At 73.8% G+C, this 115343-nt stretch carries 105 protein-coding genes and 1 pseudogene (2 of these 106 cut by a window edge); 73 read left to right on the top strand and 33 right to left on the bottom strand.

Going from position 1 to position 115343, the window contains the following annotated elements; genetic code table 11:
* Positions 1 to 383, bottom strand: the 5' portion of a protein-coding gene (gene yaaA / locus PSED_RS23575; RefSeq protein ID WP_013676746.1) for a peroxide stress protein YaaA. Its footprint begins 364 nt before the window's first position; the window shows 383 of its 747 coding nt (coding positions 1-383); the start codon lies at positions 381 to 383; the stop codon falls past the left edge of the window.
* A gap of 307 nt (positions 384 to 690) precedes the next feature.
* Between yaaA and PSED_RS23570 the strand changes: the two genes are divergently transcribed.
* Genes PSED_RS23570 through PSED_RS23560 form a run of 3 tightly spaced genes read left to right on the top strand, consistent with a single transcriptional unit; the run spans position 691 to position 3789 of the window.
* The gene (locus PSED_RS23570) at positions 691 to 2004 is read left to right on the top strand and encodes a bifunctional o-acetylhomoserine/o-acetylserine sulfhydrylase (RefSeq protein ID WP_013676745.1); all 1314 of its coding nucleotides are present in this window, start codon (positions 691 to 693) and stop codon (positions 2002 to 2004) included.
* Positions 2001 to 3155 carry a homoserine O-acetyltransferase MetX gene (metX, locus tag PSED_RS23565; protein WP_013676744.1) on the top strand — a complete coding sequence of 385 codons (1155 nt, stop codon included), beginning with the start codon at positions 2001 to 2003 and terminating at the stop codon, positions 3153 to 3155. The genes PSED_RS23570 and metX overlap by 4 nt, the downstream gene beginning before the upstream one ends.
* A 16-nt stretch (positions 3156 to 3171) precedes the next feature.
* Complete coding sequence (locus tag PSED_RS23560; RefSeq protein WP_013676743.1) at positions 3172 to 3789, top strand: MSMEG_1061 family FMN-dependent PPOX-type flavoprotein; 618 nt, start codon at positions 3172 to 3174, stop codon at positions 3787 to 3789.
* 111 nt (positions 3790 to 3900) lie between these two features.
* Here PSED_RS23560 and PSED_RS35730 read toward each other — a convergent pair whose 3' ends face one another.
* On the bottom strand, positions 3901 to 4848 hold the full coding sequence (locus PSED_RS35730) for a cold-shock protein (RefSeq protein WP_013676742.1): 948 nt from the start codon (positions 4846 to 4848) through the stop codon (positions 3901 to 3903).
* Between the two features lie 238 nt (positions 4849 to 5086).
* On the opposite strand from PSED_RS35730, the gene PSED_RS23535 reads away from it, so the two are divergent.
* Both PSED_RS23535 and PSED_RS23530 read left to right on the top strand, forming a co-directional pair.
* Complete coding sequence (locus tag PSED_RS23535) at positions 5087 to 6832, top strand: proline--tRNA ligase (protein ID WP_041759978.1); 1746 nt, start codon at positions 5087 to 5089, stop codon at positions 6830 to 6832.
* Between the two features lie 100 nt (positions 6833 to 6932).
* Complete coding sequence (locus tag PSED_RS23530; protein WP_013676740.1) at positions 6933 to 7745, top strand: intradiol ring-cleavage dioxygenase; 813 nt, start codon at positions 6933 to 6935, stop codon at positions 7743 to 7745.
* A 2-nt stretch (positions 7746 to 7747) separates the two neighbouring features.
* Here PSED_RS23530 and PSED_RS23525 read toward each other — a convergent pair whose 3' ends face one another.
* Complete coding sequence (locus PSED_RS23525) at positions 7748 to 8158, bottom strand: secondary thiamine-phosphate synthase enzyme YjbQ (RefSeq protein ID WP_013676739.1); 411 nt, start codon at positions 8156 to 8158, stop codon at positions 7748 to 7750.
* A gap of 39 nt (positions 8159 to 8197) precedes the next feature.
* On the opposite strand from PSED_RS23525, the gene PSED_RS23520 reads away from it, so the two are divergent.
* Positions 8198 to 9229, top strand: a complete 1032-nt coding sequence (locus tag PSED_RS23520) for an aminotransferase class V-fold PLP-dependent enzyme (protein ID WP_013676738.1) — start codon at positions 8198 to 8200, stop codon at positions 9227 to 9229.
* Positions 9230 to 9254: 25 nt separating this feature from the next.
* On the opposite strand, the gene PSED_RS23515 is transcribed toward PSED_RS23520, so the two are convergent.
* Complete coding sequence (locus PSED_RS23515; protein ID WP_013676737.1) at positions 9255 to 9725, bottom strand: ferritin-like domain-containing protein; 471 nt, start codon at positions 9723 to 9725, stop codon at positions 9255 to 9257.
* Positions 9722 to 10231, bottom strand: a complete 510-nt coding sequence (locus PSED_RS23510; RefSeq protein ID WP_013676736.1) for a hypothetical protein — start codon at positions 10229 to 10231, stop codon at positions 9722 to 9724. The genes PSED_RS23515 and PSED_RS23510 overlap by 4 nt, the downstream gene beginning before the upstream one ends.
* Positions 10232 to 10375: 144 nt before the next feature.
* On the opposite strand from PSED_RS23510, the gene rimP reads away from it, so the two are divergent.
* The 17 genes from rimP to dapB all read left to right on the top strand — a co-directional run bounded on the left by rimP (position 10376) and on the right by dapB (position 28004).
* Positions 10376 to 10906, top strand: a complete 531-nt coding sequence (gene rimP / locus PSED_RS23505) for a ribosome maturation factor RimP (RefSeq protein ID WP_013676735.1) — start codon at positions 10376 to 10378, stop codon at positions 10904 to 10906.
* Complete coding sequence (gene nusA, locus PSED_RS23500; RefSeq protein WP_013676734.1) at positions 10903 to 11949, top strand: transcription termination factor NusA; 1047 nt, start codon at positions 10903 to 10905, stop codon at positions 11947 to 11949. The genes rimP and nusA overlap by 4 nt, the downstream gene beginning before the upstream one ends.
* Positions 11850 to 12338 (top strand): YlxR family protein, encoded by a 489-nt coding sequence (locus tag PSED_RS35560; protein WP_325051364.1) that lies wholly within the window; start codon positions 11850 to 11852, stop codon positions 12336 to 12338. The genes nusA and PSED_RS35560 overlap by 100 nt, the downstream gene beginning before the upstream one ends.
* Positions 12339 to 12432: 94 nt before the next feature.
* Positions 12433 to 15498 carry a translation initiation factor IF-2 gene (infB, locus tag PSED_RS23490; protein ID WP_041759977.1) on the top strand — a complete coding sequence of 1022 codons (3066 nt, stop codon included), beginning with the start codon at positions 12433 to 12435 and terminating at the stop codon, positions 15496 to 15498.
* Positions 15499 to 15552: 54 nt separating this feature from the next.
* Positions 15553 to 15849, top strand: a complete 297-nt coding sequence (locus PSED_RS23485; protein WP_013676732.1) for a DUF503 domain-containing protein — start codon at positions 15553 to 15555, stop codon at positions 15847 to 15849.
* Between the two features lie 58 nt (positions 15850 to 15907).
* A complete protein-coding gene (rbfA, locus tag PSED_RS23480; protein WP_013676731.1) occupies positions 15908 to 16357 on the top strand; it encodes a 30S ribosome-binding factor RbfA in 450 nt (149 codons plus the stop codon).
* Positions 16357 to 17349, top strand: coding sequence for a DHH family phosphoesterase (locus PSED_RS23475; protein ID WP_013676730.1), 993 nt, complete (start codon positions 16357 to 16359; stop codon positions 17347 to 17349). Before rbfA ends, PSED_RS23475 begins: the two co-directional genes overlap by 1 nt.
* Before the next feature lie 35 nt (positions 17350 to 17384).
* Entirely contained in the window at positions 17385 to 18044 is a 660-nt protein-coding gene (locus PSED_RS23470; RefSeq protein WP_013676729.1) for a class I SAM-dependent methyltransferase, read from the top strand.
* Positions 18041 to 19405 (top strand): MATE family efflux transporter, encoded by a 1365-nt coding sequence (locus PSED_RS23465; RefSeq protein ID WP_013676728.1) that lies wholly within the window; start codon positions 18041 to 18043, stop codon positions 19403 to 19405. The genes PSED_RS23470 and PSED_RS23465 overlap by 4 nt, the downstream gene beginning before the upstream one ends.
* A gap of 348 nt (positions 19406 to 19753) precedes the next feature.
* Positions 19754 to 20650, top strand: coding sequence for a tRNA pseudouridine(55) synthase TruB (truB, locus tag PSED_RS23460; RefSeq protein WP_013676727.1), 897 nt, complete (start codon positions 19754 to 19756; stop codon positions 20648 to 20650).
* Positions 20651 to 20660: 10 nt separating this feature from the next.
* On the top strand, positions 20661 to 21587 hold the full coding sequence (locus tag PSED_RS23455; RefSeq protein ID WP_013676726.1) for a bifunctional riboflavin kinase/FAD synthetase: 927 nt from the start codon (positions 20661 to 20663) through the stop codon (positions 21585 to 21587).
* A 96-nt stretch (positions 21588 to 21683) separates the two neighbouring features.
* Positions 21684 to 22385, top strand: a complete 702-nt coding sequence (locus tag PSED_RS23450; RefSeq protein WP_013676725.1) for a helix-turn-helix domain-containing protein — start codon at positions 21684 to 21686, stop codon at positions 22383 to 22385.
* A gap of 199 nt (positions 22386 to 22584) precedes the next feature.
* A complete protein-coding gene (gene rpsO, locus PSED_RS23445) occupies positions 22585 to 22854 on the top strand; it encodes a 30S ribosomal protein S15 (protein WP_013676724.1) in 270 nt (89 codons plus the stop codon).
* Between the two features lie 282 nt (positions 22855 to 23136).
* On the top strand, positions 23137 to 25389 hold the full coding sequence (locus PSED_RS23440; protein WP_013676723.1) for a polyribonucleotide nucleotidyltransferase: 2253 nt from the start codon (positions 23137 to 23139) through the stop codon (positions 25387 to 25389).
* Complete coding sequence (locus tag PSED_RS23435; RefSeq protein ID WP_013676722.1) at positions 25386 to 26726, top strand: M16 family metallopeptidase; 1341 nt, start codon at positions 25386 to 25388, stop codon at positions 26724 to 26726. The genes PSED_RS23440 and PSED_RS23435 overlap by 4 nt, the downstream gene beginning before the upstream one ends.
* Before the next feature lie 34 nt (positions 26727 to 26760).
* Positions 26761 to 27234 (top strand): DUF456 domain-containing protein, encoded by a 474-nt coding sequence (locus PSED_RS23430; protein WP_013676721.1) that lies wholly within the window; start codon positions 26761 to 26763, stop codon positions 27232 to 27234.
* A complete protein-coding gene (gene dapB, locus PSED_RS23425) occupies positions 27231 to 28004 on the top strand; it encodes a 4-hydroxy-tetrahydrodipicolinate reductase (protein ID WP_013676720.1) in 774 nt (257 codons plus the stop codon). Before PSED_RS23430 ends, dapB begins: the two co-directional genes overlap by 4 nt.
* A 5-nt stretch (positions 28005 to 28009) precedes the next feature.
* Here dapB and PSED_RS23420 read toward each other — a convergent pair whose 3' ends face one another.
* Positions 28010 to 28561, bottom strand: coding sequence for a GNAT family N-acetyltransferase (locus PSED_RS23420; protein WP_013676719.1), 552 nt, complete (start codon positions 28559 to 28561; stop codon positions 28010 to 28012).
* A gap of 84 nt (positions 28562 to 28645) precedes the next feature.
* Between PSED_RS23420 and PSED_RS23415 the strand changes: the two genes are divergently transcribed.
* On the top strand, positions 28646 to 29659 hold the full coding sequence (locus PSED_RS23415) for an EamA family transporter (RefSeq protein ID WP_013676718.1): 1014 nt from the start codon (positions 28646 to 28648) through the stop codon (positions 29657 to 29659).
* Positions 29656 to 30882: a winged helix-turn-helix domain-containing protein gene (locus PSED_RS23410; RefSeq protein ID WP_013676717.1), complete on the top strand. Its 1227-nt coding sequence runs from the start codon at positions 29656 to 29658 to the stop codon at positions 30880 to 30882. The genes PSED_RS23415 and PSED_RS23410 overlap by 4 nt, the downstream gene beginning before the upstream one ends.
* Positions 30883 to 31121: 239 nt before the next feature.
* Here the strand turns inward: PSED_RS23410 and PSED_RS23405 are convergent, their stop codons facing one another.
* Both PSED_RS23405 and PSED_RS23400 read right to left on the bottom strand, forming a co-directional pair.
* Positions 31122 to 32174, bottom strand: a complete 1053-nt coding sequence (locus PSED_RS23405) for a DUF4097 family beta strand repeat-containing protein (protein WP_013676716.1) — start codon at positions 32172 to 32174, stop codon at positions 31122 to 31124.
* 5 nt (positions 32175 to 32179) lie between these two features.
* Positions 32180 to 32731, bottom strand: coding sequence for a toxin-antitoxin system HicB family antitoxin (locus tag PSED_RS23400; RefSeq protein ID WP_013676715.1), 552 nt, complete (start codon positions 32729 to 32731; stop codon positions 32180 to 32182).
* A 159-nt stretch (positions 32732 to 32890) separates the two neighbouring features.
* Between PSED_RS23400 and thyX the strand changes: the two genes are divergently transcribed.
* From thyX to PSED_RS23325, 15 genes are all read left to right on the top strand, one after another.
* Positions 32891 to 33643: an FAD-dependent thymidylate synthase gene (gene thyX / locus PSED_RS23395; protein ID WP_013676714.1), complete on the top strand. Its 753-nt coding sequence runs from the start codon at positions 32891 to 32893 to the stop codon at positions 33641 to 33643.
* A gap of 244 nt (positions 33644 to 33887) precedes the next feature.
* Complete coding sequence (locus tag PSED_RS23390) at positions 33888 to 34514, top strand: TIGR03085 family metal-binding protein (RefSeq protein WP_013676713.1); 627 nt, start codon at positions 33888 to 33890, stop codon at positions 34512 to 34514.
* Between the two features lie 167 nt (positions 34515 to 34681).
* A complete protein-coding gene (gene dapA, locus PSED_RS23385) occupies positions 34682 to 35686 on the top strand; it encodes a 4-hydroxy-tetrahydrodipicolinate synthase (protein ID WP_083845264.1) in 1005 nt (334 codons plus the stop codon).
* Between the two features lie 113 nt (positions 35687 to 35799).
* The gene (locus tag PSED_RS23380) at positions 35800 to 37467 is read left to right on the top strand and encodes a ribonuclease J (RefSeq protein ID WP_041759976.1); all 1668 of its coding nucleotides are present in this window, start codon (positions 35800 to 35802) and stop codon (positions 37465 to 37467) included.
* Positions 37468 to 37646: 179 nt separating this feature from the next.
* On the top strand, positions 37647 to 38453 hold the full coding sequence (locus PSED_RS23375) for a GntR family transcriptional regulator (protein ID WP_143770588.1): 807 nt from the start codon (positions 37647 to 37649) through the stop codon (positions 38451 to 38453).
* Positions 38453 to 39397: an ABC transporter permease gene (locus PSED_RS23370; protein ID WP_013676709.1), complete on the top strand. Its 945-nt coding sequence runs from the start codon at positions 38453 to 38455 to the stop codon at positions 39395 to 39397. The genes PSED_RS23375 and PSED_RS23370 overlap by 1 nt, the downstream gene beginning before the upstream one ends.
* A gap of 51 nt (positions 39398 to 39448) precedes the next feature.
* Positions 39449 to 40342 (top strand): ABC transporter permease, encoded by an 894-nt coding sequence (locus PSED_RS23365; protein WP_013676708.1) that lies wholly within the window; start codon positions 39449 to 39451, stop codon positions 40340 to 40342.
* Positions 40339 to 41370 (top strand): ABC transporter ATP-binding protein, encoded by a 1032-nt coding sequence (locus PSED_RS23360; protein WP_013676707.1) that lies wholly within the window; start codon positions 40339 to 40341, stop codon positions 41368 to 41370. Before PSED_RS23365 ends, PSED_RS23360 begins: the two co-directional genes overlap by 4 nt.
* Positions 41367 to 42317, top strand: a complete 951-nt coding sequence (locus PSED_RS23355; RefSeq protein ID WP_013676706.1) for an ABC transporter ATP-binding protein — start codon at positions 41367 to 41369, stop codon at positions 42315 to 42317. Before PSED_RS23360 ends, PSED_RS23355 begins: the two co-directional genes overlap by 4 nt.
* A 93-nt stretch (positions 42318 to 42410) precedes the next feature.
* On the top strand, positions 42411 to 44036 hold the full coding sequence (locus tag PSED_RS23350) for an ABC transporter substrate-binding protein (RefSeq protein WP_013676705.1): 1626 nt from the start codon (positions 42411 to 42413) through the stop codon (positions 44034 to 44036).
* Positions 44037 to 44161: 125 nt separating this feature from the next.
* Positions 44162 to 45739, top strand: a complete 1578-nt coding sequence (locus tag PSED_RS23345) for an amidase family protein (protein ID WP_202946308.1) — start codon at positions 44162 to 44164, stop codon at positions 45737 to 45739.
* Positions 45740 to 45750: 11 nt separating this feature from the next.
* The gene (locus tag PSED_RS23340) at positions 45751 to 47226 is read left to right on the top strand and encodes an MFS transporter (RefSeq protein WP_041759975.1); all 1476 of its coding nucleotides are present in this window, start codon (positions 45751 to 45753) and stop codon (positions 47224 to 47226) included.
* Positions 47223 to 48656, top strand: coding sequence for an amidase (locus PSED_RS23335; protein WP_013676703.1), 1434 nt, complete (start codon positions 47223 to 47225; stop codon positions 48654 to 48656). The genes PSED_RS23340 and PSED_RS23335 overlap by 4 nt, the downstream gene beginning before the upstream one ends.
* A gap of 14 nt (positions 48657 to 48670) precedes the next feature.
* Complete coding sequence (locus tag PSED_RS23330) at positions 48671 to 50068, top strand: amidase (protein ID WP_013676702.1); 1398 nt, start codon at positions 48671 to 48673, stop codon at positions 50066 to 50068.
* A gap of 25 nt (positions 50069 to 50093) precedes the next feature.
* On the top strand, positions 50094 to 50279 hold the full coding sequence (locus tag PSED_RS23325) for a hypothetical protein (protein WP_013676701.1): 186 nt from the start codon (positions 50094 to 50096) through the stop codon (positions 50277 to 50279).
* Between the two features lie 68 nt (positions 50280 to 50347).
* On the opposite strand, the gene PSED_RS23320 is transcribed toward PSED_RS23325, so the two are convergent.
* Genes PSED_RS23320 through PSED_RS23305 form a run of 4 tightly spaced genes read right to left on the bottom strand, consistent with a single transcriptional unit; the run spans position 50348 to position 55613 of the window.
* Positions 50348 to 50968, bottom strand: coding sequence for an isochorismatase family protein (locus tag PSED_RS23320; protein ID WP_013676700.1), 621 nt, complete (start codon positions 50966 to 50968; stop codon positions 50348 to 50350).
* Positions 50965 to 52863, bottom strand: coding sequence for a hydantoinase B/oxoprolinase family protein (locus PSED_RS23315; protein ID WP_013676699.1), 1899 nt, complete (start codon positions 52861 to 52863; stop codon positions 50965 to 50967). The genes PSED_RS23320 and PSED_RS23315 overlap by 4 nt, the downstream gene beginning before the upstream one ends.
* A 6-nt stretch (positions 52864 to 52869) precedes the next feature.
* Positions 52870 to 54915: a hydantoinase/oxoprolinase family protein gene (locus PSED_RS23310; RefSeq protein ID WP_013676698.1), complete on the bottom strand. Its 2046-nt coding sequence runs from the start codon at positions 54913 to 54915 to the stop codon at positions 52870 to 52872.
* Positions 54912 to 55613, bottom strand: a complete 702-nt coding sequence (locus PSED_RS23305; protein ID WP_013676697.1) for a GntR family transcriptional regulator — start codon at positions 55611 to 55613, stop codon at positions 54912 to 54914. Before PSED_RS23305 ends, PSED_RS23310 begins: the two co-directional genes overlap by 4 nt.
* A 124-nt stretch (positions 55614 to 55737) precedes the next feature.
* Between PSED_RS23305 and PSED_RS23300 the strand changes: the two genes are divergently transcribed.
* Complete coding sequence (locus tag PSED_RS23300) at positions 55738 to 56640, top strand: isocitrate lyase/PEP mutase family protein (protein WP_013676696.1); 903 nt, start codon at positions 55738 to 55740, stop codon at positions 56638 to 56640.
* 24 nt (positions 56641 to 56664) lie between these two features.
* Here PSED_RS23300 and PSED_RS23295 read toward each other — a convergent pair whose 3' ends face one another.
* From PSED_RS23295 to fdxA, 5 genes are all read right to left on the bottom strand, one after another.
* Positions 56665 to 57549: an IS5 family transposase gene (locus PSED_RS23295; protein WP_013673184.1), complete on the bottom strand. Its 885-nt coding sequence runs from the start codon at positions 57547 to 57549 to the stop codon at positions 56665 to 56667.
* Between the two features lie 171 nt (positions 57550 to 57720).
* A complete protein-coding gene (locus PSED_RS23290) occupies positions 57721 to 58119 on the bottom strand; it encodes a cupin domain-containing protein (protein ID WP_013676695.1) in 399 nt (132 codons plus the stop codon).
* Complete coding sequence (locus PSED_RS23285) at positions 58119 to 58544, bottom strand: hypothetical protein (protein WP_013676694.1); 426 nt, start codon at positions 58542 to 58544, stop codon at positions 58119 to 58121. Before PSED_RS23285 ends, PSED_RS23290 begins: the two co-directional genes overlap by 1 nt.
* Entirely contained in the window at positions 58544 to 59224 is a 681-nt protein-coding gene (locus PSED_RS23280) for a helix-turn-helix transcriptional regulator (protein ID WP_013676693.1), read from the bottom strand. The genes PSED_RS23285 and PSED_RS23280 overlap by 1 nt, the downstream gene beginning before the upstream one ends.
* Positions 59221 to 59565, bottom strand: a complete 345-nt coding sequence (gene fdxA, locus PSED_RS23275; protein ID WP_013676692.1) for a ferredoxin — start codon at positions 59563 to 59565, stop codon at positions 59221 to 59223. The genes PSED_RS23280 and fdxA overlap by 4 nt, the downstream gene beginning before the upstream one ends.
* 40 nt (positions 59566 to 59605) lie before the next feature.
* Between fdxA and PSED_RS23270 the strand changes: the two genes are divergently transcribed.
* The 3 genes from PSED_RS23270 (at position 59606) to PSED_RS23260 (ending at position 63922) form a co-directional block, all read left to right on the top strand.
* Entirely contained in the window at positions 59606 to 60202 is a 597-nt protein-coding gene (locus PSED_RS23270) for a DUF2249 domain-containing protein (RefSeq protein WP_013676691.1), read from the top strand.
* Positions 60203 to 60317: 115 nt separating this feature from the next.
* Positions 60318 to 62852 (top strand): DNA translocase FtsK, encoded by a 2535-nt coding sequence (locus tag PSED_RS23265; RefSeq protein WP_049803487.1) that lies wholly within the window; start codon positions 60318 to 60320, stop codon positions 62850 to 62852.
* Between the two features lie 257 nt (positions 62853 to 63109).
* Positions 63110 to 63922 carry a YceI family protein gene (locus PSED_RS23260; RefSeq protein WP_013676689.1) on the top strand — a complete coding sequence of 271 codons (813 nt, stop codon included), beginning with the start codon at positions 63110 to 63112 and terminating at the stop codon, positions 63920 to 63922.
* On the opposite strand, the gene PSED_RS23255 is transcribed toward PSED_RS23260, so the two are convergent.
* From PSED_RS23255 to PSED_RS23245, 3 genes are all read right to left on the bottom strand, one after another.
* Positions 63910 to 64413, bottom strand: coding sequence for a tRNA (cytidine(34)-2'-O)-methyltransferase (locus PSED_RS23255; RefSeq protein ID WP_013676688.1), 504 nt, complete (start codon positions 64411 to 64413; stop codon positions 63910 to 63912). The two genes, PSED_RS23260 and PSED_RS23255, sit on opposite strands and share 13 nt — an antisense overlap.
* A 55-nt stretch (positions 64414 to 64468) precedes the next feature.
* Positions 64469 to 65290, bottom strand: coding sequence for a helix-turn-helix domain-containing protein (locus PSED_RS23250; protein WP_013676687.1), 822 nt, complete (start codon positions 65288 to 65290; stop codon positions 64469 to 64471).
* A gap of 73 nt (positions 65291 to 65363) precedes the next feature.
* Complete coding sequence (locus tag PSED_RS23245) at positions 65364 to 65861, bottom strand: amino-acid N-acetyltransferase (RefSeq protein ID WP_013676686.1); 498 nt, start codon at positions 65859 to 65861, stop codon at positions 65364 to 65366.
* Between the two features lie 44 nt (positions 65862 to 65905).
* On the opposite strand from PSED_RS23245, the gene rimO reads away from it, so the two are divergent.
* The 4 genes from rimO to PSED_RS23225 all read left to right on the top strand — a co-directional run bounded on the left by rimO (position 65906) and on the right by PSED_RS23225 (position 69718).
* Positions 65906 to 67393: a 30S ribosomal protein S12 methylthiotransferase RimO gene (gene rimO / locus PSED_RS23240; RefSeq protein WP_013676685.1), complete on the top strand. Its 1488-nt coding sequence runs from the start codon at positions 65906 to 65908 to the stop codon at positions 67391 to 67393.
* 13 nt (positions 67394 to 67406) lie between these two features.
* Complete coding sequence (gene pgsA, locus PSED_RS23235) at positions 67407 to 68024, top strand: CDP-diacylglycerol--glycerol-3-phosphate 3-phosphatidyltransferase (RefSeq protein ID WP_013676684.1); 618 nt, start codon at positions 67407 to 67409, stop codon at positions 68022 to 68024.
* Between the two features lie 195 nt (positions 68025 to 68219).
* Positions 68220 to 68591 (top strand): helix-turn-helix domain-containing protein, encoded by a 372-nt coding sequence (locus tag PSED_RS23230; RefSeq protein WP_013676683.1) that lies wholly within the window; start codon positions 68220 to 68222, stop codon positions 68589 to 68591.
* A 308-nt stretch (positions 68592 to 68899) separates the two neighbouring features.
* Positions 68900 to 69718 carry a PspA/IM30 family protein gene (locus PSED_RS23225; RefSeq protein ID WP_013676682.1) on the top strand — a complete coding sequence of 273 codons (819 nt, stop codon included), beginning with the start codon at positions 68900 to 68902 and terminating at the stop codon, positions 69716 to 69718.
* A gap of 63 nt (positions 69719 to 69781) precedes the next feature.
* Here PSED_RS23225 and PSED_RS23220 read toward each other — a convergent pair whose 3' ends face one another.
* Positions 69782 to 70630, bottom strand: coding sequence for a DNA-formamidopyrimidine glycosylase family protein (locus PSED_RS23220; protein WP_013676681.1), 849 nt, complete (start codon positions 70628 to 70630; stop codon positions 69782 to 69784).
* Positions 70631 to 70862: 232 nt separating this feature from the next.
* On the opposite strand from PSED_RS23220, the gene PSED_RS23215 reads away from it, so the two are divergent.
* The 6 genes from PSED_RS23215 to yidC all read left to right on the top strand — a co-directional run bounded on the left by PSED_RS23215 (position 70863) and on the right by yidC (position 76111).
* Positions 70863 to 71768 carry an ABC transporter ATP-binding protein gene (locus PSED_RS23215; protein ID WP_013676680.1) on the top strand — a complete coding sequence of 302 codons (906 nt, stop codon included), beginning with the start codon at positions 70863 to 70865 and terminating at the stop codon, positions 71766 to 71768.
* Positions 71765 to 72556, top strand: a complete 792-nt coding sequence (locus tag PSED_RS23210; RefSeq protein WP_013676679.1) for an ABC transporter permease — start codon at positions 71765 to 71767, stop codon at positions 72554 to 72556. The genes PSED_RS23215 and PSED_RS23210 overlap by 4 nt, the downstream gene beginning before the upstream one ends.
* An 8-nt stretch (positions 72557 to 72564) precedes the next feature.
* Complete coding sequence (locus tag PSED_RS23205) at positions 72565 to 73848, top strand: sensor histidine kinase (protein WP_013676678.1); 1284 nt, start codon at positions 72565 to 72567, stop codon at positions 73846 to 73848.
* Positions 73845 to 74483 carry a response regulator gene (locus tag PSED_RS23200; RefSeq protein ID WP_013676677.1) on the top strand — a complete coding sequence of 213 codons (639 nt, stop codon included), beginning with the start codon at positions 73845 to 73847 and terminating at the stop codon, positions 74481 to 74483. The genes PSED_RS23205 and PSED_RS23200 overlap by 4 nt, the downstream gene beginning before the upstream one ends.
* A gap of 44 nt (positions 74484 to 74527) precedes the next feature.
* Complete coding sequence (locus PSED_RS23195; protein WP_013676676.1) at positions 74528 to 74818, top strand: DUF6412 domain-containing protein; 291 nt, start codon at positions 74528 to 74530, stop codon at positions 74816 to 74818.
* 117 nt (positions 74819 to 74935) lie between these two features.
* Positions 74936 to 76111 (top strand): membrane protein insertase YidC, encoded by a 1176-nt coding sequence (gene yidC / locus PSED_RS23190; RefSeq protein ID WP_013676675.1) that lies wholly within the window; start codon positions 74936 to 74938, stop codon positions 76109 to 76111.
* Between the two features lie 71 nt (positions 76112 to 76182).
* On the opposite strand, the pseudogene PSED_RS23185 reads toward yidC, so the two are convergent.
* Both PSED_RS23185 and PSED_RS23180 read right to left on the bottom strand, forming a co-directional pair.
* Positions 76183 to 76479 (bottom strand): annotated as a pseudogene (locus PSED_RS23185) (MmyB family transcriptional regulator); the annotation flags it as partial.
* A gap of 294 nt (positions 76480 to 76773) precedes the next feature.
* Complete coding sequence (locus PSED_RS23180; RefSeq protein ID WP_013676674.1) at positions 76774 to 77358, bottom strand: TetR/AcrR family transcriptional regulator; 585 nt, start codon at positions 77356 to 77358, stop codon at positions 76774 to 76776.
* Between the two features lie 64 nt (positions 77359 to 77422).
* On the opposite strand from PSED_RS23180, the gene PSED_RS23175 reads away from it, so the two are divergent.
* Entirely contained in the window at positions 77423 to 77668 is a 246-nt protein-coding gene (locus PSED_RS23175) for a hypothetical protein (protein ID WP_013676673.1), read from the top strand.
* A gap of 222 nt (positions 77669 to 77890) precedes the next feature.
* Here the strand turns inward: PSED_RS23175 and PSED_RS23170 are convergent, their stop codons facing one another.
* Positions 77891 to 78103: a hypothetical protein gene (locus tag PSED_RS23170; protein WP_083845262.1), complete on the bottom strand. Its 213-nt coding sequence runs from the start codon at positions 78101 to 78103 to the stop codon at positions 77891 to 77893.
* 1 nt (position 78104) lies between these two features.
* On the opposite strand from PSED_RS23170, the gene PSED_RS23165 reads away from it, so the two are divergent.
* Both PSED_RS23165 and PSED_RS23160 read left to right on the top strand, forming a co-directional pair.
* A complete protein-coding gene (locus PSED_RS23165; protein WP_202946307.1) occupies positions 78105 to 78668 on the top strand; it encodes an SDR family NAD(P)-dependent oxidoreductase in 564 nt (187 codons plus the stop codon).
* A gap of 549 nt (positions 78669 to 79217) precedes the next feature.
* Positions 79218 to 79712 (top strand): hypothetical protein, encoded by a 495-nt coding sequence (locus PSED_RS23160; RefSeq protein WP_143770584.1) that lies wholly within the window; start codon positions 79218 to 79220, stop codon positions 79710 to 79712.
* A 112-nt stretch (positions 79713 to 79824) separates the two neighbouring features.
* Here PSED_RS23160 and PSED_RS23155 read toward each other — a convergent pair whose 3' ends face one another.
* From PSED_RS23155 to PSED_RS23140, 4 genes are all read right to left on the bottom strand, one after another.
* On the bottom strand, positions 79825 to 81807 hold the full coding sequence (locus PSED_RS23155) for an acetoacetate--CoA ligase (protein WP_013676670.1): 1983 nt from the start codon (positions 81805 to 81807) through the stop codon (positions 79825 to 79827).
* Between the two features lie 416 nt (positions 81808 to 82223).
* Positions 82224 to 83195, bottom strand: coding sequence for a YncE family protein (locus PSED_RS23150; RefSeq protein ID WP_013676669.1), 972 nt, complete (start codon positions 83193 to 83195; stop codon positions 82224 to 82226).
* A gap of 429 nt (positions 83196 to 83624) precedes the next feature.
* Positions 83625 to 88394, bottom strand: a complete 4770-nt coding sequence (locus tag PSED_RS23145; protein WP_083845261.1) for an ATP-dependent helicase — start codon at positions 88392 to 88394, stop codon at positions 83625 to 83627.
* The gene (locus tag PSED_RS23140; RefSeq protein ID WP_013676667.1) at positions 88348 to 89286 is read right to left on the bottom strand and encodes a DMT family transporter; all 939 of its coding nucleotides are present in this window, start codon (positions 89284 to 89286) and stop codon (positions 88348 to 88350) included. The genes PSED_RS23145 and PSED_RS23140 overlap by 47 nt, the downstream gene beginning before the upstream one ends.
* 58 nt (positions 89287 to 89344) lie before the next feature.
* Between PSED_RS23140 and PSED_RS23135 the strand changes: the two genes are divergently transcribed.
* Positions 89345 to 89950, top strand: coding sequence for a TetR/AcrR family transcriptional regulator (locus PSED_RS23135; RefSeq protein ID WP_013676666.1), 606 nt, complete (start codon positions 89345 to 89347; stop codon positions 89948 to 89950).
* Positions 89951 to 89962: 12 nt separating this feature from the next.
* On the opposite strand, the gene PSED_RS23130 is transcribed toward PSED_RS23135, so the two are convergent.
* Positions 89963 to 90112, bottom strand: a complete 150-nt coding sequence (locus PSED_RS23130) for a hypothetical protein (RefSeq protein WP_013676665.1) — start codon at positions 90110 to 90112, stop codon at positions 89963 to 89965.
* A 10-nt stretch (positions 90113 to 90122) separates the two neighbouring features.
* On the bottom strand, positions 90123 to 91493 hold the full coding sequence (locus PSED_RS23125; protein ID WP_013676664.1) for a CoA transferase: 1371 nt from the start codon (positions 91491 to 91493) through the stop codon (positions 90123 to 90125).
* A gap of 56 nt (positions 91494 to 91549) precedes the next feature.
* Between PSED_RS23125 and PSED_RS23120 the strand changes: the two genes are divergently transcribed.
* The 3 genes from PSED_RS23120 (at position 91550) to recX (ending at position 94469) form a co-directional block, all read left to right on the top strand.
* Positions 91550 to 91744, top strand: a complete 195-nt coding sequence (locus tag PSED_RS23120) for a DUF3046 domain-containing protein (RefSeq protein WP_013676663.1) — start codon at positions 91550 to 91552, stop codon at positions 91742 to 91744.
* A 354-nt stretch (positions 91745 to 92098) separates the two neighbouring features.
* Positions 92099 to 93142, top strand: a complete 1044-nt coding sequence (gene recA, locus PSED_RS23115) for a recombinase RecA (RefSeq protein ID WP_013676662.1) — start codon at positions 92099 to 92101, stop codon at positions 93140 to 93142.
* Positions 93143 to 93737: 595 nt separating this feature from the next.
* A complete protein-coding gene (recX, locus tag PSED_RS23110; protein ID WP_083845474.1) occupies positions 93738 to 94469 on the top strand; it encodes a recombination regulator RecX in 732 nt (243 codons plus the stop codon).
* Between the two features lie 709 nt (positions 94470 to 95178).
* Here recX and PSED_RS23105 read toward each other — a convergent pair.
* Complete coding sequence (locus tag PSED_RS23105; RefSeq protein WP_013676660.1) at positions 95179 to 96123, bottom strand: LysR family transcriptional regulator; 945 nt, start codon at positions 96121 to 96123, stop codon at positions 95179 to 95181.
* 157 nt (positions 96124 to 96280) lie between these two features.
* Between PSED_RS23105 and PSED_RS23100 the strand changes: the two genes are divergently transcribed.
* The 6 genes from PSED_RS23100 (at position 96281) to PSED_RS23075 (ending at position 103412) form a co-directional block, all read left to right on the top strand.
* A complete protein-coding gene (locus tag PSED_RS23100; RefSeq protein ID WP_013676659.1) occupies positions 96281 to 96937 on the top strand; it encodes a succinate dehydrogenase cytochrome b subunit in 657 nt (218 codons plus the stop codon).
* Between the two features lie 11 nt (positions 96938 to 96948).
* Positions 96949 to 98892, top strand: a complete 1944-nt coding sequence (locus tag PSED_RS23095) for a fumarate reductase/succinate dehydrogenase flavoprotein subunit (protein ID WP_013676658.1) — start codon at positions 96949 to 96951, stop codon at positions 98890 to 98892.
* A complete protein-coding gene (locus PSED_RS23090; protein WP_013676657.1) occupies positions 98889 to 99644 on the top strand; it encodes a succinate dehydrogenase/fumarate reductase iron-sulfur subunit in 756 nt (251 codons plus the stop codon). Before PSED_RS23095 ends, PSED_RS23090 begins: the two co-directional genes overlap by 4 nt.
* Positions 99645 to 99886: 242 nt before the next feature.
* Entirely contained in the window at positions 99887 to 100693 is an 807-nt protein-coding gene (locus PSED_RS23085) for a hypothetical protein (RefSeq protein ID WP_013676656.1), read from the top strand.
* 5 nt (positions 100694 to 100698) lie between these two features.
* Complete coding sequence (locus PSED_RS23080; protein WP_013676655.1) at positions 100699 to 102645, top strand: fumarate reductase/succinate dehydrogenase flavoprotein subunit; 1947 nt, start codon at positions 100699 to 100701, stop codon at positions 102643 to 102645.
* Positions 102642 to 103412 carry a succinate dehydrogenase/fumarate reductase iron-sulfur subunit gene (locus tag PSED_RS23075; RefSeq protein WP_013676654.1) on the top strand — a complete coding sequence of 257 codons (771 nt, stop codon included), beginning with the start codon at positions 102642 to 102644 and terminating at the stop codon, positions 103410 to 103412. Before PSED_RS23080 ends, PSED_RS23075 begins: the two co-directional genes overlap by 4 nt.
* A gap of 118 nt (positions 103413 to 103530) precedes the next feature.
* Here PSED_RS23075 and PSED_RS23070 read toward each other — a convergent pair whose 3' ends face one another.
* On the bottom strand, positions 103531 to 103884 hold the full coding sequence (locus tag PSED_RS23070; RefSeq protein WP_013676653.1) for a hypothetical protein: 354 nt from the start codon (positions 103882 to 103884) through the stop codon (positions 103531 to 103533).
* Between the two features lie 96 nt (positions 103885 to 103980).
* On the opposite strand from PSED_RS23070, the gene PSED_RS23065 reads away from it, so the two are divergent.
* From PSED_RS23065 to PSED_RS23040, 6 genes are all read left to right on the top strand, one after another.
* Positions 103981 to 104745 (top strand): hypothetical protein, encoded by a 765-nt coding sequence (locus PSED_RS23065; protein ID WP_013676652.1) that lies wholly within the window; start codon positions 103981 to 103983, stop codon positions 104743 to 104745.
* Positions 104742 to 105074 carry a hypothetical protein gene (locus PSED_RS23060; RefSeq protein WP_013676651.1) on the top strand — a complete coding sequence of 111 codons (333 nt, stop codon included), beginning with the start codon at positions 104742 to 104744 and terminating at the stop codon, positions 105072 to 105074. Before PSED_RS23065 ends, PSED_RS23060 begins: the two co-directional genes overlap by 4 nt.
* Before the next feature lie 285 nt (positions 105075 to 105359).
* Entirely contained in the window at positions 105360 to 107309 is a 1950-nt protein-coding gene (locus PSED_RS23055; RefSeq protein WP_013676650.1) for a S9 family peptidase, read from the top strand.
* 634 nt (positions 107310 to 107943) lie between these two features.
* On the top strand, positions 107944 to 108651 hold the full coding sequence (locus PSED_RS23050; protein WP_013676649.1) for a M50 family metallopeptidase: 708 nt from the start codon (positions 107944 to 107946) through the stop codon (positions 108649 to 108651).
* 20 nt (positions 108652 to 108671) lie between these two features.
* Positions 108672 to 109100, top strand: coding sequence for a nitroreductase/quinone reductase family protein (locus PSED_RS23045; RefSeq protein WP_013676648.1), 429 nt, complete (start codon positions 108672 to 108674; stop codon positions 109098 to 109100).
* Positions 109101 to 109183: 83 nt separating this feature from the next.
* Positions 109184 to 113011 (top strand): efflux RND transporter permease subunit, encoded by a 3828-nt coding sequence (locus PSED_RS23040; protein ID WP_013676647.1) that lies wholly within the window; start codon positions 109184 to 109186, stop codon positions 113009 to 113011.
* 159 nt (positions 113012 to 113170) lie between these two features.
* Here PSED_RS23040 and ppdK read toward each other — a convergent pair whose 3' ends face one another.
* Positions 113171 to 115343, bottom strand: the 3' portion of a protein-coding gene (gene ppdK, locus PSED_RS23035; RefSeq protein ID WP_013676646.1) for a pyruvate, phosphate dikinase. It continues 560 nt past the right edge of the window; only the last 2173 of its 2733 coding nucleotides appear in the window; the start codon falls outside the window, past its right edge; its stop codon occupies positions 113171 to 113173.

The following is a 115343-nucleotide window of genomic DNA, read 5'->3' as shown; positions in this document are numbered from 1 at the left end:
CGGTACGCGGGGATGGGGTCGTCGGCCCGGACCAGTCCGAACAACGCCGACCCGACGGCGAGCCGGGCCCGCGCGCGGGCGGCCGCGGCGCCCCGCAGGGTCGTCACGTCGAGGGCGTCGTAGAGGACGCCGGTGTAGCGGTGCAGTGCCGGCATCGTCGGTGCGGACCACAGGGCGGCGTTGCGGGCGATCTCGTCGTCCTGCCGGGGCGAGAGCCCGAGCGCGGTCCGGGCCGCGGCGGGGTCGGCCGCCAGCTCGACGAGCTCGTCGGCCAGCTCCTTGCGCGTGCCGCCCAGCTCGGGGAACGACAGCGCGTCCAACCGCAGCGGGGGACCGTCCCCGCCGTCGCGCTTGGTCTCCGAGGGGGGCAGCAGCACGAGCACGACGCGAGACGCTACCAACGTGGGTGAGCCCGGTTGTGCGCCCGCGGCGGCACCCGATACGTTCGATCGGTGATCTGCCTCGTGGCGCGCCTGCATGTCGACACCATGCGGGTGACGAGCGCGGCCTGTTGCGGCCGTTGACCCGGCCCGCCGACGACCCGTGCGTCCTCGGGCCGGGGCGCGGTGCCGGGGTCGGCTCCGCCGGGCTCCGAGGAGGTCACCGGACGGATCGCCGACCCGCACCCGTGCCGCCGGGCGCGCAGCCGCCGGACCCCATCCGTTTCCGCCCTCACGCAGGAGAGTCATCGTGACCGAGCCCACCGACCCGACCGCCGCCTGGTCCTTCGAGACCAAGCAGGTGCACGCGGGTGCCACCGCGGACCCCACCACCGGCGCCCGGGCGACCCCGATCTACCAGACGACCTCGTACACCTTCCGCGACAGCGACCACGCCGCCGCGCTGTTCGGCCTCACCGAGCTGGGCAACATCTACACCCGGATCATGAACCCGACGCAGGACGTGCTCGAGCAGCGCGTCGCCGCGCTCGAGGGCGGCATCGGCGCGGTCGCGCTGGCGTCGGGCCAGGCCGCGCAGACCCTCGCGATCCTCAACGTCGCCGAGGCCGGCGACCACTTCGTCTCCAGCGCCTCGCTCTACGGCGGCACCTACAACCTGTTCCACTACACGCTGCCCAAGCTCGGCATCGAGGTCACGTTCGTCGACGACCCCGACGACGCCGACGAGTGGCGCCGCGCGGTCCGGCCGAACACCAAGGCGTTCTACGCCGAGACGATCGGCAACCCACGCAGCAACGTGCTCGACATCCGGCTGGTGGCCGACCTCGCCCACGAGGCGGGCGTCCCGCTGATCGTCGACAACACGGTCCCGACGCCGTACCTGTCGCGCCCGATCGAGCACGGCGCCGACATCGTCGTCCACTCGCTGACGAAGTTCCTCGGCGGCCACGGCACGTCGATCGGCGGCATCGTCGTCGACTCCGGTAACTTCGACTGGGGTGCGCACGCCGACAAGTACCCGGGTCTGACGACGGCCGACCCGAGCTACCACGGCCTCAACTACTGGGAGGCGCTCGGCCCGCTGTCGTTCCTGATCAAGCTGCGGGTCCAGCTGCTGCGCGACGTCGGCCCGGCCATCGCCCCGCTCAACAGCTTCCTGATCATCCAGGGCATCGAGACGCTGTCGCTGCGCCTGGAGCGGCACGTGCAGAACGCGCAGGCCGTCGCGGAGTGGCTCGAGGCGCGCGACGAGGTCGAGACCGTCTACTACGCCGGTCTGCCGTCGAGCCCCTGGCACGCGGCGCAGCAGAAGTACCTGCCCAAGGGTGCGGGCGCGGTCGTCGCGTTCGACATCCGGGGCGGCGTCGAGGCGGGCAAGCGGTTCGTCGACGCGCTGGAGCTGCACAGCCACCTCGCCAACATCGGCGACGTGCGCAGCCTGGTCATCCACCCGGCCAGCACCACCCACAGCCAGCTCTCCGGCGAGGAGCAGCTGTCGACGGGTGTCGGCCCCGGCCTGATCCGGCTGTCCGTCGGCCTCGAGGGCATCGAGGACATCAAGGCCGACCTCGACGCGGGCTTCCGCGCGGCCAAGGGCGCCTGAGCGAGGTCACGATCACCGCGAATCCCGACGTCCTCCCTCCCGCCAGCGGTGCCTGGCGGGAGGGGGACGCCCCCGGCCGTCGTCAGTGGGTGGAGCTGCCCGGTGCGCTCCGCCTGGAGGCGGGTGGCGAGCTGCCCGGCGTCCGCCTCGCCTACGAGACCTGGGGGACGCTGAACCCGACGCGGTCCAACGCGGTGCTCGTGCTGCACGCCCTCACCGGCGACAGCCACGTCGCCGGCCCGGCCGAGCCCGGGCACCCCACCGCAGGCTGGTGGGAGGCGCTCGTCGGGCCGGGCCGCGCGCTCGACCCGGCCGAGTGGTTCGTGGTGGCGCCCAACGTGATCGGCGGCTGCCAGGGGACGACCGGGCCGTCGTCGACCGCGTCCGACGGGGTGCCGTGGGGCAGCCGGTTCCCGCTGGTGACCGCGCGCGACACCGTCGCCGCGGAGGTCGTGCTGGCCGACGCGCTCGGGATCGACGCCTGGGCCTGCGTCATCGGCGGTTCGATGGGCGGCATGCGGGCGCTGGAGTGGGCGGCGTGCGAGCCCGACCGGGTGCGCAGGCTGTTCGTCCTGGCCGCACCCGCCGCCACCTCGGCCGACCAGATCGGGTGGGCCGCGCCGCAGCTGGCCGCGATCCGGGCCGACCCGGGCTGGAACGGCGGCGACTATCACGACCTCCCGCCGGGCAAGGGCCCGCACGCGGGGCTCGGCGTCGCGCGCCGGATCGCGCACCTGAGCTACCGCAGCGGCTTCGAGCTCGCCAGCCGGTTCGGCCGCGAGGCGCAGCCCGGCGAGGACCCCTGGCGCGGCGGCCGCTACTCCGTCGAGTCCTACCTGGACCACCACGCCGACAAGCTGGTGGCGCGCTTCGACGCGGCGTCCTACGTCCGGCTCACCGAGCTGATGAACGCCCACGACGTCGGGCGCGACCGTGGGGGCGTCGCGGCGGCGCTGCGCCGGGTGCGGGCGACGACGTACGTCGCCGGGGTGAACTCCGACCGGCTCTACCCGCTGGAACAGCAGATCGAGCTGGCCGAGGGCATCCCGGGGGCGCGGCTGCAGGTGATCGACACCCCCTACGGTCACGACGGCTTCCTCATCGAGGACGAGATCGTCGGCTCGCTGCTGCGGGAGCTGCTCGCCGAGTAAGGCTATCCTCACCCGCATGAGGGTGATCGGGACCGAGGCCGAACTGCGCGAGGTGGTCTCCGAGCCGCCCGCCGCCATCGCCGACAAGGCGATCGACCACGTCGACGAGGAGTCGGGCCGGTTCATCGCCGCCAGCCCGCTCTTCCTCCTGGCGACCTCGGCGGCCGACGGCACCGTCGACGTCTCTCCCCGCGGGGACCCGCCCGGCAGCGTCGTCGTGCTCGACGAGCGGACCCTCGTCTTCGGCGACCGCAAGGGCAACCACCGGCTCGACAGCATGCGCAACATCCTGACCAACCCGCAGGTCGGGATGCTGTTCCTGATCCCGGGCATCGGTGACGTCATCCGGGTCAACGGCCGGGCCCGCATCGTCGCCGAGGCCGACTGGCTGCCGCGGCTGACGGTGCAGGGCTCGACGCCGGCGCTCGCGGTGGAGGTCACGGTCGAGGAGCTGTTCCTGCACTGCAGCAAGGCCGTGGCCCGCTCGGCGGTGTGGGACACCGCGACGTGGCCGGCGCGCACGGCAGTGCCGTCGGCGGGCACGATCGTGCGCAGCCAGCACCCGACGGTGAATGTCCCGGCGAAGGTCATCGACGCCGCCCTCGCGTCCGACGCCGAGCTCAACCGGTACTGAGACCTGGTCCCAAGACTCAGAACGCACCACGCCGGCCCTACTCACGCCGGCCTGCACCGGGAGACGAGCACTCTCGTCGGGACGTGATCGGCCATCGGCGGGGCCGCCTCGTCAGAGGCGTTCGACGCGGTCGGCCTGCGGGCCCCGGTCGCTCTGACGCACCGCGTACCGGACCCGGTCACCCTTCTGCAGCGGCTCCGACCCCATGATCACGGACACGTGGGCGAAGAGATCGTCGCCGCCTGCGTCCGGGGTGATGAAGCCGAAGCCGCGGTCTTCGTCGTAGCGCGCGACGACGCCCTCGCCGCCTCGTACGGGCGCGTCCCGCGCCGCCGGCCCTGCGGCCGCGGCAGGTGCCGACCGCTGCGGCGCCGTCCGGGGCTCGGCGCCCCGGACCAGGTGCACGTCGCGGGCCTGCGGGCCCTTCTCCCCACTGGCCACCTCGTAGGCGACGCGGTCGCCCTCCGCGAGCCACGTCAGCCCCTCGGCCAGGGCCCGGGCGTGAACGAAGACGTCCCCGGCACCGGAGTCGGGGTCGATGAAGCCGAAGCCCCTGTCCTCGTCGTACCAGGCCACCGTGCCGTCGGCACCGTCCGCGCTGCCGGCCGCAGCGGGTGAGCCGGCCCCCGCTCCCAGCGGGATCACGTGCCCGGCCTGCGGGCCGCGCTCGCCGTCGACGATCAGGAAGGCCACCCGCTGCCCCTCGGTGACCACGCCGCCGGTCACGATGGCGGAGCTGTGCACGAAGATGTCGGCGCCGCCGCCGTCCGGCGACGCGAAGCCGTACCCCTTGCCCGGCTCGTACCAGTTGACGGTGCCGAGCACGCCCACGGCGCTACCGGTGGCCGCATCGGCGGTGACGCGAACGCCCAGGGCCTGGGGCCCGCGGTCGTTCTCGCCGATCTCGAACACGACGGCCTGACCCTCGCGGAGCGCTTTCGCGCCGCCGCCCCCGACGATCTCGGAGGCGTGCACGAACACGTCCGGCGAGCCGTCCTCGGGCGCGAGGAAGCCGAAACCCCGGTCGGCGTCGAACCAACGGACGGTCCCCTGCGGCATCAACGGCTCCAGATCGAGAGGGCGGGCACTGGCCCCCAGTCTCTCCGACGGACCTCGCGGTCCGTCGAGACGGGCCCACAGGCGGGCGGGACGGAGCAAGGGGCGGGCCGTTGGTCCACCCAGCGACACACCGAGTTTCGAGACCGGGTCCGAGCCGATTGGCCGCGGCGGCGCCCGGTCGGTCGGCGACCCGGAACCGGGGCGACGTCGTCGCGGGGGCGTCGCTACCCTTGCGCGCGTGTTGACCCGGATGTCGTCGCTGTTCCTCCGCACCCTCCGCGAGGACCCGGCCGACGCGGAGGTGCCGAGCCACAAGCTGCTCGTCCGCGCCGGCTACGTCCGCCGCGTCGCGCCGGGCGTCTACTCCTGGCTGCCGCTCGGCCTGCGCGTGCTGCGCAGGATCGAGGAGATCGTGCGCGAGGAGATGGACGCCATCGGCGCCCAGGAGATCCAGTTCCCCGCGCTGCTCCCGCGCGACCCCTACGAGTCGACGAACAGGTGGACCGAGTACGGCCCGAACCTGTTCCGGCTCAAGGACCGCAAGGGCAACGACTACCTGCTGGGCCCCACGCACGAGGAGCTCTTCACGCTCGCGGTGAAGGGCGAGTACTCGTCGTACAAGGACTATCCGGTCATCCTGTACCAGATCCAGAACAAGTACCGCGACGAGGAGCGGCCGCGGGCGGGCATCCTGCGCGGCCGGGAGTTCCTCATGAAGGACTCCTACTCGTTCGACCTGTCCGACGAGGGGCTCTCCGAGTCCTACGCCCTGCACCGCAAGGCCTACGTCAAGGTGTTCGACCGGTTGTCGCTGCGCTACGTCATCGTCTCGGCGACGTCGGGTGCGATGGGGGGCTCGGCGTCGGAGGAGTTCCTCGCCGAGGCCGAGACCGGCGAGGACACCTACGTGCGGTCGGAGTCGGGATACGCGGCCAACGTCGAGGCCGTCGTGACCCCCGCACCGCCGGCACAGCCTGTCGACGACAAGCCCGCCGCGCAGGTGCACCACACCCCGGACACCCCGACGATCGAGTCGCTCGTCGCGTTCCTCAACGGCGCGGGGCTCGGCCGTGAGTTCACCGCGGCCGACACCCTCAAGAACGTGATGGTCAAGCTGCGGCAGCCGGGGTCCGACGAGTGGGAGCTGCTCGGCGTCGGCGTTCCGGGCGACCGCGAGGTCGACATGAAGCGCCTGGAGGCCTCGCTCGCGCCCGCCGAGGTGGCGCTGCTGGAGGACAAGGACTTCGCCGCCAGCTCGTTCCTCGTCAAGGGCTACATCGGGCCGGGCGCGCTGGCGGCCAACGGGGTGCGCTACCTCGTCGACCCCCGCATCGTCACGGGCACGGCGTGGGTCACGGGCGCCGACAAGCACGACCACCACGTCGTCGACCTGGTCGTGGGCCGCGACTTCACCCCCGACGGCACGATCGAGGCCGCCGAGGTCCGCGACGGCGACCCCTCGCCCGACGGCAGGGGCACGCTCGAGTCCGCGCGCGGCATCGAGATCGGCCACATCTTCCAGCTCGGCCGCAAGTACACGAACGCGTTCGGGCTCGACGCGCTCGGCCCCGACTCCAAGCCCGTCCGCATCACGATGGGCTCGTACGGGATCGGCGTCTCCCGGCTGGTGGCCGTCATCGCCGAGCAGAGCCACGACGAGTCCGGGCTCGTGTGGCCGCGGGCCGTCTCGCCCTACGACGTGCACGTCGTCGTCGCCGGCAAGAACGAGGAGATCACCGCGGGCGGCGAGAAGCTCGCGGCGGAGCTCGAGGCAGCCGGTCTCTCGGTGCTCCTCGACGACCGCAAGGCCTCGCCCGGGGTGAAGTTCGCCGACGCCGAGCTCGTCGGGGTGCCGACGATCGTCGTCGTCGGCCGGGGTCTGGCCGACGGCAAGATCGAGGTCAAGGACCGGCGCAGCGGCGAGCGCGAGGAGATCGCCCTCGACGGCGCGGTCGCGCACCTGGTGGGAGTCGTCCGCAGCTGACCGTGAGCACAGCCGGCTCACAGGTCGTTCCCAGCCGGCACCGGGGTGCATTCGGGACAGTGGTGACGCACCGCCCACCACGTCCGCGAGGAGCACTTCCATGTCCGACCACGACGACTTCGGCGGTATCTCCCGCGACCTGCCCCGGCTCCTCGGCCGTCGCCGGCTGCTGGGGCTGCTCGCGGGCGGTGCCGCCGCGACCCTGGCAGCGGCGTGCACGTCCGGCCCGGCCGGGTCGTCGAGCACCGGGTCGTCGAGCACCGGGTTGTCGAGCGGTGCGTCGGCGGCGGCCGGGGCCGGCGCGATCCCGGCCGAGACCGGCGGTCCCTACCCGGCCGACGGATCCAACGGCCCGAACGTCCTCGACGACGCCGGCATCGTCCGCAGCGACATCCGGTCGAGCTTCGGCTCCTCGACCACGACGGCACAGGGCGTGCCGCTGCGGATCGAGCTGACGCTGACCGACACCGCGGGCGCTGCGCTGCCCGGTGCGGCCGTCTACGTGTGGCACTGCGACCGGGAGGGCCGCTACTCCCTCTACTCCCGCGGGGCGACCGGTGAGAACTACCTGCGCGGCGTCCAGGCCGCCGACCCTGCCGGCAAGGTCTCGTTCACCAGCATCTTCCCGGCCTGCTACCAGGGCCGTTGGCCGCACGTCCACTTCGAGGTCTACCGCTCGCTCGCCGACGCGACGTCGTCGGGCAACGCCGTGCGCACCACCCAGCTCGCCTTGCCGAAGGAGACGTGCGAGGCCGTCTACGCGACCGACGGGTACGCGGCGAGCGTCCGCACGCTCGCGCAGGTCTCCCTGGCCTCGGACATGGTCTTCCGCGACGGCTGGGACCGCCAGCTCGCCACGGTGACCGGCGACGTCACGTCCGGCTTCACCGCGAGCCTCCCGGTCGTCGTCTGAGATCAGCCGGGCAGGAAGGACAGCCGCACCGTCCGGACCGGGTTGTCGACGTTGGTGTCGACGAGGCACACCGACTGCCAGGTCCCGAGCGCCGGGCGGCCCGCGAGGACCGGCACGGACATCGACGGGGCGACGATGGCCGGCAGCACGTGGTCGCGCCCGTGCCCGTGGGAGCCGTGCCGGTGCCGCCAGCGGTCGTCGGCCGGCAGCAGCTCGCGCAGCGCGGTGAGCAGGTCGTCGTCGCTCCCCGCGCCGGTCTCGATGACGGCCACCCCCGCGGTCGCGTGCGGCACCCACACGTTGAGCAGTCCCGCGTCGGCGCCGCTCGCGCGCAGGAACGCGTCGATCTCGGAGGTCAGGTCACGCACGGTCTCCGACGTTCCGGTGCGGATCTCGATCAGTTCGCTGTGCACGCGGCCGACCCTACGGCCCGCGCCGGTAGCGTCGGCCCCGTGCGCACGGCCTTCGGCGAGACCTTCGACGTCCCGGACGGGTACCTCAACACCGCGAGCGTCGGCGTCCCGCCGGTGCGGGTCACCGAGGCGGTGCTGGAGTCGGTGCGGCGCTGGGGGAGCGGTGGCTACTCGCCACCGGAGTTCGACGCCCCCGTGGCGACGGCCCGGGCCGCGTTCGCCGCGCTCGTCGGGGTGGCGCCCGCGCAGGTCGCGATCGGGCCGGCGGTCTCGGTCCTGCTCGGCCCGATCGCGGCCGCCGTGCCCGACGGGGCGTCGGTCGTCGTGGCGCGCGGGGAGTTCACCAGCGTCTCGTTCCCGTTCGCGGTCCAGCAGGGCCGCGGGGTGCGTGTGACCGAGGTGGAACCGGACCGGCTCGTGGAGCGGGCGGCCGACGCGGACGTCGTGGCCGTCAGCGTCGTGCAGTCCGGCGACGGCCGGATCGCCGACCTCGACGGACTGCGGGCGGTCCGGCAGCGGCACGGCACCCGGGTCGTCCTCGACGTCACGCAGGCCGCGGGCTGGCTGCCGCTGTCCCTGGGCTGGGCGGACGTCGTGGTCGGCGGCGGGTACAAGTGGCTGCTGAGCCCGCGCGGCACCGCATGGATGGCCGTTCGGCCCGGCAGCGACGCGGCGGAGGCGGTGCCGCACCTCGCGGGCTGGTACGCGAGCGAGCAGCCGTGGGGCGGCATCTACGGGCTGCCGCCCCTGCTCGCGGCCGACGCCCGCCGGTTCGACACCTCCCCGGCGTGGACGTGCCAGGTCGGCGCGGCCGAGGTGTTGCCGTGGCTCGCGGGCCTCGACGTCGCCGCCGTGCACGCCCACTGCGCCGGGCTGGCCGACGCGCTGCGCGCGGCGCTGGGGATGCCGCCCGCCGGCTCGGCGATCGTCAGTGTCGCGGCGCCGGACGCGATCGACCGGCTCACCGCGGCCGGGGTGCGCGCGGCCGCTCGCGCGGGGGGTGCGCGGCTGGCGTTCCACCTCTACAACACCGGGGACGACCTCGATCGGGCGATCGACGCCCTCACCTGAGCGGCGCGGCGGCCGGACGCGGACGCTACGGGGTGCGGCCCGGGAACGTCGGGACGACCGGCGTCATGCCGGCGGACGAGCGCCACTGCGCGCAGCGCCCGGTGCACTCCAGCAGCGCGGCGAGCGCCGCCCCGCGCAACGGCAGGTCGACGGTGCGCTCCAGCAGCGAGCGCCACCGCGCCGACGCGTCGGTCTCGGCCACGACGGCAAGCGCGGACGCCGACCGCGAGTCGGTCACCGGGGTCGGCGGGGAGTAGGACGGCAGCGCCGACACCGGCCGGGCGCCGACGTCGCTGAGGGTCTGCTCGATCAGCCCGCGCAGCTTGCGGTGCGCCTCGGAGTCGGCGCGGGCCCGGGCGGCGAGGTCCGTCGGCAGGAAGGCGACGACCAGCGAGTACACCCACAGCGCCGCGTGCTCGGTGGCGAGCACGTCCTGCAGGGCGTCGATCGAGGACTGGTCGATGGTCTTGCGGGTGCCGGAGTCGTCGCCGCTCACGAGAGGACCTCCGCGTACGTGGCGCAGCACGCGACGACACCGGCGACCAGCCCGACGCGCGCGGCCTCCATCGTCGGGACGAGCTTCGCCGCGGCTTCGGCCGACGCCCGCAGCGCGTCGGTGACGGCCTTGGTCGTCGCCGGCGTGGCGGGGTTCGCGGGTGCCGACGTCGCCGGTGCCGCCGACGCCGGGGTGCCGCCCGCGACGCGGGCGACCTCGGCCTCCAGCGCCGCGGCGTGGTCGGCGCGGGCGGTCCTCGCCGGGGTCAGCCGGTCGCCCAGCGCGGGCGCCGCCGTGACGGTCGCGGTGATCAGGTCGACGTCGTCGCGGGCCTGCCGGGCCAGCGCGATCAGCGGGTCCGGGCCGTCGGAGCCGCTGCCCGGGGTGCAGGCCGCGAGCCCGGCACCCGCGGCGGGCGCGAGCGCGGCCAGGGCGAGCACGCGCCGCCGCGACAGCCGCAGCGGTCCGGCCGGGAGGGGCTGGGATACCAGGCCGCGGGGTCTCACGGCGGGCCATCCTGCCAGGCCGCCCCCGGCACCCCTCGCGATACCCTTGGCGGCCACCCGGCGGCACGGCGACCGGGCGCCGGCCCGCGACGGCCGTGTGCGACCCGCCGGCCTCTGTCCCGCGTACGTCAGGAGTTGTCCCCAATGCCCACCCCCGACCAGCTCGGCCGGCAGTTGCAGGACGTGCTGGAACCGATCGTCGCCGGCGCCGGGTTCGAGCTCGACGAGCTCGACGTGCGGGCGACCGGCCGTCGGCACACGGTGAAGGTCGTCGTCGACTCGGCCGACGAGGCGGCGGGGGTCAACCTCGACGACATCGCCCGGCTCAGCCGGGCCGCGTCCGCCGAGCTCGACCAGCACGAGCACCTCATCGGCGGGTCCTACACGCTCGAGGTGACGTCTCCGGGCATCGACCGGCCGCTCACCCAGCCGCGGCACTGGCGGCGGGCGTACCTGCGGCTGGTCGAGGTCACCCTGGTCGAGGGTGGCAAGCTGGCCGGTCGCATCGGACGTGCGGGCGAGGACGCGGTCGACGTCCTCGTCGACGGGTCGGTCCGGTCGGTGGCCTATGCCGACGTGGCGAAGGCGCTGGTGCAGGTGGAGTTCAAACAGGCCCCGGAGGCCGAGATCGAGAAGCTCGGCGGGCGTGTGGAGCGGACGGAGGACGAGGTATGAACGTCGACATCGCCGCCCTGCGCGCGATCGAGCGCGACAAGGACATCCCCTTCGACATGGTCCTCGAGGCCATCGAGACGGCGCTGCTCACGGCCTACAAGCACACCGACGGCCACGAGCCGCACGCGCGCATCGACATCGACCGCAAGACCGGGCTGGTCCGCGTGCTGGCCCAGGAGCTGGGCGACGACGGCCAGGTCGCGCGCGAGTGGGACGACACCCCCGAGGGCTTCGGCCGGGTCGCGGCCACGACGGCCCGCCAGGTCATCGTCCAGCGGCTGCGCGACGCCGAGCACGAGCGCACCTTCGGCGAGTTCTCCGCCAAGGAGGGCGAGATCATCACCGGCGAGGTGCAGGCCGACTCGCGGGCGAACGCCCGTGGCGTGGTCGTGGTCTCGCTGTCGGGGTCGCAGGCCGAGGGCGTGCTGCCGCAGACCGAGCAGGTGCCCGGTGAGCGCTACCAGCACGGCGACCGGCTGCGCTGCTACGTCCTGGGGGTCAGCCGCGGGCCGCGCGGCACCCAGATCACGTTGAGCCGCACGCACCCCAACCTCGTGCGCAAGCTGTTCGCGCTGGAGGTGCCCGAGCTAGTCGACGGGTCGGTGGAGATCGTCGCCGTCGCCCGCGAGGCGGGGCACCGGACGAAGATCGCCGTCCGGTCCACGGTCCCGGGCGTCAACCCCAAGGGCGCGTGCATCGGCCCGATGGGCGCGCGCGTGCGCGGCGTCATGAGCGAGCTGGCCGGCGAGAAGATCGACATCATCGACTGGTCCGACGATCCGGCCACGTTCGTGGGCAACGCGTTGTCGCCGTCGAAGGTGGTGTCCGTCACGGTGATCGACGCCAAGACCCGCACGGCGCGGGTCGTCGTACCGGACTTCCAGCTGTCGCTGGCCATCGGCAAGGAAGGCCAGAACGCGCGGCTCGCGGCCCGTCTGACCGGGTGGCGCATCGACATCCGCAGCGACTCCGACCCGCGCAACGCGGCCGCCGAGCCCGCCGCGGAGATCGCCGGGGCGACGGGTACGGAGTCGGTCGGCTGATCGGCGACGCGCTACACTCGGATCCGGCTCGCTGCCACGGGCCGTCTCCCGATCGTCCGTCCGCCGGAACCGGTGCTCGCACCGCGTCCGGGCCGGTGCGGACCTGCGTCGGGTGCCGGACCAGGGTGGCGGCCTGCGGTCTGTTGCGTGTCGCCGTGGTCGACGGGGTTCTCACCCCTGACCCCCGGCGGCGGCTTCCGGGCCGAGGGGCCTGGCTGCACCTCGACCCGGAGTGCCTCGACCGTGCCGAGCGTCGCTCGGCGTTCCCGCGCGCACTGCGTGTGCCGGGGCCGCTGGACGTCAGCGCGGTGCGGTCCCACCTTCAGTCCCGAGGGGCGCGGGAGACACCTGCGCCCGACACACCAGGAAGCAAGGTCGACCCGTCATGAGCCAGTCGTGAAGATCGCACCATGAACGTGCTTCGACACTAGGTTCGAGGTCGAGCGGGTCCTGCCGCCCGGCCTCCGGAATTAGAGGAGTGCAGTGGCAGGCAAGGCCCGCGTGCACGAGCTCGCCAAGGAGCTCGGACTCAGCAGCAAACAGGTCCTCAGCAAGTTGCAGGACCTGGGCGAGTACGTGAAGTCCCCGTCGTCGACGGTCGAAGCCCCGGTGGCGCGCAAGCTGCGCGAGTCCGTCGCGGGCGGCGCCAACGGCAACGGCGGCCGCCGCGGCGGCCCCGGCGGTGGCGGACGTCCCCGTCCCGGCTCGTCCCCGGCCCAGTCCGGCGGCGCGCCCACCCCCGGTCCGCGTCCCGGTGGCCCCGGTCCGCGCCCCGGTCCGCCCGGCCCGCGCCCGGCCACCGAGCCGGCCGTCCCCGCGGCGTCGGCCCCGGCCACCCCGGCCGAGGCCCCCTCGCGTCCTTCCGCGCCCGGCCCGCGTCCGGGTCCGCGTCCGGGTCCGCCGCAGCGCCAGCAGCCGGCGGCCGAGTCCGCGCCGGCCGAGGCCCCCTCGCGTCCGGCGCAGCCCGCTCCGGCGCAGCCCGCTCCGGCGCAGCCCGCTCCGGCGCAGCCCGGTGCCGGACAGTCGGGCGGGCCGCGTCCCGGCCCGCGCCGTCAGGAGGCACCCGCCCCGCAGCAGCCCGCTGCCGCGGCGGCCGAGGGTGCGACGGTCCCGCCGCGCCCCCAGGCGCCCAAGCCCGGTCCGCGTACCCCGCGCGTCGGCAACAACCCGTTCGGCGTCGGCTCCGGCGCCCCGCCGCGCCCTGCCGCGCCGCGTCCCGGCCCGCCCCCGCAGCAGGGTGGCGGTTCGGCTCCCGGCCAGGGCGGCGGCGGCCGTCCGGGCGGTCCTGGCCAGGGTGGTCCCCGGCCCGGCCCGCGGCCCGGTGGTGAGGCCGGTCGTGGTGGGCCCCGCCCGCCGTCGCCCGGCAACATGCCGCCGCGTCCGAACCCCGGCATGATGCCCGCCCGTCCCGCCGCGCCGCGTCCCGGTGCGGGTGGTCGTGGCGGCCCCGGCGGTCGTCCGGGTGGCCCGGGTGGTCGTCCCGGCGGTGGCGGCGGCGGTCGTCCCGGTGGCGGCGGCTTCCGTCCCGGTGGCGGCGGTCCCGGCGGCGGTGGCGGTGGCGCCCCGGCCGGTGGTGGCTTCCGCGGTCGCCCCGGTGGTGGTGGCGGCGGTGCGCGTGGCCGCGGCGGTGCCGCGGGTGCGTTCGGTCGTCCCGGCGGCCCGGCCCGCAAGGGCCGCAAGTCGAAGCGGCAGAAGCGCCAGGAGTTCGACTCGATGCAGGCCCCGACGGTGGGCGGCGTCCGCCTGCCCAAGGGCTCGGGCGAGACGATCCGGCTGCCGCGCGGCGCGTCGCTGACCGACTTCGCCGACAAGATCAACGCCAACCCGGCGTCGCTGGTCCAGGTGCTGTTCCACCTGGGCGAGATGGTCACCGCGACCCAGTCGGTGTCCGACGAGGTGCTCGAGCTGCTCGGCACCGAGATGAACTACGTGGTGCAGGTCGTCAGCCCGGAGGAGGAGGACCGCGAGCTGCTCGACAGCTTCTCGATCTCCTACGGCGAGGACGAGGGCGGCGAGGACGACCTGGAGGTCCGCCCGCCGGTCGTGACCGTCATGGGCCACGTCGACCACGGTAAGACCCGACTGCTCGACACGATCCGCAAGACCAACGTCATCGAGACCGAGGCCGGCGGCATCACCCAGCACATCGGTGCCTACCAGGTGGCCACGGAGCTCGACGGCAACGAGCGGCTCATCACCTTCATCGACACCCCGGGTCACGAGGCGTTCACCGCCATGCGTGCCCGTGGTGCGAAGTCGACGGACATCGCGGTCATCGTGGTCGCGGCCGACGACGGCGTGATGCCGCAGACGGTGGAGGCGATCAACCACGCCCAGGCGGCCGACGTGCCGATCGTGGTCGCGGTGAACAAGATCGACAAGGAGGGGGCCAACCCCGCCAAGATCCGCCAGCAGCTCACCGAGTACGGCCTGGTCGCCGAGGAGTACGGCGGCGACACGATGTTCGTCGACATCTCGGCGCGGCAGAACATCAACATCGATCAGCTGCTCGAGGCGATCCTGCTCACGGCGGACGCCGCACTGGACCTGCGCGCCAACCCGAACATGGACGCGCAGGGCGTCACGATCGAGGGTCACCTCGACCGTGGCCGTGGTCCCGTCGCGACGGTGCTGGTCCAGCGCGGCACGCTGCGGGTCGGCGACTCGATCGTCGCGGGCGACGCCTCCGGGCGCGTCCGGCGGATGGTCGACGAGTACGGCGAGGACGTCGAGGAGGCCTACCCCTCGCGTCCGGTGCAGGTCATCGGCCTGACGTCGGTGCCGGGTGCGGGCGACACGTTCCTCGTCGTCGACGAGGACCGGGTGGCACGCCAGATCGCCGACCGGCGTCGCGCCCGCGAGCGCAACGCCGAGCTCGCCAGCCGCCGCAAGCGCGTCAGCCTCGAGGACCTCGACGCCGCGCTGAAGGAGACCAGCCAGCTCAATCTGATCATCAAGGGCGACAACTCGGGTACCGTCGAGGCCCTCGAGGACGCGCTCATGAAGATCGAGGTGGGCGACGAGGTCGAGCTCCGCGTCATCCACCGCGGCGTCGGTGGCATCACCGAGGGCGACATCAACCTCGCCATCGCCGACAACGTCATCGTCCTGGGCTTCAACGTCCGGGCCGAGGGCAAGGCGACCGAGCTGGCCAACCGCGAGGGCGTGGAGATCCGGTACTACACCGTGATCTACCAGGCCATCGAGGAGATCGAGGCCGCGCTCAAGGGCATGCTCAAGCCGGAGTTCGAGGAGGTCGAGCTGGGCCGCGCCGAGGTCCGCGAGGTCTTCAAGTCCTCCCGGTTCGGCACCATCGCCGGTTCGCTCGTCCTGTCCGGCGAGATCCGGCGCAACGCCCGCGGCCGCCTGCTGCGCGACAACGTCGTCATCGCCGAGAACCTGCCGATCAGCTCGCTGCGGCGGTTCAAGGACGACGTGGTCGAGGTCCGCGAGGGCTTCGAGTGCGGCTTCACGCTCGGCAACTACAGCGACATCAAGGTCGGCGACATCGTCGAGACCTTCGAGATGCGCGAGAAGCCGAGGGACTGACCCGGTGCACCGGCGGCGGCTCCGAGTGGGTCGCCGCCGGTGCGGGTCGCACCGATGTACGTCGGAGCACTGGAGCTCGACGTCCTGCTCGGGGACGTCCACTCCCTCAAGCAGAAGAGGTCGGTCGTGCGGCCGATCATCGCCGAGCTGCGCCGCAGGTTCGAGGTCGCCGTCGCCGAGGCCGGGGACCAGGACCTGCACCGGCGGGCGCTGGTCGGTGTCGCGTGCGTCGGCGCCGACCACAGCCACGTCGTCGAGGTGCTCGACCGTTGCGAGCGGCACGTCGCCTCCCGACCGGAGATCGAACTGCTCTCGGCCCGGACACGCATCATCGGGCCCGAGGACGACTGAGCATCAATGCAGTAGGTCGCGCGCTTGCCGCGCGCGGCACGACATGAGGAGACCGGAGATGGTCGACCAGGCCCGCGCGCGGCGGCTCGCCAAGCGCATCTCCCAGATCGTCGCCGACGCACTGGAGCACGAGGTCAAGGACCCGCGCCTGGCCATGGTGACGATCACCGACGCCCGCGTGACGGGCGACCTGCGCGAGGCCACGGTCTACTACACCGTCCTGGGGCGCACCGTCGACGAGGAACCCGACACCGCGGGTGCCGCCGCCGCGCTGGCCAGCGCCACGGGCGTGCTGCGCACGATGGTCGGCCAGCAGACCGGCATCCGGCACACGCCGAGCCTGGCCTTCGTCCCCGACGAGGTGCCCGACGAGGCCCGTCGGATGGAGGAGCTGCTCGCCCGGACCCGGGCGTCCGACGCCGAGGTGGCGCGGCTCGCGGCCGGCGCGAAACCCGCCGGCGACGCGGACCCGTACCGGGCTCCGCGCGCCGACGACGACGAGGCCTGATGTCGGCGGCGACCGATAGTCCGGAAACCGATGTCGCCACCGCGGTGGCAGCCGCGGCCGAACTGCTCGGCAGCGCACGCGACGTCACGCTGCTCGCCCACGTCCAGCCCGACGCCGACGCACTGGGCAGCGCGCTCGCGCTCGGCACGGTGCTGGCGCGCCGCGGGGCGCAGGTGCGGGTGTCGTTCGGGTCGCCCGCCGGCGCCCCCGAGTCGCTGCGCCCGCTCGACGCCCTCGGCCTGCTCGTCCCACCCGACGAGGTGCCCGCCGCCCCCGACCTGCTCGTCATGTGCGACACGGCGGCCGTCGAACGGCTGGGGTCGCTCGCCGACAGGCTGGCCGCGGCGCGGGCGTCGCTGCTGATCGACCACCACGCGTCGAACCCCGGGTTCGGCGACGTGCAGGTGCTCGACCCGTCGGCGGAGGCGACCGCCGTGCTCGTGCACCGCGTGCTCACCGCGATGGGCGCGACGATCGACGCGACCGTCGGCGCCTGCCTGTACGCCGGGCTGGTCACCGACACCAGCGGGTTCCGCCGGGCCGGACCGGCGGCGCACCGGATGGCTGCCCAGCTGCTGGAGGCCGGGGTCGACGTGGAGGCCGTGCTGCGGCCGATCAGCGACGACCACCCGTTCTCCTGGCTGGGTGCGCTCGCCGACGTGCTCCACGACGCCCGTCTCGACCCGGACGCGGCGGGCGGGCACGGGCTCGTCTCGGCCGTCGTGCCGGTCGCGCTGATGGAGCGGTTCCGCGTCGAGGAGGTCGACGGCGTCGTCGATCTGCTGCGCACCGCCTCGGAGGCCGACGTCGCCGTCGTCGCCAAGCAGGTCGGACCCCGGCGCTGGTCGCTGTCGATGCGCTCGCGCACCGTCGACGTCGCCGCCGCGGCCGTCGCGCTCGGCGGGGGCGGGCACCCGCGCGCCGCCGGGGTCACGCTCGACGGCGAGCCCGCCGAGGTGCTCGACCGGCTGAAAGCCGTGCTCGGCCGCTGACCGGCGAGCGGGAGCGGCGACGACGAGGAGGCTGGGTGGAACCCGATCCCGGAGACGCTCCCGTGGCGCGCCCGGCGCGGCAGTTCGACGTCGCGCGCGCGACCGACACGGCGCGCTGGCAGTTCCTGTCCGCGGCGCTGCGCAACCCGGGGCAGATCGGGGCCGTCACGCCGAGCTCCGCGCAGCTCGCGGCGCTCCTCGCCGCGGTCGTGCCGAGGGCGGGTGCGCCCGTCGTCGTCGAACTGGGGCCGGGCACCGGGTCGGTGTCCGCCGCGATCGACGCCCGGCTCCCGGCGGGGGCGCGGCACCTCGCCGTGGAGCTCGACCCGGTGATGGCGCGCTACCTGCGCCGCACCCGTCCCGGGCTCGAGGTGGTCGAGGCCGACGTCGCCGACCTGGCCGCGCTGCTCGTCGAGCGTGGCGTGGCGCACGTCGACGCGATCGTCAGCGGTCTGCCGTGGGCGCTGTTCGACGTGCAGACGCAGCAGTCCGTGCTGACCCAGGTCGGGGCGGCCCTCGGCCCCCACGGCGTGTTCGCCTCGTTCGGCTACGTGCACGCCCTCCCGATGCCGGCCGCCCGGCGGTTCCGTGACACGCTGCGGGAGATGTTCGACGAGGTGATGGCGACTCGGACGGTCTGGCGCAACCTGCCGCCCGCGTTCGCGTACGTGTGTCGCAGGCCCGCGGCGGTATGACGAGCTCCAGGACGAACGCCGCCGAGGGGCCGGTCCCGGCACGCGAGGTGGCCCGGCTCGCGCTGCCGGCGTTGCCGGTGCTGGCCGCCGAGCCGCTGTACGTGCTCGTCGACACGGCCGTCGTGGGCAGGCTGGGCGCGCTCCCGCTGGCCGGGCTGGCCGTCGCCGGTGTGATGTTCGCGCAGGTCACGAGCCAGCTCACGTTCCTGTCCTACGGCACGACGGCGCGGGCCGCCCGGTTGCACGGTGCCGGCAGGCGCTCGGCGGCGGTCGGCGAGGGCGTGCAGGCGACGTGGCTTGCGCTGGCCGTCGGGCTCGTGGTGCTCGCCGTCGGGCAGGTCGTGGCGCCGTGGGTCGCCGGCGCGCTCGGCGGGTCCGGCGAGATCGCCGACGCCGCGGTGTCGTGGCTGCGGATCGCGCTGTTCGGGGCGCCGCTGGTGCTGGTGACGCTCGCCGGCAACGGCTGGATGCGCGGCGTGCACGACACCGTTCGACCGATGCGCTACGTGCTGGCCGGGAACGGTCTCTCGGCCCTGGCCTGCCCGGTGCTGGTGCACGGCATCGGCGGCTGGGACGGCTGGGGGCTCGAGGGCTCGGCCGTCGCCAACGTCGGGGCGCAGGTCGTCGTCGCGGTCCTGTTCCTGGTCGCACTGCTGCGCGAACGGTCCGCCGCGCCCGGCGACGACCCGGTGTCGCTGCGGCCCCACCTGCGGCTCATCCGCGCCCAGCTCGGCCTCGGGCGCGACCTCGTGCTGCGCAGCCTGTCGTTCCAGGCGTGCTTCCTGTCGGCGACGGCCGTCGCGGCCCGGTTCGGTGCGCCGTCGGTCGCCGCGCACCAGATCGTGCTGCAGCTGTGGACGTTCCAGTCGCTCACGCTCGACGCCGTGGCGATCGCCGCGCAGGCGCTCGTCGGGTCCGCGCTCGGGGCCGGGGGAGTGGGCCGGGCACGCGCCGTCGCCGGACAGATCGCGCGCTACGGCACGGTGATCGGCCTGCTGTGCGGGATCGCCTTCGCGGCCCTGTACTTCGTGCTGCCCGGCGTGTTCACCCAGGACGCCGCGGTGCTCGCCGTCGTGCCGGTGGCCTGGTGGTTCTTCGCGGCGCTGCAACCCGTCGGCGGCCTGGTCTTCGCGCTCGACGGGGTGCTGCTCGGCGCGGGCGACGCGGCCTACCTGCGGACGACGACACTGCTGTCGGCCGCCGTCGGCTTCCTGCCGATGATCTGGCTGTCGCTGGCGTTCGGGTGGGGGCTCGCGGGAATCTGGACGGGACTGAGCCTGTTCATGCTCGGCCGCCTCGCCGCCGTCACGCTCCGGACGCGCTCGGGACGCTGGGCCGTCGCGGGGGCGGTCCGCCCCTGAGCGCAGCGCTCCCGGCGGCAGCCATCCGAGCAGCCGCCGCGCTGCCCCGGGATCCGCCGGGCGCAACCTCACTGCTCGAATCCGCGCCCGGGAGGACCGTGGGGTTGCGCTCGACATCTGGTGCGCGACGTCCCTGCTGCTGGCGGGCCGGCTCGCGGCGCCGGCTCGGCGGGAGGGTGCCGTCGTCGGCCGGGCCGCGCCGCTCGACGAGGCCCGGAACGGCCCGGACCCTGGAGGCGCACGTGGCGTCGTCGCGCGCCGAGCTGGGCCGTCCGCGGGCCGTCCGCACGGTCCGCGGGGTGGGGTACCGGTCGAGCCGTCGAGCCCGACAGGGGAGGATCGCGTCCCGTGCCCGGACTCGTGATCGTCGACAAGCCCGCGGGGTTCACCTCCCACGACGTGGTGGCCCGGCTGCGCCGCATCCTGCGCACCCGCAAGGTCGGCCACGCCGGCACGCTCGACCCGATGGCCACCGGCGTCCTGGTGTGCGGCGTCGACCGGGGCACCAAGCTGCTCGGTCACCTGGCGCTCGACACCAAGGCCTACACGGCCACCATCCGCCTGGGGGTCGCGACCACCACCGACGACGCCGAGGGCGAGCCCACGGGGGGTGCCGACGCCGCGGCCGTCGACGAGGCCGCCGTGCGGGCCGGGATGGCCGCGCTGACCGGCGCGATCGAGCAGCGCCCCAGCTCGGTGAGCGCCATCAAGGTCGACGGCAGGCGCGCCTACGCCCGGGTCCGTGCGGGCGAGGACGTCGTGCTGCCCGCCCGCCCGGTCACCGTCTCGGAGTTCACCCTCGACGCCTTGCGCCGCGGCCCCGGCGTCACGGACCTGGACGTCACGGTGTCGTGCTCGTCAGGGACCTACGTCCGGGCGCTGGCCCGCGACCTCGGCGCCGGGCTCGGGGTCGGCGGGCACCTGACGGCGTTGCGCCGCACCAGGGTCGGGCCGTTCACGCTCGAACACGCCAGGACCCTCGAGGACCTCGAGGCCGATCCGGGGCTGTCACTGGGGCTCGACGACGCCGTCGCCGTCGCGTTCCCGCGTCGCGACGTCGACGAGGCCGCCGCGGCCGACCTCTCGCACGGCCGCCCGCTGCCGCCGGCCGGGCTGACCGGCACGTACGGGGTCTTCGCGCCCGACGGTCACGCGGTCGGCCTGGTCGCCGACCGGGACGGTTCGGCACGGCCCGTCGTGGTGCTCGCCCCGGCCGGGAGCGGGGCCGCGACGGCGGGTCCGTAGGCTTCGGCCCGTGCAGCGCTGGCGGGGACTGGAGGCGGTGCCGACGGGCTGGGGCCGCAGTGTCGTGACGATCGGCATCTTCGACGGCGTCCACCGGGGCCACCAGAAGTTGATCGGCCGTGCCGTCGACCTGGGCCGCGGCCTCGGGCTGCCGACGGTGCTGGTCACCTTCGACCCGCACCCGGCCGAGCTCGTGCGGCCCGGCAGCCATCCCGCGCGGCTCACCAGCCTCGCGCGCCGCTCCGAGCTGGTCGCCGACCTCGGTGTCGACGCGTTCTGCGTGCTGCCCTTCACCGCGGAGCTGTCGCGGCGCACGCCGGCGGAGTTCGTCCACGACATCCTGGTCGACCGCCTGCACGCCGCGGTCGTCGTCGTCGGGGACAACTTCACCTTCGGTTACAGGGCCGAGGGCGACGTCACGATGCTGGCCGAGCTCGGCCGCCGCTTCGGCTTCTCCGTCGAGGGCTACGGCCTGGTCAGCGAGGCCGACGTCACCCTGTCGTCGACGTTCGTGCGCGCATGCATCGACGCGGGCGACGTCGAGACCGCGGCCGCCGTGCTCGGCAGGCCGCACCGGATCGACGGCGTCGTCGTGCACGGCGACCAGCGGGGACGCGACCTGGGCTACCCGACCGCGAACGTCGCGGCGCCGCCCTACACCGCGCTGCCGGCCGACGGCGTGTACGCGGGCCGGTTCCTGCACGCGGGACGCGCGCTGCCCGCCGCGATCTCCGTCGGCACCAACCCGACGTTCTCCGGCCGGGAGCGGACCGTCGAGGCGTACGTCCTCGACGTCGAGGAGGACTTCTACGGCCACGAGGTCTCCGTCGAGTTCGTGCACCGGCTGCGCGGCATGGAGAAGTTCGACAGCATCGAGGCACTGGTCGAGCAGATGGGCCGCGACGTCGAGCAGACCCGGGAGCTGCTCTCGCGCTGACGTGGCCCGGGGGTGGACGGCACGGGAGTGAACGGCTCGGCGGTGAATTGCTCCGAACGGCCCACGCGCCGCGGCCCGCACTGTCAGCATTCGGCCATGACCGACGATCGAGCCGACGCCGAACGCATCGGCGCCGCCCGCGACCGCCAGCGTGAGCTCTACGGCGCGCCGGTGGGCGAGCGGGTCCGCCGGATCACCGCAGGCCTGGACATCACGCAGGGCAGGCTGGCCCGCACGCTCGGGCTGAGCCCGGCGATGCTCAGCCAGCTCGTCAGCGGTCGCCGGGTCAAGATCGGCGACCCCGCCGTCCTCGCCCGGCTGATGGCGCTCGACGCCGCCGTCCCCGCCGGTCCCGGCACGCCGCCGCCGGCCGAGGAGGTCGAGGCCCTGCTCGGACGGGTCCGCGCCGCTCGCCCGGGCTGGACGCCGGGCCCGGACCTGCTGCCGGTCCGGTCGCCGGACGACGCCGCGGCGGCGGTGCCGCACCAGGTCCCGGCGTCGGCGGGGCGGGGTGCGACGGTGCACCGGCTGCGCCCCGGTCGCCGGCCGGTGGCCGCGTTCGACCCGCGGCCCGGGCCCGCCGGTCCGGCCGACGTGTCCGGCGCGACCGCCCCGGGTGCACCCGTCGCGCCGGTCCCCGGTGCCGCGGCCGAGCCCGCGGGGGCCCGGCACGCGGCCGCCGCCGCGCTGCGGGCGGTCAGTGGCCCGGCGCGCCTCGTCGCGGCCGCCGCGGTGCTCGACGGTGCCTTCCCCGAGGTGGCCGACGTGCTGCGCTGCGCCGCCGTGCACGGCCGCTGACCAGGCCCGTCGCCGGAGACCGCGGCGCGGGCGCGGCCAGGCGGGCGGCACCGGGCCGAACGCGGCCGCACGGTACGCACTGGTAGCCTGACACGTCGGGTACGGCTGCGGTCCGTGGCGGCCGACCCGGAGCTTCCGCCGCCGGCCGCACCGGCCGAGCGAGCACCCGCACGGCACAGAACACCGAGGAGTACCACCCGTGGCTCTCGACGCCGCACAGAAGAAGACCATCCTGGACGCCTACGGCGTCCACGAGGGCGACACCGGCTCGCCCGAGGCGCAGGTCGCGCTGCTGACCAAGCGGATCAGCGACCTGACCGAGCACCTCAAGCAGCACAAGCACGACCACCACTCGCGGCGGGGGCTGCTGCTCATGGTCGGCCGCCGCCGCCGGCTGCTGAAGTACCTGGCGTCGGTCGACGTGTCGCGGTACCGGTCGCTCATCGAGCGCCTGGGCCTGCGCCGCTGACCCACCGCCGCCCGGGGCCCGAACGGTCCCGGGCGGCGCGGCACCACCGAGCGACTCGGTGAGCCACTCCGACAACTCAACACCCTGCGCACCCGCGCAGCAGCCACGCACCGCGTCATCGCGCCCAGGACGAATCCGCCGGTCCTCGGTAGTGGCTCCCGGGCCCGCCGCCGTCCCCGTCGGGGAGCGGCACGCCCGAGGGCTTCGATCGAAGACCGGCTCCGCCGAGGATCGCCCGCGTCGTGGTGGCCAGATGCCCTCCACGAGGAGACACCTCACTTCATGACCGATCCCATCACCGATGACGTCCACGAGACCACGGCCGTCATCGACAACGGGTCCTTCGGGACCCGCACCATCCGGTTCGAGACCGGCCGGCTCGCCCGGCAGGCCGCCGGCTCCGTCGTCGCCTACCTGGACGACGAGACCATGCTGCTGTCGGCCACCACGGCCTCGAAGCAGCCCAAGGAGCAGTTCGACTTCTTCCCGCTGACGGTCGACGTCGAAGAGCGCATGTACGCGATCGGCAAGATCCCGGGCTCGTTCTTCCGCCGCGAGGGCCGCCCGGGCACCGACGCGATCCTCACCTGCCGGCTCATCGACCGGCCGCTGCGCCCGTCGTTCGTCGACGGCCTGCGTAACGAGATCCAGATCGTCGTGACGGTCCTCTCGCTCGACCCGCGCGACCCCTACGACGCGCTGGCCATCAACGCCGCCTCGGCGTCGACCCAGCTCGCCGGGCTGCCCTTCTCGGGCCCGATCGGCGGCGTCCGCGTCGCGCTGATCGACGGCCAGTGGGTCGCCTTCCCGCAGTACGAGGACCTGCAGCGGGCCGTGTTCGACATGGTCGTCGCCGGGCGCATCGTGGGTGACGACGTCGCGATCATGATGGTCGAGGCCGAGGCCACGACCGAGACGGTCGAGCTCGTCGCCGGCGGCGCGCAGGCGCCCACCGAGCAGGTCGTCGCGCAGGGCCTGGAGGCGGCCAAGCCGTTCATCCGCAGCCTGTGCGTCGCGCAGCAGCAGCTGGCCGACGTCGCCGCCAAGCCGACGGGCTCGTTCCCGACCTACCCGGCCTACCAGCCCGACGCGTTCGAGGCGGTCGAGGCCGCCGCGAGCGACGACCTGGCCGCCGCGCTGACCATCGCGGGCAAGCAGGAGCGCGAGGCGCGGATCGACGAGGTCAAGGCGGGCGTGCTGGCCTCCCTCGGTGAGAAGTTCGAGGGCCGCGAGAAGGAGCTCGGCGCCGCGTTCCGGTCGCTGAACAAGAAGCTCGTGCGCCGTCGCATCCTCACCGACCAGGTGCGCATCGACGGCCGCGGCCTCACCGACATCCGGCCGCTCTCGGCCGAGGTCGAGGTCGTCCCGCGGGCGCACGGCTCGGCGCTGTTCGAGCGCGGCGAGACCCAGATCATGGGTGTCACCACGCTGAACATGCTGCGCATGGAGCAGCAGATCGACTCGCTGGGGCCGGAGACGCACAAGCGCTACCTGCACCACTACAACTTCCCGCCGTACTCGACCGGTGAGACCGGCCGCGTCGGCTCGCCCAAGCGTCGCGAGATCGGCCACGGCGCGCTCGCCGAGCGTGCCCTGCTGCCGGTGCTGCCGACGCGCGAGGAGTTCCCCTACGCCATCCGGCAGGTGTCGGAGGCGCTGGGCTCCAACGGGTCCACGTCGATGGGCTCGGTCTGCGCGTCGACGATGTCGCTGCTCAACGCCGGTGTGCCGCTGAAGGCGCCGGTCGCGGGCATCGCGATGGGCCTGGTGTCCGACGAGGTCGACGGCAAGGCCACCTACGTGGCGCTGACCGACATCCTCGGCGCCGAGGACGCGTTCGGCGACATGGACTTCAAGGTCGCGGGCACGTCGGACTTCGTCACCGCGCTGCAGCTCGACACCAAGCTCGACGGCATCCCGTCCGAGGTGCTCGCGGCCGCGCTGAACCAGGCGAAGGACGCGCGGCTGACGATCCTCGAGGTCCTCGGCGAGGCCATCGACGGCCCCGACGAGATGAGCACCTACGCGCCTCGCGTCACCGCGATCAAGGTCCCGGTCGACAAGATCGGCGAGGTCATCGGCCCGAAGGGCAAGATGATCAACTCGATCACCGAGCAGACCGGCGCGGACATCTCGATCGAGGACGACGGCACCATCTACGTCGGTGCGGCCGACGGCCCGTCCGCGGAGGCGGCGATCGGCATGATCAACGCCATCGCCAACCCGCAGCTGCCGAAGATCGGCGAGCGGTTCCTGGGCACGGTCGTCAAGACCGCGGCCTTCGGCGCCTTCGTCTCGCTGGTCCCCGGCAAGGACGGCCTCGTCCACATCTCGAAGCTGGGCAACGGCAAGCGCATCGGCAAGGTCGAGGACGTCGTCAAGGTCGGCGACAAGCTGCGCGTCGAGGTCACCGACATCGACAACCGCGGCAAGATCAGCCTCGTCCCGGTGCAGGAGGAGTCGGCCGCCGCGGGTGGCGACGACACCGCACCCGCCGAGGGCGAGCCCGTTGCCGCGGCCGCCGAGGCCGAGTGACCGCAACGGTCTCCACGCCGGGGGCGGGTGCTTCGGCACCCGCCCCCGGCGTCTTGCGGTCGGAGCTTCCCGGCGGCATCCGGCTGGTCACCGAGACGGTGCCCGGGGTGCGGTCGGTGTCGCTGGGCATCTGGATCGGCATCGGCTCGCGCGACGAGACACCGGAGCAGGCCGGCGCCGCGCACTTCCTCGAGCACCTGCTGTTCAAGGGCACGCAGCGGCGCAGCGCCTCGGGGATCGCGGAGGAGATCGACGCCGTCGGCGGCGAGCTCAACGCGTTCACCGCCAAGGAGCACACCTGCTACTACGCGCAGGTCCTCGACACCGACGTCGCCCTCGCGGTCGATCTCCTCGCCGACGTCGTCACCGACGCCCGGCTCGCGCACGCCGACACCGAGCTCGAGCGCGGCGTCGTGCTCGAGGAGATCGCGATGCGCGACGACGACCCCGAGGACCTGCTCGGCGAGCTGTTCGACGCGGCCCTGTTCGGCGACCACCCGTTGGGGCTGCCGATCGTCGGCTCCGAGGAGTCGATCCGGGCGATGAGCCGCGAGACGCTGCACGCGTTCTGGCGCAGCGAGTACACGACCCCCCGGATGGTCGTCGCCGCGGCGGGCAACCTCGACCACGCGCACCTGGCCGAGCTGGCCGGTGCCGCCCTCGCCGCGGCGGCCGAGCGCACCGGGCCCGGCGTCGTGCCGGTGCCGCCACGGCGCGGCGGCGCGCACCCGGCCGGCGGCGGGGACCGGCTGGTCCTGCACAGTGACGACACCGAGCAGGCGCACCTGCTCCTCGGCGTGCCCGGCGTCGACCGGCACGACCCGCGCAGGCAGGCCCTCGCGGTGCTCAACACCGCACTGGGCGGCGGGCTGTCGTCGCGGCTGTTCCAGCAGGTGCGCGAGCAGCGCGGGCTGGCCTACTCGGTCTACTCGGCAGCGGCCTCCTACGCCGACGCCGGCAGCCTCTCTGTCTATGCGGGGTGCGCGCCCGAGCGCCTCGGCGAGGTCGTGGGCGTCGTGCGCGACGTGCTCTCCGACGTGGCCGCGAACGGCCTGACGACGGCCGAGCTGGTCCGCGCGCAGGGCTCGCTGCGCGGGGGACTGGTGCTGGCCAGCGAGGACACCGCGTCGCGGATGAACCGCATCGGGCGCTCCGAGCTCGACCACGGCCGCCAGCGCAGCCTCTCCGAGAGCCTCGACCGGATCGCGGGCGTCACCGCCGACGAGGTCTCCGCCGTCGCGCGCGAGCTGCTCGCCCGGCCGCTGACCGCGGCGGTCGTCGGCCCGTTCGACGAGGTCGGCGACCTCCCCGCCGCGCTGCGGGAACTCGCCGACTGAGCCCCCGCGAGTGACCGTCGCCCCAGGGGGTTCCATGACCGCGGTTCTGGCCGGTGTGATCATCGCCGTCGGGTTGCTCGGCATCGTGTCCCTGGTCCTGCCGGGGCTCGTCGTCGTGGTCGCCGGCGTGGCGGTGTGGGCGGTCCCGCGCGGCGACGCCCTCGGCTGGTGGGTGCTCGGGATCGCCGGCCTGCTGGTCGTCGCCGGGACCGTCGCGAAGTACCTGCTGCCCGGCCGCGCGCTCAAGGAGGCAGGCGTTCCCGGCCGGACGCTGATGCTGGGCGCGGGGCTCGGCGTCGTCGGCTTCTTCGTGATCCCGGTGATCGGCCTCTTCCTCGGGTTCGTGCTCGGGGTATGGCTCGCCGAGCTCGTGCGGCTGCCCGACCGCCGGCAGGCGTGGACGTCGGCCAGGCACGCGCTGCACGCGGTGGGCTACAGCATGCTCATCGAGCTCGCCGCCGGGCTGCTGGCGACGACGGCGTGGATCGTCGGGCTCGTGGTGGGGTGACCTACCCTGCTCCGGTGACGAACGAGCGGATCAGGGTCGGGGTACTGGGCGCGAAGGGCCGCATGGGGTCCGAGGTGTGCCACGCGGTCGAGGGCGCACACGACACGGAACTGGTCGCCGCGCTCGACGACGGCGACGCGCTGTCGGCGCTGGTCGACGCCGGTGCCCAGGTCGCGGTCGACTTCACCCACCCCGGCGCCGTGCTCGGCAACGTCGAGTTCTGCGTGCGCAACGGGATCGCCGCGGTCGTCGGCACCTCCGGCTTCGACGAGTCCCGCTTCGAGACCGTCCGCGGCTGGCTCGCCGAGGCGCCCGGTGCGGCGGTGCTGGTGGCGCCGAACTTCGGCGTCGGCGCGGTGCTGTCGATGCAGTTCGCCCGGCAGGCCGCGCGCTTCTTCGACTCCGTCGAGATCATCGAGCTGCACCACGCCGGCAAGGTCGACGCGCCGTCGGGCACGGCCGCGCGCACCGCGTCGCTGGTGGCGCAGGCCCGCGCGGAGGCCGGTGCGGGGCCGGTCCCGGACGCGACGACCACCGCGCTCGACGGTGCCCGCGGCGCCGACGTCGACGGCATCCACGTGCACTCGGTGCGGATGCCGGGGCTCGTCGCGCACCAGGAGGTCGTGCTCGGCACCGACGGCGAGGTCCTGACGATCCGGCACGACTCCATGAACCGCACGTCGTTCATGCCGGGGGTGCTGCTCGCGGTGCGGGAGGTCCGGTCGCGGCCGGGGCTGACGATCGGGCTCGAGCCCCTGCTGGGGCTCTGACCGCCCTACTCCCTGAGCGCGAGGTCGAGCGGCCCGGACACGCGGAGCTCGCGCAGCGCGCCGTCGCCGGTGTCGAGGGTGCGGGCGGCGCCGTCGGGTTCCCAGCCGGCGGTGCCGTAGAAGCGCAGCGACGCGGCGTCCGGCTCCGGAACCCACGCCCGCCCGCGCTCGGCGCCGCCGGCCCGCAGCGCCGCGGCCGCGTGGGCCAGCAGTCGGCCGCCGTGCCCGCGGCGCCCCCACCGCGGTTCGACGAGCAACGTGCTCACCTCGGCGATCGTCCCGCCCTCGCCGCGGTACCCGGCCGCCGCGCAGAACCCGACCGTCCACTCGCCCTCCGTCGCGACGAGCACGTGGAAGGCGTTGCCGCCCGGCGTGCCGTCCGACCCGGCCGCGGCGACGGCGTCGGTCCACGCCTGCCGGGCCTGCGGGCCGTCGAGCTGCGCGATCGCCTCGTCGGGCACCAGGCCCGTGTACGCCGCCCGCCACGTCACCGACTGGATCCTGACGATGTCGTCGACGTCGGCGAGCTGGGCGGAACGGACCGCGGCGATGGCCATGGCGCATGGATACCCGGGCGCGGCGCCCGGGGTGAGGGCGGGGTCACCTCGCGTGCGGTTCTTCGCTATGGCAACGTCCGACGGGTGAGTGCCCTCGACGTCGACCCGGCCGCGGCCGCCCGGACCGGGCGACCCGGGGCGGCATGGGCCGCCCTCGCGGTCGTGTACGTCCTCTGGGGCTCGACGTACCTGGGCAACAAGCTCGTCATCGTCGCGGTCCCGCCGCTGCTCACGGGCGGCTTCCGGTTCGTGGTCGGCGGGGTCGCGATGAGCCTGCTGCTCCTCGCGGTCCGCGGGCCGTCGGTCTTCCGGATGTCGCGCAGGCAGTTCGCGACGTGCGCCCTCACCGGCCTGCTGCTTCCGGCCTGGGGCAACGGGTTGGTGACGCTCGGGCAGGAGAACGTGTCGTCCGGCGTCGCGGCGCTGCTCATCGCCTCGGTGCCGCTGTGGATCGTCCTGCTGCGGGCGCTGACCGGCGACCGGCCGCGGCCCGCGACCTTCATCGGGGTCGCGATCGGCATCGCCGGGCTCGCGGTCCTGCTGCTCGGCGGCACGTCCGGCGGGTCCGGCGGGGTGTCGGGCAACGCCTGGTGGGGCCCGTGGATCGTGCTGCTCGCGGGGCTGGGCTGGGCCGTCGGGACGTTCTCGTCGACGAAGCTGCCGACGCCCGCCAACCCGCTCACGCTCGTCGCCGTCCAGATGACGGTCGGCGGGGTGATCCTGCTGGCCGTCGGCTTCGGCAAGGGCGACCGCGTCGACTTCGGCTCGGTGCCGGCCGTCTCCTGGTGGGCGTGGGTCTACATGGCGCTCGTCGCGTCGTGCTGCGGGTTCAGCGCCTTCGCCTACACCCTCGACCGGCTGCCGGTCTCGACCGTCGCCACCTACGCCTACGTCAACCCCGTGATCGCCGTGCTGCTCGGCGTGCTGGTCGCGGGGGAGCGGTTCTCGCCGGTGCAGATCGTCGGCGGGCTGATCGTCGTCGTGGCGGTGGTGCTCGTCGTGGCCGCGGAACGACGTCCACCGGCCCCGGAGCCGGCGCCCGATCCTGGTGACGCCGACCCGGAACTGTCGGGGCCTGATGGCACCATGCGCGCGTGACCGAGATCGGTGCGGACGTCGCCCGGCGGGCGGTGCTGGCGGCGCAGGGCTTCGCCGATGCGCGCCCGTCCGGCACCGTCACCCGCGCGCACCTGCAGCGCGTCCTCGGGCGGCTGCACCTGCTGCAGCTCGACTCGGTCAACGTCGCGGTCCGGGCGCACTACATGCCGCTGTTCTCGCGCCTCGGCGCCTACCCGCGTGACCTCGTCGACGGCGCGGCCTGGAGCCACTCCGCTCGGCGCCCGCGGCTGCTCGCCGAGTACTGGGCGCACGAGGCGTGCCTGCTGCCCGTCGCCGACTGGCCGCTGCTGTTGTCGGGGGCCAAGCGTCGTGGCTGGTGGAAGCACTACGGGCCGCTCGTCGAGCGCGAGCCGGGCCTGGTCTCCGACGTGCTGGCCGCGGTCAAGGAGCTGGGGCCCGTCGGGGCGGGGGCGCTGGAGGACGCGCTGGGCGGCCGGTCCACCCCTCGGCCGTCGGGTGCGACGTGGTGGGAACGGTCGGAGGTCAAGCGCATCTGCGAGTACCTCTTCGGCGTCGGTGAGCTCACCACCGGCACCCGTGTCCACTTCCAGCGCCGCTACGACCTCCCCGAGCGGGTCCTGCCCGCCGCGGTGCTGGCCGCGCCGCCGGTCCCGGACGACGAGGCGGCCCGCCGGCTGGTGCGCAAGGCCGTCGCCGCGCTGGGTGTGGCCACCGAACCCGAGGTGCGCGATTACTACCGGCTCGGGCCCGAGCGCAACAGCCGGGCACTGGCCGAGCTCGTCGAGGCCGGAGAGGTCGAGCGCATCACCGTCCGCGGGTGGCGGCGCCCCGCGTTCCGGGTGCCGGGGGCGCCGGTGCCGCGCCGCGTCACCGGTCGCGCGCTGCTGTGCCCCTTCGATCCGCTGATCTGGGAGCGGGCGCGTGCCGAACGGCTCTTCGGGTTCAGGTACCGCATCGAGATCTACGTGCCCGAGCGCAAGCGCGAGTTCGGGTACTACGTCTTCCCGTTCCTGCTCGACGGCCGGCTGGTCGCCCGCGTCGACCTCAAGTCCGAGCGGACGACGGGCACCCTGCGGGTGAAGGGCGCGTTCGTCGAGGAGGGCGTCGACGAGGTGCGGGTCGCCGCCGAGCTGGCCGCCGAGCTGCGGGTCATGGCCGAGTGGCTGGGCCTCGACGCGGTCGAGGTCGGGGACCGGGGTGGGCTGGCGACGAGGCTGGCGCGCGAGGTGCGCGCGGCCTGAACCGGGGGTCGCGGCCGGCCCGCCGCCATCCGGTGGCCCCGGTCCAGATGCGCCTCCCGGCGCGTCCGGGTTTCACCCGGGTGGGTATGTGCGAACTCGCCGGTCCGGGGAACCCGACGTGCGAGGGCCCGGTCGCGGCTCCCCCTCGCGACCGGGCCCCCGCCGGTGCGCCGGACCCCCACCCGGCGCGTGTCTCCTCGGTGCCGTCCGCCGCAGCGGTGCGGCGGCGGACGGTGCCGTCAGACGGTTGCGGCGGCCGCCCGGGACACCACGACGTCGCCCGTCCCCGCCCGGCCGCGGATGCGCAACGCCGGAGCCGACTGCGGGGCCACCCCGGTGACCTCCAGCTCGCTGCGCGCCCGACCGGTGCCCGACGAGAGGTCCAGCTCCGCGGCCACGCCGGAGTGCACGCCGATCCGGATGCCCCCGGAACCCGTCGTGAGCTCGAACGTGCCGGACACCGCGTCCGCGATCCGGACCTCGCCGGACCCCGTGCGTACCCCGAGGTCGCCGGTGACCTCGCCGAGCTCGACGTCGCCGCTGCCGGACTTCACCTCGCTCGGCCCGCTCAGCGCCGCGACGGCGATGCGGCCCGAGCCGGTCCGGATTTTCCCGCGGCCACCGACGACGCCGAGGTCGACGTCGCCGGAGCCCGTCGTGACGTCGACATCGCCCGTCGTCTCCTCCAGCCGGACCTCGCCCGATCCGGTGCGCACCGCGCCCCAGCCGGCGCGCCCGGTCACGGTGACCTCACCCGCTCCGGTGCGCACCGCGTGCCGTGACGACACCGGCGCGCGCACCGTCACCGCGAGCGGCACCATGCGCAGCGGCATCTCCTGCGACGAGCGCACGACGAGCCGCCGGGACGCTTCCGACCAGCGGATCTCGGCCGCCTCGACGGCGCGTGCGGCGAGCTCCTCGGTGATCTGACCCGGGTCGAACCCGCCGAACCCTGCGCTCGGGAAGCCCTGCACGTCACCGAGGCCCTGCACGTTCCCGAACCCGCCGCGGCCCGCCGCGGACCCGAGCCAGTTGAACAGGCCCGCGATGCCGTTGGTCCAGACGTTGCCGCCCTGCGCCTCGTGACGGACCTCGACCCACACCTCGCGGGTGTCGGAGAGCTCGACGCGGACCGAGCCGACGTCGATGTTCAGCTCCAGCTCGGCCGGCCCCGAGGCGTCCCAGCGCTCCTGCCGGGTGAGCTCGTGGCCGGTCTCGTCCGCCGCTCCCGTCCGGCTCTCGCCGGGCCGGTCGTCCGGGTGCCGGTCGTCGTCACGCGTGTCGTCGGTCATCGTCCTCACCCCTGAACCCAGCCGCGGACGCGGCGTCCGTCGTCGCCGCGGCTGCGGCCCCGTCCTCCGCGGCCACCCCGGTCGCCGCGGTCCCAGCTGCCGCGGTCCCAGTTGGGCCCGCCGCGGCCGGACAGGGCGCCCTGCACGGCCTGCGCGACCCACGAGTTCAGCGACACACCCTGCGCCGCCGCGGCCTGTTCGGCCTGGTTCTTGATCTGCTCGACGAGCCGCAGCGTGATGCGGCTGATGTCGCCCGCGTCGGCGCCCGGCGGCGGCATCGTGGGCGCGGGCTCCGGCTCGGGCTCGTGGGCGGGCTCGTCGCCGGTGACGACGACCCGCACGTCGCGACCGTCGAGGCGCACCTCGACGACCCGGTCGCCTAGGGCGGCCGTGACCTCGGCGGCCAGGTCCGACAGGGCGTTCATGACGGCCAGCCTCGCGGCCGGCTCGATCGCCGCGCCGAGCAACGCGGCCGTGCGCCGGGTCTGCTCGTCGCCTGCGGCCGCGGCGGAAGACAGGTCCTCCCGCAGCTGGGCTACGTACTGGCTGACATCCATGACACCACTATGGCGTCATGTTGACGTCATCGCAAGAAAATCATGACGGCACTCGTGGGGCGTGCGGGTCCTTCCGGAGGAACGTGCGGTGGCCGCGGATCGCTCCCGGGCCCCGGTACCGGTCCGGGCGTTGTCGGAGTGCCCGGTTACGCTGCCGGTATGCCGGAGATCGTGCCGCTGGGCGTCCAGCTCGTCGCGAAGACCGAGTTCTTCCCGCCGTCCGACGTTCCGTGGAGCACGGATGCCGACGGCGGCCAGGCGCTCGCGGAGTTCGCCGGCCGGGCGTGCTACCAGTCGTGGGCCAAGCCGAACCCGGCGACGGCCACCAACGCGGGCTACCTGCGGCACATCCTCGAGGTCGGGCACCTCTCGGTGCTGGAGCACGGGACGGTCAGCTTCTACCTCACCGGCGTCTCCCGCTCGCTCACCCACGAGCTGATCCGGCACCGCCACTTCTCGTACTCGCAGCTCTCGCAGCGCTACGTCCCCGAGCGCGACGCCGCGATGGTCGAGCCCGCCGCGATCGCCGAGGACCCCGAGCTGCACGCCCTGTTCGAGGAGGCGGCGGAGGCGTCGGTCAAGGCCTACACCGACCTGCTCGCAGGCCTGGAGAAGCGCTTCGCCGACGTGCCCAACGCCACCCTGCGCCGCAAGCAGGCCCGGCAGGCCGCACGCGCGATCCTGCCCAACGCCACCGAGACGCGGATCGTCGTCACGGGCAACTACCGGGCCTGGCGGCACTTCATCGCCATGCGTGCCTCCGAGCACGCCGACGTCGAGATCCGCGAGTTGGCCGTCGAGTGCCTGCGCCAGCTGCAGCGCGAGGTGCCGAACGTGTTCAACGACTTCGACATCCAGAAGCTCGAGGACGGCACGGAGATCGCGTCGAGCCCGTACGTCACCGAGGGGTAGCGGAGCGCCCGAGCATCGGTACCGAGGGGTAGCGGAGCGCCCGAGCATCGGTACCGAGGGGTAGCGGAGCGCCCGAGCATCGGTACCGAGGGGTAGCGGAGCGCCCGAGCGTCAGCACGAGGGCGGCACGACGGGACGCCGCGAACGGTGGCATATCGCCCGACCAGCGCAGACCGGACAGGCGCGGCTCCCTCGGGGGCGACCCGGGCGGTGCGGGACGGCGCGGACGGCTAGGTTCGCGATCGTGAGCCTCGCGACGACCGAACGAGCGGCCCTGTGCGACGAGCTGGAGCGGTCCGGGCCGGACCGCCCGACGTTGTGCGCGGGCTGGACGAGCCGCGACCTGCTGGCCCATCTGCTGGTGCGCGAGCGCCAGCCGTGGGCGGCGTCGGGGATCGTCGTGCCGGCCCTGGCCCCGATCACCGAGCGGGCGATGTCGGGGTACGCCGACACGCCGTGGTCCGAGATGATCGCCGAGCTGCGTGACGGTCCTCCGGCGTGGTCGCCCTACCGCGTCGGCAAGGTCGACGAGTTCGCGAACGGCGCCGAGTTCTTCGTCCACCACGAGGACGTGCGCCGCGGCGAGCCGGGCTGGGAGCCCCGCCCACCGGACACCGAGCGCGACGGTGCGCTCTGGGCGTTGCTCGGCCGGATGGGCCGGGTGCTGTGGCGGCGCAGCCCCGTGGGCGTGGTGGTGCGCCGCCCCGAGGGAGCCGTGCAGGTGGTGCGGACCGGCCCGGGGCTGGTGACGATCGTCGGCGAGCCTGCCGAGATCGTGCTGCACGCGTTCGGGCGCGACGCGGCGCGGGTGTCGCTGGAGGGCGCCGCCGCCGACCTCGAGACCTACGGCCGGGCGTCCCGCGGCCTGTGACTGCCCGGCCGGGCGTCCCGCGGCCTCGAATCCGGCCGGGCGCCGCCGAGCTCGTCCCGCCGGACGGGCCGGCGGGCGGGGGACCGCGCGCGAGCCGCTGTGAGGCACGGCGCACGCGCGCCGGTCGGAACGCCGGATCGGGAGATGCGGCGGTACGGTCATCACCCATGAGCCCGACCCCTGCTCCATCCCGGCCGCCTGGCCGCCCGTTCGGCCAGGTGCTGACCGCAATGGTCACCCCCTTCGACTCCGACGGCGGCCTCGACCTGGGGAAAGCCGAGGAGCTGGCGGCCCACCTCGTCGAGCTGGGCAACGACGGGCTGGTCGTCAACGGGACGACGGGTGAGGGCCCGACGACGTCGGACGCCGAGAAGGCGGAGCTGGTCCGGGCGGTCGTGAGCGCGGTGGGCGACCGGGCCGTCGTCGTCGCGGGTGCGGGCACCTACGACACGGCCCACAGCATCCGGCTGGCCCGCGAGGCGGAGAAGGCGGGTGCGCACGGGCTGCTGGTGGTCACGCCGTACTACTCACGGCCGCCGCAGTCGGGGCTGGTCGCGCACTTCACGGCGGTCGCGGACGCCACCGAGCTGCCGATGATGCTCTACGACATCCCGCCGCGCAGCGTCATCCCGATCGAGCTGGAGACGCTGCAGAAGCTGGCCGAGCACCCGCGCATCGTCGCGGTGAAGGACGCGCGCAACGACCTGCGCGTCGGCACCGAGGTCCTGGCGACGACGACGCTGACCTACTACTCCGGCGACGACCCCGTGAACCTGCCGTGGCTCGCGGTGGGCGCAGTGGGCTTCGTGAGCGTCATCGGGCACGTCGTGGCCGACCGGCTGCGCGCGCTGATCGACGCGTACGAGGCGGGCGAGCACGACCGGGCCCGCGCGCTGCACTACGCGACGCTGCCGGTCATCCGGGCCATGGGCCGCGTCGGCGGGGTGGTGTTCGCGAAGACGGCGCTGCGGCTGCGGGGCATCGACGTGGGCGACCCGCGGCTCCCGCTGCCCCCGGCGACCGACGAGCAGGTCGCGGCGATCGTCGGCGACCTCGCGGCGGCGGGGATCGCGCTCGACCCCGAGGCGGTGGGCGTCCGGCGCGACCGCGGCTACGGAGCGCTCGGTGCCCGGGCGACCCTCGACATCGGGGCGGAGGTCGCGTACCGGTGACCCGCCCTCCCGCACGGTCGGACCGCAGGCCCGACCGCCGTTCCCGTGGGCCCCGTCGCGACCGCCCGGCGCCCCCGCCGCCGCCGGACGCGGAGAACGCCGCCGAGCTGCCCATGCACCCGCCACCGGCGCTCGCCCCGGGCGGCCTGCGCGTCTTCGCGCTGGGCGGCATCGGCGAGGTCGGCCGCAACATGACCGTCTTCGAGTACGACGGGCGGCTGCTCGTCGTCGACTGCGGGGTGCTGTTCCCGTCCGAGGACTCGCCGGGCGTGGACCTGATCCTGCCCGACTTCCGGGCGATCGAGGACCGCCTCGACGACGTCGACGCGCTCGTGCTCACCCATGGCCACGAGGACCACATCGGCGCGGTCCCGTTCCTGCTGCGGCAGAAGCCGGACCTGCTGGTCGTGGGCTCCCGGTTCACGCTCGCGCTGGTCGCGGCCAAGTGCAGGGAGCACCGGCTCACCCCGCACCTGCTCGAGGTCGCCGAGGGTGCCCGGCTCACGCACGGGCCGTGGGACTGCGAGTACTTCGCGGTCAACCACTCGATCCCCGACGCGCTGGCCCTCGCGGTCCGCACGCCCGCGGGGCTGGTGCTGCACACCGGCGACATCAAGCTCGACCAGCTCCCGCTCGACAACCGGCTCACCGACCTGGCGGGCTTCTCCCGGTTGGGCGACGAGGGGGTCGACCTCTTCCTCGTCGACTCCACGAACGCCGACATCCCCGGCTTCGTGACGCCCGAGCGCGAGATCGGCCCCGTCATCGAGGGGGTGTTCCACCGGGCGTCGTCCCGGATCATCGTGGCGTGCTTCGCCAGCCACGTGCACCGCGTCCAGCAGGTCCTCGACGCCGCGGCCAAGCACGGCCGCCGGGTCTGCCTGGTGGGCCGGTCGATGGTGCGCAACATGGGTATCGCGGGCGAGCTGGGCCTGCTGCAGATCCCCGACGGACTGCTCGTCGACCTCGACGAGGCGATGACGCTGCCCGACGACCAGCTCGTCCTCGTCTCGACGGGGTCGCAGGGCGAGCCGCTGTCGGCGCTGTCGCGGATGGCCCGCGGCGACCACCGCTCGGTGCGCATCCGGCCCGAGGACACGATCATCCTGGCCAGCTCGCTGATCCCGGGCAACGAGACGGCGGTCTTCGGCGTCATCAACGGCCTGACCCGGCTGGGCGCGTCGGTGATCCACCAGGGCAACGCCAAGGTGCACGTCTCCGGGCATGCGCCCGCGGGTGAGCTGCTGTTCCTCTACAACGCGGTCCGGCCGTCGAACGTCGTCCCGGTACACGGGGAGTGGCGGCACCTGCGTGCCAACGGCCGGCTCGCCGTGCAGACCGGGGTGCAGGAGGACCGCGTGGTGCTGGCGGAGAACGGGGTCGTCGTCGACCTCGTCGACGGCATCGCGGCGATCTCGGGTCGCGTCGAGGTCGGCCGCGTCTACGTCGACGGGCTGGCGGTCGGCGACATCGGCGAGACGACGCTGTCCGACCGGCTCACGCTCGGCGAGGGCGGGTTCATCCAGATCACCGTCGCGGTCGACGCCCGCACGGGCCGGGCGGTGGCGCCGCCGACCCTGGCCGGGCGCGGGTTCTCCGACGACCCCAAGGCGCTCGACGTCGTGCTGCCGTTGATCGAGGACGAGCTGTCGCGGACCGAGAACGAGGGCATCACCGACCCGTACCGGATCGCGCAGGCGGTGCGCCGGGTCGTCGGCAAATGGGTGGGGGAGACCTACCGCCGCCGCCCGATGATCGTGCCGACGGTCATCGCAGTGTGACGGGCGCCGCCGGACCCCGCCCGGGGGAACCGGCGGTTCGCGGAGGCAACCCGCGTAACCGGCATTGTGTACACCGTTCTCGCAGGTCGGACGGCATGCGCGAAGCGGGCAACCGGCTTAACCGCCGCGTTACCGGATACCACTGTCGGGTGACACGCACACTGCTCACCGTTGTATGCATGACCGAGGCCAGGATGCACCCCCGAACGGTTCGCCGCTCGAGTGCCGCGCGTCGCGTCCGGGACCTGCTCCGCGTGGCGATCGTCCACGAGGAGTTCCCGGCGGGCGCGTTGCCGGGCGAGACCGAGCTCATGCTGTCGTTCTCCGCGAGCCGGCAGGTCGTCCGCGACGCGCTGGCGATGCTGCGTGACGAGGGGCTCGTCAAGCGGGTCCAGGGCACCGGGACGTTCTCGGTGGCCTCGAAGGTCCGGCACAGCTTCACCCACCTGCACGGCCCGGAGCCCGAGCACGAACGGGTCTCGCACCGCATCCTGTCGGCGAGCCGCGAGCTCGCGGCGCCGCGGGTCGCGGAGCGGCTCGGGATCGAGCGGGGCGGGCAGGTCGGTGTCGTGGAGTACCTGACGGTGCTGGGCGACGAGCCCTACTACTGCGCGACGGCCTACGTGCCGACGGAGCTGCTCGCGGTGGTGGAGCGCGCCCGGGCCGTCGACGAGTGGTACGCGCTCTACGAGATGGCGGGGTTCGAGTTCGGGGTCGCCGACCAGGCCGTCGAGGCGATCCTGGCCGACGAGCTGGTCGCCGACCTGCTCGACGTCGCGCCCGGCGCCCCCCTGATGCTGTTCGAGCGGCTGCTGCGCGACAGCTACGGGCGGCCGTTGGAGTACGCGATCTCGCGGGTCCGTGGCGACCGGTTGACGCTGATGGCGCAGCTGCCCCGGCACGGGATGCTGCGGGCGTTCGGCCGGGTCGGTCCCGCGCACCGGACCGCTCCGGTGTCCGTCGATCCCGTGGTCGGGGAGGTCTGATGCTGGGGTACGTCGGCCGCCGGCTGCTGATGGCGATCCCGATCCTGTTCGGGGTCTCGATCGTCATCTTCATCACCATCAAGATCATTCCGGGTGATCCGGTCGCCTCCCTGCTCGGTCCGACGGGGTCGCCGGAGGCCCGCGCCGCGCTCACCGAACGGCTCGGCCTGAACGAGCCGTGGCCGGTCCAGTACGTGACCTGGCTGGGGCACACCCTGACCGGGGACCTCGGGACGAGCATCGCCCGGCGCAGCGACGTCGCGCCGATGGTGCTGGACGCGCTGATGAACACCCTGATCCTCAGCGCCGCCGCGGCGGTCATCGCGATCGTGCTCGGCGTCGCGGTCGGCGCGCTGACGGCGCTGCGCCGCACCGGCATCCTGGCCCGGCTGGGCAATGCGCTCGCGCTGTTCTCGATCTCGGTGCCGCAGTACTCGATCGGTCTGCTGCTCATCATCTACCTGGCGGCGGGAGCCGGGTTGTTCCCGGTGAGCGGCATGTACAACCCGAACGGCGACGGCGGGTTCGTCGACCTGTTCAACCACCTGATCCTGCCCGCGGTCACGGCCGCGCTCGTCCCCGCCGGGATTATCGCCCGGATGTTCCGCTCGTCGGTGCTCGACGTGATGAGCATGGACTTCGTCGAGGCCCTGACCTCGCGCGGGCTCTCGCACCGCCGGGTGATGGTGCACGCGTTCCACAACACCGTGCCGTCGTTGCTGACGGTCGCGGGCCTGCAGATCGGCTACCTGCTCGGTGGCGTCATCTTCGTCGAGGCGGTGTTCGCCTGGCCGGGGATCGGGCTGCTGGTCTACCAGTCGATCACCCAGCGGGACCTGCCGGTCATCCAGGCGGGCGTGCTCGTCTCCGCGCTCGCGTTCGTCGTGCTGAACCTCGTCGTCGACGCCCTGCACGGGCTCGTCGACCCCCGAATCCGCGCCTGACCCCGACCCCGAGTTCGCGCCCGACCCGCCGAATCCCGTTCGAGGAGCCTCGTGACCGCCACCATCGAAGCGTCGCCGAACGCCGTTCCCGGCAGCGGCGCCGCCCCCACCACCGCCCCGCGCCGCAGGCGCCGGATGACCGTGTCCGCCCGGATCGCGGCGGGCGTCGTCGCGCTGATCGTGCTCGTCGCGATCGTCGGGCCGCTGCTCGTCGGCGACCCGAACGCGGGCGACGCGGCGCGCCGGCTGCTGCCCGCCGGCAGCGCCGGGCACATCCTCGGCACCGACGGCCAGGGCCGCGACGTCTTCGCCCGGCTGATCGACGGTACCCGGCTCTCGCTGCTCGCGGGACTGGTCCCGGTGCTGTTCGCCGCCGTCGTCGGCACCACGTTGGGGGTGACGGCCGGGCTCTCGGGCAAGTGGGGGCACCGGGCGATCATGCGCACCCTCGACGTCTTCTACGCCTTCCCCGCGGTGCTGCTGGCCATCGCCATCGCGGCCGCGCTCGGCTCGGGCATCTCCAACTCGATCATCGCGCTCGCCGTGATCCTGGTGCCGCCCGTCGCCCGGGTCGCGGAGACGGAGACGCGCCGGCTGGCCGACCTCGACTACATGGACGCCGCCCGGGCGAGCGGGGCGTCGCGGCTCGCCATCGCGACGCGGCAGGTACTGCCCAACGTGGCCCCGCCCGTCGTCGTCTACTGCACGGCACTGATCGGGCTCTCGATCGTCTACGCCGCGGGTCTGAGCTTCCTGGGACTCGGGGTGTCACCGCCCACGGCCGAGTGGGGGCTCATGGTCAGCGACCACACGCAGTACATCTACACGGCGCCGTTCCTCGCGGCGATCCCCGCGCTCGCGATCCTCGTCGCGTCGGTGGCGTTCAACGTCCTCGGCGACGGGCTGCGCGACCTGCTCGACGTCCGATCGGAGGCCCGCGCGTGACCACCTCGCTGGAGAAGGACCCGGCGGCGACCGACACCACCGTCGCCCCGCTGCAGGTCACCGACCTCACGACGACGTTCGTGTCCCGGCACCGCAGCGTCGACGTCGTGCGCGGCGTCTCGTTCACCCTGCGCCGCGGCGAGACGATGATGCTGCTGGGCGAGAGCGGCAGCGGCAAGTCGGTCACCGCCCGGTCGATCATGCAGCTCTACGGGTCGGCGGCGAAGATCGGCGGCAGCGTGACGATGAACGGCCGCGAGCTGCTGGGCCTGCCCGCGCCGGAGCTGCGCAGCTTGCGCGGCGGTCAGGTCGCGCTCATCCCGCAGGACCCGACGGGTGCGCTGGACCCGTTGCGGCGCATCGGGTCGCAGCTCGTCGAGGTCCTGGGTGTGCACGGCGTCGCCACGACGAAGCAGGCCGCGCGCAGGCGGGCGGAGGAGCTGCTGGCGATGGTCGGCATCCCCGACCCGAAGCGCGTCGCCGACAGCTACCCGCACCAGCTCTCGGGCGGCATGCGGCAGCGGGCGGTCATCGCGATCGCCGTCAGCTGCGACCCGCAGGTGCTCATCGCCGACGAGCCGACGACCGCGCTGGACGTCACGGTGCAGGCCCAGATCCTGGAGCTGATCGTCGAGCTGCAGCAGCGGTCGGGCACGGCCGTCCTGATGGTCACGCACGACGTCGGCGTCGCCCGCGACTTCGGTGGCCGCATCGGGGTCATGTACGCGGGCAGGCTCGTCGAGGAGGGTCCGGCCGCGCAGGTGCTCGGCGAGCCGCGGCACCCGTACACGTCGGGTCTGCTGGCCGCCCTGCCGACACCGGGCGTCGCCAGGGGAGCGCTGCGCTCGATCGTCGGGTCGCCACCGCCCGTCGGCGCCTTCCCGGCGGGCTGCGCGTTCGCCCCGCGCTGCCCGCAGGCCCGCCCGTCGTGCCACGAGCAGGACCCGCCGCTGGTGACGGTCGCCCCCGACCGGGCGGCCGCCTGCCCGGTCGCCAACCCCGGCCCGGCCCAGGAGCGTGCGGCGTGAGCGACGTGCTGCTGGAGGCGACCGGGCTGAACAAGACCTTCGGCAACGGGGTGCGCGCCGTCGCCGACGTCTCGCTGACCGTGCACCGCGGCGAGACGCTCGGCGTCGTCGGCGAGTCGGGCTGTGGCAAGTCGACGACGGGGAAGATCCTGCTCGGGCTGCTCGCGCCGGACTCCGGCGACGTCACCTTCGACGGCGAGTCGATCCCGGCGATGAACCGCGCCCGGCTGCGCGCGCTGCGGGCGCGGCTGCAGGTGGTGCCGCAGAACCCGCAGACGTCGCTCAACCCGCGGCTGACGGTGCGCTCGTCGATCGAGTTCAACCTGCGCGCGCACGGCGTCGCCCGGGCCGAGCGCGGGCCTCGGGTCCTCGCGCTGCTCGACCGGGTCGGCCTGACGGCGGCACAGAGCGAGCGCTTCCCCCACGAGCTCTCCGGCGGGCAGCTGCAGCGGGTCGCGATCGCCAGGGCGCTGTCGACGTCGCCGGACCTCGTGGTGTGCGACGAGGCCGTGTCCGCGCTGGACAAGAGCGTGCAGGCGCAGGTGCTCAACCTGCTGGCCGACCTGCAGCGCGAGACCGGCGTCGCGTTCCTGTTCATCTCCCACGACCTCGCCGTCGTCGAGCACATCTCCGACCGCGTCGCGGTGATGTACCTGGGCCGGGTCGTGGAGGTCGCGTCGGCGGAGCGGTTGTGGGAGGCCCCGCAGCACCCGTACACGACGGCACTGCTGTCGGCGACCCCCGGCCAGGGCCGCGAGCGCATCGTGCTGCACGGCGAGCTGCCCAGCCCGGCGAACCCGCCGTCGGGCTGCGGGTTCCGCACCCGCTGCCCGGTCGCCGAGGACGTCTGCGCCGACGACTGGCCCGCGCTCGTCCCGGTGACCCCGACGCACGCCGCCGCCTGCGTCCACGTCACGCCCCAGGCCGTCCCGGCCACCGCCGGCTGAGTCCGCCCGACCCCCCTCCGACGGCAGCGGCGCCGCCGGCCGACCACCCCTGCACCGCGTCCGCCCGCTGTCCCTGCCCCGAGAGGAACGCCCGTGTCGAGTCCCGATCCACGCCGCCGCAGACGGCGGCTGCTGTCCACCGCGGTCACCGCGCTCCTGTCGGCGCTGCTCCTGGTGCTGTCCGCATGCGGCGGCAGCGCCACGTCCGGGGGCGGCGCCGGGGGCAACACGCTGATCATCGGCATGACGGCCAGCGACATCCCCATCCTCGACACCGGCCTCGCGCAGGGGCAGGGCTACGAGGGGCTGCGGTTCGTCGCCAACCAGCTCTACGACGGCCTGACGAAGTTCGACCTCACCAAGGGCGACCAGATCCCGAAGATCGAGCCCGACCTCGCGGAGTCGTGGCAGCCCAACGCCGACCTGACGAGCTGGACGTTCAAGCTCCGGCCCGGGGTGACCTTCCACGACGGCACCCCGTGGAACGCCGACGCCGCGATCTTCAACCTCGAGCGCTACGCCGACAAGAGCAGCCCGAACTTCTACCAGGAGCTCAACGCGCAGGGCGGGCTCTCGATCGCGGGGATCAAGAGCTTCTCCAAGGTCGACGACATGACCATCACGATCGACACCAACGGCCCCTGGTCCTACCTGCCGGTCGACCTCGCGACGGTCTACTTCGGCAGCCCGACCGCGATCAAGGCCGAGGGCAACCAGGGCTTCGCGGAGAAGCCGGTCGGCACCGGGCCGTTCAAGTTCGAGTCGCTCGAGCGCGGCCAGCGCCTCGTCATGACGAAGAACGCGAGCTACTGGAACGGCGCGCCCAAGCTCGACAAGGTCATCCTCAGGCCGATCCCGGACCCGACGGCCCGCGTCGCCGCATTGCGCTCCGGTGAGGTCAACTGGATCGAGGTCCCGCCGCCGGACGACGTCCCGAGCCTGCAGAACCAGGGCTTCCAGGTGCTCACGAACTCCTACAACCACATCTGGCCCTGGGTCTACAACATGCGCAAGGCGCCGTTCGACAACCAGAAGGTCCGCGAGGCGCTGAACTGGGCGATCAACCGGCAGTCGCTGGTGGACAACATCCTCAAGGGCACCGCGGAACCCGCGCTGGGCTTCACCCCGAAGGCCGACGCGTCGTTCCGGCCGGAGAGCGAGGTCTACGGCTACGACCCGGCGAAGGCCAAGCAGCTGCTCGCCGAGGCCGGCTACCCGAATGGCTTCACGATGACGCTGTCCTACCCGACCAGCGGCTCCGGGAACATGGTGCCGACCCCGATGAACACCGCGCTGCAGGCCGACCTGGCCGCGGTCGGGGTCAAGGTCGAGCTCAAGCCGATCGAGTGGGCGGCGATGCTCAACGACTTCTTCGCCGGCAACATCCCCGACGACGCCAACGCCATGAACATCTCCCTGAGCTACCAGCAGGAGGGGTTCTGGACGAGCTGGTTCGGCTCGCAGTCGACCTCCAACGCCGGCAAGTACTCCAACCCGCAGGTCGACGCGCTGCTCGCCAAGGCGCGCACGATCCTCGACGACAAGCAGCGGTCCGACGTCTACGCGCAGGTCGCGCAGATCCTCGGACAGGACTCGCCGTGGCTGGTCGTGGTGAACGACAAGAACCCGCGCGTCCTGTCGGCGAACGTCAAGGGCTTCGTGCAGCCGCAGTCCTGGTTCGCCGACCTCACGACGATCTCGATCGGCGACTCGGGCTGATCCCGGCCGCCGTCGTGAGTGGCGATGGTCGCCATGGCGACCATCGCCACTCACGGGCCCGTTCCGCACTCCACCGCATTGAACTGCACTGCACCGCACTCCGACGCTGGAGGTTCCTCATGGCCATGCCGCGCAACAGGATCCGCGGCTTCGTCCGCCGCCCCACACCCGAGCAGGTCGCCGAGCTCGGTGCCGCCGAGTTCATGCACCTCACCCCGCGGGAGGCCGAGCAGTACGCCGACGTCCTCGACGGGATCCTCGCCGGGATGGACCGGCTCGACGAGCTGCACGCACCGATGCCGCCGCTGGTCCACACCGACCGCGACCCGGGTGCACCGCCCAGCCACGACGACGACCCGTTCCACGCCTTCGTCCGGCGGTGCCGGGTCACCGGTGCGGCCGGGGGTCCGCTGGCGGGCCTGACCGTCGGGGTGAAGGACAACCTGGCCGTCGCGGGGATCCCGATCAGCAACGCGTCCCGCACCCTGAGCTACACCCCGACGACCGACGCGGTCGTCGTGTCGCGGCTGCTCGACGCGGGCGCGAGCATCACGGGCAAGACCAACCTCGACGACTTCTCGACGTCGGGCACCGGCGAGTCGAGCTGGCTCGGGCCGGCGCGCAACGCCGTCGACCCGTCGCGGTCGGCCGGCGGGTCGTCGGGCGGGTCCGGGTCGGCCGTGCGGTCGGGTGCGGTGGACCTCGCGATCGGTGTCGACGAGGGCGGCTCGGCGCGGATTCCCGCGTCGTTCAACGGGGTCGTCTCGATCAAGGGCACGCAGGGCCTGGTGCCCTCGCACGGCCTGACCTACATGGACCACACCATCGACTCGGTGTGTCCGATCGCCTCCACGGTCGGGCTGACCGCCCGGATGCTCGACGTGATGAGCGGGCACTCCGACCGCGACCCGCAATGGGTCCGCGGCCGTCCCGCGCCGACGACCGCCGCCGCGGTGCTCGGCGACGGCGTCGCGGGGATGACGATCGGCGTCGTCGCGCAGGGCTGCGGCGAGGACCTCTGCGAGCCCGGAGTGCTGGCCGGGTTCCGCGACTCCTGCGCCGCGCTGGAGGCCGCGGGGGCGACCGTCGTGCCCGTGTCGGTCCCGCTGTGGTCCGACGGCTGGGCGATCGCGACGGCCCTGCTCGTCCACCTCGGCTGGATGGGCGTGCAGTCCGACGGGGCCGGCTACTCCCACCTGGGCGAGGTCGACGTCGAGCGGACGCACGCGTTCGCGATGGTGCGCAGGCTCGAGGCGGACGCGTTCCCGCCGTTCTTCAAGGTGTGGCTGCTGGCGGGCCGCTACCTGCACGACACCTACTTCTCGACGTACTTCGCCAAGGCCGCCAACCTGCGCCGGGCGCTGACGGCGGAGATCGACGTCGCCCTGCAGTCCTGCGACCTGCTCGTCACACCGACGACGCCGCAGGTCGCGCCGGTGCTGCTCGACCGGCCGGCCGAGGACCCGGAGCTGCTCGCCCGCGGGACGACGATGGTCGCCAACACGTGCGTCACCAACCTCTCGGGACATCCGTCGCTGGCCGTGCCCAGCGGGGTCGACCCGGCGACGGGGATGCCGACGTCGATCCAGATCGTCGCGCCGCACTGGGAGGACGCACGCACGTTCCGTGCCGGCGCCGTCGTCGAGGCGGCCGTCGGCGTGATGCCCGGAACCGGCGCCCCGGCGGCGGTCGCCCAGGCATGACAGGTCCTGCGGTGCGCCTGTCGACCCTCGTCCCGGGACCGGCGACCCCGGCTCCCGGGGCGGGGGGTGGGCGGCGCTCCTTCCACGGGCTCGTCGCCGTCGCCGGGGTCGGCTTCGGGCTCACCGCGCCGTTCACGGCGCTGCTGGTCGTCGGGCTGGGCGCGCGGCCGGAGTGGGCGGCCTACGTCGTCGCGTCGATGGGACTGTCGCTGCTGCTCGTCGACGCGTTCGGGACGCGGTTCGTGCCGCGGCTCGACTCACGGATCGCGCTCGCCGTGTCGATGCTGGTGTTCGGGATCGGCTCGCTGCTCTCGGCGGCGACGACCGACTGGGTCGTCGTCGGGCTCGCGCGGGTGCTGCAGGGCTTCGGCGGCGCCCTGTTCATGGGCGGCGGTGTGCAGGCCGCGGTCCGGCTGGCCCGCGCGCACGAGCGCGGCGGTGCCATCGGCTCGTTCAACGCCGCCTGGTTCGCGGGGATCGCGACGGGCCCGCTGGGGGGCGGGCTCGTCGTGGCGCTGCGGCCGGGCGTCGACGGCCTGCGCCTGCTGTTCGGGGTGTGCGCCGCGGTCAACCTGCTCGGCGCCGCCGCGGCCTGGGCGTTCGCGCCGCGGCTGCGGTCGGCGTCGCGCCCGCGGCTGGGCCTGCCCCGCGGGCTGGGGGTCCGCGGGGCGAGGGCGTGGTCGGCGCTCGTGCTCTCCGGGACCGGCCAGGCGCTGCGCTCCGGGCTGGCGATGACGATCATCCCGCTGCTCGGCGAGCAGCTCGGGATGGCGTGGGTGCCGCTCGGCGTGGCCCTGTTCGCGCTCGCGCTCACCGACGTCGCCGTCATGCACTTCGGTGCCCGGTTCACCGATCGCCGCGGCCGGTTCGCGCCGCTCGCCCTCGCGCTGGGCTGGGGGGTGCTCGCGACGGTCGCGCTGACCCTCGTCGCCGGGCCCACCGGGTTCACCCTGGGCGCGCTCGCGGCGGGCGTGACCGTCGGCGCGACGTGGGTGATCCCCGCGGCGATGACCGTCGATCTCGCGCCCGACCCGGAGGCGGGGCTCGCCGCGTACCGGATCGCGAGCGACGTCGGCATGCTCGCCGGCGGCCTGCTCGCGGGCATCGGCATCGCCGTCGGCGGCCTGCACGGTGCCCTGTGGGGCACCGCCGGGCTCCTCGCACTCGCCCTCGTCCTGCTGCTCCCGGTCGGCGAGACCCGCCGGCCGGTCCAGTCCCCGTCCGCCACCGCACCGACCGGAACCGTCCCGCCCGACACACCGTCACCGGAGGATCGCATGCCCCTGCCCGACATCGACGGGTTCGCCGTGATCGCGGCCGCCCAGGACATCACCCTCGTGCCGGACCGGCTCGCGCAGGCCCACGCGACCCACACCGCCTACCACCCGGACCTGCAGCGGCTGCGGGCGCTCCCACTGCCCTACACCGAACCGGTCACCGAGCCGGCGACGGCCACGGCGTGGATCGCGAACGGCGGCCGGTCGTGACCGGGACGCTGCCGGCGCCGGCCACCACCGATCTCGCCGACCTGACCGCGACGGAGCTGCTCGCCGCGTTCGCCGCCGGCACGGCGACACCCAGCCAGGCCGTCGAGGCCTGCCTCGCCCGCGTCGCGGCCACCGACGAGGTCCACAACGCGGTGCTGCTGCTGCTCGCCGACCGGGCGCGCGCCGCCGCCGCCGAGTCCGACGCCCGCTGGGCCGCCGGGACCGCGCGGCCGCTGGAGGGCGTGCCGTACGGGCTCAAGGACATCGTCGCGACCGCCGGGATCACCACGACGGGCGGCTCGTCGCTGTTCTCGGACTTCGTGCCGACCGAGGACGCGGCGCTCGCCGCGCGGCTGGCCGACGCGGGCGGTGTGCTGCTGGCCAAGCTCTCGACGTTCGAGTTCGCCTGCGGCGGCGCGGTCAACCGCACCTTCGGGCCGACGCGCAACCCGTGGGACCCGCAGCGCACGACGGGCGGTTCGTCGTCGGGGTCGGGCGCGGCGCTCGCGCTCGGTCAGGTGCCGCTCGCGATCGGGACCGACACCGGCGGCTCCATCCGGATCCCGGCCGCGTTCTGCGGGCTCACCGGGATCAAGGCCACCCACGGCCGCGTCCCGCGCCACGGCGTCATGGGCCTGTCCTGGACGATGGACCACGCCGGGCCGATGGCGCGCAGCGTCGCCGACTGCGCGCTGATGCTCGACGTCATCGCCGGCCCCGACCCGCGCGACCCGACGACGCTGCCGCTCGAGGCGGAGCCGTTCACCGCCGCGCTCGGCCGCGACGTGACCGGGATGCGCGTCGCCCGGCCCCGCGGGTTCCTCGAGGGCGGCATGCACCCCGCCGTCGCCGCCGCCCACGAGGCCGCACTCGCCGAGCTCGCCGCGACCGGCGTCGAGATCGTCGACGTCGAGCTCCCGACGTTCGACCTCGCCGCCGTCGCGAGCTGGTGGATCATCTACGCGGAGATGCTCTCGCTGCACGAGGCGCACGCGGACCGCATCGAGGACCGCGACGAGATGGGCGCATCCCTGCTCGGCGCCGCCCCGTTCGTCAGCGCCGCCGACTACTTGCGTGCGCTGCGCCTGCGGCCGAGGTTCCAGCGCGAGCTCGCGGACGCGATGGCCGGCTGCGACGCGCTCGTCACCCCGGCGATGACGTCGCTGCCGCCGCTGATCGCCCCGCAGATGGTGTCCGACCTCGGCGACCACGAGGTGCCGTGGCTCGAGGCCGCGTGCCGCACCTCCGTCCCGTTCAACCTCACCGGCAGCCCCGCCATGGTGCTGCCCTCCGGCCTGGTGGAGGGCATGCCGGTGAGCCTGCAGCTCGTCGGCAGGCCGCGCGACGAGGCGTCGCTGTTCGCGCTGGGCGCCGCCTACCAGGCCGCCACCGACCACCACATGCGCCGGCCGCCGGTGCTCGCCCGATGACCAGGAGGGGACCCATGTACCTGTCGATCACCGACGCCGCCGCCGCGCTGCGGTCCGGCGAGACGACCTCGGTCGCGCTGACCGAGGCCGGCTACGCCGTCGCCGACGCCCACGACGAGGCGCTCGGCGTCTACCTCCGCCGGTTCGACGAGACGGCCCTGGCCGCCGCGGCGAAGGCCGACGAGGAGCTGGCGGCGGGCGTGGACAAGGGCCCGCTGCACGGGATCCCGTTGGGCATCAAGGACATCATCGCCACCGACGAGGGCGAGACGACCGCGCAGAGCCTCGTCCTCGACCGTGAGTGGGGCACGATGGGCGACGCGCCGGTCGTCGCCCGGCTGCGGGCCGCGGGGGCGGTGATCACCGGGAAGCTGACGACGATGGAGTACGCCATCGGCATCCCCGACGTCGAGAAGCCGTTCCCGGTGCCGCGCAACCCCTGGAACACCGACCACTACCCGGGCGGCTCCAGCTCGGGCACCGGCAACGGTGTCGCCGCGGGGATGTTCCTCGGCGGGCTGGGCACCGACACCGGCGGCAGCATCCGCTATCCCGCCACCAGCTGCGGCATCACCGGCCTCAAGCAGACCTTCGGGCGGGTGCCGAAGTTCGGCTGCGTCCCGCTGGGCTACAGCTACGACCACATCGGCCCGATGGCGCGCACCGCGGCCGACTGCGCCGCGATGCTCGCCGTGATCGCTGGCCACGACGCACGCGACGCCTGCTCGGTCGACCGGCCCGTCGACGACTACGTGTCCGGCCTCACCGGCTCGCTGGAGGGGATGCGCATCGGCGTCGACCCGCTGCTGGCCGCCTCGGAGCTGACCGTGCCCGAGCTGGAGGAGGTTCTCGCGGCGGCCACCGCCGAGCTGACCGCCGCGGGCGCGACCGTCGTGCCCGTCGAGCTGCCGCTCTACAAGGAGCTGACGACGGCGACGATGGTCGGGATGGCCGCGGAGTCCTACGCCTACCACCGCGGCGACCTGCAGAGCCGCTGGGCCGACTACGGCTCCGGCACCCGGATGGCCGTCTCGATCGGCGCGCTGGTGTCGGGTGGGGACCACGTGCAGGCCCAGCGGGTCCGCCGGGCCGGGCAGAAGATGGTCGCCGAGCTGTTCGCCGACGTCGACCTGATCGTCACGCCCACGTCGGCGTGCGGGGCGCCGGAGATCGAGAAGCTGACGTTCGACGCGATCATCGGCGCCCTGCACACCCCGTACTGGAACGCGCTGGGCAACCCCGCGATGTCGGTCCCGATGGGCTACACCCGCGACGGGCTGCCGCTGGGTCTGCAGATCGTCGGCCGCCCGTTCGACGAGGCCGCCGTCCTCGCCGCCGGGCACGCGTACCAGCTGCGCACCGACTGGCACACCCACGTCCCTGCCATGGTCAGCGACCTGCTCGCCGCCTGACCCGATCGTCGACAGGAGAGAACAGATGAGCGCCGATCCCACGGTCGTCGTCCCCGCGCTGCTCACGGCCGCCGGCCTCGCGCCCTCCGCCGAGGAGGTCGCGGTGATGATCGCCGAGTACCCCGCCCGCGCACAGGCGATCGAGGCACTCTGGGCGGTCGAGGCGGCCCGCTACGAGGAGCCCTGCGTGGTCTTCCGCGCCGAGCCGTGACGGCCTGAGTCCTGTCGTGGCGCCCCGGAGGTCACGCGACCACCCGGGCGCCGCGACCGGCCGCGGGGTCAGCGGCCCCGCAGCCGCTCGACCGCCTCGGCGACCTCGACGACGTCGGCGTACTTGGCGTCGAGGTCGGCGAGGTTCGCCGAGTGCAGGGCGGGGGTGCGGTCGGCACAGGCCGCCCCGACGACCTGCGGCGCGAACCCGTGGGTGAGCGCGTCGGTGGCCGTGGCCCGCACGCACCCCGACGTCGACACCCCGCAGACCACGACGGTGTCGACGCGGCGGGCGTGCAGCGTCGCCGCCGCCGAAGTGCCGGCGAACGCCGAGGCGTACTGCTTCGTCACGACCACGTCGCCGGCCGCGGGCGCCAGCGGCGCGGCGATCGCGCCCCAGTCGCCGTCGGCGCCGTCGGCGAACGCGGCGAGCGCGGGCACCTTGCGCACGAACAGGCCGCCGTCGGACAGGTTGGCCGCGTAGCGGACCTGCGTCCACAGCACCGGGCGGGCGCCGGCACGCGCCGCCTCGACCAGCTCCACGCACGCCGCCAGCGCCGGGCCCGGGTCCGGCAGCGCGAAGGGGCCGTCGGGCTCGGTGTAGGCGCGGACCATGTCGACGACGACCAGCGCGGGCGAGGCGCCCCAGCCGACCCGGCCGGAGAACGCCGCGCCGTGCGGTCCGGTCACGCCCGCACGTCCGCCGCGGCCCACCGCGGACGCGTCGGCGCCGGGAGCCCGGTCTCGGCCTCGCAGCGCTCCAGCAGTTCCTCGATCGGCGGGCCCATGTCGAAGACCGGCAGCTCCGCCGGCCGCGACGCGCGCAGCTCGTCGCGCAAGGTGGCGGTCGCGGCCGCGTCGACGGTCCCGTCCGCGGCGAGCACCACTCCGTAGCGGCGGGCGCCGTCGGCGGTGACCAGCCCGCGCCGCACCTCCAGCGCCACCAGCTCGGGGTCGCGCTCCAGCGGGTCGCCCCACCCGCCGCCGCCCCACGTCACGAAGTGCAGCACGTCGCCGGGGAACACCGGGACGTCGTGCACCTTCGAGGGCAGCACCTCGCGCGTGCCGTCCGCGCGGTCGATCCACTTCGTGCCGCGGGCACCCGGCGTGCCGCCGTTGACCCCCCACGGGTAGGTCAGCCAGCGGTCGTCGTGGATCGCGATGGTCCCGGGCTCGGCGAACGCGTAGGCGACGTCGACGCCGTTGCCGCCGCGGTGCAGCCCGGCGCCACCGGTGTCGGCGACGGTCTCCCAGCGCTCGATCCGCAGCGGGTAGTAGGACTCCAGGTACTCGCAGGGGATGTTGACGAAGCTGGGCCACAGGGAGTGGCCGTCGGGGCCGTCCCCGAGCGGGCGGCCGGGGATGCCCCCGAAGCCGATCGAGTAGAGCTGGAACCACTCGCCCTTCCGCTCGCCCGACGAGTAGTGGCCCGAGTACATGAAGTGCGGGGACGAGGAGAAGCCCGCGGCGTTGAGCAGGGCCGGGTTGGTCTGTCCGAGCAGGCCGCCGAACAGGTCGAACACCCGTCCGATGCCGTGGTTGCGGCCGTTGAGCGAGGCCGGGTGCTTGGGCTTCCAGTACGAGCCGTCGGGGATGGTGACGTCGACGAGCGGGTAGAAGCCGTCGTTCCACAGGATCTGCGGGTCGGCGACCGTGATCATGTAGATGCCGAAGAACATCCGGGTGAGGTTCTCGTTGATGTAGTAGTTCACCGGGCCGGCGGCCTGGGGGCTGGACCCGGTGAAGTCCAGGTGCACCTTGTCCCCGCGGCGGGTCAGCGAGAGCGTGAGCTCGTAGGGGCCGTAGCCGACGCCGTCGTCGCAGATGTAGTCGGTGAACGAGAGGGTCCTGCCCTCCTCGAACACCGTGGCCAGCAGCACCTTCATCGCGTCGTAGTTGCGCTGCAGCAGGGCGTCGAGCGCCGACAGGTAGACCGCGGTCCCGAACCGCTCGCACATCTCGACGACGCGGCGGCTCGCGGTGCGGCAGGCCGCGACGAGGCCGTTGAGGTCGGCGCGGTTCCAGTCGGGCATGCGGACCTGGTTGAGGATGATCCGCAGCGCGTCCTCGTTGAGGACGCCCTTCGAGTACAGCTTGAAGGGCGGGATGACCACGCCCTCCTCGTAGATGGTGCGGGCGTCGGTGGGCATCGAGCACGGTGTCTTGCCGCCGACGTCGGACATGTGCCCGAACATCGAGGCCCAGCCCACGACGCGCCCCTCGTGGAAGACCGGCGTCACCACCAGCCAGTCGTTGGCGTGGCTGATCGCCGCCCCGCACGCGTACGGGTCGGAGGTGAGCAGCACGTCGCCCTCCTCGACGGTGTCGTCGAACCCGTCGAGGAAGTCGGGGATGGACAGCCCGAACTGGCCGACGACCATCTTGCCGCTCGGGTCGGCGATCAGCGGGAACTCGTCGTGCTGCTCGCGGATGCCCGGGGACAGTGCGGTGCGGAACAGCACCTCGTCCATCTCGTAGCGGGCGTTGCGCAGGCCGTTCTCGATCAGGTCGAGGGTGATCGGGTCGACGGCGTCGACGGGGACCTTCTCGACGGGCGCGGTGGCGGTCTCGACGATGCGTGCCATGTGTGCTCAGCCCTCTCGCACGGGGTTGATCAAGAGGCTGCCCGAGGGGTGCACGGTGGCGGCGTGGCCGGGCAGCACGAGGGTGGTGGAGTCCATCTCGGTGACGATCGCGGGCCCGCTGACGACGTCGCCGGCACGCAGCGTGACCCGGTCGTAGACGTGGGCCTCGACGGTCGCGCCGGAGATGTGGATCGGGTGGGTGTCGATCGGCGTCGGCGGGCCCTCGCTCGCGGCCAGCTCGGTCGCCGCGACGCCCGGTCGCGGACCGGTGACCGTTGCGCGCGCGTTGACCAGCTCGTGGTCGGTGGTGAGCAGGAAGGAGAACAGCCGCTCGTGCTCGGCGTCGAACGCCGCGGCCAGCGTGTCGAGCGCGGCGTCGCCGAGCTCGGTGACCTCGACCGGGATCTCGAATCCCTGGCCGTGGTAGCGCACGTCCACCTGGTAGGCGACCGTCTGGTCGGTGTCGGGGACGCCCTGCTCGGCGAGCCGCTTCCCGGCCTCGCCGCCCAGCTCGCGCAGGATCGCGGCGAGGTCGGCCGCGGTGAGGTCGGCGAACCGGCGCAGCACGGTGCGGGCCGACTCGCTGCGCGCGGACGTCGTGGCGTCGCCGAGCGCGCACAGCACCCCCGGCGACGGCGGCACGATCACCGGCCACGCCCCGGTGAGCTTGCCCAACGCGTTGGCGTGCAACGGACCGGCGCCGCCGAAGGCGACGAGCGCGAAGTCGCGGGGATCGAAGCCCTGCTGAACCGAGACCAGACGCAGACCGCCGAGCATGTTCTCGTTGACGATGTCGACGATGCCCGCGGCGGCGGCCTCCACCGACAGCCCCATCGCGTCCGCGACGGTGCCCACCGCGGTGCGGGCGGCGTCGACGTCGAGGGTGATCTCGCCGCCGGCGAGCGTGGCGGGCAGGTAGCCGAGGACGACGTTGGCGTCGGTGACGGTGGGCTCGGTGCCGCCCTTGCCGTACGCGGCCGGGCCGGGCGCGGCGCCGGCGGACTGCGGGCCCACCCGCAGCGCCCTGGTCAGCTGCGGGACGTGGGCGATGGAGCCGCCGCCCGCGCCGACCGTCCGCACGTCGACGCTGGACGCGCGGACGGTGAGGTCGCCGACCTTGGTCTCGCGGCCGATCCGCGGCGCGAGGCCCTGGACGAGCGCGACGTCGGTGGACGTGCCGCCCATGTCGAAGGTGATGAGGTCGGAGTAGCCGCACTGCTCGGCGACCCACACCGCGCCCGTGACGCCGCCCGCCGGCCCGGACAGCAGCATGGTGACCGGTGAGGACTGGGCCGCCTCGGCCGAGGAGAGCCCGCCGTCGCTGCGCAGGATCGCCAGCTCGCCGGCCACACCGCCGTCGCGCAGCTTGCCCGACAGCGTCTCGACGTAGCGCTTGACCTGCGGCTGGACGTAGCCGTTGGCGACCGTGGTGACGGTGCGCTCGTACTCGCGCAGCTCCGGCAGCACGTCGCTGGACAGCGACACCGGCACCCCGGGCAGCACCTCGGCCGCGATCTCGGCGATCCGGCGCTCGTGCGCGGGGTCGGCGAAGGAGTTGATCAGCGAGACGGCCAGTGCCTCGATCCCGTGGCCGCGCAGCGAGGCGAGCCGGGCGCGCACGTCGTCCTCGTCGAGGGGGCGGACGACCGAGCCGTCGCTGGCGATGCGCTCGTCGACCTCGACCGTGTTCTCCAGCGCGGCCAACGGTTCCGGTTTGGGCCAGATGATCCAGCCGGCCAGGCCGCCGGGCACGTACGAGCGGGCGATCTGCAGCACCTGGCGGAACCCGCGCGTCGTCACGAGCCCGACGGTGGCGCCCTTGCCCTCCAGGATCGCGTTCGTCGCGACGGTCGTCCCGTGCAGCACCTGGCCGACGTCGGCCAGCGCGATGCCGGCGTCGGCACACACCTTGCCGATCCCGTTCAGCACACCCACGGCCTGGTCGGACGGCGTCGAGGCGGTCTTGGCCCGCCAGGTCGCGCCGCTGAGCTCGTCGACGAGCAGCACGTCGGTGAACGTGCCCCCGACGTCGACCCCGAGTCGGTAGGTCATCGCGTGTCCTCCTGTGGTTGTCGGGCGGCGTGTGCGGCGGCGTCCCGGGCGGCGCGCACCATGACGGCCCGGGCGTTGCGGATGTGGGCGGCCATGACCGCGCCGGCCCACTCGGGGTCCTCGGCGCGCATCGCGGCGACGATCTCGAGGTGGTGCCCGAGACTGCGGCGCAGGGACGCGACGTCGTAGGTGTGGAAGTTGCGCAGCACGATCGGCGCGCGCACGGCACCGGCCAGCGCGACGGCCAGCGCGGGTGCCGCGGCGATCGTCACCAGCCGCTCGTGGAAGTCGCGGTTGAGCGGGACGAGCGAGTCGAGGTCCTGGTCGGGCCCGGGGGAGCCGACGACGACCATCCGCTCGGCCATCGCGCCCAGCTCGTCGATCTCGGCCGTCGTGGCCGCGGCGGCGGCGAGGGAGGTGAGCCGCGGTTCGATGGTCGAGCGCAGGTGGAACACGTCGGCCAGCTCCTCGACGGTCCAGCTGGTGACCCGTGAGCCGCGGTTGGGCGTCGTCTCGACGAGGCCCTCGGCGGCGAGCCGGGACAGCGCCTCCCGGATCGGCGTGCGGCTCATCCCGAGGCGCTCGGCGAGCTCCGCCTCGCCGAGGCGGTCGCCGGGGGCGAACTCGCCTCGCAGGATCAGCTCGCGCACCGCCGCAGCGGCGCGCCCCGCCGACGTCGACGTCCCGGCGCGGCCCACCGGCTCTCCTCTCGTCTGAAGATTGTGTGCAAGGTATGGCCTCTGGCGGCCGTTGTCTACGGTCGATTGCCCGTAATGCATGCAAGAATGACTCCCGGTACTGACACCGATCCGAGGAGACACCGTGTCCGCTCCCGACCCGGCCGGTTCACCGCGACCCGCGGCCCGGCTGCGCGCCCTGCTCGCCGCGACACGGACCGAGGGGCCGCTCGTCGTGCCCGGCGCGTACGACGCGCTGTCCGCCCGCCTCGTCGGCCAGGCCGGCTTCGACGCGGTCTACATGACCGGCTTCGGCACCTCCGCCGCCCTGCTGGGCGGTCCCGACGTCGGCCTGCTCACCGGCACGGAGATGGTCGACAACGCCCGGCGGATCGCCGCGGCCGTCGACCTCCCGGTGATCGCCGACGCCGACACCGGCTACGGCAACGCCCTCAACGTGCACCGCACCGTCCGGCTCTACGAGCAGGCGGGTGTGGCGGGGATCCAGCTCGAGGACCAGGTCACGCCGAAGCGCTGCGGGCACATGAGCGGCAAGCAGGTCGTCGCGCTGCCGGAGATGCTCGGCAAGCTCCGGGCCGCGGTCGACGCGCGCCAGGACCCGGACACGGTGATCATCGCCCGCACCGACGCGGTCGCCGTCGACGGTGTCGACGCCGCGATCGACCGCGCCCGCGCGTTCAGCGACGCGGGCGCCGACGTGCTGTTCGTCGAGGCGCCGACGTCGGAACGCGACATCGAGCGGATCGCGTCCGCACTGGCCGGGACGGCGCCGCTGCTGTTCAACTGGGCCGAGGGCGGCCGGACCCCGCCGCTGCCGCTGGACCGGATCGCCGAGCTCGGGTTCGCCGTCGTCCTCTGTCCGATCGGCACGCTGCTCGCGGCGACGGCCGGCATCCGTGCGCTGCTGGCGACCCTGCGCCGCGACGGCACGCCGGTCGGCGCGCTGGCCGGGCTCCCCACGTTCGACGAGTTCACCGATCTCGTCGGCCTGCCCGAGGTCCGGGCGGCCGAGCAGCGTTACGCCTGAGAGAGTGTTGTAGAACCTCGGTGGTCAGTCTTTGAGGTCTTCTGCTAGTCGGCGGGCGGCTTCCTTCTCGATGTCGCTGCGGGGAGCGGGGAGTTCCTCACCGGCGAGGCGGGCGGCCATCAGCCGGATCATCGCGAACTTGATCATCGCCTCGGCGTGGGCAGTCTTGCGTTCGTAGTCCCGGGCCAACCGTCTACACCTCGTCAACCAGCCGAAGGTTCTCTCGACCACCCACCGGCGGGGCAGCACCTGGAACCCTTTCACGTCGGCGTTACGCGGCACCGCGACCACCTCCAGCCCCTCACTGCGCCGGGCCCAACCGACCAGGCCGGCGTCCACGGAGTTGACGTAACCGCCGTCGACCCACACCAACCCGAGCAGTGGGAACCGGGCGCGGGCACCGGACAGCATCAACCGGGCCCCGGCCCGGTCCTGCACCGACGCCGAGTGCACCACCACGTGCAGCACCAGGCCCAGGGTGTCGACCAGCAGGTGGCGCTTGCGGCCCCGGACGCGTTTACCGGCGTCGTAGCCGATCTGTTCACCGCCCTCGCTGGACCTCGCCGACTGGGAGTCCAGCACCGCCGCCGAGGGCTGCGGGTCACGCCCGTCGGCGATGCGGACCCGCTCACGCAGCACCTCGTGGACCCGGTCCCAGGTGCCGTCGCGGGTCCAGGCCCGAAACCACTGGTAGGCGATGCTCCACGGGGCCAGATCGTGCGGGACCAGCCGCCAGGCGCACCCGCTGACCAGCACATAAGAGATCGTGTCGATGATCAACCGGCGGGAGTGCACGTACGGGCGCCCGCCCAACACCGCCGCCGGGCGGGGCAGCAACGGCTCGATCAACACCCACTGGGCGTCGGTCACCGAGGAGTCATACGCCGGTTTGCAGGTACAGACACACACCCGACCGGATGATCAACAGGTCCGGGCGACTACTACGGCCGCCACGCCGAGTGATCACCAGGTTTCACAACACTCTCTGAGCCGGCCCGTCGCGCCGGGGCGGGGCCACGGGCGACGGGTCCCGCGGCGGGCGCCGGGCGCGGGGTGCCGGCGGCTGCCCGCTGCGGCGGCTCAGGTGCCGCGGACGGCGACGGTCAGCAGCACCACCGAGTCCTCGACGGCCAGCAGGTCGTGCCGCTCGGCCGGGACGACGAGCAGGTCGCCCGCCGCGGCGCCGACGGCGCCGGCAGGGCTGCGGAGCTCGACCCGGCCGCGCAGCACGTGCAGGGTCGCCTCGCCGGGGCTGTCGTGCTCGGCGAGGCCCTGGCCTGCGGCGAGGGCGAGCAGCGACTGGCGCAGCGTGGCCCCGTGCCCGCCGACGACGGTGTGGGCGCTGCGCCCGCTCGACGCCGCCCGGGCCGCGTCGAGGTGGGTGTCGGCCAGCGCGCCGAGGGCGACGGGTCCGGGGGTGTCGGCGGTGCGGGGCTCGGGGGTGTGCACGGTGTCCTCCGGGTGCTGGTCGGGACGCATCAGGTGGTGAACAGTGCGACGCCGGTGACCACCAGGGCGGCGACCTTGACGATCTCCAGCGCGACGTAGCCGAGGTGCCCGCGCGACCGCGGCGCCTCACCGCCGGCGAGCACGGCGTCCGACCGGCGCGTCAGGCGCGGCCGGACGACGCCGAGCTGTGCGAGCAGCGCGACGATCGCGACCGCGCCCGCGACGACGGCCGTGGCCGGCGGCGCACCGAGCGCGGCGACCACGACGAGGGCCAGTGCCAGCACGACCTCGACCGTGTTGAGCGCGCGGAACACGAGGCGGCCGATCCCGAGGCCGATGCGGACGGTGACGTCGGGGGCACGGAACTTCAGCGGCGCCTCGAGGAACGAGATCGCCAGCACCATGCCGAGCCAGACGAAGGTCACGGCGACCGCGACGGCGGGTCCTGCGGGCATCAGTGGTCGTCCTCTCGGGAGCCGCCCACGGCGGTGGACGGGGAACGGGACAGGTGGGCCAGGCACAGGTCGGGGCCGGCGAACGGTTCGAGGCGTTCGACGGAGACCGGGGCGGCGAGTGCGGTCAGCGCCCCCTGCATGAGGCCGAGGTGCAGCGGGCAGACGACCTGCGCGTCGGTGGTCGCCAGCTCCAGGAACGGGCAGTGCCGCAGCGCCAGCTGGTCGTCGGGCCGGCCCGGGGCGGGCCACTGCGGGGCGAAACCGAGCTCGTCGAGCAGGGTGACGAGCGAGCGCACCCCGTCGGGGCCGGACGCGGCCGGGGGGCCGTCGGCCAGCCGGGCTCCCCAGGCGCGGCCGGCGGCGGCCGCGGCGGCGGCGGGATCGGGTCCGGCGGCGAGGTTCTCGACGAGCGCCGCCGCGAGCAGCCGGTAGTTGCGGGGGCCGGTGGGGTCCATGCCGGGGCGGGCCCGGAACAGCAGCGGCGGCCGGCCCGGGCCCGTCGGGGCGACCGGCACGCGTTCGGCCCGTCCGGCGTCAACGAGCGCGTCGAGGTGGAACCGGACGGTGTTGGGGTGGACGCGCAGCCGCGCCGCGATCTCGGCGACGCCCAGCGGCTCGGCCGCGTCCCGCAGGGCCGCGAGCACCACGTCGCGACGGGCGGCGCCGCGCTCGCCGCTCACGTGCCGCGCGGCGGCTGGCCGGCCACCAGCGGGGTGTCGGCCCCGATCGGGCCGAGCTTCGCCGCGCCGCCCGGGCTGCCGAGCGGGGCGTCGCGGCCGGGCAGCGGCTCGGCGAAGAACCGGGCGTTGTCGGCCTGGTACTCCTGCAGCGACTCCGGGAGGTCGTCCTCGTAGTAGATCGCCTCGACCGGACAGACCGGCTCGCAGGCGCCGCAGTCGACGCATTCGTCGGGGTGGATGTAGAGCGCGCGTTCGCCCTCGTAGATGCAGTCCACCGGGCACTCGTCCACACAGGCCCGGTCGAGCACGTCGACGCAGGGGAGTCCGATCACATAGGCCACGGCTTGAGTTTACACAACACTCGCTTGTATAAATTGCCGCATGACCGCGCTCGAGCTCGACGTCCGCCCCCTCCGCAAGCCCGACAAGCACCCGACGATCTTCCGGACCTACGACGCCCTCGCCGTGGGTGAGTCGTTCGTCCTGGTCAACAACCACGATCCGAAGCACCTGCGCGACGAGTTCGACTCCGACCTGCCCGGCGGCTACGGCTGGGAGTACGTCGAGCGCGGCCCGGTGTGGCGGATCCGGATCAGCAAGCTCGCCGCCACCCCGTTGCCGCGCATCGTCGGTGACCTACACCGCGGGACGCAGGACCCGGACGCCGCCGGGATCGAGTGGAAGCTGGAGATGCGTCGACGCGACCTGGACTCCAACGTCGTGCGGCTCGCGCCGGACGCCGGGATCGGCGACCACACCGGCCCCGATCTCGACGTGCTGCTCGTCGTCCTCGACGGCAGCGGCCTGCTCGCCACCGAACGCGGCGACCTCACGCTGGAGGCCGGTGCGTTGGTGTGGCTGCCCCGCCGATCCCGCCGCCGCTTCCAGGCCGGCCCGGACGGCCTGCGGTACCTGACCGTGCACGGCAAGCGCCAGGCGCTGGTGCTCGACGCCGCGCCGCCGAAGGTCACGACCTGACCCGGGGCCCCGGGCCCTGGGTACCCCTGGGACGGCCCGTGACCGGCGCCGCACCCGCCGGCCGGGGGTGCGTCGGTACCTCGTCCGGGGCCCGGTTCCGGTTACGGTGTCGGGCATGGCAGGACGCGCGTCGACCGGTGGTGCTCGTGGTACGACGCGAGCCGCCGCCGGGTCGGGCCGTCGTCCCGCGTCGGGCTCCACCTCGCGCACGCGGGGCTCGTCCACCGCACGGCGGCCGTCGGGTCGCCGGCCCCCGGCGCCGCGCAAGGGACCCGACCTCATCGACAAGGGCATCGACGCGGTGGGGCGCGGCGTCGTCAGGCTGGGGAGGTCGGCGGGCAGGGCCGCGGGCCGGACCCGCGAGATCGACCCCGCGCACCGGCGCGACGGGCTGGGTGTCGGGTTCATCGTGCTCGCCGTCGTCGCCGCGGCGGGCATCTGGTGGGGCGCGGGCGGCCCCGTCGGACGCGGCCTGTCCACGGCGGTGGGCGCGGTGTTCGGCACGCCGGGCGTCCTGCTGCCCGTCGTACTGGTGATCGTCGGCATCGTGCTGATGACGACCGAGGCCCACCCCGAGGCCAGGCCGCGCGTCGCGGTGGGGTCGTTGCTGCTGGTCCTGGGCGTGCTGGGGCTCGTCCACCTGTTCTCCGGCTCGCCGGCCGAGCCCGGCCGGTGGGCCGAGGCGGGCGGTGGCGTCGGCTACCTCGCGGGCACGCCGCTGGCCAGTGGGCTGAGCCCGTTCGTCGCCGTCCCGGTGCTGGTCCTGTTGTCGGGCTACGGGTTCCTCGTCCTGACGGGGACGCCCGTCCGCGAGCTGCCCGACCGCGTCCGGCGGCTGCTCGGCAGGCCGGTGCCCGACGACACCGAGGACGGTGTCGACGAGGTCGCCGAGAACGCCGCGGCGCAGGACGACCCGGTCGCCGACGCCGCCGCCGCCCCCCGGCTGCGCCGCCCGTCGCGACGCCGGCAGAACGCCGCGGACGCCTACCGTGACGAGGCCGGTACCGCGGGGCCCACGCCCGAGCCCGCCGCGGAGGAACCCACGGCGCCCACGCGCACCCCACGCCGCCCGGTCCGGGCGGCCGAACCCGTCTCCGAGCCGGACAACCCGCCGACGGGCGAGCAGATGTCGCTCGCGATCCGCGAGCCGTCGGGCGACACCGCGTACGTCCTGCCGCCACCGGACATGCTCCCGAGCGGACCGGTCCCGAAGACGCGCAGCAGCGCCAACGACGCCATGATCGAGGCGATCACCGGCGTCCTCGACCAGTTCAATGTGGACGCCCAGGTCACCGGCTTCACCCGCGGACCGACCGTCACCCGCTACGAGATCGAGCTCGGGCCGGCGGTCAAGGTCGAGAAGATCACGCAGCTCACCCGCAACATCGCCTACGCCGTCGCCACGGACAACGTGCGGCTGCTGGCGCCGATCCCGGGCAAGTCGGCGGTCGGCATCGAGGTGCCCAACACCGACCGCGAGATGGTCCGGCTCGGCGACGTGCTGCGCTCGGCCAACGCGCGCAACGAGCAGCACCCCATGGTGATCGGGCTCGGCAAGGACATCGAGGGCCACTTCCTCTGCGCCAACCTGGCGAAGATGCCGCACCTGCTGGTCGCGGGCTCCACGGGCTCCGGCAAGTCGAGCTTCGTCAACTCGATGCTCGTCTCGCTGCTCAGCAGGGCGACCCCGGACGAGGTCCGGATGATCCTCATCGACCCGAAGATGGTCGAGCTGACCCCGTACGAGGGCATCCCGCACCTGATCACGCCCATCATCACGCAGCCGAAGAAGGCCGCCTCCGCGCTCGCCTGGCTCGTGGAGGAGATGGAGCAGCGCTACCAGGACATGCAGGCCAACAAGGTCCGCCACGTCGACGACTTCAACCGCAAGGTGCGCTCCGGCGAGATCACCGCGCCGCTGGGCTCCGAGCGGGAGTACCGGCCCTACCCCTACATCCTCTGCATCGTCGACGAGCTCGCCGACCTCATGATGACCGCCCCGCGCGACGTCGAGGACGCGGTCGTGCGCATCACGCAGAAGGCGCGCGCCGCCGGCATCCACCTCGTGCTGGCGACGCAGCGCCCGTCGGTCGACGTCGTGACCGGCCTGATCAAGACCAACGTGCCCTCGCGGCTGGCGTTCGCGACGTCGTCGCTGACCGACAGCCGGGTCATCCTGGACCAGCCCGGCGCGGAGAAGCTCATCGGCATGGGCGACGGGCTCTACCTGCCCATGGGCGCCGGCAAGCCCGTCCGCATGCAGGGCGCGTACGTCTCCGACGAGGAGATCGCCGACGTCGTCGGCTTCACCAAGGACCAGGCCGAACCCAGCTACACCGAGGGCGTCACGGCGGCGAAGGCCGGCGAGAAGAAGGAGATCGACGCCGACATCGGCGACGACCTCGAGCTCCTCGTGCAGGCCACCGAGCTGATCGTCACCTCCCAGTTCGGGTCGACGTCGATGCTGCAGCGCAAGCTGCGGGTCGGGTTCGCCAAGGCGGGCCGGCTGATGGACCTGCTGGAGACGCGCGGTGTCGTCGGACCCTCCGAGGGCTCGAAGGCACGCGACGTGCTCGTCAAGCCCGACGAGCTGGAAAACGTCATCTGGCTCATGCGGGGCGGATCGGGCGGCGACGACGCCGAGGAGTGAACGGTCGTCGACGACAGGGGACCACTCATCGCCGTGACCCTTTCGTGATCGTTCCTTACTGATTGTCACTCTCGGTGGTTATTCTGTGGTATATCCCACGAACCGACGGGCGCTCGACTACGCGCCGTGCAATCGTGGGCCCCGATCGCGCGGGCGCGGCGTCCGCCGAGAGGGCGAAAGGGTGCTGTCGGATGTTCGGTTTCAAGCGTCGTGGGACGAGACCGGGGCGCGGCGCGGCCACCGGGCGGAGTGCACTCATGCCGATCCCGCTGACCGGCGGGCTGCTCAGCGGCCAGGTCCGTGACGCGGACGGCAAACCCGTCGGCGGCGCCGAGGTCTCGGTGTTCGACCGGTCCAACCGCCGGGTGGCCCACGCCGACAGCGACCCGTTCGGCTACTTCGCCGCCGCTGTCGTGCCGGGCGACTACCGGGTGCGGACCGACTTCGGCGGTTTCCAGAGCGTGAGCAACTCCGTCGAGGTCGAGTGGGGCAAGCACGCCGAGCTCGGCGACATCCTGCTGATCGCCGACCCGAGCCTCGAGCCGCCCGCGCCCGGCGTCTACGAGATCGACGCCGACCACTCCGCGGTGCGCTTCGTCGCCAGGCACATCGCGCTGTCGAAGGTCTACGGCCGGTTCAACGACTTCCGTGGCCTCATCCGCATCGAGGACCCGCTCGAGCAGTCCTCGGTCGAGGTCGTGATCGACGCGGCGAGCGTCGACACCAACGTCGAGGCGCGCGACGCCCACCTGCGTTCCGCCGACTTCCTCGACGTCGAGCGGTTCCCGCAGCTGCGGTTCAACAGCACCCGGTTCACCCGGCGCACCGGCAACCACTGGCTGGTCGACGGGGAGCTCACGCTGCACGGCCTGACCAGCGACGTCCAGCTCGACACGACGTTCCTCGGCATGCAGGAGTGGAACGGCCTGCGCGCGGGCGTCGTCGCGACCACCGAGCTGCACCGTGAGCACTTCACGCTCAACTGGCAGCAGATGCTCTCCAAGGGCGTCCCGGTCGTCGGCTCGACGATCGAGATCTCCCTCGACATCCAGGGTGTCTACAAGGGCTGAGCCTCGCCGGCCCGCGGGCCGACGGGGGTGGCGGCGCCCGCGAAGCCGAGGCGCCGCCAGGCTTCGTAGACCGCGACCGAGACGGCGTTGGCGAGGTTCAGCGACCGCGAGCCCGGGATCATCGGCAGCCGGACCCGGTCGGTGACCTGTGGGGCGGCCTGCACCTCGGCGGGGAGCCCCGTCGACTCCCGGCCGAAGAGCAGCACGTCGCCGCGCTCGTAGTCGACGTCGGTGTGATGCTCGGTGCCGGTCGTGGTGAAAGCGTGCACCCGGGCGGGCAGCAGCGCCGCCCACGCCGCGTCGAGGTCGCGGTGCACCTGGACGTCGGCGAGCTCGTGGTAGTCCAGACCCGCGCGGCGGACGTGGCGGGCGTCGAGGGAGAACCCCAGCGGCTCGACGAGGTGCAGCTGCGCGCCGGTGTTGGCCGCCAGCCGGATGATCGCCCCGGTGTTCTGCGGAATCTCCGGGGTCAGCAACACGATCCGGAACACGTGCCGATCCTGGACCCGGGGCCGTCGCGGCGCCCGCCCGGGGTGCTGCTCACGGTCAGGTCGGGCGCTCGGCCAGCCACCGGGTGGCCGTGGTCCCGCCGAGCTCGCGGAAGTCGCGGGCCAGATGGGGCTGGTCGGCGTAGCCGCAGCGGGCGGCGACGTCGGCGAGTGCGGGGCGACGCCCGGGATCCCGCCCACCGGACCGCAGCATGTCGCACGCCCGCTCGAAGCGGATCACCCGCGCGGCCGTCTTCGGGCTCACCCCCAGCTCGTCGTGGAAGCGGGTCGCGAGGTGCCGGCGGCTCCAGCCGAGGTCACGGGCCAGCGCCTCCACCCGCACCGTCCCGCCCGACGCCGCCAGCACGTCCCAGGCCCGCGCGACCTCCGGGGCCGGCTCCGGCGCCCGCGAGCTCGCGGCCAGCCGGGTCAGTTCCCGATCGAGCACCGCGAACCGGTGTGCCCACGACGGTGCCGTCGCCAGCCGTTCCCGCAGCTCGACGGCGCCGCGGCCGAGCACGTCACGCAGGTCGACGACGTCACCGGCGAGCGCCGCGGCCGGGACGCCGAGCAGCATGCGGGCCCCGCGCCAGGTCAGCCGCAGCTGGATGCCGGTCTGGGCGGGCCCCTGTGCCATGACGGCCGGCCGGTGGTGCAGGCCCGCGACCATCGCGTCGAAGCGGCCGGGCCCGCGGCCGGCACCGGGCGTCTGCAGGACCTCGACGTCACCGTCGAGGCAGAGCAGGAATGTCAGGTGCGCGCCGGGGACGCCCTGATGGGTGCCGGGCGGGGTCGCGGCCATCCGGTAGCCGGAGCAGAGGTCGACGAACGGCCGCAGCGGCGCGGGCGGCCGTCGCCACACGAGCTCGTCACCCGTCATCCGTCCAGGCTACGGGTTGCCTGACACCGCGGCGAGTGATCCGTCCGACGCCCCTGGCGAGGCGGCCGCGTGCTCACAGGTTGAGCAGCATCCGCACGTTGCCCAGGGTGTTGGGCTTGACGTGCGCGAGGTCGAGGAACTCGGCGACACCGGCGTCGTAGGAGCGCAGCATCGCCGCGAAGACGTCGGTCGAGACCGGGGTGCCGTCGATCTCGGCGAAACCGTGCCTGCCGAAGAAGTGCTTCTCGAACGTCAGCACGAACAGCCGCTTCAGGCCGAGCTCGCGGGCGTTGTCGATCAGCGATGACACGATCGCGTGCCCGACACCCCGGCCGAGCGTCGACGGGTCGACCGCGACGGTGCGGATCTCGCCGAGGTCCTCCCACAGGACGTGCAGCGCCCCGCAGCCGACGACCGTCCCGTCCAGCTCCGCGACGAGGAACTCCTGCACGGACTCGTAGAGGGTGACGATCTCCTTGGCCAGCAGGACGCGTCCCGCGTAACCGTCCACGAGGGACTTGATCGTCGTCACGTCGGCGGTCCGGGCCCGCCGCACGAGCACGTCTGCCACGACGGGTCAGAATAGATCAGAGGCCCCGGGATACCCTGTGGCACGTGCCGAAGCCCCCGCCGCCCGAGTCCGCCCCGCGGCGTGCTGCCCTGCTCACCCTGGGGTGTGCCCGCAACGAGGTCGACTCGGAGGAGCTCGCGGGCCGGCTCGCGGGCAGCGGCTGGGAGCTCGTGGAGGCCGACCCGTCCAGCGGCGGTCCGGCGCCCGACGTCATCGTCGTCAACACGTGCGGGTTCGTCGAGCAGGCCAAGAAGGACTCGATCGACACGCTGCTGTCCGCGTCCGACGTCGCGCAGGCCACCGGGGCCAAGGTCGTGGCCGTCGGCTGCCTCGCCGAGCGGTACGGCGCCGAGCTCGCCGAGAGCCTCCCGGAGGCCGACGCGGTCCTCGGCTTCGACGCCTACCCGGAGCTGGCCGAGCGCCTCGGTGAGGTGCTCGGCGGTCACGCGCCCGCGCCGCACGTCCCGGTCGACCGGCGGACGCTGCTGCCGCTCACGCCCGTCGCCCGGCCCACGGCCGCCGCCGACGTCTCGGTCCCCGGCCACGAGTGGGTGCCCGACCTGTCCCGCGTGCGGCTGTCCGACGGGCCCGTCGCCAACCTCAAGCTCGCCTCGGGGTGCGACCGGCGGTGCGCGTTCTGCGCGATCCCGTCGTTCCGCGGCGCGTTCGTCTCCCGCCCGCCCGCCGACGTGCTCGCCGAGGCGGCCTGGCTCGCCGAGCAGGGCGTCCGCGAGCTCGTGCTGGTCAGCGAGAACTCGACGTCGTACGGCAAGGACCTGCCCGGTGGCACCCGTGCGCTGGTCGACCTGCTCCCGCGGCTCGCCGCCGTCCCGGGCATCGAGCGGGTCCGCGCCTCCTACCTGCAGCCCGCCGAGATGCGGCCCGACCTCGTCTCGGTCATCGCGACGACGCCCGGCATCGCGCCGTACTTCGACCTCTCCTTCCAGCACGGGTCCGCTGCCGTCCTGCGCCGCATGCGGCGCTTCGGCGGCCGCACCGACTTCCTCGAGCTGTGCGAGCGCATCCGCGCCCTGGCTCCGGAGGCGGGCATCCGCAGCAACGTCATCGTCGGTTTCCCGGGCGAGACCGAGGACGACCTCGCCGAGCTCGAGGCGTTCCTCACCGGCGCCCGGCTCGACGCCGTAGGCGTCTTCGGCTACTCCGACGAGGACGGCACCGAGGCCGCGGGCTACGACGGCAAGATCGACCCCGACGAGGTGCAGGCCCGGGTGTCGCGGATCTCCTCGCTGGTCGACGAGCTGGTCGCGCAGCGGGCCGAGGACCGGGTCGGGTCGGAGGTCGTCGTGCTCGTCGAGCAGGCCGAGGACGACGACTTCGAGTGCACCGGGCGCGCCGCCCACCAGGCCCCGGAGGTCGACGGCGAGTGCGTCGTCGAACGCGGGTCCGGGCTGACGGCCGGTGAGCTGGTGCGCTGCGTCGTCGTCGACACCGAGGGCGCCGACCTGATGGTGTCCCCGCGCGAGGTCCTCCCCGGCGGGCGCGCCGGGCTCGTCGCGGCGGGGTCGGCATGACCCGAGGCCGGCGATGACCGGTTCACCCGCGAGCGCGTCCTCGCCGCCGTTGCTCAACATCGCCAACGTCCTCACCGTCGTCCGGCTGCTGCTGGTGCCGGTCTTCCTCGTCGTGCTCTTCGTCGACGACGGGCACTCCGTGGCGTGGCGGCTGGTCGCGTCGGGGGTGTTCGCGGTCGCCGCCATCACCGACCGCTTCGACGGGCAACTGGCCCGCAGCCGGGGACTGGTCACCGACTTCGGCGCCGTGGCCGACCCGATCGCCGACAAGGCCCTCACCGGCGCGGCGTGGATCGGCCTGTCGCTGCTCGGGCTGATGCCGTGGTGGGTGACGATCGTCATCATCGGCCGCGAGCTCGGCATCACGCTGCTGCGGTTCTGGGTGATCCGGCACGGGGTGATCGCGGCCAGTCCCGGCGGCAAGGCCAAGACCTTCGTGCAGAGCCTCGCGATCGGGCTCTACCTGCTGCCACTCGTGGAGCTCCTGGGCCCGTCGGTCACCGTCGACGTCGTGCGCTGGGCCGTACTCGGGCTCGCGCTGGCGCTCACCGTCGTCACCGGCGCCGACTACGTGGTGCGTGCCGTCCGGCTGCGACGCGCCGCCCGTACCGCGGTCCACGACGTGCCGTGACCACGTCGGCGGGGCGGCCGGACGACGTCGCCCGGCCGGGGGTGTTCGCCCTCGGCGGACACGTCCGTCCGGCTCGGCAGGCGACGCGGAACGTCCGCAGTCGGTACGGTGAGGCCACCGGGCCGTCCGCGGTCCGGGCACGGATCCGCCAGGGTTGCCCGGCGGGCCGTGGCACGGGTGGACGAGGAGGGTCGCATGGCTGTGCTGCTGCGTGAGGCGATCGGCGGCAGCCTCCGGCGTGCCCGGACGGACCGTCGTCGGACCCTGCGCGAGGTGTCCCGGCAGGCCCGGGTGAGCCTCGGCTACCTCTCCGAGGTCGAGCGCGGCGTCAAGGAGGCATCCAGCGAGCTGCTGGCCTCGATCTGCGAGGCCCTCGACATCGCCCTGCCCGACCTGCTCACCGCGGCGGCGGAGGAGATGGCCGAGTCGATGCGGCCGCAGATGATCGTGCCGATCGGCCAGCGCCACGCCGACCTGCGCATCGCCGGCACCGCGACGGGCGCGGCCGGCCCGCAGCCCGCGACCACCCCCGCGTCGCCCGTGGCGAGCGTCAGCGCCGCCGCCTGACCGCCGCCGCCCCGACCGCTTCGCGACTGCCGCAGCCCACTGCCGCCCGGCCGTGGGCGCCGCGTGGCGCCCTCCCGTCGGTGCTGGTCGCGCCCTCGAGCCCGGCCTCCGGGAATCCCCCGGATTCGGTAGCCTGGGCCCCGGGTCGCCCCGACGGCGACCTCCGGACGATCCCCGATATCGTCGCGCCGCGCTGGAAAATCGGTCGTGCGCGGTGCCACGATGGGGGCCGCAGCGCGCACCGGGGGGCTGGTTCCGGCTTTGCGCGGTGACTGATCGGTGTCGCACTCGGAGGTAAGGCGGAGCAGATGGCCAACGGTTTCACGAAGGCCTGGAAGTACCTGATGGCGCTGTTCTCGTCGAAGGTCGACGAGTACGCCGACCCCAAGGTGCAGATCCAGCAGGCCATCGAGGACGCCCAGCGTCAGCACCAGGCTCTCTCGCAGCAGGCTGCGGCCGTCATCGGCAACCAGCGCCAGCTCGAGATGAAGCTCAACCGGCAGCTCGGCGAGATCGAGAAGCTCCAGGCCTCGGCCCGGCAGGCCCTGGTGCTCGCCGACCAGGCCCGGGCGAGCGGCGACGAGCAGAAGGCCACCCAGTACGAGCAGTCGGCGCAGGCCTTCGCCACCCAGCTCGTCACGGCCGAGCAGTCGGTCGAGGACCTCAAGGTCCTGCACGACCAGTCGATCGGCGCCGCGCAGCAGGCCAAGCAGGCCGTCGAGCGCAACTCGATGATGCTGCAGCAGAAGATCGCCGAGCGCACCAAGCTGCTGAGCCAGCTCGAGCAGGCCAAGATGCAGGAGCAGGCCGCGGCCTCGCTGCGGCAGATGACCGAGCTCTCCGCGCCGGGGAACACCCCGTCGCTGGAGGAGGTCCGCGAGAAGATCGAGCGGCGCTACGCCAACGCGATCGGCTCCGCGGAGCTCGCCCAGAACTCGGTGCAGGGCCGCATGCTCGAGGTCCAGCAGTCCACGGTGGACATGGCCGGTGCCAGCCGCCTCGAGCAGATCCGCGCGTCGCTGCACGGCACCCCCGTCGCCGGCGAGGTGACCTCGGGGCAGACCGCCCCGGCGCCCGCCCAGCCGCAGGCCAACCCGGCGGCGCAGCCCCAGCCCGGCACGAACTGACGGTCCTGCCCTCGACGCCCGTCCCGGTCCCCGGGGCGGGCGTCGTCGTCTTCACGGGCCCGGTCAGTACCGACTGGGGCCGGTGCGCCGGCGCGCCGGCCGGTGGGTGGCCACGGGTGCGGGGCCCGGCTGGCAGCGCGGGCACCAGTACGCCGGGCGCGCGTACACCCCGTCGCCCTGGTCGGCGGTGCGGATGCGGGTCCTGCAGCGCAGGCACTCCCGGCCGCCGCGCTCGAACACCCACTGCGCCTCACCGGCCCGCAGCGACCCCGTCGTCGACTGTTCGGGACGGTCGGCGTTCGCCAGCAACAGCTTGCGCGACAACGTGATCGCCGCCATCGGGTCGGGGAGGTCGCGGACCGGCGTCCACGGGGAGACGCCCAGCAGGAAACAGACCTCGCTCTTGTAGAGATTGCCGACCCCGGCCATCACCCGCTGCTCCAGCAGCACCAGGCCGACCTCGTGGTCGGCGCGTGAGACGAAGCGGCGCAACGCTTCCGCTGCCTTGCCGTCGTCCCACGCGGGGTCGAGGAGGTCGGGGCCCAGGTGGCCGACGAGCCGGTCCTCCGCGGCCGTGGGCAGCAGTTCGAGGTCGTGCAGCGCGAAGCCGACGGCGACCCGCTCGTCGGTGGCCAGCACCGCGCGCGCCTCGTGCTCCGGGCGGCGCCAGCGCATGCCGGGACGATAGAGGTGCCAGGAACCGTCCATCCGGAAGTGGCTGTGCAGGCTGCGGCCGTCGTCGAAGCGCGTGAAGAGGTGCTTGCCGACGCTCGCCACGCCGGTGACGACGAGCCCCGCGAGATCGTGCTCGGCCCAGCGTGGATGGCGCACCTCGCCGCGCACCAGCCGGTTGCCGGCGAGGGCCGCGTGCAGCCGCTTGCCGGCGAGATGGACCGTGTCGCCCTCGGGCACGCTGCGACGGTATCCCGCCAGGAGGCGCGGCGCGCGGCCTCCGGCCGGGGGTCGGGATCGGGGGCGGGGGCGTGCCTGCCGGGACGGGGCCCGGGGCATGCCCGCCGGGCCTGCCGCGGGGGCGCCGGCTGCGGCGATCAGCCGATCGGTTGACCGGCGGTCCACCCCGCGGTGCCCGGGGTGCAGCCTCGCGTTCGATCCGCGGCGCCGCCCGTCGCACCAGTCTTGGTGCATGGCGGTCATCGAGGTCAACGGCTTGCAGAAGCGCTACGGGGAGCATCTCGCCGTGGCCGACGTGTCCTTCGAGGTGCAGGAGGGGGAGATCTTCGGGGTGCTCGGCCCGAACGGGGCGGGCAAGACGACGACGGTCGAGTGCATCGAGGGCCTGCGGGTGCCCGACGGCGGGACGATCCGCGTGCTCGGGCTCGACCCGCAGCGCGACGTGACCGAGCTGCGGCGGGTGCTCGGGGTGCAGCTGCAGGACAGCAAGCTCCCCGAGCGCATGACGGTCGCCGAGGCCGTCTCGCTCTACTCGTCGTTCTACGACGATCCTGCCGACGGTGACGCGCTCGTCGACCGGCTCGGCCTCACCCGCAGGCGCGACACCCGGTTCGGCAAGCTCTCCGGAGGTCAGCAGCAGCGCCTCGCGATCGTGCTCGCGCTGCTCGGCAGGCCCCGCGTCGCCGTCCTCGACGAGCTGACGACGGGGCTGGACCCGCAGTCGCGCCGCAACACCTGGGAGCTGGTCGAGCAGGTGCGCGACGACGGGGTCACGGTCGTGCTCGTCACCCACTTCATGGAGGAGGCCGAGCGGCTCTGTGACCGGATCGCGCTCATCGACGCCGGGAAGGTCGTCGCGATCGACACGCCGTCGGGGCTGGTCGAGCGCACCCGGGCGCCGCAGGTCATCCGGTTCAGGCCGTCGGAGCCGGTCGACGAGGCGCTGCTGCGCGGGCTGCCCGAGGTCACCTCCGTCGTCCAGCGCGACGGGCGCGTCGAGATCACCGGGACCGGCGACGTCCTCGCGACCGTCACCACCGCACTCGCGCAGCGGCGCATCGTCGCGGCGGAGCTGCGCGTCACCCAGCCACGACTCGACGACGCGTTCGTCGCCCTCACGGGGGAGGGGATCCGATGACCACGACCACCGCGGCACCCGCCGGGACGGGCCGTCCGAGGACGTCCGGGTTCGCCGGGCTCGGCGCGCTGACCCGCTCCGAGCTGCGACTGTTCCTGCGCGACCGGGCCGGCGCCGTCGCGACGCTGCTGTTCCCGACGGTCCTGCTCGTCGTGCTCGGGCTGATCCCGTCGTTCAAGGAGCCGGTCACCCCGGGCGGCCCGCGGCTGATCGACCTCTACGTGCCGATCATGGTCGCGATGGTGCTCGCGGTGTCGGCCGTGCAGGCGCTGCCCGCCGTCGTCGCGACCTACCGGGAGCAGGGGGTGCTGCGCCGGATGCGCACGACGCCGGTCCGGCCGCAGACGTTGCTGCTCGCGATCACCGCGACGATGCTCGGCGTGACGCTGGTGTCGACGATCCTGGTGCTGCTCGTCGCCCGGCTGGCGTTCGGCGTGCCGCTCCCGCAGGACCTGGCGGCCTACCTCGTCACGCTGGTGCTGCTCGGCGGGGCGGTCTACGGGCTGGGGCTGCTCGTCGCGGCGGTCGCCCCGAGCGGGCGGACGGGCAACGCGATCGGCACCGTGCTGTTCTTCCCGCTGATGTTCTTCGGTGGGCTCTGGCTGCCCCGCGACGTCATGCCCGAGGTGCTGCGCACGATCAGCGACTACACGCCGTTGGGTGCGGGGGCCGGTGCCCTGCAGGCGGCCGCCGCCGGGTCGTGGCCGCAGCTGCTGCACCTCGGTGTGCTGCTGGCCTGGACGGTGCTGACCGGTCTCCTCGCGACTAGGTTGTTCCGCTGGGAGTAGGGGGAACCATGGCGACGCGGGAGCTGGACCGGCTCGACGTTGTCGAGCAGCGGATGGACAAGGCGATCGACCGGTTCGCCGCGCTCGCCGGTCTCCTCCTCGGCACGGTGCTGACGGCGTTCGCGGTGTCGGGCGAGACCGCCACGACGTGGGCGTGGATGGCGGCCCTCACCGCCGTCGCGCTCGGCTGGATCTGGTTCCTGTCGGTGCGCGAGCCGATCCGGGCCCGCGTCCCGGTGGTCGGCGGGGTCTACATGGCCGGCCTGCTCGTCCTGATGGCCGCGTTGACCTGGCTCTCGCCGTTCTACGCGTTCATGGCGATCGGCGGGTACGGCCACGCGTTCTGCTACCTGCACGGACGTTGGCGCTACGTCGCGGTCGCCTTCGTGGGCGGGTGCGCGGCGTTCTCGCAGATGGGCGGCCGGCTCGCGCTGCCGTGGAGCACCGGATGGTGGTGGGCGCTGGCCGCGCTGCTGGTCGGCAACGCCGTCGTCGCGGGCGGGTTCAACTGGTTCGCGGCGATCAGCGCGCAGCAGACGGAGCGCCGGAAGCGGATGATCGCGGAGCTGGAGGAGACCAACGCGCAGCTGGAGACCGCGCTGGCGGAGAACGTCCAGCTGCACGCCCAGCTCGTCGCCCAGGCCAGGCAGGCGGGTGTGCAGGACGAGCGCACCCGGATGGCGCGGGAGATCCACGACACCATCGCGCAGGGCCTGACGGGCATCGTCACCCAGCTGGAGGCCGCCGACGCCGCCTCGAGCGAGGCCGACGTGCGCGACCGGCTGCGGATCGCTCGCGGTCTCGCGCGCGAGAGCCTCACCGAGGCCCGGCGGTCGGTCGACGCGCTGCGCCCCGAACCCCTCGAACGCGCGCAGCTGCCCGAGGCGCTGGCCGATCTCGTCGACCGCTGGTCGGAGACGACGGGCGTCCGGGTGCGACGCGAGACCACCGGCGCGACGCGGCCGTTGCTGCCCGACGTCGAGGTCGCGCTGTTCCGGGTGGCGCAGGAGGCGCTGGCCAACGTCGCGAAGCACGCCGAGGCGACGACCGTCGGGATCACCCTGTCCTACATGGACGACGTGGTCGTGCTCGACGTGCGCGACGACGGTCGCGGGTTCGACCTGCCCGACCGCGGTGCGGGCGGGTTCGGGCTCACGGCGATGGAACAGCGCGTGCACCGCGTCTCGGGCACGCTGACGGTGGAGAGCGCGCCTGGCGAGGGGACCGCGCTGAGTGCGAGCGTGCCGGCGATCCCGGCCGAGACCCGAACCTGCGGAGAGGTGCCCCTGTGAGTTCGACCATCCGGGTCCTGATCGTCGACGACCACCCCGTGGTCCGCGACGGGCTGCGCGGCGTGCTGTCGGGCGCGCCGGACCTGGTCGTCGTCGGCGAGGCGGGCGACGGGGCCGAGGCGCTGGCCCGGCTCGCGGCCGCCGACGATCCCGTCGACGTCGTGCTCATGGACCTGCGGATGCCGGTGATGGGCGGTGTGGAGGCGATCAGGGAGCTGCGCCGCAGCGGGTCGGCGCCGCGTGTCCTCGTACTGACGACGTTCGACACCGACCGCGACGTGCTGCCCGCCATCGAGGCCGGCGCCACCGGCTACCTGCTCAAGGACACCCCGCGCGACGAGCTGCTGCGCGCCGTCCGGGCCGCGTACCGGGGCGAGGCCGTGCTCTCGCCCGCCGTCGCGGGCCGGCTGATGGGGCAGGTCCGCACGCCGACCGAGGAGGCCCTGTCGAGCCGCGAGCTGGAGGTGCTGCAGCTCGTCGCCGCCGGTGCGACGAACCGCGAGGCGGCCCGGCGGCTGTTCATCAGCGAGGCGACGATCAAGACGCACCTGCTGCACATCTACGCGAAGCTCGAGGTGCGCGACCGGGCCAGCGCGGTGTCCGCCGCGTACCGCCGCGGGTTGCTGACGACGTGACGGTCGTGTCGTCCGGTACCGTCTAACGGGACGAGGGGGTGACGATGCGCAGCGCGCCGACGGTGCAGGCACTGGTCCTGCTCGTGGTCGGCTACGCGCTGCTCGCCGGTGAGCCGGGCGTCGTCATCGGGGTCCTCGGCGCGGCACTGCTCGCGTGGGGGATGGCCCGGCACGCGTCGGCCGTCCTGCGGGTGGCCGCGGCGCCGCTGCACGCGCTCGTCGTCAAGGCGTTGCGGCAGGCCAGAGCGCGTGCCGCCGCGCCGCGCCAGGAGGACCCGGACGCCGCGGGGCACACCCGCGCACGGGCGCCGTCGGGGCTGCTCCCGGCGGTCTGAGTCGTCCCGCGTTCCGGGGACGCGCCGCCGGGGTCGTTCGTGTCCCCGTCACCGGTCCTTCCTGGAGTCCCGCATGTCCTCGTCGTGCCCTGTGCCCGCCCCGACCGGGGTGGCGCCGTGCTGAACTTCCTCTACTACCCCGTCTCCGCCGTCATGTGGTTCTGGCACCAGGCGTTCGCGCTCGTGCTGGGCCCGTCGAGCGGGTTCGCCTGGGCGCTGTCGGTCGTCTTCCTGGTGCTGACGCTGCGCGCCATCATGATCAAACCGTTCCTGTCGCAGGTGCGGTCCGGGCGCCGGATGCGCGCCCTCGCCCCGCAGCTCGCGGAGATCCGCAAGCGCCACGCGAACGACAAGCAGAAGATGCTGGCGGAGACGCAGAAGCTCCAGAAGGAGCACGGCGTCTCGACGCTGGGCGGCTGCCTGCCGCTGCTGATCCAGATGCCCGTCTTCCTCGCGTTGCTGCACGTGCTGCGCTACTTCAACCGGCCGGGCCTGACGTTCGAGCAGAACGCCGCGATCGGCAACTACGTCTTCGGGCCCGACGAGGTGCGCTCGTTCCTCGAGGCCCGGCTGTTCGGGGCGCCGCTGTCGTCGTGGGTGTCGATGCCGCAGTCGCTGCTCGACTCGTTCGGCTCGCACGTGGAGCGGTGGGAGGTCGTCGTCGTCGCGGTGCCGTTGATGCTGCTCGCTGCGGTCGCCACGCACATCACCGCCCGCAACTCCCAGCGCCAGCAGCTGGCCGCGCAGACCGCCCCGCCGGAGCCCGGCACCCAGGCCGCGCAGATGGCCGGGTTCATGAAGCTGACCCCGTGGATCTTCCCGCTCGGCGTCATCCTCGGTGGGCTGTTCTTCACGTTCCCGATCGCGATCCTGCTGTACTGGCTGACGAACAACGGCTGGACGATGGTCCAGCAGCACCTGGTGCACAAGGCGATGGACCGCGAGGAGGCGGCGCAGGCCGAACAGAAGGCCGCGGTCGCGGCCGTGACCGCGCCGAAGCCGGGCGTGCGGCCGCCGGCCGTGACCCGCAAGCCGGGGGCGAAGCCGGTCGCGGGGTCGGGGTCGCCCGCGGAGACGGCGGCCGTCGGCGGGTCGGGGCCTGCTGCGGCGGGGCCGGGTGTGTCGGGGTCCGCTGCGGCGGCTGTCGGACGTGCGGCCTCCGGTGGGGGCGGCGCGGCGCGGGCGGCGGCGCGCCGGGGCGGCTCCGCGAGCGCACGGCGGCCCGCAGGGACGTCGGGCAAGGCCGCCGCGGGCCGCAAGAAGTCCGGGGCCCGCAAGGGCGGGCGTCGCTGACGGCGTCGCCGACCGGTGCGGCGGGTGCCGAGGTGCGGCGGGCTCTCGGTGCCCCGCCGGGCGGTCAGGTCGCCGACCAGCGGATGGCGGAGGCGTTTCGAGCCGTGCGTGCGCTGGTGGACACGGTGCTGCTCCCACCACTGGTCGAACTCGCGGCTGTCCGCGCGCAGCTGCGCGACGAGCTCGACGGTCGCCCGGGCGTCCGGGTCACGGCCCACCTCGAACCGGAGGCTCTCCACCGCGGCCCGGGCCTGGTCCTGCCGGTCCACGAAGAGCGATCGGGCGTCCTCGTCCATGAACATCCAGCGCGCGTAGCTTCGGTGCGCAGGTGGTAGCCGGTCGAAGTCGGTGAACAGCGCCGCGGCCACCCCGACACGGCCCCACACTCCCGAAGGGCCGCAGTCAAGATCGCGACCCGACCGCCGGAAGTGCCAACGTCCTTCACGACGAGGACCCGGCGACCCTGGACCTCGACCCCCTCGGCGCGGCGGCGCGTCCCGTAGGGCTTGGCGGCCTTACGCACAGATGCGACGGGCAGCCCGGCGGTCAGGCCAAGCGCGGTGGCGATCGAGGTCGCCCCGAGCGGCTATCACGCCCGCAAGAAGCGCCGTGCCGCGCGCGGACACTGCACGACGCGGCGCTGGCCGAGACGATGCCAGGGCTCAGGCGCCGAGCGAGTCGAGATGGCGGCGCACCACGTCCCGGGCCAGCCCCGGCGGCAGGGAGCCGGGATGCAGCGTCCCCGCGAACCCCAGCCCGTCGATCAAGCAGGCGAGCCGCTCCGCCTCGACCGCAGTCCGCTCCGGGGGCACCCGGTTCTCGACGATCCGTCGGGCCAGCTCGCGAACGCCCGCGTGCAACAGTTCGGCTGTCGCTCGGTAGGCGGGAGCGGTGCGGGCGGCCAGGGCGAACTCCAGCCAGACCGTCGTCTCCCGGGTGCTCACCGCGTCCCACGGCAGCAGTTCGGCGATCATCCGCTCCGCGACGACACCCCGGTCGGTCTCCGCGTCGAGCTCGGCCCGGTGCGCCTCGAGGCGCGTGGTGACACGGGCGATCACCTCCGCGGCCGCCTCCGTGAGCATCTGCTCTGCAGAGTCGAAGTAGTGCCGCACCGAGCCGATGGCCAGCCCGGCCGTCTCCGCGACCCGCCGCAGGGACGCCCCGTGCACCCCGTGCTCCACGACCACCGTGAACACGGCGTCGAACACCTCGCGGCGCCGCTGCTCCGCGTCCACCACCTTCGGCATCTCGCCTTTCTAGCATGAGCGTGCTACGTTGTTGTAGCAAGGCCGTGCTAAATAAGGAGGAGCGATGGAGACTGTGTTGACGTTCTTGCTGGTCAGGTTCGCGGTGCTGGCCGTGATCGTTGCCGTGCTCGTGATCGTCGGGTTCGCGTTGATCACCAGGCTGAAGCGGCGCGGACGCTGGGAGGAGACTCGCCGCCGCCTGGGCCCCGTCGCCTCCCGGGCAGCCGCCGGGTACGCGCGCCGCCGCGGTGGATCGTGGGGGAGTGGCTTTGATCAGAAGGTGGCGCGCCGGCTCGGGGATCGCCTGTGACCGTGGCGGACCTCCTGCTCGATCTCCTCGCCAAGGTGGGCATCGTCGCCGCGTTGGTGGTGGTGGTCGTCCTCGCCTGCGTGGCGATCGCGAGGCAGTCCCGCCGATGACGTCGCGGCAGGAGGCACGCCCGAGACCCGGCTGACCGATGGTGGTGGACCACCGCGAGGTGCTCTCGGCCGTCGCCCCCCTGATCCGATGGCCTGGGGCAGCGCTTTTTCATCAAGGCGGTGTTGCGCGGTCCGGCGACCAGGTGGCGGACGCAGTGATGCTCCACTCGGTGGGAGACTCCCGGGCGACGTCGGTGAAGCGGCTGTAGTGCAGCTGGTGCACGACGGTGATCGTGCTGGTCGGGGCGTTGCGCTGCTTGGCCAGGATCAGGTCGGCCTCGCCCGCCCGCCACCGCGCCCCCCGGAACACCGAATCGAGGATCATCGTGCGTTCTCCGTCCGAGCGGCCGTCGACCTGGTTCGTGACCGGTACGTCGCGCGGCCTGGGTCTGGAGCTGGTCGCCCAACTGCTGCGGCGTGGGGACGACGTCGCGGCCACGACCCGCTCGACCGACCGGTCGCCGGCCGCGATCGGCCCGGCCGTCGACACCTCGGGGTTGCTGCCGTTGACCGTCGACCCGCGTGACGAGCACGTCGTCGAGGAGGCCGTCCGGCAGACGGTGCAGCGCTTCGGCGGCCTCGACGTCGTCGTGAACAACGCGGGTTACGGCTTCCTCGCCGCGGTCGAGGAGACCAGCGCCCGCGAGGTCCGCGACATGCTCGCCTGCAGGGCAGCCAGCTCGGTGACCCCGCCAACGGCGCCACGGCCGTCATCGAGCAGGTCGTCGCGGGAACCGGCCCGCTGCGCCTCCTGCTGGGTTCGGATGCGCAGTCCTACGCCACCGCAAGGTCGAAACGTTGCGCGCGAACCTCGACGTCACCGCGCGGACCGCGGCCACCACCGACCACCTCGCGGCCTGATCCGGACAACTGGAGGAGGAACCTCATGAGCACAGGGAGGATCCTGATCGTCATGTCGGCTGCCGGCGTCTGGGAACGCACCGACGGTTCGGCGTACCCGACCGGCTAGGGGGTCTGACGGATCGCCGTCGATGGGGTCGGTGATCCTGGCGGTTCGTGGCAAGGCGGAGCCGGGTCGGCGCACCGGGCGTGTTCGGGCCCGGCGACAACGCAGCCACGGGCCGTCCGGGCGCCGAGACCGCGGCGAGTGATCCGTCAGTCGCCCCCTACCAGGGCCGAGGAGTTCGCCGCTCCGCACGAATGGTTCGTGAAGGCCGGGTACACGGTCGCTTCGCCTCCCCCGGGCGGGGTGCTGCAGCCGCTCCCGGCGTACACCGTCCCCGGCCTCGAGCGAGCCCATGGCCGACGCCATGATCGCCGCGCTCGAGGAGTCGCAGAGCCGTTCGGGGATCGTGCGCGATCCACGGACGTGCCCGGTTCGAGGTGTTCCGAACACGATGCCGGGCTGGTCGTCCGGTCCCGTGGCCGCGGGGCGGGGGCCCGCGGGGCAACCGCGGGCCGGGCATAGTCTCGGGCCCGTGCCGGTACTCCCGCGTGGTCGCGTCCGTTCCCGATCCCTGCGGTTGGGTGGGCTGGTCGGGGTCGCCGTGGCCGTCGCGGCGCTGACGGCGGGGTGCGAGCAGTCGCCCGACGGAGGGTCGTCCTCGGCGGCCGCCGCGACGCAGTCCTCACCCACCGCCCAGCGCGCGGACGTCGTCGACAAGATCGCGATCTTCGGGCGTGACGAGTGCGCCACCGAGGACGCCGCGAGCGTCTACCCGCAGTGCGCCCGGTTCGTCCGGGAGGTCTCGAACGTGACCGTCGCGGCCCGCGCGGTCGCCTCGGGTCCGACGGAGGAGGCCGCGGTGGGGAAGGCGGCGGACGCGGTCGATGCGGCGGTCGACCGGCTCACCCGCGACGCCTGCCTCCTGCCGCCCGGCCAGGGCCCGACCGGTACCCCGCAGAGCTGCGGCCCCGACCTCGCCGCCCTGCAGGCCGGCGTCCGCGACCTCGGGACCGCCTTCGGCGGCTGACCGCCGGACCGGGCTCCCGCGTTCCCGCAGCAGACCCCGACCGCGCGCAACCTGGTGGTCGTCGTCGGCGCTCGCGGCGACCGTGAGGTTGCGCCCGGGGGGTGCGTGGGCGTCAGCGGTCGCGGACGGCGTCGCGGAACGCGGCGACGGCGTCGAAGTCGCTGACCGCGTCCGCGCTGATCACGTCCTCGGGCGCCTTCCCGCGCAGCACCTGCTTGATCGGCTTCTCCAGTTTCTTGCCCGTCAGCGTGCGGGGCACCGCGGGCACGGCGGCGACGAAGTCGGGGGTGTGGCGCGGTGAGAGCTGCGCGCGCAGCGTGTCCCGGATCCGGGCGCGCAGCGCGTCGTCGAGCTCGGCGCCCTCGCGCAGCACGACGAACAGGATGAGGTCGCCCGACGTCGCGCCGGTCTGGTCCTCGAGGTGCACGACGAGGCTGTCGTCGATCTCCGGCAGGTCCTCGATCACGGCGTAGAACTCGGCGGTCCCGAGCCGGACGCCCCCGCGGTTGAGCGTCGCGTCCGACCGGCCGGTGACGACGAAACTGCGCCGCCGGGTGCGGATCACCCAGTCGCCGTGCCGCCACACGCCGGGATAGGTGTCGAAATAGGACTCGCGGTAGCGCTCGTCGCCCGGGTCGTTCCAGAAAGACACCGGCATCGACGGCATCGGTGCCCGCACGACGAGCTCGCCCAGCTCGTCGACGATCTCCTTGCCGTCGGGGTCGAACGCGGTGACGTCGACGCCCAGCAGCGGGCCCGAGAGCTCCCCGCGGTACACCGGTTGCCACGGGCCGCCGCCGACGAACGCGCTGCACACGTCGGTGCCGCCACTGATCGAGTTGACCAGGACGGCGTCGCCGAACTGGGCGGCGATCCAGTCGAACGCCTCCGGTGGCAGCGGCGCGCCCGTCGAGCCGATCTGGCGCAACACCCCGGCACTCCCGCCGAGCAGCCCCGCCGCGTCGACGCCCTTCGCGCGGCAGGCCATCAGGTAGCCGGGGCTGGTCCCGAGCAGCGTCGCGCCGGTCTCGGCCGCCAGCCGCCACTGCTCGTCGAGGTCCGGGTAGAGCGGGTTGCCGTCGAGCAGCACGAGCGAGCCGCCGACCAGCAGCGCCGAGATCGTGATGTTCCACATCGCCCACGCCGTCGTCGTGAACCACAGCGCGCGATCGCCCGGGCGGGTGTCCAGGTGCAGCCCGTGCAGCTTGAGATGCTCGAGCAGGATGCCGCCGTGCGAGTGGACGATGACCTTCGGCAGCCCGGTCGTCCCCGACGAGAACAGCACGTAGAGGGGATGGTCGAACGGGACGTCGACGAACTCGAGCGGGCCCTCCACGGCCAGCAGGTCGGCCCACGGGAGCGCGTCGGGCACCTCGACCGGCCCGAACGGCACCGCGACCACGTGTCGCAGGCTGGGCAGGCCCGCGCGGATCGCCGCGACCTCCGCACTCTTGTCGATCTCCCTGGCACCGTGGGTGTAGCCGCCGACCGTGAGCAGCACCGTCGGCTCGATCTGGGCGAACCGGTCGACGACCGAGCGCGACCCGAACTCCGGGGCGCACGAGGCCCACGTGGCGCCCAGGCTCGCGGCCGCGAGGAACGCGACGATCGCCTCGGGGATGTGCGGCAGGTAGGCGACGACGCGGTCGCCCTGCTCGACGCCGAGGCGTTGCAGCCCGGCGCGGGCCCGCGCGACCTGGTCGAGCAGCTCGGCGAACGTCACGTCGACCGGCTCGCGCGTCTGCGACCGGGCGACGAGGACGACCTCGTCGCCCGCGCCCGCCTCGACGCGTGCCCGCGCATGGCGCAACATGTGCCGCGCGTAGTTGGCGGTCGCGCCGGGGAACCACTGCGCGCCCGGCATCTCGGTCGAGCCCAGGACGCGCTCGTAGCCGCCGTCGACCTCGAAGTGGTCCCAGATCGACGCCCAGAAGTCCTCGGGCTCGGCGATCGACCAGTCCAGGAGCGCGTCGTAGTCGTCGAACTCCAGGCCGCGCTCCGCGGCGAGCCATCGGACGTAGGCGCCGATCCCGGTCGTCTCCAGGACGTCGGGGGCGGGCCGGCGCAGGACGGAACCGAGGGCGTCGTCGCTCATACCCCGATCATCCGACGCGGCGCCCGCCGGCGAAAGTCGGCCCGCCGGTCCGAGGGGGCACCGGACGGGGCACTCGTCGAGGGCTCGGCGTCCGGTTGCGTCGTCGCCGGACCGGGACGTGCCCGGTGCGGGGGTCAGGCTCGGTGCAGCCGGTCGTTGCTCCTTCGCGTCGGGGCAGTCGGATCGGGCTTCGGATCGGGCTGAGGACGCGAGCCGCCGCGGGCTCGGCGCCGGGTGACTCCCCTGGCTGCGTGGTTGCCGGGCCGGGACGTGCCCCGCGTGCGGTCCGGCTTTGCCCTGCCGGTGACCGTCCGTTCCGGTCGGCGGAGTCGGTCGGACTCCCCAGGGGCCCGGTGCCGGACGGCTCGTGGTTGCGTGTCGTCACTCCGAATGCGATCCGCCGGCAGCCGTCCTCCTCATCGCGGAACGACGGACACCTCGTCCTGGTCGGTGCACGTCGCGAGGAGTGCGCTGCCGTCAGGGGCCTCGGCGATCGCGCCGGGGGTGCAACCCACCGGCACGGTCGCGACCTGGGCGCGGGCGGCCACGTCGATCTCGGCGACCTCGTGGGTCGTCGTCGCCACCACGTAGGCGCGCCTGCCGTCCGCCGACATCCGCAGCATCGACGCGCCCGCGGCCGCGCCGAGCGTCGCGAGCAGTGTCGAGGTCGACGGGTCGACCAGGTACAGCTCGCCGCGGACCGGGTCGAGGGTGAGCAGCGTCGTCTCGTCCGGGGTGACGCCCAGCCGGACCGGGTCCTCCTCGGTGACGGCGCTCGTCGGCAGCCGCACCGTGCCCGTCACGACGCCGTCCGGGGTCAGCACCGCGATCGTGCGGCTCGCGGCCAGCGCGACGTACACGTGCCTGCCTGCCGCGACGACGTCGCTGGGCAGCGCGCCCACCGGGCGGTCGACCGCGGCCCCCGATGCCATGTCGACGACCGTCACCGTCCCGCCGCGGCTGCTCGCGACGTAGGCACGGGTGTCGTCCGGCGCGACCGCGACGGCCACCGGGTCCTGCGCCGAGATCCGCTCGGCGACGGTCATCTGCACGGGATCGATCACCGCCACGGCACCCGCGGCGCGGGAGAACGCGAACAGCCGACCACCGTGGTGGTCGATCGTCAGCGAATCGGTGAACGGGGCGTCCACGGGCAGGTGCTCGCGACCCGTCGCGGTCTCCACGGCGCGGACGAGCCCGTCGGTCTGGTCGGTGACGTAGGCCGTCGCGCCGTCGGGCGACAGGACCAGGGCGCCGGGTGCGTGCACGCTGAGGGTGTGCCCGCCGTCCGGCTGCCCGGTGCAGGCCAGCGCGACGAGGACGGCGACCAGCACGACCACGCACGACACCCGCCGACGTACGCCTCGGCGGATGGACGGCGTCGTCATCTCCGGACGCTCCCGATGCTCGGCGCGGCAGCGGCTCGACGCCACCGCGCGCCGAACAGCCAGCATCCTGCCGTCCCGCACCCGGGGCAAGACACAGTGGCGCCGTCCGGTCCGACGGCACGGACGGTCCGAACGGACCGCTGCGGACGTCCTGGAGCGTGCGCTCAGCGAGCCGGGGGCGGGACGCGTCGGTCACCGCCGGCCGGGGGCGGCGGCGGGGGCCGGTGGGTCGGCTCGACGTGCGGTCCGGTCCCGCGGCCCGGACGCGGCCGGCCGCCGCCCGTCGGCGAGCCGGGACGCGTCCTCGGTCCGGAACGGTCGTCGGCCGCGCTGGGGGTGCCGGCGGCGCGCATCGAGGCACTGACGTCGGCGTCGAGGAACTGCTCTGCCCCGGCGTGCGGGGCGTCGGCGAGGTCGCCGGGACCGGTCTCAGGCGCGCAGCCGCAGGCCCTTCGGTGTCACCCGAAAGCCCGCCTCGGTGAGCACCTCTGCCAGGTCGGACGCCAGCGACCCGACGCCGTCGGCCTTCTCGACCGCCAACGACCCCAGCCAGCCCTCGTGCACGGCGCCGGCCAGCGCCTCGGCGCCCGCCCGCAGCTCGGCCCGGTCGTCGGTGAACGACAGCAGTGACCGCCCACCTCGCTCGACGTAGAGCGCCGGCGCCCCGTCGACCAGCACCACGAGCGCCCCGGCCTTGCGTCCCGGCCGGTGCTTCGAGTCGCCGACCGTCGCGGGCCAGCCGAGCGCGGCACCGTAGGGCTGGGCCGGGTCGGCGGCGGCGAGCACCACCGCGGCGCCCGCCGCCGCGTCGCCCGTGCCGGGACGCGCCGGGGTGGGAGGGGCCCAGGAGTCGTCGTCGAACTCCGGCGACGGGCCGGCCGACAACCCGGGACCATCGGGCCGGGACAGCGCGCGGAGCCGGTCGATGGCGCCGGGCACCGCGAACTGGGCGGCCCCGAGCCCGTCGACGACGTAGCCGCGCCGACACCTCCCGGAGTCCTCCATCGCGCGCAGCACCCGGTAGACCGAGGCGAACCCGCCCTGGCCGCGTTCGGTCGAGAGTGCCCCCCGGGTGAGCACGCCGTGCCGCTCGAGGAACGCCTCGGCGCGGGCGTGCGCGCGGCGCGTGGCGTCGGGTTCGCGACCGGTCGCGAGCGCCCACCGGCCACCGACCGAGGGCGGCCCGCTGCGCGTCGGCATCGCCGGCCGGCCCGCGCGCAGCTGGGCGTAGCGCCCGCGCGGGGCCTGCCGGCGCGGACGGTGGGCACCCCGACCGCCCGACAGCCGTGCGCGCAGCGGGCCGAGGGTGTCGTTGGTGACGAGCCCCGCCCACACGAGGTCCCAGAGCGCGGCGACGACCGCGTCGTCGGTCGGGGCCTGTTCGCCCTCGTCGAGCAGGGTTCGGGCGGCGGCGTCGGCGAGGCCCCGGAAGAACAGTGCGGCGCCCGGGTGCGCGGGCAGCTCCGTCGTCCCGGCCGGCATCCCCAGCGCGCCGAGCAGCGCCCGGTGGATGGGGGCGGCGCCGATCTCGGGCTCGGGTTCGGGGAGCAGCAGGTCGGCGACGTCGGCGGGGGCGAGCGCGAGCCAGCCGTCGGTCCCGGCGAGCGTGCCGCAGCCGGTCCAGGTGACCTCACCGGCTGCGGTCAGCTCGTCGAGCAGCGCGGGGGAGTAGCCCGGTAGCCGGGCGGGCAGGATCAGCGACTCCAGCGCGCTCGCCGGCAGCGGCGCCCCGGCCAGCTGCTCGACGACGCCCATGACGTCCTCCGGCCCCGGCGCCCGCCGGATCCGGCCGCGTCGTCCCGGCGCGGCGGCGGCTGCGCGCACCCCCTGCCACACCGGCAGGAAACGACCCAGCGCCCGCTGCTCGACGGGCTCGACCTCCGCCCGCAGCCGGGCCAGCGACGCCCGGCGCAGCCGGCGCAGCACCTCGGCGTCGCAGAACTCGATGCCCTCCGCACCGGGCCGCAGCTCGCCGCGGACCAGTCGCCCGGACCCGGTGAGCCGGTCGAGCACCCCGGACACCACGGCCACCCCGAGCCCGAACCGGGCGGCGATGTCGGCGGCGGGGAACGGGCCGTGCGACCGCGCGTAACGGATCACCAGGTCGCCCAACGGATCCGGGACGGGCTCGGTGAACGTCTCGGGTACCCCGACGGGCAGGGCGGCGCCGAGCGCGTCGCGGACCCGCCCCGCGTCCTCGATCGCCAGCCAGCGCTGCTCGCCGGCGATGCGCACGCGGATCGCCCGGCGTGCGGACTCCAGCTCGGCCAGCCACGCGGGGTCGACGCCGCGGGCGGCGGCCTCGCCCTCGCTGAGGTCGCCCAGGAACCGCAGCAGGTCGGCGGCACCCTCCGCGTCGCGCGCGTGCCGGTCGGGCGCGGTGCGCCGCAGCGAGGCCTCGACCTCGGCGAGGACCTCCGGATCGAGCAGCTCCCGGATGGCCTCGGACCCCAGCAGCTCGGCGAGCAGCGTCGAGTCGAGCGAGAGCGCCGCGGCCCGGCGCTCGGCCAGCGGCGCGTCCATCTCGTAGAGGAACATCCCGACGTAGCCGAACAGCAGGCTCCGGGCGAAGGGCGACGGCTGGGCCGTCGACACCTCGACGACCTTGACCTTGCGCGAGCCCACGTCGGACATCAGCTCGCGCAGGCCCGGCAGGTCGTAGACGTCCTGCACGCACTCGCGCATCGCCTCGAGCGTGATCGGGAACTGCTCGTACTTGCCCGCGACCGACAGCAGCTGCGCCGACCGCTGCCTTTGCTGCCACAGCGGGCTGCGCCGCTTGGGATCGCGGCGCGGGAGCAACAGGGCCCGGGCCGCGCACTCGCGGAACCGCGACGCGTACAGCGACGAGCCGCCCAGCTCCCCGACGACGATCTGCTCCACCTCGGCCGGGTCGAGCAGCACGTCCTCGGCGGTGGGCACGACCTCGGCGCCCTGCTCGTCGACGGCGTCGGGCAGCCGCAGGACGATCCCGTCGTCCGCGCCCGCGGCGCTGACCTCGACGCCGCGCCGCTCGCGCATCCGGGCGGCGATCGCCAGCGCCCACGGCCCGTTGACCTGGGACCCGAACGGGGAGTGCACGACGAGCCGCCAGTCGCCCAGCTCGTCGCGGAAGCGCTCGACGAGGATCGTCCGGTCGGACGGGACGTGCCGCGTCGACTCGCGCTGCTCGTGCAGGTAGGCCAGCAGGTTGTCGACCGCCCACTCGTCGAGACCCGCGGCGGTGGCGCGCTCGCGGGCCTGCTCGTCGGGCAGTGCGGCCATCTCGCGGACGAACGCGCCCACGGCCCGGCCCAGCTCCAGCGGCCGGCCGATCGACTCGCCCTTCCAGAACGGCATCCGGGCGGGCTCGCCCGGCGCCGGGGTGACGATGACCCGGTCGTGGGTGATGTCCTCGACGCGCCAGCTCGACGTGCCGAGCAGGAACGTGTCGCCGACCCGGGACTCGTAGACCATCTCCTCGTCGAGCTCGCCGACACGCGATCCCGCCACGTCCGCGCCGCCGGGCGTCATGACGGTGAACAGGCCACGGTCGGGGATCGTCCCGCCCGAGGTGACGGCCAGCCGTTGCGCGCCGGGGCGGCCGGCCAGCTCGTCGGTGACCCGGTCCCACGTGATGCGGGCCCGCAGCTCGCCGAACTCCTCGGACGGGTAGCGCCCCGCGAGCATGTCGAGCACCGAGTGCAGGGCCGAGTCGGGCAGCGCGGCGAAGGGGGCCGCCCGTCGGACGACGGCCGCGAGGTCACCCAGCGACCACGGCTCCATCGCGACCATCGCGACGATCTGCTGGGCCAGCACGTCGAGCGGGTTGCGCGGGTAGCGCGTCGACTCGATCGCCCCGCCCGACATCCGCTCGGCGACGACCGCGCACGACACCAGGTCGCCGCGGTACTTCGGGAACACCACGCCGCGTGAGACCGCGCCGACCTGGTGCCCGGCCCGGCCGACGCGCTGCAGCCCCGACGCCACGCTCGGCGGTGCCTCGACCTGCACGACCAGGTCGACCGCGCCCATGTCGATCCCCAGCTCCAGGCTGGACGTGGCCACCACGCACGGCAGCAGGCCGCTCTTGAGCTCCTCCTCGACCAGCGTCCGCTGCTCGCGCGACATGGAGCCGTGGTGAGCGCGGGCGACGACGGGCGGTGCGCCGCCGCCGATCCCGGACTGCCCGATCGCCTCGGCGGGGAACGACCCGGCGGCGATCTCGTCGAGGTCCACGGCGTCCGCGGCGGCCGCCTCCTCGGCGGCCAGTTCGTTCAGCCGGGACGTGAGGCGCTCGGCGAGCCGTCGGGAGTTGGAGAAGACGATCGTGGACCGGTGCTCGCGGACGAGGTCGAGCAGCCGGCGCTCGACCGCGGGCCAGATCGACGGCCGTCGCGCGGTCCCGGCCGCGGAGCCGATGACCTCCTCGTCGGCGCTGCCGGGCGCGGGCTGCTCGTCGAGCGCCGCGAGGTCGGGCACCGGGACCTGGACGTCGACCTGGATGGTCTTGGGCGTCCTCGGCTGGACGATCTCGACGGGCCGCGCACCTGCCAGGAACGTCGACACCTCGTCGAGCGGGCGGACCGTGGCGGACAGCCCGATGCGTTGGGCTGGGCGGGAGCCGTTGCGGGTGAGCAGCTCGTCGAGGCGTTCGAGCGACAGCGCCATGTGCGCGCCGCGTTTGGTCCCCGCGACGGCGTGCACCTCGTCGACGATCACGGTCTCGACGCCGGTGAGCGACTCGCGCGCGGCCGAGGTGAGGATCAGGAACAGCGACTCGGGCGTGGTGACCAGCACGTCCGGCGGGGTGCGGCCGAAGCGGCGGCGCTCCTCGGCCGGGGTGTCGCCGGTGCGCATCCCGACCTCGACCTCCGGCACCGGGACGCCCAGCCGCTGCGCGGCCTGCCGGATGCCGGTGAGCGGCGAGCGGAGGTTGCGCTGCACGTCGACCGCGAGGGCCTTGAGCGGCGAGACGTAGAGGATGCGGCAGCGGCGCTTCGGATCGTCGGGTACGGGCTCGGTGGCCAGCCGGTCGAGCGCCCAGAGGAACGCCGCGAGCGTCTTGCCGGAGCCGGTCGGCGCCACGACGAGCGCGTGCCGGCCCGCCTGCGCCGCCGCCCACGCCCCCTCCTGGGCGGGGGTGGGCGCGGCGAACGCCCCCGTGAACCAGTCACGGGTGGCGGGCGAGAAGCCGTCGAGCGCGCTCACGTCGTCCATCATGCGACGGAGCACCGACAGTTCGCGCGCGCGGCGTTCGCAGGACGAGCCAGACACCGGCCGCGGCCAGTGCGATCCCCGGCACGGCCAGCAGCCCCGGGATCTGGCCGAACATGAGGTACGCCCAGATCATCGTGGTCGGCGGGGTCAGGTAGAGCAGGCTGCTCACCCGCGTCGCCCCCTGACGGCGCAGGACGTAGAGGTAGAGGCCGAACCCGCCGAACGTCGGCAGCACGACGACCCACGCCACCGCGCCCCAGAACATCGGGTCGGCGGGTGGGGCGAGCCTGCCGTCGACGAGCGCCACGAGCGTGAACAGCACCGCCGTCGTGGCCGTCTGGATCGTCAACGACTCCAGCGGGGTCTCGTGCGTGCCCGCGCGCCGGGTCAGCACCGTCCCGGCCGCCATCGCGAACATCCCCGCGACCGGGAGCAGGAAGGCCCACCACGCCACCCCGTCGGAGTGCAGGTCGCCGCCGACGACCAGCGCGACGCCGCCGAGCCCGGCGAGCAGCCCCACCCGTTGCCGGCCGGTGACGTGCTCACCGAGCACCGGACCCGCGAGTCCGGCGACGACCAGCGGTTGCAGGGCGGCGATCAACGCCGTCGTCCCCGCGGGGACGCCCAGGCCGACCGCCGTGACCGTGCACCCGAGGTAGGCGAACTGGCTGAGCAGGCCCAGCGGTGCCTGCCGGCGGAGCGAGGACAGCCGCAGCCGCGCGCCGCGGGCGGCGGCGACCGGCACGAGGATCGCCGCGGCGATGACGAAGCGCCAGGCCAGCAACGTGTCGGCGGGGGCGGCGCGGGTGCCCAGCACCGCTCCGATGAATCCTGCGCTCCAGAGGACGACGAGGGCCGCGGAGGCGGCGGCGTCGGACTGCGTTCGGGTCACGCCGGCGACGTAACCATACCGGTCTGTATACTTGCAGTGGAGACGTGAGGAGCACCGCATGACCACCGTGGAGTCGCTGGCGGAGATCGCCGGGATGCAGCCCGTCCCGGAGCTGACCCCGGCAGGTCGCCGCCTGCTCGACGCCGCGTCGGAGCTGTTCTACGAGCACGGCATCCGGGCCGTCGGGGTCGACCTCATCGCGGAGCGGGCCGGTACGACGAAGAAGACGCTCTACGACCGTTTCGGCTCCAAGGACGAGCTCGTCGCCCTCTACCTGCGGCGGCGCGCGCACCGCGTCCGCGCCCACGTCGCCGCCCGGGTGGAGGGGGTGCCCCCCGGCCGGGAGCGGCTGCTCGCCGTGTACGACGCGCTCGAGTCGTGGCTGCGCGCGCAGTCCCGGGGATGCGGGTTCGTCAACGCCTACGCCGAGGTCGGGGGCACGGACCACCCGGCGATCGCGGTCATCCGTGCCGAGAAGGCGTGGACCCGTGAGCTGTTCGCCGACCTGGCGCGGGACGCGGGGCTCGCCGAGCCCGACCAGGTGGCCGCGGAGCTGCACCTGCTCTACGAGGGGGCGACGGTCGTCGCGACGGCGGGCGGGGACCCGAGCATCCTCACCGCGGCCCGGAAGGCCGCCGCGCGGGTCGTCGCCGCTGCCGCGTGAGCGCCACGGGGCTCAGCGTTTGCGCTGCTGGTTGTACCAGCGCAGGAGCAGGATCAACGACGCCAGCAGCGCCAGCAGGACCACGATCCGGCCGAGGCCCGACGACAGGCCCGTCGGGTCGCCGCTCTGGGCGAGGACCGTCGTCAGCACGGATACCGGCACATCGGACAGGCTACGACGGGTCCGCGTCCGACGGCCACGTCGCGGCCGCGGCGCCGTAGGCCGGGGCGGGCGAGGGCCAGTGCAGCCTCGTGCCGTCGACGGTCCCGGGCGGCGATGCGAGGGTGAGCACGCCGTCGGGCGCCTCGACCTGCTCGAGCCACGGCCGGGCGTCGACGGGTTCGGTGCCGCCGTCCGTGTCGTCGGGACGGGGGAGCGACTGCAGCCACGTCGCGGTCGCCGCCAGCGCCAGCCGGACGTGCGGGGTGCCTCCCACGCGGCGCTGCCGGGCCAGCGCGAGGAGCGCGGCCGCGGCGCCCAGGTAGCCGGTCGCGTGGTCGAGGACCTGCGCGGGCAGGACACCGGGCGGCGTGGCCGGATCGGGGTCGCGACGCTCGGTCTCGCCGATCCCGCAGGCCGCCTGGACGAGGCTGTCGAACCCGCGCCGCCCGGCCCACGGCCCCTCGTCGCCCCACGCCGAGAGCGTCACGACGACGAGCCCGGGGAACCGCGCCGCCAGTGCCTCGGGGGCGAGCCCGAACCGGTCGAGCGCGTGCGGGCGGTACCCGCTGACCACGACGTCCGCGCCCGCCAGCAGGGCCTCCAGCCGCTCGGGGTTCGTCGCGAGGTCGAGCACAGCGCTGTGCTTGCCGGGCAGCGCCTCCCAGGTCTGGGTGCGCAGCTCCGGGCGGTCGGGCGGGTCGATCCGTAGTACCTCGGCGCCGTGCGCGGCCAGCGTCCTGGTCGCGACGGGCCCCGCGATCACCCTCGTCAGGTCCAGTACCCGGGTGCGGGCGCGGCGGGGCCGGGGCGGCGCGTCGGCGAGGTCGTGCCGCCCGACCAGGGGCAGGCCTGCGGCCGCGGCGCCGGCGGGCGTGGCCTGCCACTCCTTCTCCGTGCGGACCGCCGCCGCGACCCCGCCACCCTCGTGGACGGCGGTCTCCAGCTCCTCGGACCGCCAGTGCCGGGCGGCGGCGGCGACGTCGCCGGGACCCGCGTCGTCGGGGAGGTCGAGGACCCTGCGGGCGGCCGCGCGGTGCCAGGGGTAGTTCGCGTGCAACCGCAGCCAGCCGTCGGCGGTGCGGTGGAACGTCGACAGGGGATCGAACGGGTTGCCGGGGCTCACGCCGTCGTGCAGCAGGTGCCGCTCGCTCGTCAGCGCCACCGCGAGCTGGCGCGTGTCGAGGCCGACGGGCCGCCCCACGCCGCCGTCCGGGTCCGCCGTCGCGGCCAGCAGGGCGGCCCCGACGGCTGCGGCACCCGCGTCGGTGACGGGGAACCGCGAGGACAACGTCGCCGTCGGGCCGGTGACGGTCAGCCGGTCGCACTCCCCGGCCGCGCCGCCGAGCAGGGTCCACAGCTGCCGAACCAGATCATCACGCACGAACGGAGCGTCGCACGCGTCCGGGTGCGGATGCAGCTGCGAGTTACCCTCGCCGGGTGCGACTGAGTCACTTCCGCGAGCTGATGGAGGAGGAGTTCGGGGCCGTGCGTGCGGGGTCGCTGGCCAAGGACCACGTGTTCGCCCAGCTCGAAGGCCGCACCGTCGAGGAGGCGATCGAGGCGGGGATCGACCCGAAGCGGGTCTGGCTCGCGGTCTGTGAGGTCTACGACGTGCCGCGGGAACGGCGCTGACGGGCGCTGCCGGTGCTGACGGTGCTGCCGGTGCTGACGGCGCTGCCGGTGCAGTTGCGCCGACGGAGCGCGTTGCCCCGGGGCCTGGGCGGCGCCGCCGCGGCGGTTCCCGGACCGACATGCGCCGCTCGGCGCGGCACGATAGCCGATCGGCGTGTCGGCACCGAACTCGAACAGGTGTTCGTATAGCCTCTGTCCACAGCGTCGCTCGTTGTCCACAGCGAGGACGTGCAGGACGGAACTGTCGGACGGACCCAATACGGTTCGACCGTGGCTCCCCGCAAGACATCGGCCAAGGCGCCGGCACAGTCCCGCAACGCCCACGAGAGCGCATCAGCGAGGTGGCAGACCGAGATGACCGCACCCGACCGCGAGAAGGCCCTCGAGCTCGCCCTCGCCCAGATCGAGAAGAACCACGGCAAGGGATCGGTGATGCGGCTGGGCGATGACACGCGTCCGCCCATCGGCGTCATCCCCACCGGCTCCATCGCGCTCGACGTGGCGCTGGGTGTCGGGGGCCTGCCGCGTGGCCGGGTCGTGGAGATCTACGGCCCGGAGTCCAGCGGTAAGACCACGGTCGCCCTGCACGCCGTGGCCAGCGCCCAGGCCTCGGGCGGCATCGCCGCCTTCATCGACGCCGAGCACGCGCTCGACCCCGAGTACGCGAAGGCGCTGGGTGTCGACACCGACGCGCTGCTGGTGTCCCAGCCCGACACCGGTGAGCAGGCACTCGAGATCGCCGACATGCTGATCCGCTCCGGCGCGCTCGACATCATCGTCATCGACTCGGTGGCCGCGCTCGTGCCGCGCGCCGAGATCGAGGGCGAGATGGGCGACAGCCACGTCGGCCTGCAGGCGCGGCTCATGAGCCAGGCACTGCGCAAGATCACCGGCGCGCTGAGCAACTCCGGCACCACTGCGATCTTCATCAACCAGCTGCGCGAGAAGATCGGCGTCATGTTCGGCTCGCCGGAGACCACGACCGGCGGCAAGGCGCTGAAGTTCTACGCCTCCGTGCGCCTCGACATCCGCCGTATCGAGACCCTCAAGGACGGCACCGACATGGTCGGCAGCCGCACCCGGGTCAAGGTCGTGAAGAACAAGGTGGCCCCGCCGTTCAAGCAGGCGGAGTTCGACGTGCTCTACGGCGTCGGCATCAGCCGCGAGGGCTCGCTGATCGACGTGGGCGTCGAGCAGGGGATCATTCGCAAGTCCGGTGCCTGGTACACCTACGAGGGCGACCAGATGGGGCAGGGCAAGGAGAACGCCCGCAAGTTCCTGAAGGAGAACCCGGACATCGCGGCCGAGGTCGAGAAGCGCATCAAGGAGAAGCTCGGTATCGGCGCGGTGCTCGACGCCGACGAGGTCGAGCCGCTGCCCGCCCCGGTCGACTTCTGATCGGGTGCCCGACTCGCACGACTCCGGCCTGGCCCCCGACGGCAGCGGACGTCAGGTGCCGTCCAGCGGTCCGCGGCAGGTGATCGCGCTCGCGTCGCTGGATCTTGACCGGGACGTCGACAGCACCGACGCCCCGGCAGAGGACTCGACCGCTGGTGTGCCTGTGCAGGTCGCCGAGCTCGGTCCGGACGGGTCCGACGACGACGCGGCCGCCCCTCGGCACGTTCGCCAGGTCGGACTCGACCTCACCGACGGGCCGGGCATCGGCGCCGACGACGAGCCGCGCGGCCGATCGACCGCCGGCGAGCCGGCCGTCGGCCCGGGCAATGACTCGGGCAATGACTCAGGCGGCGACTGGGCCGGCGACGAACCGGCGCCCGCGGTGACGATCGCGAGCCTGTCCGACCTGCTGGGCCCTGCATCCACCGGCGGCGCCGGACCCGTCGTTCGTCGCGCTGCCGACCTGCTCGGCCCCGCGCCTCGCACCGCCGACCGTCGACGCACGCGCCGTACCGACCCGTCCAGCGGGGGGGCGCGGCGAGCCGGCCGCTCGACCGAGCCGCAGGACGCATTCCCCGGCGCCCCGGCAGCCTCGATGGAGGCCGGTCGCACAGGCACGCGATCCCGGCCGGATCGTCCGCCTCGCGCCACGCGGGGATCATCGAGTGCCGAGCCCTCCGCCGACTATGCCCGCACGTTCGACGATGCCCGCACGTTCGACGATGCCGGCGCCCCGTTGGATCGGGGCACGTCCCGGCGGGGACGGGGCGACGCGGCGTCCCGCCGTCGTTCCCGAACCGATCAGCCCCCCGAGCCTCCTGCCGATCCGGTCGCAGCGGCCCGGACGATCTGTCTGCGCCTGCTCGAATCGCGGTCGCGGACCCGTCAGGAGCTCGCTCAGGCATTGCGCCGCAAGGGCATCCCCGACGACGCCGCGGATGTCGTGCTGGAGCGTTTCGGCGAGGTCGGCCTCATCGACGACAAGGCCTTCGCCGACCAGTGGGTCCGGTCCCGGCACACCTACAGCGGCCTGGGGCGCCGGGCCATCGCGGTCGAGCTGCGGCGCAAGGGCGTCGACTCCGAGACCGCGGGCGAGGCGCTCGCGGAGGTCGACGACGCCTCCGAGGAGGCCCGCGCCCGCGCCCTGGTCGACCGGAAGCTCCGCACCCGACCGGGCGTCCCCGACGAGTCGACGGCCCGCCGCCTGCTCGGGATGCTGGCGCGCAAGGGCTACCCCGCGGGCATCGCCTACCGCGTCGTCCGCGAGGCCGTCGCCGAGCATGCGGCCGAACTCGCGGAACAGATCCCCACCGACGACGGCTCCTGACGTCGCGGGCCGCGGGAAGGGTCCGGCCTGCCTCCAGTCGCGCAGGGGAACCGCTGCGGGACGAGAGCGCCGAGGTGTCATCGGTCGCCGCTGCTGGTCGCGGGCGCCGCGAATGCGCGGCTCCTGGCGCAGGGTCGTGCGCAGCGTCGGCGTCATGCCGCGCCGAGCCGCGAGCTGGCGGCCCCGACGGTGCGGTTGCGCCCGCGCTTCCGACGGTGATCGCCGAATAGGGGACACGAACGCCATGCGTGTCGCTCCGCTCCCGTGGACGCGGATCATGGACGTCGTGCGATGTGTGGACGCGGTGCGCGACCGTAGCGGCGGGGCGTGCGCAGCCTCGGCGTCACGCTGGGCCGGTCGCGAGGTGCCCGGTCCCGGAAGGTGCGGTTGCGGGCGGTGCTGCCGACGGTGATCGTCGAAGGCGGGACATGAGCGCCGGAGGTGTCGCTGAGGTCCCTCGAACGGCGATCATGGAGGCCCCGTATGTGTGCCTCCGCCCGCTGGGATCGCGCTCAGGTCGGGCGCGCTCAGGTCGAGCTCCGCTGCGTAGTGCCGGGCCGATCGTGTGTCGCGAGCGAGGCTGCGGCTTCGTGGGTCGACGCGTGAGGTGATCGCCGAAAACGGGACATGAGCGCCGTGATGTGCGTCCAGGTCCCGCACGCGGTGATCATGACGTCGCCGACGCTGCGTGGCGCCGCGGCGGCCCGTCTCAGGACGGTCCGGGGCGGTGCAGGACCTGGACGTCGGTGTCGGACCCGCCGATCCGCTCGGTCTCGGCGACGAACTCCAGCAGCGTGTCGCGGAACGCCTGGACGGCGGGGGTCGGGGCGATATCGACCCGGCGGGCGAGGGCGACCGTGCGGTACAGCGGCGGGGTGAGGGCCGTGCGTCGGAGCCTGGGACGCCCCGCGAACACGAGGTCCGGTACGACGGCGACCCCGGTACCGGTCTCCACCAGCCGCAACACCGCGTCCATCTCCCCACCCTCGACGGCGAACCGCGGCTCGACGCCGGCATCGGCGTAGGCGCGCAGCGTCACCTCCCGCAGGTCGTAGCCACGTCGGAACATCACCAGCGGCCGCCGGGAGAGCTCGGTGACCGTCAGGGTGCCGCGGCTCGACGGCGCGGGCTCGGACCGGGGCGAGGCGACCGAGAGGCGCTCGCGCAGCAGCGGAGTGACCTCCAGCGAGACGTCGAGGCCCTGTTGTGGCACCACCAGCACCGCGACGTCGAGCGCACCGCGCTCCAGCCCGCTCACCAGCGGCTGCGAACCGCTCTCGGACAGCTCGATGTGCAGGTCGGGGTAGCGGTCGTGGAAGACGCGCAGCACGTCGGCGAGCACGCCGATGCACAGCGACGGGGTGGCCCCGACCCGCACACGACCCCGGCGCAGGCCGACGACCTCGGCCACTGCGGCGCGGGCGCTGTCGGCGTCGGCGAGCATGCGACGAGCCAGCGGCAGCACCGCCTCGCCCGCCGGCGTGAGGGTCAGTGCGCCCTGCGCGCGGTTCACCAGCGGTGCCCCGAGGTCCTCCTCCAGCGCCCTGAGCTGCCGCGACAGTGTGGGCTGAGCGACACCCATCCGTTCGGCCGCACGAGTGAAGCTGCGCACGTCGGCGAGGGCGAGGAAGTACGCAAGCTGCTGCAGCGTCACGGATATAGCTTAGGAGCATCGCTGTCGTTGTTTCCATGCATTGGACCTTTGTCGATCGTGGACGTCCACTTGACGCGTGACGACGACTGCCGACCGGCCCGGCACCCGGGGTTCCGCCCCGGCACGCCGACCGGTCCCGACGAGGAGCCGTCGGCGGGTGCCGTCGGTGGTCCTCAAGTACGTGATGGCGGCGTCCGGCGCCGCGATGCTGCTGTACCTGGTCCTGCACATGCTGGGCAACCTGAAGATCTTCTTCGGTGCCGGCGCGCTCGACGCCTACTCGGCCTGGCTGCGCACGCTGCTCGAGCCGGCCGTGCCCTACAGCGGGGTGCTGTGGGTGATCCGGGTCGTCCTCACCGTCGCCCTCGTGGCCCATGTGTGGTCGGCGATCGTGCTGGCCCGGCGGGCCCGGGCCGCGCGACCGGTCCGGTACACGCACCGGCCGCCGGTGCAGGGCAGCTACGCCGCCCGCACGATGCGCTGGGGCGGGGTGATCATCGCCCTGTTCGTCGTGTACCACCTGCTGGACCTGACGACGGGCACGCTGAACCCGATCGGTGTGCACGGCGAGGTCTACGACAACGTCGCGGCGGACTTCGCGCCGTCGCACTGGTACGCGACGATCTTCTACGTGCTGGCCGTGGTCACGGTCGGCATCCACGTCCGGCACGGGCTGTGGAGCGGGCTGCAGACCTTCGGCCGGTCCAACGCCAGGACCCAGCGCGCCCTCAAGACCTTCGCGCTCGTCTTCGCGGCGCTGCTGGTGGCCGGGTTCCTCGCGGTCCCGTTCGCCGTCACCTTCGGCCTGGTCTGAGGAGGCCCGACATGAGCTACGCGGACTACACGCTGGGCGACCCGATCGCCGACACCGCGGCACCGGACGGCCCGATCGAAACCCGCTGGGAACGGCGTCGCTTCGGCGTCAGGCTCGTCAACCCGGCCAACAAGCGCAAGCTGCACGTGATCGTCGTCGGCACGGGGCTGGCGGGCGGTTCGGCCGCGGCGACCTTGGCCGAGCTCGGCTACCGGGTCAGCGCGTTCTGCTACCAGGACAGCCCGCGGCGCGCCCACTCGATCGCGGCGCAGGGCGGCATCAACGCGGCGAAGAACTACCGCAACGACGGCGACAGCGTGTACCGGCTGTTCTACGACACGGTGAAGGGCGGCGACTTCCGCGCGCGGGAGTCGAACGTGCACCGGCTCGCGGAGATCAGCCGGCAGATCATCGACCAGTGCGTCGCGCAGGGTGTCCCGTTCGCGCGCGAGTACGGGGGCCTGCTCGACAACCGCTCCTTCGGCGGCGCGCAGGTCTCGCGGACCTTCTACGCGCGGGGTCAGACGGGTCAGCAGCTGCTGCTGGGCGCCTACCAGGCCCTGGAGCGTCAGGTCGACGCAGGCGGCGTCACGATGTACCCGCGGCACGAGATGCTGGAGCTGATCGTCGTCGACGGGCACGCGCGCGGAATCGTGGCGCGCGACCTGATCACCGGCGAGACCCGCAGCCACCTGGCCGACGCGGTCGTGCTGGCCTCCGGCGGGTACGGCAACGTCTTCTTCCTGTCGACGAACGCCAAGGGCTGCAACGTCACCGCATCGTGGCGGGCGCACCGCAAGGGGGCGCTGTTCGCCAACCCGTGCTTCACCCAGATCCACCCGACGTGCATCCTGGTCAGCGGCGACCACCAGTCGAAGCTGACGCTGATGTCGGAGTCGCTGCGCAACGACGGCCGCGTGTGGGTGCCGCTGCGCAAGGGCGACGACCGCGATCCGAACGCGATTCCCGAGGCGGAGCGCGACTACTTCCTGGAGCGGCAGTACCCCGCGTTCGGCAACCTGGTCCCGCGCGACATCGCCTCGCGCGCGGCGAAGAACGTGTGCGACGAGGGCCGCGGCGTCGGCCCGGGCGGCCTCGGGGTGTTCCTCGACTTCGCCGAGGTCATCGACCGTCTCGGGCGGCCGGCGGTCGAGGCCAAGTACGGGAACCTCTTCCAGATGTACCAGCGCATCACCGGTGAGGATCCCTACCGGGTCCCGATGCGCATCTACCCGGCCGTGCACTACACGATGGGCGGCCTGTGGGTCGACTACGACCTGCAGTCGACGATCCCGGGCCTGTTCGTCGTCGGTGAGGCGAACTTCTCCGACCACGGCGCGAACCGGCTCGGCGCGTCCGCGCTGATGCAGGGACTGGCGGACGGCTACTTCGTCCTGCCGACGACGATCGGCGACTACCTCGCCCGCGTCGGGCACGAGCCCGTCGACCGGGACCACCCCGCGGTCCTCGAGGCCGAAGCCGATGTGGCGCAGCGGATCGACACGTTGCTGTCGATCAACGGGTCGCGCACCGTCGACTCGTTCCACCGCGAGCTCGGCCACCTCATGTGGGAGCACTGCGGCATGGAGCGCACCGAGGCGGGGCTGCGCAAGGCGCTCGACCGGATCCCGGAGCTGCGCAAGGAGTTCTGGGAGGACGTCCGGGTCCCGGGCACCGGCGTCGAGCTCAACCAGAGTCTCGAGCGCGCCGGCCGCGTCGGCGACTTCTTCGAGCTGGCCGAGCTCATGTGCCTCGACGCGTTGCACCGCAACGAGTCCTGCGGGGGGCACTTCCGGGCCGAGAGCCAGACGCCCGACGGCGAGGCCGCCCGTGACGACGAGCACTTCTCCTACGCCGCGGCGTGGGAGTTCACCGGCCGCGGCGAGGCGCCGGTCCTGCACAAGGAGGACCTGACGTTCGAGTACGTGGCCCCCACCCAGCGGAGCTACAAGTGAGGCTGCACCTGAAGGTCTGGCGCCAGCACGACGCCGACGACCGTGGCGCGATGCGCAGCTACGACGTCGACGACGCGTCGCCGGACATGTCGTTCCTGGAACTGCTCGACGTCCTCAACGAGAAGCTGACGACCGAGGGCGAGGAGCCCGTCGCGTTCGACCACGACTGCCGCGAGGGCATCTGCGGCGCGTGCAGCATGGTGATCGACGGGCAGCCGCACGGTCCGGAGAAGGCGACGACGACCTGCCAGCTGCACCTGCGGCACTTCCGCGACGGCGACACCATCACCGTCGAGCCGTTCCGGGCCGGGTCGTTCCCCGTCGTGAAGGACCTGGTCGTCGACCGGAGCGCGTTCGACCGGATCATCGCCGCGGGCGGCTACGTCTCGGCGCCCACCGGGTCGGCCCCGGACGCGCACGCCGTGCCCGTGCCCAAGGACCAGGCCGACCGGGCGTTCACGGCGGCGGCCTGCATCGGCTGTGGTGCGTGCGTCGCGGCGTGCCCGAACGGGTCCGCGTCGCTGTTCCTCGGCGCCAAGATCACCCACCTCGGCGAGCTGCCCCAGGGCCAGCCGGAGCGTGACTCGCGCGTGCTGGCGATGGTGGCCGAGCACGACGCGGCGGGCTTCGGGGGGTGCACGAACACCGGCGAATGCGCCGACGCGTGCCCCAAGGAGATCCCGCTCGACGTCATCTCGCAGCTCAACCGGGACTACCTCGCGGCCCGCAGGTCGAGGAGGCGCAGCGCCTGACTCCTTGCGGCGCAGGGCGCCGCGCGCCGACAGCCCGACCCCTGACGGAGGCCGGGCCGTTCGGCGTTGCCGAAGATCGTCCGCCCCGGTGTGACCCGTGTCTCGACCTGCGGACTTCTGTCGGCCCGGCCTCACCGACCGGCTCGCGAGGTCGTAGGCTCCGGCAATCCAACAGCCCCGGCGTCGCGGCGCAATCTGGTCAGAGAGTCACCGCCGACGCCTGGAACAGACGAGGAACCGACGTGTCATCCACCACAGACGCGTCCACCGGGCGGGCGCAGATCAGCGAACGGACGCTGCGCACCGACCGGTGGTGGCTGCCGCCCCTGCTGAACGTCGCCGGCCTGGGCCTCTGGGTCATCTACGCGACCGTCCGCGCGTTCATGCACGCGTACTACTTCACGAACGAACAGAACTACAGCTACCTGACGCCGTTCTATTCCCCGTGCTTCTCCGTCGGGTGCTACCCGGAGGCATCGCACTTCGGCCAGTTCCTGCCCGACTGGTGGTGGCTGCCCTACGCGGCGATCTCGCTGCCGTTCCTGCTGCTCTTCCGGCTCACCTGCTACTACTACCGGAAGGCGTACTACCGGGCGTTCTACCTGTCGCCGCCCGCGTGCGCGGTGGCCGAGCCGCACAAGAAGTACACCGGTGAGACGCGGTTCCCGCTGCTCGCGCAGAACCTGCACCGGTACTTCTTCTACATCGCCGCCCTGATCTCGCTGGTGAACACCTACGACGCCGTCGTCGCGTTCATCAACAAGGACGGCAGCTTCGGGTTCGGACTGGGCAACATCATCCTGGTCGCCAACGTCGTGCTGCTCTGGCTGTACACGGCGTCGTGCCACTCGTGCCGCAGCATCATCGGCGGCCGGCTCAACCACTTCAGCAAGCACCCGCTGCGCTACAAGCTGTGGGGCCAGGTCTCGATCCTCAACGGCAAGCACATGCAGCTGGCCTGGACGACGCTGGCGAGCCTGGCGATCACCGACTTCTACATCATGGCCGTGTCCGCCGGTTGGTGGGGCGACCCCCGGATCGTGGGGTGAGCGAGATGACTTCAGCACAGCAGCAGAACCATGCGGTCGACGACCGTGACGTCGAGATCCACGACTACGACGTCGTCGTGATCGGGGCCGGCGGCGCGGGGCTGCGCGCCGCGATCGAGGCGCGCGCCCAGGGCAAGCGCACGGCGATCATCTCGAAGTCGCTGTTCGGCAAGGCCCACACCGTCATGGCCGAGGGCGGCTGCGCCGCGGCGATGGGGAACGTCAACCCGAACGACAACTGGCGCGTGCACTTCGGCGACACGATGCGCGGCGGGAAGTTCCTCAACAACTGGCGCATGGCCGAGCTGCACGCCAAGGAAGCCCCGGACCGGGTCTGGGAGATGGAGACCTACGGCGCGCTGTTCGACCGCACCAAGGACGGCAAGATCAGCCAGCGCAACTTCGGCGGGCACACCTACCCGCGGCTGGCGCACGTCGGTGACCGCACCGGCCTGGAGCCGATCCGCACCCTGCAGCAGAAGATCGTCTCCCTGCAGCAGGAGGACTTCAAGGCCACGGGCGACTACGAGTCCAACATCCGTGTCTTCCACGAGACGACGATCACCGACCTCTTCAAGGCCGACGGCGCCATCGCGGGCTGCTTCGGCTACTTCCGCTCGACGGGCCGCTTCGTCCGGTTCAACGCCCCGGCGATCGTGCTGGCCACCGGCGGCGTCGGCAAGAGCTACTCGGTGACGTCGAACTCCTGGGAGTACACCGGCGACGGCCACGCCCTGGCCCTTCGCGCCGGCGCGACGTTGATCAACATGGAGTTCCTGCAGTTCCACCCGACGGGCATGGTCTGGCCGCCGTCGGTGAAGGGAATCCTGGTCACGGAGTCGGTGCGCGGTGACGGTGGCGTCCTGCGCAACTCCGAGGGCAAGCGGTTCATGTTCGACTACATCGCCGACGTCTTCAAGGACCTCTACGCGACGTCGGAGGAGGAGGCGGACCGCTGGTACACCGACCCCGACAACAACCGCCGCCCGCCGGAGCTGCTGCCGCGTGACGAGGTCGCGCGCGCGATCAACTCCGAGGTCAAGGCCGGTCGTGGCACCCCGCACGGCGGCGTGTTCCTCGACGTCTCCACCCGGCTCAAGCCGGAGGAGATCCTCAAGCGGCTGCCGTCGATGCACCACCAGTTCAAGGAGCTGGCCGACGTCGACATCACCAAGGAGCCCATGGAGGTCGGCCCGACCTGCCACTACGTGATGGGTGGGGTCGAGGTCGACCCCGACACCGGGATGTCGCGCGTGCCGGGCCTGTTCGCCGCGGGCGAGTGCTCGGGCGGCATGCACGGCTCGAACCGGCTCGGCGGCAACTCGCTGTCGGACCTGCTGGTGTTCGGCCGCCGCTGCGGCCTCGGCGCCTCGGAGTACGTCGACGGGCTCGCCGGACGGCGTCCCGCGGTGATCGAGTCCGACGCGGAGGCCGCCGTCGACCGTGCGCTGCTGCCGTTCTCCTCGGCGACCGAGGGCGGGGAGAACCCGTTCGTCGTGCACCTGGAGCTGCAGAAGACGATGCACGAGCTCGTCGGCATCATCCGCAAGGCCGACGAGATGGAGATGGCCCTCAAGAAGCTCGAGGACATCGCCACCCGCACGCGCACCGTCGCCGTCGAGGGTGACCGCAAGTTCAACCCGAACTGGCACCTCGCGCTCGACCTGCGCAACATGCTGCTCGTCTCGATGTGCGTGGCGAAGGCGGCGCTGGAGCGCCAGGAGAGCCGGGGCGGGCACACCCGCGACGACTTCCCCGTCATGGACGCCGACTGGCGTCACGTCCTGCTCGTGCTCGAGGCGCTGGGTGAGGACAACGTCGAGCTGACGCGCAAGGAGCAGATCCCGATGCGTCCCGACCTGCTCGACATCTTCGAGATGGACGAGTTGAAGAAGTACTTCACCGGCGAGGAGCTCGGTGGCCACCGAGCGGACCAGGGAGAGCGGGCATGAGCTACTGGGCGCACTTCCGCGTCTGGCGGGGCGACTCCGAGAAGGGCGAGCTCGTCGACTACCCGGCCGAGGTGAACGAGGGCGAGGTCGTCCTCGACATCATCCACCGGCTCCAGCAGACCGAGGCCCAGGACCTCGCCGTCCGCTGGAACTGCAAGGCCGGCAAGTGCGGCTCCTGCTCGATGGAGATCAACGGCAGGCCGCGGCTGGCGTGCATGACCCGGATGAACACCTTCGCCGAGGACGAGGTCGTGACGGTGACGCCGCTGCGCACGTTCCCGGTGATCCGGGACCTCGTGACCGACGTGTCGTTCAACTACACGAAGGCCCGCGAGATCCCCTCGTTCGCGCCGCCGGAGGGCGTCGAGCCGGGCGAGTACCGCATGCAGCAGGTCGACGTCGAGCGGAGCCAGGAGTTCCGCAAGTGCATCGAGTGCTACCTGTGCCAGAACACCTGCCACGTCGTGCGCGACCACGAGGAGAACAAGGAGGCCTTCGCCGGCCCCCGCTACCTCATGCGCATCGCCGAGCTGGACATGCACCCGCTCGACTCGGCCGACCGGCAGACGGCCGCCCAGGACGAGCACGGCCTCGGGTACTGCAACATCACCAAGTGCTGCACCGAGGTCTGCCCCGAGCACATCAAGATCACCGACAATGCGCTGATCCCGCTCAAGGAGCGCGTCGTCGACCGGAAGTACGACCCGGTCGTCTGGCTCGGCAACAAGCTGTTCCGCCGCGGCGAGCCGGCGAACAAGAACCGCTGAGCGCCGGCGCCTCGTCGGCGGCCTGCTCGGACCGGGCTGCCACGGCAGCCGGGTCCTCGGCCTCCCGTGAGTGGCGATAGTCGCCGGAGCGACTATCGCCACTCACGAGGCGGTCGGGTCAGCCGCCACCCAGCGAGCGGCGGATCTCGTCGAGCTTCTCCTTGGCCTTCTTCTCGCGCTCGGCCTCCTGCTCGGCGATCGAGCGCCCGGCCTCGGTCTCGCCCGCGAGCTCGGCCGTCCCCAGCGACGTCGCCCAGCGGCCCTCGATCTTGTCGCGCACGTAGTCGAGGGTGGGGACGCCGGCGTCGGTGTAGCCCGTCGGGTTCTCGACGCCGGGGACCGGCGGCACCGGCAGGCCCGGTTCCGGCACGGCGGGCGTGATCGCCGCGGCCGTCCCCGCCTGCTCCGGCGCCGGCGAGGCGTCCTCGGCGTTCTCGGCTGGTGGCTCGGCGCGGGTCGGGTCGTCGGTCATCTGGCCTCCCGGCGTGGGACGGGTGCGTGGCCGCCACGCTACGGGGTCGGCGCGCCGCGCGTCGCCACCCGCGGGCGTCCTGGCACCCTTCACCTCATGACGACCGCCGCGCCTCGCGCCGCCTGGTCGCGGCGTCTGCTCACCGCCGGCCTGGTGCTCGCCGTCGTGTGCGCCTTCGCGGCGACGACCGCGCTCGTCGCCCAGCGCAACCTCGCCACGGCCGCCTCGACGCTGCTGCTCGCGCTGGTCGCCGGCGCGTCCGCAGGCGCGTCGTCGGCAGCGGTGGTGGGGCCCCCGAGCACGACCACCCCGGCCGTGGCGATGACGCGTTGGACGGCCGTCGGTGTGCTGCTGGGGGTCGCGTTCGCCGCCGCGGTGCTCGGCGGCGTCGGAGCGCTGCTGCGGCTGGTGCTGCCCGGGATCGTGGCGCAGGTCGTCGTCGGGGCGGCGGCCCTGGTCGTGGTGCTGCGCGAGGCCGGTGTGCTGGGGTTCCCGCTGCCCGCCAACCCGATGCGCATCCCCGCCGACGTCCCCGACGACGACGAGTGGGGCGAAGCACGCACCGGGTTCGCGCTCGGCACCGGCATGCGCAGCGGCGTCCCGGGCGGGCTCGCGTCGGGGCTGCCGCACCTCGTCGCGCTCGCGCTGGCGCTGACCGTGCCGTTCGGCATGGCGTTCGTCGTGGCCGCCGGGTTCGGGATCGGTGTGGTCGCGACCGTCGCCGCCCGGCCCGAGGCCGTCGACGGGAGGTGGCTCGCGCCGGCCGCCGGCGTGCGGCTGCTGCTCGCGCTGGAGTGTGCGGTCGCCCTCGCCGTGTCGATGACGGTGACGGTCGCGGGGCACGTCACCCCGGGACCGTGACGGTCGTGGCCGCCCGGGTCCGCGAGATCGTCGTCGTCCACGACGTCTCCTGCCCGCGCTGCTCCCGGATCGCCCACGAGCTGCCGGGGTGCGTGACGGTCCCGGTTCGGCCGCGATCCTGCTCCGAGCCGCGGCTCGCGGAGATCTACCCCAACCTGCCGACGGCCGTGGCCCGTTGTGCGCGGCCGGCGATCGGGGTGGTCCGCATCGACGGGTCGGTGCGCTGGTGGCAGGGGTTGGCCGGGGCGGTGGGGCTGCTGCCCGTGCTGCGCCCCGGCGCAGGAGCGCGCGCCGTCGGACTGCTGCGGGAGGCCGCCCGGGGGCGCTGAGCTTCCGTCGGCTCCTGGCGGGCACGACGTCGCGGTCGCGGGTCCGGCTCAGGACGGCGCGTGGACGTGAGGCCTGCGCAACCTGGTGGTCGTGGGCACGGCTCCGGGGAGCGGTGACGTTGCGACCGACGTGTGGGGCGCAACGTCACGGTCATGGATTCGGCCCTGGACGACGGTGAGGTTTTCGGCAGGCCCGGAGGCTGCGGGCGCGGTGAGGCACCCGGCAGTCCGGCAGCGTCCCGGACCGCGCGGGCGGGTCGGGGCGCGTCCGTCCACAATGACTCCGTGACGACTCCCGCGGCGTACGGCTCCTGGCCCACCCCTCTGACGTCGGAGCTGGTCGTGGCCGCGGCCGTACGGCTCGGCGAGGTGCGGGTCGACTCCGACGGAACGGTCCTGTGGGCCGAGGGCCGGCCGAGCGAGGGCGGGCGGACGCAGATCGTGCGCCGCCGAGCCGACGGCACCCTGACCGACCTGCTGCCCGAGGGCTTCGACGCCCGCACCGCCGTCCATGAGTACGGCGGTGCGGCCTGGTGGGTCGACGGCGGCACCGTGTGGTTCGCCAACTGGTCCGACCAGCGGCTCTACCGGATCGACCCGGACTCCGCGACGCCGACCGTCGTCAGTCCCGAGCCGGCGACGCCGCGCGGCGACCGTTGGGCCGACGGTGTCGTCGCGCCGGACGGGTCACTCGTGCTGGTCCGCGAGCAGCACCCGCCGGGCGGTGGGCCGGCGCAGGTGCGCAACGAGGTCGTGCGGCTGCACCCCGACGGCGAGGTCGACGTGCTCGTCACCGGCCCCGACTTCGTCACCTCGCCACGCCTGGACGCCACCGGCGGTCGGCTGGCGTGGGTGTCCTGGGACCACCCGTCGATGCCGTGGGACGACACCGTCCTCACCGTGCGCGACCTCGGCTCCGGCGTCGACACGGTCGTCGCGGGCGGGCCGGGGGAGTCGGTCTCCGAGCCGCGCTGGCAGGACGACGGCTCGCTGATGTTCGTCTCCGACCGCACCGGCTGGTGGAGTCTCTACCGCTGGACGCCCGACGACGGGGTCCGCCCGGTCCTCGTCGAGGAGGCCGAGATCGGTGTCCCGGGGTGGACGCTGGGCACGTCGCGACACGTCACGCTGCCCGACGGGCGGGTCGTCGCCGCATCCCGGCGGGCCGGGTACGACCGGCTGCTGCTCCGTGCCCCCGACGGCGCGGTCGAGGTGCTCGACCTGCCGCTCTCGGCCGCCGGGTCGCTGCAGGTCGCGGGCCCGGACGCGGTCGTGCTCGTCGCGGGCGGCCCCACGCACGAGGCCTCGATCTGGCGCGTCACGATCGGCGCGCCGGAGCCCGAGGTGCTGCGACCGGCCCGCGACCTCGGCGTCGACGAGGGATACCTGTCGGTGCCCGAGCCGATCGAGTTCCCGTCGACCGACGGGGACGGCGCCCCGCGCACCGCGCACGCGTTGTTCTATCCGCCTGCCAGCGTCACCCACCGTGGCCGCGACGGCGAGCTGCCGCCGTTGCTCGTCGTCATCCACGGCGGCCCGACGGCGGCCGCGTCCCCGGTGCTGTCGGTCGGGGTGCAGTACTGGACGAGCCGCGGCTTCGCCGTCGTCGACGTCGACTACGGCGGTTCGACCGGCTACGGGCGCGCCTACCGTGACCTGCTGAAGGGAGCGTGGGGGATCGTCGACGTCGCGGACTGCATCGCTGCGGCCCGGTGGCTCGGCGAGCAGGGACGGGTCGATGCGCAGCGGCTCGCGATCCGTGGCGGCTCCGCCGGTGGTTACACGACGCTCGCCGCCCTCGCCCGCGACGACACCCCCTTCGCCGCGGGCGCCGACCACTTCGGCGTCGCCGACCTCGAGGCGCTGGCCGCCGACACCCACAAGTTCGAGAGTCGCTACCTCGACGGGCTCGTCGGCCGCTACCCCGAGGACCGCGACGTGTACGTCGAGCGCTCGCCGATCCACCACGTCGAGCGGTTCGGCAAACCCCTGATCGTGCTGCAGGGCAGCGAGGACGCGATCGTGCCGCCCAACCAGTCGCAGCTCATCGTCGACGCGCTGCGCTCGCGTCACGTGCCGGTCGCCTACCTGCTGTTCGAGGGCGAGCAGCACGGGTTCCGGCGCGGCGAGAACATCCGCCGCGCCCTCGACGCCGAGCTCAGCTTCTACGGCCAGGTGCTGGGCTTCGACCTGCCCGCCGAGGAAGGGATCGAGCCGGTCGAGATCGAGCGCTGAGCCGCGACGTCCGGTGTTGGGCGGCGATGTTCTCGACCGGGACCGGATGAGCCGGTCGGTTCGTCCGCGGGAGCCGCAGGTCGGTGATCGTCAGACGGGGGACAGGGGCGCATGGGTGACGTTCGTCCCGGAAGTGGTGATCACGACGGCGGCTCAGCCCTTCGTGGTTCGCTCGTGCGCGGTGACCGCCGGCGGGCCGCGGCCTCCCGCTCGATGGTCGTCGAACGAAGGACGTGGGCGCGCGTGCTGGCGTTCATGTCCCGCGGACGGTGATCATCGGAGGCTGTTGGGGCGGCCGGGGTGCCGCTCGAGGTGCCCGTCCTCGCGGACGGGCGCTGCGGGCGGCGCGCGCTGCGGGCGGGCGCTGCGGGCCGGGTCAGGGCAGCTGCCCCGGCTGCTGATCGCCGGACCTGGGACCTGAGCGCACCTGGTCGCGCTCATGTCCCGCGGACGATGATCACCCAGTCGGCGCGCCGCGGCCGGGGGGCCGCGTCATGTTCGGGGGTCGGGCTCACGCCTCGCAGGGCGCCGCGGGCGCGCCGCCGGGCTCGCACCGCAGGGCGTCGCCTCGCCGTCGGACCCGCGGAGGTCGAGCCCGATCCACCCCGGGCACGGCCGGTGCCACACTGGCCGTGTGGCCACCGACGCGTTCTCCGTCGTCACGGCGGGCGTGCAGACGGCGCTCGACCGGCCGGAGGTCCTCGTCCCCGGGCTCGTGGCGTTGGCCGTCGTGGTGTGGACGCTGTCCTGGCGGGTGACGCGGACCGTCGTGACGATCGCGCACGAGGGCGGGCACGCGCTGCTCGCCGTCGTCACCGGCCGTGGGCTCACCGGGATCCGGCTGCACGCCGACACGTCCGGCGTGACGCACTCGACGGGCCGGGGCCGCGGGCCGGGCGTCGTGCTGATGTTCCTGGGCGGGTACCCGGCGCCGCCGCTGCTCGGGCTCGCGGGTGCGCTGGCGGTCGCGGAGGGGCACGCGGACGTCGCGCTGTGGGTCGCGACGGGCCTGCTGTTGGTGACGCTCGTCCATATCCGCAACGCGTTCGGGGTGCTCGCCGTGCTCGCGACGGGCGGCGCCACGGCCGCGGTCGCCTACGCCGCCCCACCCGACCTGCGGACCGCGTTCGCCACGGCGATGGTGTGGTTCCTGCTCATCGGGGGGCTGCGGGCGGTGGGCGAGCTGCAGCGGGGCCGCAGGACGGGCCGACGTGGCGGCTCGGACGCCGATCAGCTCGCCCGGTTGACCGGCGTGTCCGGCGGAATATGGGCGGCGTTGTTCTGGTTGCTCGCGGCGGCGGCGTTGATCATCGCCGTGTGGGTGTTGCTGCTGCGCACCTGACCCGAGCAGGAGGACGGACGTTGAGCGACTTCAACACCGGTGTCATCGAGCAGTTCCGGACCAACGACGGGCAGGTCGGCGCTCCGTTCGAGGGCCGGCCGATGGTGCTGGTGCACCATGTGGGCGCGAAGTCGGGCGAGGAGCGGGTGACGCCGCTGGTGTACCTGCCCGACGGCGAGCGGATCGTGATCATCGCCTCGGCGGCCGGCGCTCCCCGCCACCCCGCCTGGTACCACAACCTGAAGGCCAACCCGACAGTGACGGTCGAGGTCGCCGACGGCAAGGGCAACGTGGAGACGTGGTCGGGCGTCGCCGAGGAGATCACCGGCGCGGAGCGCGACGAGCTCTACGCGCGACAGGTCGAGGTCATGCCGGGGTTCGCCGGGTACGAGGACAAGACGCGCGGCGTCCGGACGATCCCTGTGTTCGCAGTCACCCGCGCGGCCTGACCACCGCTCCCGACCTGGGGGGCTCAGCGAACCCTCAGGACCTGGCTGCGGCGCGCGTCGTCCCGTTCGCTTGAATCGTCGGCATGTCGTGGCTCGCGCGCCTCAGCCTGGCCAACCGGGCCGTCGTCGGGCTGGTCACCGTCCTCGTCATCGGCTTCGGTCTCTTCTCGACGACGTCGTTGCGGCAGGAGCTGTTCCCGTCCCTCGACGCGCCCGTCGCGACGATCGTGACCCCGTACCCCGGCGCGTCGCCGGAGGTCGTCGAGCAGCAGGTGACAGGCCCGATCGAGGCGGCCGTCGACGGGGTGGACGGCGTCGCGGACAGCCGGTCGACCTCGACCGGTGGGTCGTCGGTCGTCACGCTGGACCTCGAGTACGGCACCGACCTGTCGACGGTGACGGGCGCACTGCAGCGCGCGGTCGCGGGCGTGAGCCTGCCGACGGACGTGACGCCGACCGTCGTCACCGGGAGTACCGACGACATCCCGGTCGTCGTCCTGGCGGTGTCGTCGAACCTCGGTGCCGACCAGGTGGCCTCCGTGCTGCGCGACCAGGTGCGGCCACAGTTCGCGGGCCTCGACGGCGTCTCGCAGGTGTCGCTCTCGGGCGTCGCAGATGCGCAGGTCACGATCGCGGTCGACCCGGCCGCGGCCGCCGCGCGCGGGGTGTCGCTCGCGAGCCTGACGTCGTTGCTGCAGGCCAACGGCGTGCGCATCCCCGCGGGACAGCTCAGCCCCGACACGAACCCGACGACGGTCGAGGTCGGTGGCCCGATCACCTCGGTCGAGGAGCTGGCGAACCTCTACGTCAGCCCCGGTGCCGCCGCCTCGACGGGGGCGACGGGCAGGCCGGGGGCCTCGCCCACCGCGCCGACCGCGCCCACCGCGCCGACTGCCGCGGCCGCGCCCGTCCGGCTCGGCGACATCGCCACCGTCGCGGAGGCGCCCGCGCCGGCGACGGGGTACACCCGCACCAACGGCCAGCCCAGCATCGGCCTGTCGGTGACGAAGGCGCCGGACGCCAACACCGTCGACGTCGCGCAGCAGGTCCGCGACGCGATCCCCTCGATGATCACGGCCCTCGGCGGGTCTGCGCAGGACGCCCAGGTCACCGTGGTGTTCGACCAGTCGCCGTTCATCACGCAGTCGATCGACGACCTCACCACCGAGGGCCTGCTGGGCCTGCTGTTCGCCGTCCTCGTGATCCTCGGCTTCCTGCTGTCGGTGCGCGCGACGCTCGTGACGGCCGTGTCGATCCCGCTGTCGGTGCTCGTCGCGATGATCGTGCTGGACCTGTCCGGCGAGACGCTCAACATCCTGTCCCTCGGCGCGCTGACCATCGCGATCGGCCGTGTCGTCGACGACTCGATCGTCGTCATCGAGAACATCACGCGGCACGTCGCGCGCGGTGGCCCGCGCCGGCCGGCGATCGTGGCGGCCGTCCGCGAGGTCGCGGGCGCGATCACCGCCTCGACGATCACCACCGTCGCCGTGTTCGCGCCGATCGGCCTGGTCGGCGGGCAGGTCGGCGAGCTGTTCCGGCCGTTCGCGGTGACGGTGACGGCCGCGCTGCTGGCGTCGCTCGTCGTGTCGCTGACGGTTGTGCCGGTGCTGGCGTCGGCGGTGCTGAAGGTCCGCGAGCCGGTCGAGGGCGACGCGCCTGCGGTCAAGGGCGACGACCCGCTCACCGCGCCGACCCGGCTGCAGCGCGGCTACCTGCCCGTCCTGCGCGGCGCGCTGCGCCGTCCCGTCGTGGCGATCGTCGTCGCGGTGCTGATCCTCGCCGGGACGTTCGCGCTGGTCCCGGGGCTGCGTACCAACTTCCTCGGCGACGCGGGCGGCAACACGATCTCGGTCACCCAGGAGCTCGCCCCCGGCACCGGCCTGCCGCAGGCCGACGCCGCCGCCAAGCAGGTCGAGGCCGTCCTGCGCGACACCCCGGGCGTCGCGACCTACCAGGTCACCGTCGGGACCCCGGGCGGCGCGCAGGGCCTGGGCAGGCCCGGCGCGGGCGGCTCGGGCACGACGCGGTTCTCCGTCACGCTGGCCGACGACGCCGACGCCACCGCCGTGGCCGACGACCTGCGCGGCCGGCTCGACTCGCTCGGCGGCCCCGACCGCGTCGGCAACCTGACCGTGCAGAACGGGCAGGGCGGGTTCGGGTCCGACCAGCTGCAGGTGACCGTCCGGGCCGAGGACCCGGCCGTCCTCGCACAGGCCGCCGACCAGGTGCAGCAGGCCGTCGCCGCCATTCCCGGCGCCGCCGACGTCCGCAACAACCTGGCCGCCGCGCAGCCGTCGATCCGGGTGACCGTCGACCGGCAGAAGGCCGCGGCCGCCGGCCTCACCGAGGCCCAGGTCGGGCAGGTCGTCGCGGCGGCGTTGCGCGGCACGACGATCGGCTCGGTGACGATCGACGGGGTGCGGCAGGACGTCGTCGTCCGCTCCGGGACCGCGCCCGCCGACCTCGCCGCGCTGCAGGCGCTCCCGCTCGCCGGGCCGCTGCGGCTGTCCGACGTCGCGACGGTCGCGGAGGTCCGTACCGCTCCGAGCATCAGCCACACCGACGGCTCGCGCAGCGCGCTGGTGACGGCCCGCCCGTCGGCCGACGACCTCGGGGCCGTCACCCGCGACCTGCGCACCACCCTCGACGGGCTCTCGCTGCCCGCGGGTGCGACGGCCGAGATCGGCGGCGTCTCGACGCAGCAGTCCGACGCGTTCACCCAGCTCGGGATCGCCCTGCTCGTCGCGATCGCCGTCGTCTACCTCGTCATGGTGCTGACGTTCGGCAGCCTGCTGCAGCCGTTGCTGCTGCTGATCTCGATCCCGTTCGCCGCGACGGGCGCGCTCGGCCTGCTGCGTGCGACGAACACCCCGCTGGGCGTCCCCGCGTTGATCGGCATGCTGATGCTGGTGGGCATCGTCGTGACCAACGCGATCGTGCTCATCGATCTGGTGAACCAGCGACGCCGGGCCGGCGTCCCGCTGCGCGAGGCGATCGTCGACGGCGCCGCGCACCGGCTGCGGCCGATCCTGATGACGGCCGTCGCCACGATCTTCGCGCTGCTGCCGATGGCGCTCGGGCTGACCGGCGGCGGGGTGTTCATCTCCCAGCCGCTCGCGATCGTCGTGATCGGCGGGCTGGTGAGCTCGACGCTGCTCACGCTCGTGCTCGTCCCCGTCCTGTACCTGCTGGTGGAACGCGTCCGCGAGCGGGTGCGCCGTCGCCGCGAGCCGGTCGCCGAGACCCTTTCCGAGCCCGTTTCCGGGACCGGGGACACGGTCGGCGCGGCGGCCCCGTCGGAGCCGGAGGTACCGCTCACGCCGGCGCCGCGGACGCCCCTGGCCGACTCACCCTGGACCGAGCCCGAGACGACGCCGCTCCCGACCGGGCCCGGCGTGCACGGCCGGGTCGGCGACCGGGCCGGGCGGCCGCTGGTGGGCGCCACGGTGTCGCTCTTCGACACCGACGGCGGGCTGCTCGCCAACACCGAGACCGGCGACGACGGCACGTACCGCTTCGAGGTCGACGGGTCGGGGGACTACGTCGTCGCCGCGCGGTCCGGCGAGCGGGAGCCCGTGGCCGAGCTGGTGAGCGTCAACGGCGGGCCCGCCTGGCGGGACCTGACCGCCGACGGCCCGGCGTCCGTGCACGGGGTCGTGCGCGTCCCCGGCGGCCCGGGCGTCGTCGCGACGGTGACACTGGTCGACGCCCGGGGCGAGGTCGTCGGTGCCGGGCGGACCGACGCCGCCGGCCGTTTCGAGCTGAGCTCCGTGCCGGCGGGTGAGCACCACCTGCTCGTCGCGACGCCGACGGGGTCCTCCGCGTCGACCCGGGTCACCGTTCCCGAGACCGGTGCCGTCGCGGCCGAGATCGACGTCCCCGCCGACGCGGTCGGCAGCTCGCACTGACCCGGCCGACCCGGCGCGCAACCCCACGGTCGTGCGGACGGCCCGGCCCAGCCGTGGGGTTGCGCTCGGCACGGCGGGCGCAACCTGAGCGTCGTTGCGCGGGCGCCGGGCGACGCCGAGGGTGCGCCCGGCGCAGGGCCGCGGCCGACGCGGGACGGGCTAGAGCTCGCCGCCCACGGTGTCGTCGACCAGCGCCGCGCGGCCGGCCTCCAGCCGCGCCACCGGCACCCGGAAGGGCGAGCAGGACACGTAGTCGACCCCGGCGTAGTGGAAGAAGTGCACCGAGTCGGGGTCGCCGCCGTGCTCCCCGCAGACGCCGAGCTTGATCCCCGGCCGGGTCTCGCGGCCCTTCTCCACCGCGGTGCGGATCAGGGCGCCGACGCCGTCGCGGTCGAGCGACTCGAACGGCGACACCGTGAACACGCCCTTCTCCAGGTAGGCGGCGAAGATGGCGGCCTCGACGTCGTCGCGGGAGAAGCCCCAGGTCGTCTGGGTGAGGTCGTTGGTGCCGAAGGAGAAGAACTCGGCCGACTCCGCGATCCGGCGCGCGGTGAGCGCGGCCCGGGGCAGCTCGATCATCGTCCCGATCGGGATGTCGAGATCGACCCCCGCGGCAGCCTGCACGTCGGCGACGATGCCGTCGATCTCGTCGCGGATCAGGTGCAGCTCCATCACCGATCCGACGAGCGGGACCATGATCTCCACCCGCGGGTCGCCGCCGGCGAGCGCGCGCTCGGCCGCGGCCTCGGTGATCGCCCGGACCTGCATGCCGTAGAGCCCCGGGACCAGCAGCCCGAGCCGGACACCGCGGCGGCCGAGCATCGGGTTGGCCTCGTGCAGCCGCTCGACGGCGGCGAGCAGTCGCTCGTCGTCGGCGGAGACGCCGTCGCCGGTCGCCTTCGCGACGGCGACCTTGACCGCGAGCTCGGTGCGGTCGGGGAGGAACTCGTGCAGCGGCGGGTCGAGCAGCCGGATCGTCGTCGGCAGGCCGTCCATGGCCGTGAGCAGCTCGACGAAGTCGGCGCGCTGCAACGGCAGGAGCTCGGCGAGCGCGGCGTCGCGCGCCGGGGGGTCCTCGGCCAGGATCAGCCGCTCGATCAGCACCCGGCGGTCGCCGAGGAACATGTGCTCGGTGCGGCACAGCCCGATCCCCTGCGCGCCCAGCGACCGGGCGCGCGTCGCGTCCTCGGCGTTGTCGGCGTTGGCGCGCACGGCCAGCCGGCGGGTGCGGTCGGCGTGGCGCAGCAGCCGGTCGACGGCGCGGACCAGGTCCGCGGCCTCCTCGTCGACGCCCTCGAGGGCGGCGTCGAGCCCGCGCTCCAGGTAGGTGACGACGGGTGAGGGCACCACCGGCAGCTCGCCCGCGAATACCTCGCCGGTGGAGCCGTCGATGGAGAGCAGCTCGCCCTCGGCGATCGTCGTGCCGTTGACGCGCAGCACCTTCGCCTCGGCGTCGACGTCGATCTCCTCCGCGCCGCAGACGCAGGTGCGGCCCATGCCGCGGGCGACGACGGCCGCGTGCGAGGTCTTGCCGCCGCGGCTGGTGAGCACACCGGTCGCGGCGATCATGCCCTCGAGGTCGTCGGGGTTGGTCTCACGACGGACCAGCAGCACCCGGCGGCCCTCCGCGGCGCGGGCGACGGCGGTGGCGGAGTCGAACACGACCTCACCGACGGCCGCGCCCGGCGACGCGGCCATCGCCTTCGTGAGCAGCGTGCGGGGGGCGTCCGCGTCGAACTGCGGGAACATCAGCTGGGCCAGCTGATGCCCGGTGACCCGGGTGAGCGCCTCGTCGCGGGTGATGACCTGCTCGTCGACGAGCTGCGTCGCGATCCGGAACGCCGCGCCCGCGGTCCGCTTCCCGACGCGCGTCTGCAGCATCCACAGCTTGCCGCGCTCGACGGTGAACTCGATGTCGCACAGGTCGCGGTAGTGGGTCTCGAGCCGCCGCATGATGCGCGTGAGCTCGGCGTGCGACGCCGGATCGAGCCGGGCGAAGTCCTCGAGGGAGAGCGTGTTGCGGATGCCGGCGACGACGTCCTCGCCCTGGGCGTTGACCAGGTAGTCGCCGTAGACGCCCTGCTTGCCCGTCGCGGGGTCGCGGGTGAAGCAGACACCGGTGCCCGAGTCCTCGCCCATGTTGCCGAAGACCATCGCGCAGATGTTGACGGCCGTCCCGAGGTCGTGCGGGATGCGCTCGCGGCGCCGGTAGATGCGGGCGCGGTCGGTGTTCCAGGAGTCGAAGACGGCGCGCATCGCCATGTCGAGCTGCTCGCGTGGGTCCTGCGGGAAGTCGCGGCCGGTCGCGTCGGAGACGATGTCCTTGAAGTCC

The organism is Pseudonocardia benzenivorans CB1190 (assembly GCF_000196675.2).
GTDB lineage: Bacteria > Actinomycetota > Actinomycetes > Mycobacteriales > Pseudonocardiaceae > Pseudonocardia > Pseudonocardia benzenivorans.
Note: the sequence above shows the minus strand (reverse complement) of the source record. Positions and strands in the feature narration are given on the sequence as shown.

Coding starts and splice junctions, on each gene's coding strand:
- PSED_RS23075 (WP_013676654.1), top strand. CDS start 102,642: ATGAGCTACTGGGCGCACTTCCGCGTCTGGCGGGGCGACTCCGAGAAG.
- PSED_RS23530 (WP_013676740.1), top strand. CDS start 6,933: ATGTCCGACCACGACGACTTCGGCGGTATCTCCCGCGACCTGCCCCGG.
- PSED_RS23370 (WP_013676709.1), top strand. CDS start 38,453: ATGCTGGGGTACGTCGGCCGCCGGCTGCTGATGGCGATCCCGATCCTG.
- PSED_RS23180 (WP_013676674.1), bottom strand. CDS start 77,358: ATGCCGAAGGTGGTGGACGCGGAGCAGCGGCGCCGCGAGGTGTTCGAC.
- rimP (WP_013676735.1), top strand. CDS start 10,376: ATGCCCACCCCCGACCAGCTCGGCCGGCAGTTGCAGGACGTGCTGGAA.
- PSED_RS23285 (WP_013676694.1), bottom strand. CDS start 58,544: ATGCCCGCAGGACCCGCCGTCGCGGTCGCCGTGACCTTCGTCTGGCTC.
- PSED_RS23145 (WP_083845261.1), bottom strand. CDS start 88,394: ATGGACGACGTGAGCGCGCTCGACGGCTTCTCGCCCGCCACCCGTGAC.
- PSED_RS23420 (WP_013676719.1), bottom strand. CDS start 28,561: ATGGCCATCGCCGCGGTCCGTTCCGCCCAGCTCGCCGACGTCGACGAC.
- PSED_RS23155 (WP_013676670.1), bottom strand. CDS start 81,807: ATGAGCGACGACGCCCTCGGTTCCGTCCTGCGCCGGCCCGCCCCCGAC.
- PSED_RS23345 (WP_202946308.1), top strand. CDS start 44,162: ATGCCGCGCAACAGGATCCGCGGCTTCGTCCGCCGCCCCACACCCGAG.
- PSED_RS23325 (WP_013676701.1), top strand. CDS start 50,094: ATGAGCGCCGATCCCACGGTCGTCGTCCCCGCGCTGCTCACGGCCGCC.
- PSED_RS23250 (WP_013676687.1), bottom strand. CDS start 65,290: ATGACGGGTGACGAGCTCGTGTGGCGACGGCCGCCCGCGCCGCTGCGG.
- recA (WP_013676662.1), top strand. CDS start 92,099: ATGACCGCACCCGACCGCGAGAAGGCCCTCGAGCTCGCCCTCGCCCAG.
- PSED_RS23315 (WP_013676699.1), bottom strand. CDS start 52,863: ATGGCACGCATCGTCGAGACCGCCACCGCGCCCGTCGAGAAGGTCCCC.
- PSED_RS35730 (WP_013676742.1), bottom strand. CDS start 4,848: ATGCCGCAGGGGACCGTCCGTTGGTTCGACGCCGACCGGGGTTTCGGC.
- nusA (WP_013676734.1), top strand. CDS start 10,903: ATGAACGTCGACATCGCCGCCCTGCGCGCGATCGAGCGCGACAAGGAC.
- PSED_RS23375 (WP_143770588.1), top strand. CDS start 37,647: ATGACCGAGGCCAGGATGCACCCCCGAACGGTTCGCCGCTCGAGTGCC.
- PSED_RS23330 (WP_013676702.1), top strand. CDS start 48,671: ATGTACCTGTCGATCACCGACGCCGCCGCCGCGCTGCGGTCCGGCGAG.
- PSED_RS23215 (WP_013676680.1), top strand. CDS start 70,863: ATGGCGGTCATCGAGGTCAACGGCTTGCAGAAGCGCTACGGGGAGCAT.
- PSED_RS23405 (WP_013676716.1), bottom strand. CDS start 32,174: ATGACCGACGACACGCGTGACGACGACCGGCACCCGGACGACCGGCCC.
- PSED_RS23465 (WP_013676728.1), top strand. CDS start 18,041: ATGACGAGCTCCAGGACGAACGCCGCCGAGGGGCCGGTCCCGGCACGC.
- PSED_RS23260 (WP_013676689.1), top strand. CDS start 63,110: ATGCCGATCCCGCTGACCGGCGGGCTGCTCAGCGGCCAGGTCCGTGAC.
- PSED_RS23270 (WP_013676691.1), top strand. CDS start 59,606: ATGACCGCGCTCGAGCTCGACGTCCGCCCCCTCCGCAAGCCCGACAAG.
- recX (WP_083845474.1), top strand. CDS start 93,738: ATGGAGGCCGGTCGCACAGGCACGCGATCCCGGCCGGATCGTCCGCCT.
- PSED_RS23095 (WP_013676658.1), top strand. CDS start 96,949: ATGAGCTACGCGGACTACACGCTGGGCGACCCGATCGCCGACACCGCG.
- PSED_RS23450 (WP_013676725.1), top strand. CDS start 21,684: ATGACCGACGATCGAGCCGACGCCGAACGCATCGGCGCCGCCCGCGAC.
- PSED_RS23150 (WP_013676669.1), bottom strand. CDS start 83,195: ATGACGACGCCGTCCATCCGCCGAGGCGTACGTCGGCGGGTGTCGTGC.
- dapA (WP_083845264.1), top strand. CDS start 34,682: ATGAGCCCGACCCCTGCTCCATCCCGGCCGCCTGGCCGCCCGTTCGGC.
- PSED_RS23440 (WP_013676723.1), top strand. CDS start 23,137: ATGACCGATCCCATCACCGATGACGTCCACGAGACCACGGCCGTCATC.
- PSED_RS23265 (WP_049803487.1), top strand. CDS start 60,318: ATGGCAGGACGCGCGTCGACCGGTGGTGCTCGTGGTACGACGCGAGCC.
- PSED_RS23485 (WP_013676732.1), top strand. CDS start 15,553: ATGTACGTCGGAGCACTGGAGCTCGACGTCCTGCTCGGGGACGTCCAC.
- PSED_RS23040 (WP_013676647.1), top strand. CDS start 109,184: ATGTCGTGGCTCGCGCGCCTCAGCCTGGCCAACCGGGCCGTCGTCGGG.
- PSED_RS23170 (WP_083845262.1), bottom strand. CDS start 78,103: ATGATCCTCGATTCGGTGTTCCGGGGGGCGCGGTGGCGGGCGGGCGAG.
- PSED_RS23230 (WP_013676683.1), top strand. CDS start 68,220: ATGGCTGTGCTGCTGCGTGAGGCGATCGGCGGCAGCCTCCGGCGTGCC.
- pgsA (WP_013676684.1), top strand. CDS start 67,407: ATGACCGGTTCACCCGCGAGCGCGTCCTCGCCGCCGTTGCTCAACATC.
- PSED_RS23400 (WP_013676715.1), bottom strand. CDS start 32,731: ATGGATGTCAGCCAGTACGTAGCCCAGCTGCGGGAGGACCTGTCTTCC.
- PSED_RS23195 (WP_013676676.1), top strand. CDS start 74,528: ATGCGCAGCGCGCCGACGGTGCAGGCACTGGTCCTGCTCGTGGTCGGC.
- thyX (WP_013676714.1), top strand. CDS start 32,891: ATGCCGGAGATCGTGCCGCTGGGCGTCCAGCTCGTCGCGAAGACCGAG.
- PSED_RS23225 (WP_013676682.1), top strand. CDS start 68,900: ATGGCCAACGGTTTCACGAAGGCCTGGAAGTACCTGATGGCGCTGTTC.
- PSED_RS23475 (WP_013676730.1), top strand. CDS start 16,357: ATGTCGGCGGCGACCGATAGTCCGGAAACCGATGTCGCCACCGCGGTG.
- PSED_RS23290 (WP_013676695.1), bottom strand. CDS start 58,119: ATGCGTCCCGACCAGCACCCGGAGGACACCGTGCACACCCCCGAGCCC.
- PSED_RS23560 (WP_013676743.1), top strand. CDS start 3,172: ATGAGGGTGATCGGGACCGAGGCCGAACTGCGCGAGGTGGTCTCCGAG.
- PSED_RS23065 (WP_013676652.1), top strand. CDS start 103,981: ATGACGACCGCCGCGCCTCGCGCCGCCTGGTCGCGGCGTCTGCTCACC.
- PSED_RS23380 (WP_041759976.1), top strand. CDS start 35,800: ATGCACCCGCCACCGGCGCTCGCCCCGGGCGGCCTGCGCGTCTTCGCG.
- PSED_RS23080 (WP_013676655.1), top strand. CDS start 100,699: ATGACTTCAGCACAGCAGCAGAACCATGCGGTCGACGACCGTGACGTC.
- PSED_RS23205 (WP_013676678.1), top strand. CDS start 72,565: ATGGCGACGCGGGAGCTGGACCGGCTCGACGTTGTCGAGCAGCGGATG.
- PSED_RS23310 (WP_013676698.1), bottom strand. CDS start 54,915: ATGACCTACCGACTCGGGGTCGACGTCGGGGGCACGTTCACCGACGTG.
- PSED_RS23430 (WP_013676721.1), top strand. CDS start 26,761: ATGACCGCGGTTCTGGCCGGTGTGATCATCGCCGTCGGGTTGCTCGGC.
- PSED_RS23175 (WP_013676673.1), top strand. CDS start 77,423: ATGGAGACTGTGTTGACGTTCTTGCTGGTCAGGTTCGCGGTGCTGGCC.
- PSED_RS23070 (WP_013676653.1), bottom strand. CDS start 103,884: ATGACCGACGACCCGACCCGCGCCGAGCCACCAGCCGAGAACGCCGAG.
- rbfA (WP_013676731.1), top strand. CDS start 15,908: ATGGTCGACCAGGCCCGCGCGCGGCGGCTCGCCAAGCGCATCTCCCAG.
- PSED_RS23135 (WP_013676666.1), top strand. CDS start 89,345: ATGACCACCGTGGAGTCGCTGGCGGAGATCGCCGGGATGCAGCCCGTC.
- PSED_RS23210 (WP_013676679.1), top strand. CDS start 71,765: ATGACCACGACCACCGCGGCACCCGCCGGGACGGGCCGTCCGAGGACG.